Raw genomic sequence first — 115,343 nt, 5'->3', positions numbered from 1 at the left:
CGATGACAAGTAGCCAAATCGGTGGTTCGGCACGTTTTACTAATTGTATAAAACGGCGCCAATCTTTTTGTTTAGACATATCATTTGATGTTTCTTGCAAAGAAATAAGCCTCCTTCATTGTCTGAAAACAATGTATTTCGTTTCTATGGCTTTACTATAGCATGCGTTTATGAACTGAATATGAAATGAATGGTCATCAAAAAAGGTGATGCGATCACCACCTTTTGATACTAGTCTGCGAATTCATCGTGGTATAAAGACTTACCAAGCAAGCGATAGATTCTCAAAGCTAGCTGGATTTGTAACAGCTCCTCATAGCTTTTTAGATCGGTTTTTAAAATTTCTTTAATCTTTTCAATTCGATAAATTAACGTGTTGCGATGGATAAACATTTCCTTGGCTGTTTCACTTATATTCATATGATTGATAAAGTAATTTTCTAATGTAAGTAGATAGCTTGTCCCGTGTAATAGATCGTGCTCAAAGACAGAACCCAAGCTTTCTAAGAAAAAGTCCTTTAGCTGCACTTCATTAATATTTGAATCTAAAAAATGATAAATGGAGTGATCTGCATAATGAGCCACTGCTCCACGCTCTTCGAAGCAGTGCATAAGACGGAGAGCTTCATGTGCCTCTGCAAAGCTTTTATGGACAAAACGTATATGTTTATATTCTTTGCCAATTCCAATTAAGAAGGAGGTTTGCGTATGTTGTTGTACTAATAATTGGAGAATGTTTTCTGCGTATTGCTTTGTTTCATTGATCGTGAAATCTTGTTTGTCGTCTTGCTGTCCAACTAATATAATGATTTGGTTATTGCGATAAAGGCATGTAATTTCCCCATTAATTGTGCTAGAGTGCTCATAAATTAAGTTCATACATTTTTTTGCAATATTATCGGTTTCGTATTTTCTAGAGATTAAATCATGGTGGTTTTGCAAATTTTCATGGATAATAGAGATGACGATGCAATAATATTTATGGTTGATCTTTAAGCCGTGGAGATCACATAGTGTTTGTAGCGTTTCAAGCGAAGTGATTTTTCCAGTCAATAAATCATCAAAAAACTCTTGTTTAATCTTTAAACGTACACCCTCAATTTCCTTCTGTTTTATCCTTTCTAGTGCCACAATCGTGGAGGCTTGCTCTAAAACGATGAAATCAAACTCATTCAGATCCCGTACAGTTTGCCAAATGACAATATAGCCATAAATATAGTTGGCCACTGCGACAGGGAGAATTCTACAGGTTACTGCTAGATCTTCTAATTGATAGATTCGTGTAATGGATTTTTGCATTTCGTTGAGATCGTTTGGAATGGTATCAATAAAATCCTTTGAAAATGTTGGACGATTCTTCTTTAGGTTGATCCCATAGGCAAGTGGTACAGGATTCGTATCAAGATCTGTATAATGCAGTAAATTCCAGTCATTATCTAAAAAGATTATCGGATTATTAATTGTTTCAGCTAATTTAGAGGAAATGGATTCAATGCCTCCTCCTTCAAGCGCCACCTTAAATAGCGTATTGTGCATATCCAAAGATTTTCTATTTAATAGATCATAACGTCCACATGCCTTTTCATTGATAATCGAGATGACCTTGGAAAGGGTGTAATTATAAGGTAACTCTAATAACGGTAATCCATGCTGATTGGCAATATCGATCATGTTTTGAGGCGTCTTTTGTAAATAGCGCCTCATTTTGATAACAAGGCCTGCACAATTGATTTTAGAGATTTCTTGGATGATTTTATTTTGTAAGGCTTCATTATCTTGGAAGATGTAACCAGTCGTTAACAATAATTCATTCGGCGTCAGCCAATCAAATGCATCGGGATTTTCGATAATATTCACAAGTGCAATTTCATTGTGAATTCCTTGCTCTCCAGCAACAATTTTAATTCCTTCCAGTGCCTTTATCTCTAATATATCTTTAATTGTTAGCAAATGATTTCACTCCTTCGCCATAATCTTATCACAAAACATTGTACATATTGCCTAAATGATCTACATTCTTTTTGGTTTTGCTAAACAATGATATCTACAGGATAAGAGAATAAAATAAAGCTTGTAAGACGGAAATGTGAAAGTAATAACATTCTCGCGGTTTATTTCTTTTTAGTCGAAATGAACAATAGGTCAGAGAAATGGAGGAATGAAATTGGTAGATATAAATGTGGTCTCAGAATTTTTAACTGCAGCTGAAGCAGGTGATATTAACGCTCTGAAAGGTTATTTACAACAAGGTGTGGATATTAATTCTCAAAATAAGCGCAAACGTACAGCAATTTTACTTGCTGCAATGAATGATCAATTAGAAACAGTAAAATTTTTGATTCAGGAAGGGGCAGATATTGACCTTCAAGATCAAATTTGTTTGAACCCATTTTTGTATGGATGTATAAATGGAAAGTTAGAGCTTGTGAAAATAATGCTACAAGCAAACACAGATTTAGAGCGTTTAACACGCTTTGGCGGTGTAGGGATTCATCCAGCAAGTGAGAAGGGCTTTGTAGAGGTAGTTCGTGAACTTGTAACGACTACAGACATCAATGTCAACCATACAAATATTTGTGGCTGGACACCATTGATTGAAGCCATTCTCCTCAATGATGGTGGAGAAGAGCAACAAGAAATAGTTCGTCTATTAGTTGAACATGGAGCAGATACACAATTAGTGGATCAATATGGTGTGACACCATTAACAATGGCTAAAGAAAAAGGATTTACTGAAATTGAAAAAATTCTACTAGAAGCAGGAGCGAAATAGTAGTACTCCTACACATAAAGAGGGTGTACATATGATACATGCCAAATCGGGTGATGATTTTCAAATGATGCTCAAAGCCGAAGCCTATCCATTATTTTCAGTGTAGATCGCTATGTTAGTCAGGCAACAACGGCTATGATTGAGCAAATTAAACATTACTTTAAAAGCAAATAGGATGAACAAAAAGGAAAATATAAAAATATGTTCCTTTTTTTGGAGAGTTCACATATACTATTTATAAACCGACAGTCAGTCTAATTTGTAGGGCAAGTTCAAGAAGCTGTAAAGCCTCAACTTGTGCCTACAATTTTTTAACATATTAAATGACCGACTGTCGGTCTAAAAATAATAAGGGGTGTTTTTCATATGGAAATGCTAGTCAAAGAAAAAGGCTTTTCGAAAGATTTTATCATTATGGTAGTTGGGCAAATTATTTCAATTTTAGGCTCTGCACTTTTAAGGTTTGCTCTTTCACTTTTTGTTTTAGATATAACAGGACGGGCAGATCTTTTTGCTGTGCTTTTTGCTATTTCAAGCCTACCTGTTTTACTTACACCATTTGGTGGCGCAATAGCAGATCGTTTTAATCGGCGAAATTTAATGGTCCTATTTGATTTTGTCAGTAGTGGCATTGTATTGATTTTTTTTATTGTATTACTAACAGACAATCATTCTGTGCTATGGATTGGGTCGGTTATGGTGCTTCTTTCATTCATTAGTGCGATGTACACGCCAGCTGTAATGGCTAGTATTCCGCTATTGGTTAGTGAGCAAAAGCTTGAGCAGGCTAATGGGATTGTCAATGGGGTCCAGGCATTAGCGGGGGTGACAGCACCTGTGCTAGGTGGGATTTTATATGGAATGCTCGGCCTCAAACTTCTCGTCATAGTAAGTGGTTTATTATTTTTCATTACGGCTATTGTAGAAATGTTTATGACGATCCCATTTGTGAAACGTAGCTATGATGGTCATTTGGTACCGACATTAATCAAAGACATGAAAGAAGGTTTTACTTATGTGGTGAAGCAAACATTTATTTTAAAATGTACGCTACTTGCTGCTTTATTGAATTTACTATTGACCCCACTTTTTATCGTTGGTGTGCCTATTATTCTTCGTGTCACGATGAAAAGTAGTGATACATTGTATGGAATAGGAATGGGGATTATTGATTTTGCGACGATTTTAGGCGCGTTAACGATGGGTTACTTTGCAAAAAAGCTGCGTATGCACACCCTCTATATTTGGGTATTGGTGTCAGCCTTTTTGGTGATTCCTATGGCTATGTCTGTACTCCCTCACGCCCTTCAAATTGGCTATTATCCCTCGTATAGCTTATTTATTGGGTGTGCGCTTATCATTGCGATGATGATGACGATCATCTCCATTTACGTAATGACCCTTGTCCAAAAAGAAACACCAAATGAACAATTGGGGAAGGTCATGGCGATTATGATGGCAGTATCACAGTGTATGGCACCACTTGGACAGATGGGGTATGGGTTGCTATTTGAGTACTTTCAAGCCAATATCTATATACCAGTCCTGATGATCTCTGTGTGTGTATTATTATTAGCTTTCGTAACGAAAAGAATATGGCGATTGGAGGCCAAGTAAATTGCTAGAACAAAGAAAACCACCTTTTCATTGGTAGTTTTCTTTGTAAAGCGATACCTAGCTAAAATCTTCTGGTTCTACGACGAGGACTATGCCTGTTGGTAGGAGTATTGGTAGGAAGGGTTGGTAACAGTAGCGTTGGCATATGTCGTGTATTATCTCCTATATGAATAGTAATGGATTCCTCTTCATTAGGTAAGGCTACCTTTTCTTCCTCAAGTACTGAGTGTTCTACCTCATTTAATAGTGGTGCTGAAAATTCGCTATGATGGGTAGTACTTGTAGTACTTGTAGTACTTGTAGTACTTGTCGGAGCTGTTGATTCTTGATGTGTTACGGGATGTTCTACTGCTGCATGAGGCTGCTGAACAGCATGGACGTCTTTCATAACGAGAATGGGTCGCATCATATCATGATCCTCATGCTCAAGGAAATGACAATGCCACATATAATTCCCGACATGATCTTTCCAATGCATAATAATTTTTGTAACCTTTCCAGCGTCAGCCTTCACCGTGTCCTTCCAACCTCGCTCATAGTCTCTTGGTTCTTCAGGCGGCCCTGTAAATTGTACGATGCCTTCATTTTGATAGATATCTAAATCAAACGGCCTTCGTTCCAAAATTTTAAATTGAATGAGATGTAGGTGAATAGGGTGGATAAAGGGTGTAGCATTAATAAAGTTCCAGATTTCAACACTATCTAAAGAAGGTTTTTCCGTTGCTGGATCATGGTACATACGATCATTTAATAGCAACATAGGTCGCCCAAATTCATCGGTAGTCGCCGTCAATGGCAGTTGTCTTTCTATATGTGCATGGTGTGGATGTAGATCCATAGAAACGGCAAGTCTTTCTGGAATTTCACTTGTATCTTCACATTTCAAAGGTAAAATTACTCGAAACTGCATAATCACGTTTGTATGTTCATCACTGAAATCGGTATCAGTATTAAGTAAGGTAATCTCCTGTCCAGCACAGCTTGAAAAATCGATAATTACATCCGTGCGTTCAGCTGGCAGCAACTCGACAGATTGGATAAGCTGTGGGGCTGGTAGTAAACCGCCATCTGTACCAATTTGAAACATTGGTTGACCATTGGAAAGACTAATGACATAGCCTCGTCGATTAGATCCATTTAGGAAACGAAATCTATATTTACGTGGCTCTACATCTAAATAAGGCCATAGTTTTCCATTAACCACTATCGTATTGCCAACAAAGCCTGGTGTGATAGAGGGGTGAACAGGCACAGGAAATGGTGGTTCGTCAGGATAAAACAATGAGCCATCCTCATTAAACGATTTATCTTGTATCAAAATCGGATATTCATAGTCTCCACATGGTAAATTAGAGCGTTCCTCAAGGGCATCCCTTAATAAATAAAAGCCTGCTAATCCTGCATAAACATTTAAACGTGTTAAAGCCATGGCATGGTCATGATACCACATGGTAGTGCCAGGCTGATGATTCGTATATTCATGTATTTCCTTATTAAATTTTGGACCAGTATGCCGATAGTCTTTTGTGTACCATGCTTCAGGATGACCATCACTCTGCCAATCCACATTGGCACCATGTAGGTGAGTAACTGTTCTTACTTCTTGTGAATCGTTTGCAGCATGAAGCGTAAAATCTACTGGCAAAAAGTGCTGTAAGGGCAGCTGATTTTTGTATTTCACATAGATAGTTTTATCTTTTGAAGCTTCTATGGTTGGCCCTGGGTAAAGTCCATTATAGCCCCAAATTAATGAGTTTGGAAAATGCTTATGAAAACGATGCTGGCCTTCCATCATGACCAATTCGTAATAATCATTCTTCTGTTGCCCTCTGCTGTATTTTGGTTTGGCGATCATTGGTTTTGGAAGTTCATCTACAAATTTTGGAATCGTTGCTGGATCAGAAGGGTTAATTTGCATACTCACAACATCACATCCCTTTTCGATACTAAAATAGCTAATAAACTCATCATATGGGTAAAAACAACAGGTAACGAGGACAAAAATGGAGAAAAATGTGTAAAGAACATAAAAAAATTAATTACATATTATAGGAATAAAATGATTCATTTTAAAGCAAACAGATGGAAGATTTTAAAACAATCGTCACAAGAGATTTTTGCGTTGTAGGTAATAGTTGGTATCTTACGAAAAAGGGGACGAAGTGAATAAATATGTCTTATAATTGAGAAAGCACAAAGTAAACTGGATGATATGGGGCATGGAGAAGTGATGAAACGGTGGAATTAACATTAGAAGAATTAAATAAAACGATAATGGAGATGCGCACAAAGGGGTATTTAACGAAAGCACTAAAGCTTGCTGATCAAGGTCTTTTAGTCGCATTAGAGAGCAATAACTATGCATATGTCATGGATTTGTACTATCAAAAAATATTAGTTCATCATTCTTTAGGTGACACATTAAGCATGGTTAATCTTATTCATGATTATGAGGCCATTTGTCAAAATTATGGTACGACAAAAGATTTAATGCATTATCATTTAGTGATGTCATTAATCTATGATTTAGTGGGCATCCGTGAAAAAACGGTGGAAATGACGAAGAAATCTATCGCCTATGCACAGGAGCTACAAGATCCTGTCATGCTTGTTCGCTGTCATAATAATCTGTGCTATTTAGAGGTAGAGAAGGGCTGTACAAAGGAAGCACTTCAAGCAGGGCTATTAGCTAGAGAATATAACAAATCTCTTGCTAGAACAATGCCTGAGCTAGCAAAATTACATGATATTCGTATTAATAATAATTTAGCAGATGTGTATATTTTAGAAGGGGATTTTAAAAAGGGGAAGGCATTGCTGGACAGTACTTTATCCTCTGCAATTATTCATCATCATAAACGAGAAAAAGTAGCGGCATTGTTTGGCTACGGTTTTTTATTTGAAAAACAGGAAAAGCTTGAAGAAGCCGTATTCTATTATAAACAAGCCATAGATCTTGCCCAATCTTATGGAGATAAGCCGATAACAAAAAAAGTGATGCGCTTACTGTTAAACGTATTGTATCAATTGGATTGGCGAGATGAAATTTTTGATGTACAGCGTGAATATATTGATCTATCAGAAAAAATGAGTGTTGCAAATTTATTACAACAAGTAATGAACTTGGAATTTAAGCGTCAAAAGGAAAAGCTTGAGATAAAAGCACATTATGATCCATTAACAGGTGTTTTAAATCGTCATTTTTTAGACTATGAGCTACAGGAATGGCTCAATGCAGCCGAAATAGCGCAATCCTATGTATGTATTACGGTTTTGGATGTCGATTATTTTAAACTATTTAACGACACGCATGGTCATTTATTTGGAGATATGATTTTACAGCTTTTAGCTAACAGCTTGAAGGATTTTTTACAGGATGAAGATGTGAAAATTATTCGCTATGGCGGAGATGAATTTATCCTTTGTTTCAGGCATTCGCAAAAGGACTATATCAAAACATTGGTCCATAACACACATGCCTATTTGCTCTCATTAAAGCTCGAACAAGAACAGCAAAGTTATCCTTTAAGGGTTAGTATGGGTGCTTGTGTGAATAATCAGAAAGACTATCAATACAAGGAGCTATTTGAGCAAGCAGATAGCTGTTTATACCAAGCAAAAGCGAATGGCCGTGCTAGCTGTGTGCTATACGAATTATCATAATGACAGGTTCCTATTTACATAGTTAAATAGGAATTTTTCTTGTGATTGGACCATGTTTTTTATGCCCAAAACGAGGCTTCTATGAGGTGGAATGAAATTTACTGTAGTCATCATTTGAAAACGTTGTTCTAGCAACGTACAATATATGAAATTAAGAAACACGACAGCACAAAATTGTTGTATAATGTTGTGGTATGAGGAAAGAAAGCAGGTTGACAAAATGGAAAGCAAAATGAATGGTTACACAGTTATAGACACACACATGCATCAGCTATGTGTTATGCCAAAACAGCTCGATGTGAAACATAAGGTGAATAGATGAAAAACTGGTTAATTTTCATTTCTGTCTTTATTGTTTCGTTGTCACTTGTCATTAGTATTTTAGTACTCTGGAAAGCCGAGGCTCCGTTCCGTTCAATTGAAGAGCAGGCTGAACAGTTGGCACTCGATGCCAAAGCCCTCGCAATTGTATCGGAGTCCTACACATATAATGGCAAACATTCGTATGTTACTGTGTTCGGGGTAGACGAATACGGTGATAAAAAAGCTGTCTTTGTTCCGACGAATCTAGACGAGGATTCCATTCAGGAAGTGTTATTAGAAGATGGTATTACGGAAAAGCAAGCATTATCGGTTTTTAAAAATGAAGGAAATGTACAAAAAGTCCTCCACATGAAATTAGGCTATGAGGAGCCTGGCGCAGTTTGGGAAATTACGTATCTGAACGACCACGACCAGCTCAACTATGTCTATATTCTGTTTAAGGATGGCGACTGGTGGAAGCGCATTACGAATTTATAAGAGGAGTAGATCCCGAATGAAAAATTTATTAGCAACACGTGTAAAAACTTTAACACCATCTTCAACATTAGCGATTACTGCAAAAGCAAAAGCATTGAAAGAGCAAGGTATTGATGTTATTGGTCTTGGAGCTGGTGAACCAGACTTTAATACACCTCAAAATATTTTAAATGCTGCCATTGATTCAATGGAAAAAGGTTATACAAAATATACACCCGCTGGCGGACTTCCAGTTCTGAAAAAAGCCATTATTGATAAGCTTCAACGCGACAATAACCTTACTTATCAGCCAAATGAAATCATTGTTGGTGTAGGGGCAAAGCATATTTTATACACGCTATTCCAAGTGATTTTAAATGAAGGCGACGAGGTTATTATTCCTATTCCTTATTGGGTGTCTTATCCAGAACAAGTGAAATTAGCTGGCGGCGTACCAGTTTATGTTGAAGGTACACGTGAACAAAGCTATAAAATTACAGCGGATCAACTGAGAGCAGCTGTGACAGACAAGACAAAAGCAGTGATTATAAATTCTCCTAGTAACCCATCAGGGATGATTTATTCTCGTGAAGAGCTTGCAGAACTTGCTGCTGTTGCAGAAGAAAAAGATATTTTAATCGTGTCAGATGAAATTTATGAGAAGCTTGTATACAATGGTATTGAGCATTTTTCAATTGCACAACTTTCTGATGCAGTGAAAGCACGTACAATCGTTGTTAATGGTGTGGCAAAATCTCACTCTATGACAGGCTGGCGTATTGGATATGCTGCAGGTGACGCAGACATTATTAAAGCAATGACTGACCTTGCATCACACTCAACATCTAATGCGACAACAACAGCACAATATGCAACTGTGGAGGCGTATAATGGCTCTCAGGATACGGTAGAGGAAATGCGTCAGGCATTTGAATCTCGTCTTGAAAAAATTTACCCACAGTTAAGTGCTATTCCTGGCTTCCATGTATTAAAGCCACAGGGTGCATTCTACCTATTACCAGACGTAGCAGAAGCTATGGCTCACACTGGCTATGATTCAGTAGATGCATTTGCTGCGGATATTTTAACAGAAGCAAACGTAGCAGTGATTCCAGGCTCTGGCTTCGGTACACCAACTACTATGCGATTATCTTATGCTACATCTTTAGACTTATTAGAAGAGGCAGTCCGTCGTATTGATACATTCGTAAAATCAAAATGGCAAGACTAATCCTTCTAGTCAACTTTGGAGGATTTCTATGAAAAAAATTATGATTAAAGATATGCCACAGCATATCGGTGAAACAGTCAAAATTGGCGCTTGGTTAGCCAATAAACGTTCAAGCGGAAAAATCGCGTTCCTACAGCTTCGTGATGGCTCTGGCTTTGTACAGGGCGTTGTAGTGAAAGAAGAAGTAGGCGAAGAAATTTTTGCTACGGCAAAAGGGATGACACAAGAAACTTCTATGTATGTGATTGGTGAGGTGAAAGCTGACGAACGTTCAAGCTTTGGCTGTGAGCTTGCTATTACTGGTATCGAGGTACTACATGCAGCAACAGATTTCCCAATCACACCAAAAGAACATGGTCCAGAATTCTTAATGGATAACCGTCATTTATGGCTGCGCTCCCGTAAACAACATGCCATTATGAAAATTCGTAATGAAATTATTCGCGCTACTTACGAATTTTTCAATAACAACGGTTTTACAAAAATGGACCCACCAATTTTAACAGGTTCTGCGCCTGAAGGTACTTCAGAGCTGTTCCATACAAAATATTTTGATGAAGATGCTTATCTATCTCAATCTGGTCAGCTATACATGGAAGCTGCTGCGATGGCTTTAGGAAAAGTATTCTCATTCGGTCCAACTTTCCGTGCTGAAAAATCTAAGACTCGTCGTCATTTAATCGAGTTTTGGATGATTGAGCCTGAAATGGCATTCGTAGAGTTTGAAGAAAATTTAGAAGTACAAGAGCAATATGTAGCGCATATCGTACAATCTGTACTTGCAAACTGCAAATTAGATTTAGAGCGACTTGGCCGTGATACATCAACACTTGAAAACATTAAAGCGCCATTCCCTCGAATTTCTTATGATGATGCGATTAAGCTTTTACACGAACAAGGCTTCGACGATATTGAGTGGGGCGATGATTTTGGTGCGCCACATGAAACAGCGATTGCGAATTCATTTGACAAACCAGTATTTATTACTTGTTACCCAGTAGGCATTAAACCGTTCTATATGCAACCACACCCAGATCGTGATGATGTTGTATTATGTGCTGATTTAATTGCACCAGAGGGTTACGGAGAAATTATTGGTGGTTCTGAGCGAATTCATGACTACGATTTATTAAAATCACGTCTGGAAGAGCATAACCTATCATTAGAGGCCTATGCTTGGTATTTAGAGCTTCGCAAACATGGCTCTGTCCCACATTCAGGTTTTGGTCTTGGGTTAGAGCGAACTGTAGCATGGATTTCAGGCACAGAGCATATCCGTGAAACAATTCCATTCCCACGTTTACTAAACCGCTTATATCCATAAGCTAATCAATTTAAAAGTCGCGTAGTGAACTATCTACGCGGCTTTTCTACTTACTTAAAGAAGGAGTCTGGAGAATAATGAACATAAATAATCATCGGCTCCGTACATGGACTGAGCAGAGAATGGTTCCCATTCCTCAGCTTTTTTTTCAGTTTTATAAGGAGTTAAATATGGAGGATGAAGAGGCACTGATTGTCATGCATTTATTGGCCTTTCATATGGAAGAGAATGACTTCCCAACACCTAATGATCTAAAAAATCGTCTCACAATGTCTGATAATGATATCACATCACGTTTACAGCGATTAATGCAAAAGGGTTTTCTTGAAATTACACGAGATGTCGACGCGGGCGGCAAGCTATATGAAAAGTATTCCGTATACCCGCTATGGGAGCGCATTTTACAGATGATCGATATGAAAGAGCAGCAACAAACGGCAGTGACACTTCAACAAGAAGAAGGAGAGATATTCCGTCTTTTTGAAGAGGAAATGGGGCGTCTTTTATCTCCTTTAGAACTTGAAAAAATTGGATGTTGGCTTGATGAGGACAAGCATAGTCCCGCACTCATCAAAGAGGCGCTAAAGGAGGCTGTCTTTGCTGGGAAACTGAGTATTCGCTATATTGATCGCATTTTATTAGAATGGAAAAAGAAAAATATTACAACACCACAAGCCGCACAAAAGCAAAGTGAACAGTTCCGTGAGAAACAGACATTTAACAGAGCACCAGCTCGAACAGTTCAACAAGAAACGCAATCAACGGGGAGAGTTCCATTTTATAATTGGTTGGAAGAAAGAGAATAGGGGGGCATCCAGTTTGTTATCGAAAAAACAGTGGGAGCATTGTCTAGAAGAAATGGATCGAATGTTTCCGGACGCACATTGTGAGCTCGTTCATGATAATGCTTTTGAGCTAACAATTGCCACATTATTATCTGCGCAATGTACAGATGTACTTGTCAATAAAGTAACGAAAACCTTATTTCAAAAATATAAAACACCAGAAGATTATTTAGCTGTTTCTATAGAGGAATTGCAACAGGATATTCGCTCTATTGGCCTTTATCGCAATAAGGCGAAGAACATTCAGGCTCTATGTCAACGTTTACTAGATGAGTACGATGGTGAAATCCCTGCAACACGTGAAGCCTTGGTGACGTTACCAGGTGTAGGACGAAAAACGGCCAATGTTGTGCTTTCAGTAGCCTTCGATATTCCAGCACTTGCAGTGGATACCCATGTGGAGCGAGTATCCAAACGCCTAGGGCTCTGTCGATGGAAAGATTCGGTGCTTGAAGTGGAAGAAACGATTATGAAGAAAACGCCAATGGAGAAATGGTCAAAAACGCATCACCAATTAATTTTCTTTGGACGTTATCATTGTAAGGCCCAAAATCCTGGATGCCGTACTTGCCCTTTACTGGACGATTGTCGTGAAGGGCAAAAGCGTTTAAAGAAAGGCCTGGTGAAGGAAGCGTGAATAGTGAAGCCATTGCAAAAGAAAAGGTTGATGCATGGTTTGCCCAATGGACTTCTCTACAAGCCGCTATCCATACAGCACATGATGCAAGAAATGGACTGGCAAAAGGGCTAATGGAAGATGCCATCGAGCTATTTGAACAACTTGTGCAAGCTGCAGGCGATGAAGTGCTACCGATTAATGGTGTTGAGCGACTAGCCTTTATTAAAGCTAAGCCAGGTCAATATGCATGCTATCGTCAACTAGATGAGCTATTTAAAGAAACGAAAAAGCGCGCAGCACGACTGCGAATTCAAGCTAATGGATAGAACAGGTAAAGTGAAGGATAGGACGCGAAAAGTGACGGATAGACCGTGTAGAGTGGCGGATAGATCGTCAAAACTGACGGATAGCCTCAGAGCCTTCATCAATAAAAAAACCGAGAAGCAGTTCATTCACTGCTTCTCGGTTTTTTTCTTTATTCTGAGCTTTGGTCTTCTTCATTTGGGTTGGTAGGCTCGGTAGGAGGTGTTGGCTGCTGATTTCCATCATTATTGCCATTGTTTCCACCGTTGCCGTTATTTCCATGCCCATTGCCATTCCCGTTATTATTGTTGTTATTGCCGTTGTCGCCATTGCCATTATTGTTATTACCTTGATCATTGTCCTCTTGATCAGGATCAATCGGTAAATCAATATCTGGTTCATCTGGATCTTCCGTTTCCAAATCTTCCTCAGGGGTACTTGTGATCTGGAAGGTAGTTGTCCCAGGCTCACTGCGTGTGCCGTCTACAATGGCTACGACAGAGATTGTATAGTTACCATCTTCAAGCGTGTTAGCAACAGTTAAGCCTTTCGTGTCTGCTGTGCCAAGGATAACCGTTTCTCCACCTTCACGTGTGGCAGAAACTTCAAATGAAGTTGGTAATGGTTCATCGGTTTCTGGATTTAGGATGGCATCATGTTCCCAAGAAATATTGATCGACTGTGCTCCTAAATCTAAGCTTGCTGAAACATTATAAGGTGTAGATAGCTCTGGCGCCTCATAGACCTCAGAAACCTCTGTTGGTTCAGTTCCGCGAACGAATAACTCTGTTTGACGTAGTTCGCTAGGTGTATAGTCACTTGCCAATCTTAAAGGATTAGAGCCTACTTCCACCGTTGCTTCTACAACTGTACTTGGCTTTTTGAAGCTAGCTGTCTCAACATTTGCTGAAATCTCTTGCATAATTGTCTTAAATAGGTTTTGTGGTAATCGACGTTCTTCCCACGTTGTAATTGGATCAAAGTGTTTTTCATAGCCACTCCATATAGCGATGGAATAGTTAGTTGTGTAACCAGCAAACCATGAATCTGGCACACTTGTATTCGGTAAATTATATTTGTTAAAGTCTTCTGCTGAATAGTTAGTTGTACCTGTTTTACCTGCGATATCTAAGCCAGGCACATTGGCTGCAGTTCCTGAGGCATCAGGCTTATTGCCGACTACATCACGTAGCATGTCTGTTACCATGTAAGCCGTATAATCATTCATAGCCACTTTAGACTCAGGTGTATAGTTTTTAGACGTTTTACCATCACGATAAACAATTTTTGTAATCGAATGCGGATCTGTATAGACCCCGTTATTACCGAAAGCAGCATAGGAAGCTGCCATTTGAATAGGGGAGATAGTAATAGCACCACCACCAATTGCATCGGACTCATAGAGGTTTTCTGTTTCTATCCCTAAACGTCCAACAAATTCCTTGGCTTTTTCAGTGCCAACCTCCTGTAATGCTTTAACAGCTGGAACGTTTCTTGAAGCATATAATGCTTTACGTGCAGTCATGGCACCCATATATCTGCCATCCCAGTTTGTGATTGTTTGCTTTGTGCCTGTATAGTTCATTGGTTCGTCGACAAGTGTTTGACCTGTAGACCATTTTAAATATTCAATTGCTGGCCCATAGTCGACTAACGGTTTCATTGTGGAACCTGGTTGATTATTTGTTAAGTCCTCGGCATAATTCCAGCCACGTTCTGCACCATATTTACGACCGCCACCAACGGCTTGAATGGCACCAGTTTTTGTATCAACGACCGCCACACCTGACTGAATTTCTTCAGTTGGGAAATTACTATCATCATTCATGACATTCTCTACAACTTGTTGAGCATTTGGATCAAGTGTCGTATAGACTTTGATTCCTTCTGCCATTGCCGAACCATCACCATTATTTTCTAATTCATTAATAACAATATCCAGGAAGGCATCATATTTGGAACCTGCAAATGATTGACGTGTTGCATCATCCGCTAAACCTGATTGAACTTCTGCTTTTTTTGCTTCTTCCATTTCGGCTTTAGAAATTTTTCCGTGTTGATACATTAATCCTAAAACGGTATTACGTCGTTTTTTTGCAAGCTCAGGGTTTTTTAATGGATTATACGCATTTGGTCGTTGCACTAACCCTGCTAATAATGCTTCTTCATCTAATGTTAAATCTTTTAATTCTTTACCATAGAAGTATTGTGCGGCTGTGCCGAAGCCATAGATACGACCTGACATAAGCATTTTGTTGAAGTACATTTCAAAAATTTCTTCTTTTGTATACTTACGCTCTAATTGGAAGGCAAGCCATGCTTCCTGTGCTTTACGCTTTAATTTCTTCTCGTTTTGTAAAAATGAGTTTTTAACTACTTGCTGTGTTAAAGTCGATGCACCTTGCGCACCAAAGCCATCACGGAAGTTTGCAAGGATTGCACCGCCTAGACGATAAAAATCCATCCCATGATGCTCAAAAAAGCGTACATCTTCTGTAGCCAGAATCGCATTGATCATATCTTCAGGTATATCTTCATATTTTATATATTTACGGTTTTCAGCACCGATTGTTGCAAATAATTCACCGTTTTTATCGTAGAACTCTGAAGAAACAGGATCTTTCAGTAATTCTTCATCGAGCTCTGGAGCCGTGCTTGCATAGAAGGCAAATAATGCAGCTCCTCCAATTAAGCCTGCTACACCGATTGCTAAGACTGTTAAAAAAATGCGTTTAAACCATGACTTAGCGGATGAGGCTGGTTTCGTTTTTTTATTTTTATTTTTTTCAGCGAGAGCTTTTTGATGCTCTCCACGTGTTCGACGACGTTCAGTCATTCTTATTTCTCCTCACTTTCAGACCCGTAGCATTTTGCATCAATCAATTGTTGGATAATGGGTAAATAATCGATACGCGGATAATAGCTCGTGGGAATTTCATATGCCTCTTCTTCGATAATCGAAAAGGGTATCGATTTACGATTGCCATTTTCCATTGCTTGCCAGGCCTTTTGTAAAACTTTGTATGGCACAATAAAATATCGTTCAAAAGCAGAAAAACGAACGATAATAAAAGCCACACCATTTTGTTCCGTCACTTGCTGCATATGTGTCATTTGATGCTCATGAATATTTTTTAAGGGGAAACTTGTTTTGGAAGCAGTTTCCTTTGCATCAAAATCTATATAATGCCCTTCCCAAACACCATTGTAGTCGGTTGTAGAGGGTGTTCGAAAATAAGCTTCACGAATGACAGCAGCACTTCGTGAAGGGTACTCTACTTTGACGATTTGCACAGGAACAGGTTTCTTATGAATGATAGCAAGTCGTCTTTTTATATAATAGTCGTTTGCTTCATTAATTTCATCTTCTAGCGTCTTCCCACGATTACTAAAAGATAAATCTTTGTTTTTGCTCTTTTTTTCTGTTTTCTGTACAGAAGCATTTGGGGTATACAATTTCCCGTTTGGATAACGAATTGTCATTAAGCTCACCCTTTACCTTACTGCTTTTCTATCCACTAGTTTACCATGTTTTAATAGCTGTTCTCTACCTCAATCATTCATGAAATTGTTACTAGAATAGTAGAAAACAAATGGTAAGTAGGAATAATTTGCGTCGAAAAATCGCCAGCTTTATTCTTACTAGAATCGCCAAAATAACTGATAAATTTAAGTAGGTCATTGGGATGAAAATATACTCACACAGTGACCTTTCATTCATGACGATTTTTTTTGTCAGAGGTTCACTATTAAAATTTTATCGAAAATCTTCTTCTTTCAGCTAACTTACGCTTATTTTGTCACGCATGAAGGTAATTCTATACATACGAGGAATACTAAAGTTAAAGCAAAGGAGGCGTTATTTTGAACAAGTTAGAACAATTAGTTGCGCAGTTAGATCTGGTCAATCAATTACTTTTCACGAGAGTGTCGCTGGAAAACAATGCTCATAGTTTGCATTTTTTTATGCAACTTAAAGCGGTTAGCCAGAAAGTAAGCTTAGCAGAAAAGAACTGGCAAGTAAAGAATGCTTGTTCGCCTATTAGTAGTGAAAAATCATAGACTTTGGTACACTTATCTCATAAGCAATTGAACTAACGCAATAGCATGAAGATTGAGACATTATTTTCCACAAAGGTGTGGTAAATAGGTGTCATAAACAGTGATATTTCCATTGCTGACGTGCAAAACAAAACATACTCACCATGTATATGCCGTCACTATGAAATATATTTGCTATGTGTAATTGTTGAGAGATGAGGTGCAAAATTGTTAGTTATCCAGCAAACATCCAAATTAATAGATGAATGTGATCAGTGTGTTTCACGTTTTTGGCAAATGCGTGAGGAAGATCGGACACCTGATTTTTTTCAAGAGGTAAAGCCACATGCAGATGAAATCCATCAATTTTTGAAGGAATGGCAGCAAGAAGCCAATAAATGGATTCAAAAAAATCGACCAAAATACATGCATACGCAACAAATTGCTTCAGTCGTTGAATCGATGGAGCAATTTGTTGTGCAATCTTTTTATAAAGAAACAAGTAAAAAACGTTTTTTAGATGCCATTCATTCTACTTCCTATACTTTGAAAATATTTGAACGATTAGTTAAGGAGGGAGAGAAGGATGCTATCGAAGAAACGAACGATTAGTGAGCTTTTACATGAGTGGAGATATGATGAAGAACTTAAAGAGCGTATCCTGCATTGGCAAACATTAGAAGGGCGTCCAGCTAACTATGCACCATTTCCTAGGAATTTACACCCCTCTTTAGTGAAAGCTCTACAGACAAGGGGTATTGAGCAGCTTTATACCCATCAGCGAGAGGCATTTGATTTGGCACAGAGTGGTACGTCTTTTACTGCGGTTACACCAACTGCTTCAGGTAAATCCTATTGCTATCATCTGCCAGTGCTACAAAAAATAATGGAGGATAAAAATGCACGTGCCATTTATTTATTTCCAACAAAGGCACTGGCACAGGACCAGAAAAATGATTTGAATGAACTTATTGAGCAAAGCGGTGAGGAGATTTTAAGCTATACCTATGATGGAGATACGGCTCCAGGCATTCGCCAAAAGGTTCGTAAGGCAGGGCATATCGTGATGACGAATCCTGATATGCTTCATTCAGGGATTTTGCCGCATCATACAAAATGGGTTTCACTTTTTGAAAATCTACAATATATTGTGATTGATGAATTGCATACATACAAAGGTGTGTTTGGTTCCCATGTGGCGCATGTTATTCGGAGATTAAAAAGAATTTGTGAGTTTTATGGGAGTAAACCTGTGTTTATTTGTACATCCGCTACCATAAAAAATCCTAAAGAGCTTGCTGAGTTGCTAACGAATGAATCACACATGCTCATTGCTGATTCGGGTGCTCCAGTTGGTAAGAAAACCTTTCTTTTTTACAATCCGCCGATTATTCATAAAACATTTGGCGTGCGTAGAAGTGCTGTATTAGAGGTAAGTGATTTAGCTAAGAGGTTGTACACGGCTGGCATTCAATCCATTATTTTTGCCAAAAGCCGGGTACGCGTAGAAATGATTGTAACCTATTTAAAGGAACTTACACGTAATAAGCTGCTCGATGAATCTGTACGTGGCTATCGAGGTGGGTATCTGCCATCTGAGCGACGTGTCATCGAAAAAGGCTTGCGTGATGGGACAATCCAAACAGTAGTTAGCACCAATGCATTAGAATTAGGTGTCGATATCGGTCAATTACAAGCATGTATTATGACAGGTTACCCAGGAAATATTGCGAGTGCTTGGCAGCAAGCAGGACGTGCAGGGAGACGTCAGGATGAAGCATTGATTATTTATGTTGCGCAATCTTCCGCGTTGGACCAGTATGTGGTCAATCATCCACTATTTTTACTAGGCAGTACACCAGAGGAAGCACGTATTTATCCAGAAAATATGCTGATTTTAATGGATCATTTGAAATGTGCTGCCTTCGAGCTACCTTTTTCAACAGGCGATATGTATGGAGAATATGACATACAGGAATTGTTGGAATATTTAGCAGAGGAAGGGGTAGTTTTTAAGACGAGTGATAAATGGCATTGGATGAGTGATCGTTTCCCGGCGCATGATATTAGCCTACGTTCAGCGTCACAAGAAAATGTAGTCATTATTGATCTTACTATTCCTGCACAGACAAAGGTTATTGGTGAAATGGATCGACATAGTGCCATGACACTCTTGCATGAAGAAGCCATTTACTTGCACCAAGGTATTCAGTTCCAAGTAGAGAAGCTTGACTGGGAAGAAAAGAAAGCCTATGTACGTGAAGTAGATGTTGATTACTATACAGATGCCAATCTAGCAGTTGAAATGAAAGTTTTAGAGGAAGATCGTAGCCGTTCATATGCAGGTGGTACAATTTGCTTTGGCGATGTTGGCTTAGTTGCACAAGCAACGATTTTCAAGAAAATACGCTTCGGCACACATGACAATATTGGCTCAGGACCTATACATTTGCCACCAGATGAAATGCATACAAGTGCTTCGTGGCTATCGTTTACTGCACCAGATAAATGGACAGAGGAAGAGCTAACAGATGCTATGACTGGGGTAGCCTACGCGATGAATGCCTTCATTCCTTTGTTTATTCAGTGTGATAGTAGTGATGTAGCCGTTGTACCGCAGGTGAAGGCCACACATAATGAGCGGCCAACGTTTTTTGTCTATGATAAGTACCCTGGTGGCATCGGCTTAAGTGAAAAAGTATATGAACTATGGGAAGAGCTAATCATGAAAACATATGAGCATGTTACAAATTGTGCATGTGAATCGGGCTGTCCTTCCTGTATTGGGGCACAAGAATCATTGCTTCAAACAAAAGGAAAGGTAGCTAAATTACTGCAACAATTAATGGCATAGTAAACTGAGGGTGAGGAACACCAATATGTTCTTTCACCCTCTTGTTTGTATTCATGGTAAATCGATTTTCAATGAAGAATATTTTGAATGAGGTTAACAATCATGATACTCTTGCAAGAGAGATGTCTTATACAATAAGCAGAAAATGAGTGAAATTCATGTCTTACGAAAATAAAATATTACAAATGAAAAAAATGCTGGGAAAAAAAACGATGTCCGCTAAACAAAAAGTTGAAGAACCAGCGTTCCAAAAACCTGCTAGGCCAAGCTATACAGAGCAATGGAAACAGGCGGGATTAACGGTTGTTGAAAATGATTTCGGCATCGTATTTAAGCGTCAGGTAAGCTATCCGTTTAGCTATCAGCATGGACATTATCAACTGCAATCATTCTTTGAAGCCCTGAAAAAATGGCAAGATGCTGAGTTTGAGCATCCGTATGCGCTCGATATGGAAGAGTCCGTCTTATTTTTTGACACGGAAACAACAGGTTTAAAGGGTGTTGGGACCCATATTTTTTTGCTTGGATTTTTAGAGGTAGCTGAAGAATCCTTTATCCTCACACAATATATTATGGCAGATCCTGCACATGAAGCAGCCTTCTTATTTGAATCCAAGCTTTGGCAAAAGTCAGCTACTGTGATTACCTATAATGGGAAAAGCTTTGATTGGCCACAGCTTGAAACACGATGGACATTGCATCAAAAAACCTTACCAAAATTACGCTCTCAGCGACAGATCGATTTGTTGCATAGTTCGAAGCGTTTATGGAAAAATGATATGGAGCGCTTAAAATTAAAATCTGTTGAGGAAGAAAAGCTTGGTTTTTCGCGTAAAGGGGATATTCCAGGCCATCTCGCACCTATTATTTATTTGGATGCAGTGAAAAGTGGCATTCCAGATGCTCTTATAAAGGTTTTGCACCATAATGAGTGGGATTTACTATCACTTATCACACTGTATAGTCATTCTACGTATTTATTGTTCGAGCAGGACCATGAAGAATCGGCAAAAACTTTCACCAACATTGGGAAATGGTATGGTGATTTAAGAGAAAGCACACAAAGTGTGAGGATTTTAGAAAAGGTGACATCGAAATTTGATGCACTAGAAGCGGGTCATGCTCAATATTATTTAGCTTTGCAGCACAAGAAAAATAAACGCTATAGTGAAGCTATTGACTCATTCGTGGCCTCCCTTCATTTTGTTGAAGCAAGAACAAAGTTACATGCCCTTGAGCAGCTAGCCATACTTTATGAGCACCAAATGAAGGATTATGAGCAGGCCCTTTATTATACGCAAGAAGGCATACGTCTCATTCAAAATAATGGGCAATGGAGAGTAGAACAAAAACAAAAATGGGAAATTTCTTGGGAAAAGAGACTACACAGATTAGGAAATAAGAAATAAATTCTTGGGTAAGCGCGTGAAACGACAAGTTTAGCCTTACAATTAGTATTTTCAGACGATATAATGTGATGAAGTATGCTATAATGTATTCGTGTATGTAGTGTGAGGAAGGGCGATGTGAATGGACATTAAATTAACGTCAAAAATGATCCTTGAAAAGGAATTTAAAAAGAACTTTAAAGGCTACAATGTAGAAGAAGTAGATTCTTTTCTTGATGAAATTATTCAAGACTATGAAACGTTTGAAAAAGTGGTGGCCCAACTACGTGAAGAAAATAGACAGTTAAAAGAAGAAATTGAAAGCACACCTAAGAGACAACCGGTTGCTTCAGCGGCAGCTGGTACAACGAATTTTGATATTTTAAAACGTCTTTCTAATTTAGAAAAACATGTATTTGGTAGCAAGCTGTACGAATAAATTTAGTTAATTATATTGTATTTAACATAAAACTCTAGTATAATCTTTCGTATCATCACGAAATTCTGGTAATCGCTGCGGCGCTAGACGTCGTAGAGGAAAGTCCATGCTCGCACGGTTCTGAGATGACCGTAGTGTTCGTGCTTACTGAAAAAATAAGGTAAGGCAGCTATTAAGGCTGACGGCGGAAGGAAGACCTAAGTCCTCTGGATATGGTTGACACTTCCTGAAAGTGCCACAGTGACGAAGCTTGCTTGGAAACTTGCAAGGTGGAACGAGGTAAACCCCACGAGTGAGAAACCCAAATTATGGTAGGGGCACTCTCTAGAAGGAATTGAACGGATAGAGGGACAGAGTTTGCTCTGTAGATAGATGATTACCACCTGATCGTACGAGGCGCAAGCTGTTTGAGTACTCAGGAACAAAACATGGCTTATGGAATTTTTTGATGCTTATCTACGAAATAACAAGCGCTCTCCAATTCGGTGGAGAGCTTTTATTTTGAATTCATGAGGAAAAAGTAACCTTGTTAATCAAGTCTTGGTATGCGCTATACGTTTGAGAAGTATCGCTACCGCTTCTAAGTCACAACATCTGAAAACGGTTATCGCATCAATGTGATGTATTGATCTTGACTGCTCACATATTTTGTAATGTAAGCAAACGCCAGGAATAACAACCACCTCTTTAAATGGTTTATCAGTTGAAGGTGTATGGTTACCTGTTTATCAAGAGAATGCCTTGGCGATTGTCATAGATTTACTTGAGGCGCTTTTCGAGCAAGTTCGAAAAATCTGGACGCATTCATTGCACGAAAGAGAAGCGTCAGTGACAATTACACCGAGCGTAATAGATTACATAGTGGTTGGCCTGACGTAAATGCCCTTCTGAGAGGGAGTATAGAGAGATAGGATGGAGCGGAAACATGAACGGAGTAAACAATTGGGAAAGTACGGATAAACTGAAACTGATATCTAAATATCCGACTACCTTAATACTTAAAATCTTCGAAAATGTATCTGAAGGTATCATGATTACTGATGAATACAAAAAAATAGTAATGGTTAATCCTGCCTTTGAATTTGTGACAGGCTATACATGTGACGATGTGGTTGGAAAAACGCCAGCCGTTTTACAATCTGGTGTACATGAATTGCCGTTCTATTTAGAGATGTGGGAGCAGATACGACAAGAAGGCATTTGGCAAGGTGAGATATGGAATCGTCGTAAAACTGGAGACGTATATCCTGAATGGTTAACAATTGTTTGTGTAACCAACGATGAGGGTGAGGTTACAAATTACTGTGGTATTTTCACAGATTTGTCTGAAAGAAAAATAGTAGAAAATGAATTAGAAAAGCGTTTGCTCACGGATTCATTAACAGATGTATCCAATCGTTTTGCCTATATCGAAAGAATGGATAATCTCTTGGAATCGACTTCTGCTATTTCTCATTCAGTGCAGCATGCGATCTATTTCTTAGATTTGGATCGATTTAAGCAAATTAATGATACATTAGGCCATGCTGTTGGAGATTCAATTTTAATAGAAGTAGCAAATCGACTAAAAAAATTACTGAAAAATAAAGATATTATTGCAAGATATGGCGGAGATGAATTCGTCATTACATTAACGAATGTGAAAAATGTTAAAGAGGCTGCAAAATTCGCTGAACAAATTATTAGTAGTATTGAACAGCCAATGATGATAAATGATCAGGAAGTTTTTATTTCAACGAGTATTGGTATTAGCGTTTATCCAGTTGATAGTAAAAACACAGAAGAACTGATCAATTGTGCAGATAGAGCGATGACTTATTCAAAAAAGAATGAATTAAACGGCTATTCCTTCTATTTTGATGAGCTGCAAACAGACGCACAACGAGTGCTATTGCTAGATTCTGAGTTAAGAAGAGCAATAGAAAATCGTGAATTTGAGCTACATTTTCAGCCAAAGATTTCTATGGAAAATGAGCAAATTCAAGGTTTAGAAGCACTAGTCCGCTGGAATAGCGAGAGGCTAGGCTTTGTTTCACCTGCTGAGTTTATCACTTATGCGGAGGATACAGGTCTAATCATTCCATTAAGTGAGCTCATTATCGAAAAAGCATGTGAGGCAGTCATTCAAATGCGACAATATGGTTGGAAAACACCTGTCGCCATTAATATCTCGAGCATTCACTTTAAACAGCAGAATTTTTTGGAGTCGATCCAAACAATATTAGAGCGCTATAATATGCCAGCTAACAATTTTGAAATAGAAGTGACAGAGCGAACGGTGATGAACAGTGCCAATGAGACAGTTAGTAAATTGGTTCGTTTAAAACAATTAGGCTTTAAAATCTCAATCGATGACTTTGGGACTGGCTATTCATCCTTAAGTTATTTAGTTCGCTTCCCATTAGATTGTTTAAAAATTGATCGTAGCTTTATCCAGCATATTGGATCACTCGATGAAAAACAGGCAGTTGTAGATGCGATTATTCAAATGTCCCATCGCTTAAAAATGAAAGTTGTTGCTGAAGGTGTAGAACAAGCACAACAAGTGGATATACTACGTAAAATGAACTGTGATATAATCCAAGGCTATTATTACAGCAAACCACTCCCATTAAACGAATTGATGGAGTTTATGGAGTATTGGGAAATTGAGCATCAAGGAAGGAAATAATCTATGGCAAACTATCAATTAGTAGCTACGTCAGCAATGGGCTTAGAAGCTATTGTGGCACAAGAAGTAAAAGCACTTGGCTATGAAACAACCGTTGACAATGGCAAAGTATATTTTGAAGGCGATGAAACGGCGATTGCGCGTACCAATTTATGGCTACGTGTAGCGGATCGTGTAAAGATTGTCGTTGGGCAATTCCCAGCAAAATCGTTTGAACAATTATTTGAAAGTGTGAAGGCACTCCCTTGGGAGAAGTATTTACCAGTGGACGCTGCTTTTCCTGTTTCAGGAAAGTCCGTAAAATCGAAATTGTTTAGTGTACCTGATTGTCAAGCCATTACCAAAAAGGCAATCGTTGAGCGAATGAAACAGCATTATAAGCGACTTGGCTTTTTGGATGAATCTGGAGCGACTTACAAAGTTGAGGTTTCGATTTTAAAAGATGTGGCGACACTAACAATTGATACATCTGGTGCTGGCCTACATAAGCGTGGCTATCGTCAGGCACAAGGTGAGGCACCATTAAAAGAAACATTAGCTGCTGCACTTGTACAAATTTCAAAATGGAATCCAAATCGTCCGTTTGTTGACCCATTCTGTGGCTCTGGTACTATTACATTGGAAGCGGCGATGTTTGGACAAAATATAGCTCCAGGCTATAACCGTGAATTCATTTCTGAGGAATGGCCATGGATGAAAGCGGCAATCTGGGATACGGTTCGTGATGAAGCAGATAGTTTAGCGAACTATGATCAGCCGTTAGAAATTATTGGTTCCGATATTGATCACCGCATGGTCAGCATTGCGCAAGAAAACGCAATAGAAGCAGGCTTTGGAGAGTTAATCACGTTTAAGCAAATGCAAGCACGTGATTTTACAACACAGTTAACGGATGGTGTCATGATTGGGAACCCGCCGTACGGAGAGCGTATTGGTGATGTGGAAGTCGTGGAACAGGTGATCCGTGATGTTGGGAAGGTCATGAAAAACTATCCAACTTGGTCTGTTTATATGCTATCCTCCATGAAGAATTTTGAAGAATTATATGGACGCCAAGCGACGAAAAAACGTAAATTATTTAATGGTTTTATTGAAACAAATTATTATCAGTTCTGGGGTCAAAAGTCTAAAAGAGATTAACGAATAGTAACGGAAGATAAGATTTTTTCTTATCTTCCGTTTCGTCGCGTATAATAGCAACAGATAGTAAGAGGGGGAACATTAATTGCGTAAATCTTTACCATTTGCATTATCAAAGGACCGTTCATTTTTCGATTCATTAGGTGACTGGATGGGCGATGTTCTTTATGATGAATTACCAGAAAAGGGCTTTGAATGCCGTGATGAGCAAATCTTTATGGCTTATCAAATAGAACAAGCACTAAAAGAAAAAAATGTTCTCTTTGCAGAGGCAGGAGTGGGAACTGGCAAAACGATCGCTTATTTGCTTCCAGCTATTTCCTATGCACGTTACACAGGGAAACCTGCGTTGATTGCTTGTGCAGATGAAACATTAATCGACCAACTTGTAAAAGAGGGGGGCGATATTTATAAACTCCAAAAAACGTTGGGACTTGATATTGATGTTCGTCTAGCAAAATCGAGAGATCAGTATTTATGCTTAAAACGCTTTGAGGAAGCAGAGAAAGTGGAGTCGGATGAATGGATTGACGATATTTCCTTTTCTATCCCTGATGGTGTTTATGCACAAGGTTCGATGATTGCGGTTCATCCATATGGGGAACGCAGTGATTATCCAACAGTCAGTGATGAGGATTGGCAAAAGGTTAATTACAATTCGATTATGCAATGTTCGGTTTGTGATCTTCGTAATCGCTGTGGGCAAACATTGCATCGCTCTCATTATCGAAAATCAACCGATCTTGTTATTTGTTCACAAGATTTTCTAATGGAGCATTTGGCTACAAAGGAATCTCGTGAACGTGAAGGTCAGCTAGCATTACTGCCTGAGGTATCAATGATGGTGCTGGATGAAGGACATTTATTGGAGTATGCTGCGCAAAAAGCGATGACCTATAAAGTACAGGCGACGACTATTGTGCAATTACTGGAGCGCTTGATGGTAGATGGTGTACGCGAGCGCACACTGTATGCAATGGAGAAATTACAGGATGATCATGAACTATTTTTTGATCAACTTCGCGATGATATCGTCGCTTCTAATGAAGATCGCAAACGCATAAACAAATCAAAAACATTGCTTACTTACGGGAAGCAGTTAATTGATGATGTAGAAACATTGATGGAAGAATTCGTTTTTGAATCAGAAATGTACATGATTCCTGAATATGAGCTAAATATGGCAGAAGAATATTTAGAACAATATGAGGCTTCGTTGCGTATTTTCATCGCACAGGGAGATGCAGTAGATTGGTTAGAGGAAACAGATGGTGAAGAAACGCTCGTCATTATGCCTCGTTTAATCACAGAAGTTTTAGCAGAAAAATTATTCTCTAAAAAGCTTCCAATCGTCTTTTCTTCTGCCACGCTATCGGTTAATAAAGACTTTTCTTATATTGCCTATAGTTTAGGAATTCGAGATTACCAATCATTTTCTGTGCCATCCCCATTCGACTATGAAGAGGTTATGAAAATCTATTTACATGAGCTTACGCAACGAGACAAAACAGCACGTGTTCAGCAGTTGTTGCGTGATGGCGAGCAAACGTTGATTTTATTTAAATCGAAGCAAGCCATGCTAAACTTCAAGGCAGAATTACCAATAATGGAACGTATGTATGTAGCATTTGAGGGAGATCGAGAGCTATCAGCCATTGTTCGAGACTTCCAGCAAGGAACAGTTAAAACATTATGTTCATATCATTTATGGGAAGGGTTAGATTTGCCTGAGGAAGCATTAACGCGTGTGATTATTTATGATTTACCGTTTCCTCCACAGGACCCATTATTTGATGCGAAACGTACATTTGCAGAAAACCCATTTGAGGAAGTGGAATTACCTTTCATGCAATTACGCTTGCAGCAAGGGATGGGGCGCTTAATTCGTACATCGAATGACCATGGTGATATTCACATTTTATTAAATGAAGATGAACAAAAACAGCGTGCAGCCTTTGAAAATATATTAGCAGTTGTACCAGAAATAAAATAGAAAGAAGCGAGTTTACCCAAAAGGTAAGCTCTTTTTTTATTATATTGAAATAACATTATGTGTGTAGTTAAATTATGGATCTTTAAAAAACTGTTGAATATTTCTCTTTTAAGCTATATAGTTCTTTGTAATGCAACGAAATCTTGTGAAAGAATATATTTTTTATATTGAAAATAATTTCACAAAAGGTTTATAATAATGACAAAGATTTTTAAGAATAGTCAAATTGCTTGCTGACTATTCATTGATAGGGGGCTTAAACCTGTCGAACATTCAATCATTGTGTAGAAAATATACAAATCTATCGGCAACGGATATTGACAAGTTAATAGAAATAGAGGCTACGCTAACGTATTATGCTGAGTTGACTGATTGTTACATGTTCATAGATTGCCTGTTGGAGAATTTACCGCATGCAATTGTTGTGGCAGAGGCATTCCCGAAGAAAGAGATTGGTTTATACGAAAAATCAGTTATCGGAAAATTCGTATTTGAAAGTTTTGAACCAGCTGTATTTGCTGCGTTTAAACATAAAGAAAAATCATCTATTTCCAGAGCAATTACGCAGGAAGGCATAACGGTGGAGCAAAATGTCATTCCAATTTTTAATGAGCAGCAGCAAGTAATTGCTGTGTTGATTCAGGAAAAAATGGTGAAGATGCAAACGACACCGAAGGATGATTTTCAGAATATGCCCTTTGCATTAATTGAGCATATTGTTGAACCAAATTCTCAACCAATTCCAGTTGTTTCTGATTTACTCGTAGAGTCGATTATTCTCACAAATCACGAAAATAAAGTGATTTATAGTAATCCAGCAGGCTATCATTTTATTTCGGAGCTATCTGGATTAGAAAATTTTGACAATATAGCGTTGGATAAAATCTTACCTTTTTTACAGGAGGTCTATGATAAAGGCGACGATGTCTTTTTCCTAGAAATTACGATTGATCGTAAATCCTTTATTGTGAAGAAGATTCCTATTCGCAGTCATAACGAGAAAGTCACACTACTCATTATTCATGATCTAACAGAGCTTAAGCTGAAAGAAAATGAGCTAATGATGAAAACATTTGCGATAAGAGAAATTCACCACCGAGTGAAAAACAATCTTCAGACAGTGACAAGTCTATTACGTTTGCAAATGCGAAATGATCTGTCTGCTTCAAATGCAAGTGCGTTTCAAGAGGCATTAAATCGAATCTATAGTATTTCATCGGTATATGAGCTGATTTTAGAAAATGAAGATAACGCTGAAGAAAGAGTGGATGTTATCGCATTAGCTAAAAAAATTGGTCATAAAATGATTGGTACGTCTAATACAGCAACTATTCAACTAGCCTTTCATCATGAAAATTTGCAGCTGTTCTGCCATTCAAAAAAGGCAGTCTCTTTAGCACTCATTATTTGTGAGCTACTGCAAAATGCATTAAAGTATGCGTTTATCGGACGTGATGAAGGAGTCATCGATATTCAATTCATTCAGGAAGATTCTACAATTTCGCTTCATATTTCTGACAACGGCGTTGGAATGCAAGAGGTGAAGGCATCTTTTGGTATGGAGATTATCACAAGGCTTGTAGAATATGATTTAGCTGGCTCATTTTCAATTATCCCTAGTAATGAAGGTACACATACTCAAATTCAGTTCCCTGTAAGTGAGGAGGTATTTATCGTAAATGACTAGGAAAGTTATGATTGTCGAAGATGAATCACTGATTGCGATTGATTTGAAGTTTATGTTAGAAGATAACGGCTACGAAGTTGTAGCTCAAGCGAACAATGGGGAAACAGCCATTGAATTAGCCTTTTTACATAAACCACAGTTAATCTTAATGGACATTAAAATGCCTAAACTTGACGGTTTAAAGGCAAGTAAAATTATTGAACAACAGCTTGGTATACCCGTTCTTTTCATCTCGGCCTATAGTGAAAAAGAATTGTTGCTATACATGAAGCAGGATAATATATTAGGATATGTAATGAAACCGTTTTCTGAAAAAAATGTGTTGCCTGTGCTAGAGGTTGCTTTTCATCAAATTGATAAATTCAACCGTCTCAATGGGGAGATCTTACATAAGCAAACACAATTAGATAAGCGAAAAGTCATTGAACGAGCAAAGGGCTTGCTGATGCAGGCTGAAAATATAAGCGAGGACGAGGCTTATCGTAAGATTCGTAATGAAAGCATGCAAACACAACAGGAAATGGTGCATATTGCACAGCAAATTATTAACAACCTACAAGTCAATAGTTGAAGCAAAGGCGCTTTAAAGAGATTTCTTCTTTAAAGTGCCTTTTTTTTATATAAATTTATAAATAAAAAAGGGGTGATGAGTAAGATGGCAATGATAGGAACGATTATCGTTTATATTATTATGATTTGTGCTGTTTTAGGGGCAATCGGAGCTATCCGAGATGCTGAGTATGGGATTGGGAAAGAATTTATGAATGGGATCCATACAGTTGGTCATATTTTTGTCCCAGCAGCAGGGATCATGGCAGCTATACCTTACTTAACATGGTTTATTAGTCATTTTATTAGTCCGATTTTTGAGTTAATTGGTGCAGATCCGGCAATTGCAGCGACGACGATTTTAGCATCGGACATGGGTGGTTACCAATTAGCCAATGCGTTAAAGGAGTCTTATGAGGGATGGGTAATGGCTCTTGTTGTTGGTTTTATGTCAGGTGCTACTATCGTATTCTCGATTCCAATGGGCCTTGCGATGTTGGATAAACGTGATCATAAATACATGGCGCTAGGAATTATGGCTGGCGTTTTAACAATTCCGATTGGTGCATTTATTTCTTCTATCATGATTGTGCTATTCAACACAGAAGTACGTGAAGTCATTAGTACAACAGAGGCTCCTACATATGTATTTGCCATTTCTGTTTTACAAATATTAATTAACTTACTACCTTTATTCATTTTCGTTATCTTAATCGCACTAGGCTTAAAGCTTATTCCAAACGGCATGATTACTGGCTTCATGGTATTCGGTCGTGTAATGGATGCCGGAATTAAACTGGTGTTAGTGTTCTCTATTGTTGAGATTTTTACAGGTATTTTTACAAAGATTTTTGGCGCGTGGGGCTTCGATCCAATCATGGCTGATGAAATCGATCAGTTCCGAGCATTAGAAACAGCCGGTTATATCGGGATTATGCTAGCGGGTGCCTTCCCAATGGTGTATCTAATTCGAAAATATGCTTCCAAGCCACTTGAAGCAGGTGGTAAAAAATTAGGCTTATCCTCTGTAGGAAGTGCGGGGTTATTAGCAACGATTGCGAATATTTTGGCGATGTTCACACTAGTTCGCCATATGCCACCAAAGGATAAAGTAATTAACATTGCGTTTGGTGTATGTTCGGCCTTCTTATTAGGTGATCACTTATCATTCACGGCGAACTTCCAGCCAACGATTATCCTGCCTGTTATCGCTGGAAAGTTTTTAGCGGGTGTTATTGCGATTATTTTAGCCTATAAGCTTTCAGTACCAACTGCATTAAGGCTAGAAATTGAGGATCGCAAGGCTGGCATTATTAAAGAAGGCGAGTATTTAACAGATCAAAATCATAATCAATGAAAAAGTGAGGTGATGACGTGTGAGTGAAGAGAAAAAACGATTTATTCAGGAGTTTGTGCCGGGTAAACAGCTAACATTGAGTCACCTTATTGCCAATCCTGATCCAGAAATGTTTCAAAAGCTAGGTATCCAAGAAGCAGGTGCCCTTGGCATTATGACTTGTACGCCAAGTGAAACGGTAATTATTGCAGGAGACTTAGCGACCAAGGCTGCCAATGTCAAACTAGGATTTTTAGATCGTTTTACAGGTAGTCTCGTTATTGTTGGTAGTGTGTCAGAGGTAGAAATGGCGATGTTAGAAATTAATCGTTTTTTATCCGAGGTATTAGGTTATACACCATCAAAAATAACAAAATCATAGGATGTGTCATATGAAAAATCGAGTAATGATAATAGGCGGTGTGCAAGCAGGAAAGTCAACATTGATGAATACATTGTTGGGCAAAGAAAGCAGTGCCAACAAAACACAAGCACTCGTTTATGATGACTGGATTGTTGATACACCAGGTGAATATGTAGAAAATCCAATGTATTACAGAAATATTATGGCAACATCTTTGGAAGTAACCCATGTAATTTACTTGCAGGATGCCACATCAGCAAGGAGTGTATTCCCTCCGCAATTTAGCTTAGGGATTCCCAAAATACAAATAGGTGTTATTACCAAGATCGATGCCCCTAATGCAGATGTAGAAAGGGCTACCGCCTTATTAAAAAATGTTATGACGCAGGGCCCTATCGTGAAAACCTCTTCATGGCAAAAACTTGGCATTGAATTAATTGAACCATTGATTCAACTCAAGACAAATGAAGAAATTCGACAATTTGTTAAGGAAAGCGATAGTCCGTATCTCATGTATTGCTCACAGTAGCGAGAGGGAGGTGTAGGGTGAAAACTGAAAAAATATTTAGTGCAGGCATTGATATTGGGACAAGTACCACAAAAATGGTTGTCAGTAGTTTTCTGTTAAAGAATGTGGCTGGCGTAACACATGTGCCAAGGATTGAAATTATTGAGAAAACGGTGTTGCATCAAAGTCCAATTATCAGAACACCTTTCATCAATAAAGACATCATTGATATGAAAAAGATAGAGGAATTTATTTCTCAACAGTATCAATTGGCACAAATTGCTCCATCTGATATTGCAACAGGGGCCATCATTATTACTGGTGAATCAGCTACGAAGGAAAATGCAAGTGAGGTTGTCCATACCATTGCAGATGGCGCAGGTCATTTTTTAGTTGCTACCGCAGGTCCTGATTTAGAGGGCATCATTGCTGCCAAAGGGGCAGGTACTTTACAGCAATCAAAGAATTCATCCAAAGTCATCGCCAATATCGACATTGGTGGAGGGACAGCGAATATTGCTGTTATGCAATTTGGAGAGGTCATAGGTACATGTACCTTACATGTTGGTGGTAGATTGATTGAGTTTAAGGATGGCAAGATTCAATCAATTTCTCCGCCACTCATACGATTGATGGAACGATGGGCTAATCCGTTAGCGGTTGGTGATGCGGCCGAAGATATTCGAGTGACACATTGTATTGAAGAAATGGTGCAAACACTTGCCATGATTCTTTATGGACAATGCAGAGATGAAAAGCATCCGTTATTACTAGGGCATTTACCAAACTGGCATAAACCTGTGGATGCTATTGTTTTTACGGGTGGAGTGGCCTCTTGTATTTATGAAAATGAATGTACACAGCGTCAATATGATGATATTGGTGAAAAATTAGCGAAAATGCTACAACAGCATGAACAGCTACAATCATTTTTATGGTTACGACCAGAGGAAACAGCACGTGCAACAGTGACTGGTGCTGGTACGCAAACCACTGAAATCAGTGGGGCAACCATTCAGGTGGATGCACAAGTGTTACCACTAAAAAATGTACCTGTCTTCAATTGTCATCTAGATCATTCAACAGACTTTAACTCGACGGTAAGGACAGCAGTAGAGAGAGCAAATGATTTATTTTCTATACAGGACAATCGTTCGCCATTTGCACTCTATTTTAGTGAATTGCCATATTTAAGCTTTCAGGATGTACATGCATTGTGTCAGGCCATTTTGCTACATTTGGCAACAAGATGCTCTAAGGACATACCAATTATCATAGTCATTCAATCAGATTATGCAAAGATTATTGGACAGACCATACAAGCCATAAATGCGACAGTACCAATTATTTGTATCGATCAAATTAAAGTGGAAACGGGCGATTACATCGACATTGGAGAGGTTCTGCCATCTGGCGTTGTTCCTGTTGTGGTGAAGACCCTTGCCTTCCATTCAAAGTAAGGAGGATGAATGTGAACTTATCGGTGATATTTGGTGGAGAAAAATATAATTTTAAATCATTAAAAGATGTTATGGCTAAGGCCAATGAAGAAAAATCAGGTGATCAGCTAGCAGGTATTGCCGCTGAGACGGTTCAACAACGAATCGCAGCAAAGGCTGTATTAAGTGAGCTTTTAGTTAAAGATATCCGCGAAAATCCATTAGTGCCACAAGAAAATGATGAGGTTTCACGCATTATTGAGGGCGATATTAATGAGCAAATATATGGAGAAATCAAAAACTGGAGCATCGAGCAGCTGCGTGAATACATTCTATCAAATGACACGGGTGATCGTGAATTAAAGCGTTTAAGTAAAGGGATGAATTCCGAGATTATTGCCGCTGTTACAAAACTAATGTCCAATTTAGATCTTGTACATGCAGCCAATAAAGTTGAAATACTTTCAACGTGTAATATTACGATTGGCCAAAAAGGGACGCTGTCATCTCGTCTACAGCCAAATCATCCGACAGATAATATTGATGGCATTATCGCTTCTCTAAAAGAAGGACTGTCCTATGGTATTGGGGATGCTGTTATCGGCATTAATCCTGTAGATGATTCAGTTGAAAGTGTCAAAAAAGTACTTACGGCTACAAAGGAATTCATCAATGATTGGTCGATTCCTACGCAAAACTGTGTATTAGCTCATATTACAACACAGATGAAGGCGATTAAACAAGGCGCCCCAGCAGATATGATTTTCCAAAGTATCGCAGGGACAGAAATTGCTAACCGTTCGTTCGGTATTTCTGCTGATTTAATAAGAGAAGCAGAGGAGCTCATTAAAAAGCAAGGAACAGGTACTGGTCCAAATTTATTCTACTTTGAAACAGGTCAAGGGTCAGAGCTATCGGCAGAGGCACATATGGGCATTGACCAAGTAACTCTGGAATCGCGCAATTATGGATTTGCAAGACATTTTAATCCTTATATTGTGAACACCGTAGTTGGCTTTATTGGCCCAGAGTATTTATACAACAATAAACAAGTCATTCGAGCAGGTCTCGAGGATCACTTCATGGGCAAGATGCATGGTATTCCTATGGGGGTAGATATTTGCTATACCAACCATATTAAAGCTGACCAAAATGATGTGGAAGATTTAAGTGTATTGCTAACAGCTGCTGGCGTTAACTTTATTATTGCTGCGCCAATGGGCGATGATGTGATGCTCAACTATCAATCGATGAGCTTCCATGATGTGGCTACATTACTCCAAACATTTGGTAAAAAACCAGCACCAGAGTATTTAGCCTGGTTAGAGAAAATGGGCATTTATGAAAATGGTCGACTGTCAGCAAGAGCTGGCGATTTATCCATTTTTGAAAGGTAGGTGAGTCAAGTGAATGATCAATTAGTTTCTATGATTACACAGCTTGTCATGGAGAAGATGGAGAAAAGTACAGGTAGCCAAACACCTGAAATAGCAGCTACTCCAACAGAGCAACCACTTATTAAATTTTATGATACAGTAGAAAATCGTTCTTCAGAAACAACAGAAGCTATCGCAACATCACAGGAGCCATTAATTCAGCTGTATCAGCATGGAGCTCCACAGCAAGTAACAACGGTTGCTTCTGCTACTTTCGACCAACCAGTAAATGACGCTGTGCCGATCAAGCCCTTTCAGTTTGAGGCAGGATCGTTAAGTGAAAGTGTGCAGGCTGCTAAGAAACATACACCAGCTCGTATTGGTGTAGGGAGAGCGGGAACAAGACCGAAAACGAAAACCTGGTTAAAATTCCGACTCGATCATGCTGCTGCAGTAGATGCTGTATATGGCGAAGTGACAGAAGAACTTTTACAAAAGCTTGATGTCTTTCAGGTCACAACGAAAGTCACAGATAAAGAGGAATACATTACAAGACCTGACTTAGGGCGTCGTTTATCAGAAGAATCAAAGGCATTGATTCAGCAAAAATGTAAACCACAGCCAAAGGTACAGATTATTATCTCGAATGGCTTGAGTGCAAGTGCGATTGAGGAGAATGTTCAAGATGTTTACTTAGCCCTTCAGCAAAGTCTTAGCAATTTAAAAATTGACATCGGTACTACGTTCTATATCGATAAAGGGCGTGTTGCCTTAATGGATGAGATTGGTGAGCTGCTACAGGCAGAGGTAATTGTTTATCTAATTGGTGAGCGTCCAGGGCTCGTATCGGCAGAATCGATGAGTGCATATTTATGCTACAAGCCAAGAATTGGGACAGTGGAAGCTGAACGCATGGTAATTTCAAATATCCATAAGGGTGGTATCCCACCATTAGAAGCGGGAGCTTATCTTGGCACAGTCGTAGAAAAAATCCTGCATTATCAGGCAAGTGGCGTAGAGCTTGTCGCAAAAGAAGGTTAGGAGGCTGAAATATGTATCCTCAAAAAATTATGGCTCAAATCTTGGCGATGCAAACCATTCCAAGAGTCAATAGTGAACTAGCAGAGCAGTTAGATTTAAAGCCACATCATCATAGCATTGGACTTGTCACACTGACAATCGACGATGTGGGCTATGTAGCCTTCGATGAGGCGACGAAAAAGGCAGATGTCGATGTTGTCTATGCAAAAAGCTTTTATGCGGGAGCGGCACATTCGTCTGGTCCATTGTCAGGTGAAGTGATTGGCATTATTGCTGGAAGCTCACCTGATGAAATTCGTAGTGGTCTTGATGCCATTCAACAAAAAATTGAATTTGATACGTATTTTGAAGCCATTAATAATAATGACAATCATGCCTTGTTTGCCCATACTGTGGCAAGCTGTGGGACGTATCTTGCTGAGCTTGCAGATGTAAAGGTTGGCACCCCACTTGCTTATTTAATCGCACCGCCGCTTGAAGCAGTTGTAGGATTAGATGCAGCATTAAAGGCTGCAGATGTTGAGCTAAAGGTTTTCTTTGGTCCTCCATCTGAAACCAATTTTGGGGGCGGCTTATTAACTGGCAGTCAATCTTCTTGCGAGGCTGCGGCACATGCATTCAGAGAAGCTATTGAAAATATAGCTAGAAACCCAGTGATCTAGAAGGGAGGCGGCTTTATGGCCACATTAGACAAAGACTTATTAGCGATTCAGGAAATGAGAGATGCCGTTAAACATGCTAATACAGCACAGGCTGCCTATATGCAATTTTCTCAGCAACAAGTAGACAACATTGTAAAGGCTGTCGCGGATGCTGCCTTTAAGGAAGCAGAGCGTTTAGGAAAAATGGCTGTGCAAGAAACAGGAATGGGTATTCCTAACCATAAAAAGATGAAAAATGAAGTAGCTTCACGAGATGTCTATGAAGATATTAAAGAATTAAAAACAGTTGGTATTGTGGGCTATGATCGGATGAAAAAAGTAGCCGAAATTGCAAGTCCTTTCGGTGTCATTGCTGGTATCGTACCAACAACAAATCCAACCTCTACAGCAATCTTTAAGACACTTATTTCTTTAAAAACGAGAAATGGTTTAGTGCTTAGTCCACACCCATATGCAGTGAAATGTACAAAAGAGGCTTTAGATATTTGTCGAGTAGCTGCTGAAAAAGCAGGTGCGCCAGAAGGATTACTACAATGTTTAACAATGTCCTCCATGGAAGCAACACAGCAGCTAATGAAGCATCCAAACATCCATTTAATTTTAGCTACGGGTGGTGGTGCATTGGTCAAGGCAGCCTATAGCTCTGGCAAACCTGCCTATGGGGTTGGGCCAGGAAATGTACCAGCTTACATCGAAAAATCGGCTAATATTCAAAAGTCTGTACGCCAATTGGTGCAAAGTAAATCGTTCGATAATGGCACAATCTGTGCAACAGAGCAAGCTATTATTGTGGATAAGGTGATTGCCGAGCAAGTGCAAACAGAATTAAAGAAAAATGGTGCCTATCTATTAAATGCCGAAGAAAAAGCTAAAATGGAAAAATTGATCTCGCCCGTTCCTGGGAAAGTAAATCCTCAGATTGTTGGTAAATCAGCTACTTGCCTAGCTGATTCTGTTGGTATCACGGTACCAGACGATACAAAAGTTCTTGTGGGCTTCGAAACAATGATTGGTAAAAATATTCCGTTTTCTCTTGAAAAACTATCACCAATCTTTGCGCTTTATGTTGTTGAAAACAGTACAGAAGCCAAGCAGGTGATGATTGACCTGCTAAATATTGGAGGACGCGGACATACATGCTCTATTCACACTGAAAATGCAGCATTAGCAGAGCAATTTTCTGTCGAATTACCAGTATCACGAATTGTGGTTAATACATTATCCTCAATTGGTGCAGTAGGTGGCACAACAGGCTTGGCGCCATCCTTTACATTAGGCTGTGGGACATTTGGCGGCAATATTACGTCAGACAACATTACAGCAAGACATTTATTAAATATCAAACGTATGGCGTATGGCATTAAAGATGTCGAAGTGCCAAAACCAGAATTCGAAGTACAGTCCGTTGTTGAGTCGGTAGTTTCACAAGAACCTACTCTTGATACAACGATGGTTCAACAAATTGTCGATCAAGTATTAAAACAAATCACATTACAAAAAAAATAAATTATTTGGAGGAATGACAAATGAGTACAGCATTAGGAATGGTAGAAACAAAAGGTTTAGTAGGAGCAATTGAAGCAGCAGATGCAATGGTAAAGGCAGCAAGCGTTAATTTAGTAGGCAAAGTACATGTAGGTGGCGGGATCGTAACAGTTCTTGTACGTGGTGATGTAGGTGCAGTAAAAGCAGCAACAGATGCAGGGGCAGCAGCAGCACAACGTGTAGGAGAGCTATTATCTGTCCATGTAATTCCACGTCCACACCACGAATTAGAAATGATTTTACCAAAAGCAGAAGCATAATTTCAGTTTCGTTTAAACGCTATAGATGGAAAAATAACTACCATTTATAGAGGAGAGCTGGATCTATCTTTAGAACAGCTCTCACCTTGTTCAGATAAAATCATCAACAAAATAAAGAGGTGGCTAACATGACAACAGCAACAAAAACTTTTCCAGTGGCCATTTCGGCGCGTCATATCCATCTAAGTGAAGCGGATTTACAAGCACTTTTTGGTCCAAATGCAACCCTAACGAAAGATTTCGACTTATCACAGCCAGGGCAATTTGCTGCAAAAGAGCGCGTCTCTATTGAGGGACCCAAAGGTGTTATTCATAATGTCCGTGTCCTTGGACCTGTAAGACCAGCAACCCAAGTAGAGGTAAGCCGCACTGATGCCATGAAGCTAGGAGTGACACCACCTTTACGTCAATCAGGTGATATTGATAATTCTGCGGGCATTAAAATACTTTCTCAAGACAAAGAAATAGAGATCCAGCAGGGAGTCATCATTGCACAGGCGCATATTCATATGACTGAGGAAGATGCCAAAGAATTGGAAGTACGAAATAATGAATTAGTTTCAGTGGAAGTTGTAAGTGATCGACCTGTCACTTTCCGAGGTGTCGTTGTACGTGTTTCCAATGATTTTAGTCTGGAAATGCACATTGATACGGATGAAGCAAATGCTGGTTTTATTGAACAGCAGGCACAGGGTAAATTAATAAAAGTATCATCGTAAGGAGGAGGCAAGATGCAAGAAAATTTAGTGCAAAAAATTGTGGAAGAAGTTCTGCAGCAGGTCTTAAAAAATCAATCTTCCCCTCCACATGACGGTAAAATCCCGATTGGTGTATCTGCCCGCCATGTCCATCTTGCACAAGCAGAAGTGGAACAGCTCTTTGGTGAAAATTATCAGCTCACACCAAAATTTGAGCTTTCACAGCCAGGGCAATTTGCTGCGGAAGAAACTGTAGTAATTGCAGGTCCAAAAGGGTCAATTGAGCGAGTGCGTATTCTTGGTCCCGCTCGTTCCTTATCCCAAGTGGAAGTAAGCTGGACAGATGCTATGAAATTAGGTCTGAAGCCACCATTAAGAATTTCTGGTGATATACAAGGTTCCAGTCCTGTTACATTAATTGGTCCAAAGGGAAGTGTTGTGTTAAATGAAGGACTCATTATTGCACAGGCACATATTCATATGTCCCCAGCGGATAGTGCGAGATTCCAAGTCGTAGATGGGCAATCTGTCCAAATTAAGGTAGAAGGTATTCGCCCAATTATTTTATCGAATGTGGTTATCCGTGTTTCAGAGCGTTATCGCTTAGAAATGCATATTGATACAGATGAAGCAAATGCAGGGTTAATTCAACAAGGAACGCTTGCAGAAATCGTGCATCATCAAGTAAGTGAACCTATGATCACTGTGAAAGAGCAGTCGCCAGTCGTACAGAAAGTAGAGCAACCGTCCGTCTATCATTATGACAAAAAGCTACTTTCACAAATAGAAGTGCTCGATATCGATGCACAAGAAATTGTCGTTCCAAAGAAAACCATTGTGACAGCATTGGCTTATGATAAGCTGCGAGAGTTAAATAAAACATTAACGATTCGTTCAGAGTAGTAAGACAATGTGTGTCGCATAAAGAGGGTGAAGTTCATGCAAATGGGAAGAGTGATAGGCAGTGTATGGGCAACACGCAAGGAGGAGGGGCTGAATGGTTTAAAGCTACTAATCATTCAACCTATTGATTCCAATCAACAGCCGATTCGCACAGAAATGGTTGCAGCTGATCGTATAGGAGCGGGTATTGGTGATGATGTCCTGATTACAAGTGGTGGGTCATCTCGCTATATTATGAAAGATAATCCGTTACCGATTGATGCAGTTGTCATTGGTATTATTGATTCTACGGAAGTAATGAGAGGTGAGGACAATGAGTAGCGCAATTGGAATGATTGAAACAAAAGGATTAGTTGGTTCTTATGAAGCTGCTGATGCGATGATTAAAGCGTCAGATGTCACAATCGTCAAACAAGAATTTGTAGATGGTGGTATCGTGACGATTGTCGTGAAGGGTGACGTAGGTTCTGTACAAGCCGCAGTAGAGGCTGGAAAAGCAGCCGCTATGCGTGTTGGTGAATTATTAGGCGCTCACGTCATTCCGAGACCTGATGAAGATGTCTTTAAAATGATTAAAGGACCAGAAGCACCAAAGAAAAAGGCTGTTTCTGCACCAGCAGCAACGCGTGCTAAAAAAACAACAGAAACAACATCGTCGACAGATAATCGAGGTGAGGCATAATGGCATTTCGTAAAAATAAAATCGCTGTTATTGGAGCAGGTCACACTGGCTCCACACTGAGTTTATTTTTAGCACAGAAAGAATTAGGTGATGTAGTGCTTGTTGATATTCCAGAAGCCGAGAACCCAACAAAAGGGAAAGCTTTGGATTTACTACAAACAGGCCCCATCGAAAAATTCAATGTGTCCATTAAAGGCACGAGTCAATATGAAGATATCGCTGGCGCGGATATTGTTGTCATTACAGCAGGTATTCCACGTAAACCAGGGATGAGTCGGGATGACTTAGTCACAACAAATGCTAAAATCATTCAACAGGTTTCAAGACAAATTAAACACTATGCTCCAAATAGTATTGTTGTTGTGTTGAGTAATCCTGTTGATGCCATGACGTATGTATGTCATAAGGAAACAGGCTTTGCCAAAAATCGTATCATTGGTCAATCTGGTGTGTTAGATACAGCTCGCTTCAACACGTTTGTGGCGCAGGAGCTTCACATTGCACCAGAGGATGTATCAGGCTTCGTCCTAGGAGGACATGGCGATGAAATGGTACCATTAATCCGTTATTCCTATGCAGGCGGTATTCCATTAGAGAAACTAATTCCTCAGGAACGACTACAGCAAATCGTGGAGCGTACGCGTAAAGGCGGTGGTGAAATTGTTGGCTTACTAGGTAATGGTAGTGCCTACTATGCACCAGCCGCAGCGTGTGCCCAAATGGTTGAAATTATTATCAAAGATCAACGAAAAATTATCCCCTCTATTGCCCTATTAGAAGGAGAATATGGGTACCACGATCTCTTTTTAGGGGTACCAACTATTTTAGGTGGCAATGGCATCGAATCTGTCATCGAATTGCACCTAACAAATGAAGAACAAGCAGCCCTTCAGCACTCTGCAGAGGCTGTGAAACAGGTAATTGCTATTTGCCAAAACATTGAATAGAGTAAACAGACTCTATTTTTCAATGGATCGAAAGGATCCCCAACTTTCTTTCCAATAAAACTTCATGATAGCTCAAAAAATGTTTGATTGGAAACCGAACATGACTTGAAGGCTAGTATAAATCCCCAATTATATAGAAAGCTCTCCTCTATTTATGAGAGCAGAAGCTGTAGCAGACTTTAAAGTTTGCTGCAGTTTTTTTCATTCACAACTTATATCATAAAAATCATTATCGCTTCTACTATAATTTAATTAGGAGGGATGTGGATGAACAACATTGTACAGGAGATGATAGATTGGATTGAGCGTCACCTATCAGAAGGATTTTCACTAGAGCAATTAGGAAAGGATATGGGCTATTCTCCTTATTACTGTTCTTTTAAATTCCATCAGACGACCGGGATGACGATTAAAAAATATAGATCACTACGTAAAATTTATCTTTCTACTATTGCATTAAAAGATCCACAAAAGAAAATAATCGACATCGCCTTTCACTACGGCTTTTCATCACAGGAATCCTTTTCTAGAGCTTTTAAAAGGTACTTTGGTATAAGTCCGAATGATTACAGAAAGTCTCCTCAACCTTTACAAACCTTTGTAAAGTTGAGATTACAGGATGATGGAGGATGGTTGACGATGGATATTTCTCAGAAATTAAAAATTGAAGCATTACAAGAGAAGATGAATGTGCAATACGATCAAGAGCTATTGAATGTATTAAATGGTCAAATGATGTATGAGGAGTTCGCAAAACAACAATTAATGGGCAACAGTGATTACGTTCCTTTCAATGAAGCGATGTGTGCGAATCCAACGATTAGTCCGATTTTCAGTGAAGAATTTAATAAACTGCGTGCTATAGGGCATGAGGTGTCTTTACAACAATATGAGCAGGTGACATTGAATCCGTTGAAGCCATTGTTAACAAATGACTATGAATGTATTGTTTTATGGTTTGGAGATGATATGTTTTGTCAGATGAATTTATTGACAGTCCTCGCTTTCCTAGAGCAACAAAGGTATCAAGGCAAAGTCTATTATTATATGGTCAAGGAGATGACCTATGATGTGGAAGAAACAGAGATAGAACTTGGACCGTATGGGGAGGTCTATCAAGAGGTATTGATGCACCATCGTCTGCCCAAGACAACGCTTATACCTGTCATGTATCAGGGTATTCAATTATTTTTCAGCTATTTAAATGAAGAGAATGAGATCACTACGTATATAAAAAAACACCTCAATCTATCTCAAAATGACCTGTTAAAGCAATTGTTTTTCCTCTTTCCACACTATGGATTAGGGGATAGACAATACATCAAAATAATAGAGAAGTTAAAAAATGAATATTCTGAATAATTATCCTAGAAAGTCCGCAATATACAAAATTTTCGAAAATATGATAAACTTATAACGTGAAAAGGAGGATGAATGCATGACTGTTCAACAATTTACAGACTATGTGAAGAAAATGCAGCATTATGAGGAAGCGCTCAATGTGATTTATTGGGATATGCGGACGGGTGCACCGAAAAAGGGGTTAGCACAACGTTCTGAGGTAATTGGTACATTATCAGCCTCCTTATTTGATATGCAGACGAGTGAAGAACTAGGAGAGCTTTTAGCAGCATTAGAGGCACAAAAAGCTGATCTTGACTATGTAACACTACGTTTAGTAGAAGAAGTAAGAAAGAATTACGATCAAAATAAAAAAATCCCTGCGAATGAATACAAAGAATTCGTCATTCTTCAATCGAAGGCAGAAACGGCTTGGGAAGAAGCGAAGGCAACGAATAATTTTGCTCTATTCCTACCATACCTAGAAGAAATCATTCAATGGCAGAAAAAATTCATTCAATATTGGGGCATTAAAAATGGATCTCCATACAATACATTACTAGATTTATATGAGCCAGATATGACAACAGATGTCGTAGATCAAGTATTTGGTGAATTACGTGAGACTATTGTGACGCTTGTTCAAAAAATTGCTCATTCATCGAATAAACCTGATACTAGCATGTTATTTAAGCATTTTCCACGTGAGGCACAGCGTGATTTATCATTAGAATTGCTTGCTCAGCTCGGCTATGACTTTGATGCTGGTCGCTTGGATGAAAGCGTCCATCCATTCATGATTGGCTTAAACTATGGTGATGCGCGTATTACGACTAAGTATGATGAAAATGATTTCCGTTCGGCCATTTTTGGCACAATTCATGAGTGTGGTCATGCGATGTATGAGCAAAATATTGATGAAAAACTTGCAGGTCTGCCATTAGCTACTGGTACATCGATGGGGATTCATGAATCACAATCATTATTTTATGAAAACTTTGTCGGCAGAAATGAAAAGTTCTGGGAGCATAACTACGAGCGTCTTCAGCACTTCTCACCCGCTCAATTTGGTGATGTGGCGTTAGCAGATTTTTTACGTGCCATCAATATGGTAGAACCATCATTGATTCGCATTGAAGCAGATGAACTAACATATCCATTACATATCATGATTCGCTATGAAATTGAACGTGACCTGTTCAATGGGGATTTACAGGCGAAGGATCTACCACAGGTATGGAATGATAAATATGAGGAATATTTAGGTATTCGTCCTGAGACAGATGCACAAGGTGTGCTACAAGACATGCATTGGTCAGGCGGCATGTTTGGCTATTTCCCATCCTATGCATTAGGGATGATTTATGCAGCACAGTGGAAGCATGCGATGGACAAGGATATTCCTAATTTTGATGAATTACTAGAAAAGGGAGAGCTACTGCCAATTCGAGAGTGGCTAACTGATAAAGTTCATCAATATGGAGCATTGAAAAAGCCGTTTGAATTGCTGAAAGAAGCGACAGGGGAAGGCTTAAATGCCAAGTATCTGGCAGACTACTTACAAGAAAAATATACGAAACTCTATCAATTATAAAGTGAAAAAAGCGATTTCTCATTTTAGAGAAATCGCTTGTTGCTTTGAAAATATTCTTACCAAAAGCTTAAAGCCTTTGAGCCCGCTTGTGAATTTGTAATAATTTCGAAGATTGGAATGGTGTAAGCGAATATAAATAAGGCTACTAAAATTACAAGTCAAGATTAAAGTAAGCTTCATTTCATGTTACATCAATATTTTTTATATAGTGTTCAACATTATAAAGCGTCATTTTTAAATTGAACCCTTGTGTTAAACAATCTGGCCAGATTGTTGTGTAAATATTTATTTGTGTAGCTTATGTATGATGAACCGTATATAGTTTTTACTTTTATGACCAATCAATAATTTAGGGGTGATTAGTGGTGACACTTAAATGGTTGTGGATATTGGTTATTGCATTTTGCGTATTAGAATGGATTTCAATCCCATTCATAAGTGCATTTACAGGAAAATTGTATCAAGTAGTTGATGGTGTATTAATAATTACTTTTATTATTTATCCATTATTTTTCTTGACTACTCTTTTATTATTACAAAAGGGGAATAAAAAAATTGGTGCAGTAATTTTGCTTATTCCACTAATTGTGTATGCCCCCGTGTTAATAAGTCTTCAAACGTTGGTTAAATAATGTATTACTAATTGAGTTAACGAGGTGCTTTGTAAAACAAGAGTTTCAAAAATTATCGAACTTTAAAAATTTAATCGATGCCATTCAATAAGAGCAAGCTTTGAACAATCATTTTTTCAAAACTTGCTCTTTAGTTTTGTTCTCATATCAAGGTTGATATCGTTAATTTAATCAAACTTTATTACTAATCAAATCTACATCAACAAGAAGCATTTGGGTATTCTTCAATAGTCATTGAACAGACATAAACTACAATGTGTTTCTGTCATTTTTTTGTGCTTTCATTGCTATGACTATCTATAAATAAAAAACGCACTAAGTAATTATCGAGTTATTTAGAATCAACGCCTTTAAAACGATCTATTCAATATTTTAAACGTGAATGTAGTAGGTTCATAATAAATTCAAAAATCTTTAACTTGTTATTAAATTCATAACCCATTGCTTGAAAAGATTTATCATTATTTAAAAAAATAGACCGCTAAATACAGTGTAATCTTTAACTTAAATTCTCATAATGGAATAAAAAGAAAAATTCCTTCTTTCAATATAAAAGTAGGAATTTTTGTCGTTTTAATATACTTAGAGTTGCTCAAAAGACTAGTACAGCATAGCGTACTTAAAAAAGAGAACCCCAATATAAATTCCTTATTTATAAAGTTAGACAGACATTTTTGATTGATTGCCAAAAGGATTCGAGCGCAGAACCAATGTAAACCAAACAGCAAACCCAAGATAAACTACTGTCAAAATAGCGAATATGAAATGAAACTTCTCCGCCAACTGCCGGAATAGGGCAAAAAAGACAACGATGCAATATATCAGATTTCCCGATATGACAGGTTTGTTATAGATGCCGCCAATCAGGGCAGAACGTGTAAACCAGTTTAACATTGCGAACCCTAAATATAGTCCTCCGATGATTTGCAGAAGAATCAAAATAATGGGTGAAGGGTCAATCCCTAGTATTTTTGAAATTTCTTCGGGAAAAAAGGTTCCTGCCAACCCAAACAAACCCATCAACACGGCACTACTACTCAAAAGCCATTTTGTTTTCATTTTTTCCCTCTTTTCATCTAATTTTGGAGTTTTATAAACAGCAATCAGAGAATTCTAAACAAGGCATGTGTTAGCTTCAAACAGCAATAAACCATGAGTACAGTCCTAAGTAATTTAACAGGCTAGCCTAGAAACATAAAATTGCCTCCCTTTAGGACATCGATGAAAGTTTTGGATTTTTGGGAGGGGGGTGTGACATCTAATGTTCATTTAAAACAGGTCTTTTATCCATAAGAGTATTTCCTCACCCAACACAACAATCATGAAATTAACCTTTATATAACATCTGGTTAGGTAATTTATTATATTCCCTGAGACAGATGCACAAGGTGTGCTACAAGACATGCATTGGTCAGGCGGCATGTTTGGCTACTTCCCATCCTATGCATTAGGTATGATTTATGCCGCACAGTGGAAGCATGCGATGGACAAGGATATTCCTAATTTTGATGAATTACTAGAAAAGGGAGAGCTACTGCCAATTCGAGAGTGGCTAACTGATAAAGTTCATCAATATGGAGCATTGAAAAAGCCGTTTGAATTGCTGAAAGAAGCGACAGGGGAAGGCTTAAATGCCAAGTATCTGGCAGACTACTTACAAGAAAAATATACAAAGCTATATCAATTATAAAGTGAAAAAAGCGATTTCTCGTTATTGAGAAATCGCTTTTTTATAGGAAGATGCGTTTGGATGCTTACCACAATTGATAGCCTTTGGAGCCGGCAGGTGAGTTCGAAATAATATCGATAATTGGTACTGTGTAAGCGAATAAAATTAAGGCTACTAAAATAACAAGCCAGATTTTAAAGTTTTCTAAAATAGCTGGTGTCGGACCGCTAAGCTCATGTACGTCACCTACAGGGAATTCTTCGTCACCTTTAGGTGCGAACCAAGCAAGTTTCACGACGATATAAATGATCACTAGGATGGCGATAAAGAGGATTGTTCCACCCACAGCTTGCGCGATTTGATAAGGAATCCAATCGTAAGCCTGCTGAGCGCCACCATATTCTGAGTAATCTGAGCGACGAGGTGCGCCAAACAGACCAGCAATATGCATTGCTGAAGACATAATCGTCATACCAGTACCCCATAAGATACCAGCGAAATTACTAAGATTATTTAAAGACTTCGAAAGTGTACGACCTGTTAAATGTGGAATTAACCAGAATGCCGCACCGAAGTAAGTTAAAACAACAGCTGTTGCAATCGTTAAATGGAAATGCCCTGTAACCCAAATGGTATTATGAATTAATTGATTCATTTGATAAGAGGCATTGACAATACCGCCTGCACCCCCTGGAATAAATGACACCATACCGATAAATGGTACGAAGAAACGAGCATCCTTCCAAGGTAATTTTTTAAACCAACCAAATAGTCCTTTGCCACCTAATTCACGTCCACGTAACTCGAACATGGCAAACATCGAGAAGGCTGTCATTAGAGAAGGCACGATTACAGCAAATGTTAAAACAACTTGAATGAACTTCCATGTACCATCAATACCAGGCTCTGTTAACTGATGGTGAATCCCAACAGGAATAGAGAAGAGTAAGAACAGCATAAACGAAAGTCTTGCTAAAGAATCGGAGAAAATTTTTCCGCCAATTACTTTTGGAATAATCACGTACCAAACCATATAGGCAGGTAATAACCAGAAGTATACGAGTGCATGGCCAAAATACCAGAAAAGTGTACGTGATAATGCCACATCGACACGTTCAATTAAACCTAAGGACCATGGTAATAATTGAATTAAAACAGAGGCTGCCACACCAAGCGTTGCCACGAACCACATTAAATTATTAACAACTACCATAAATGATAGTAACGGGCTACGTTGTCCACTCGCTTTATTTTCTTTGCGCCACTGGACATAACGTAATATTTGACCTGCGCCGCCAACCCAAGAACCAACAACGACTAATGTAAGACCTAAATAGAAAATCCAATGTGCCTTTAATGGTGCATAGAATGTATAAAGAACAGTTGCTTTATTCAATAACACCATCGTTGCGGCAGCAGCTGTCCCGATAGTCATTAACCAGAAACCAATCCAGCCAAGTCTTCTCTGAGTATCAGTGAATGTACCAGATGTTCGACTTACACTTGCAATTTGGAAGCCGTAAATAAAGAATGTAGTTAATATAAGACCGAGTAATACACCATGAACTGTTAATACTTGATAATAACCAATGCCTGCTGGTAATGTAAATTGACCAGAACGTACAAAAACCTGTAATAAACCTGCAAGACCACCTAATAACAATGCGATAAATGCCACGTAAATATGTGCCATTGCTAGCTTTGCATCTCGACGATCCACTTTTGTCATTGAATTAGTGTGACTCATTTGAATCCACCACCTTTAGCATAGAGTGCATCATCGTATGTCCTGTACCACAATACTCATTACATACGATTAAAAACTCGCCAACCTTATTGACTTCTGTCACATATTCCGAAATATAGCCAGGCTCAAGCATCATATTGATATTCGTACCTGCAACCTCAAAACCATGCATAACATCCTCGCTTGTTGCGATAAATTTCACTTTTGCACCAAGTGGAACCTCAATTTGTGGAGGATTATAATTGAATGCAGAAGCAACTACTACCACTTCGTAATCCCAATCCTTACCTTCAACCTTATGGACACCTGGATTATCAAAAGGAGCTGTCTCTTTCACTTTCTCGTAATCTAGTGTTTTTTTACCATTGTTTGGATGAGAGCCTTGATGAAATGCTCCGATACCGAGAATGATCAGGAATGCCACTAAAGTGGTAACTCCAAAAACAAGCCAGTATTTCTCATACTTATGTATGTGCATATGTTTCTGTCCCTTCTTCGTAGATTAAAACCGTCCAATGAACAAATCGAAGCAGTACACCCAAAGTAAAATGATGATAATACCTACTCCAAAAACTGCATAGAGTGAACCTTTTAAATTTTCATCTGACTTCTTTTTATTTGCCATTTTTGCTCCTCCTACGCTTTTTATTGTTGTGTTTCTTACTGTCATCATATAAAAATCTCCTACATTTTGATGTGAAAAAAATCACACTTCTAGGGGAATTATGTGAAAAAAGTGTGAAGAATTTAAGAGAGAAAAAAAACAAGCCATCTCAAAAGTCATTGAGATGGCTTGTTTAATGATTATAATTCACTTTTTTTAATAAAAATAATAGATTTTAAGGAAGGAGAACTGTCCTTCTTATTTCTTTTGGGCAAACGGTAAGTCTTACAAATAAATGCTGAAAGTCTTGCATACAATGTCTTATTTGGAACAGACTTAAAACCTATTAAGCTCTATTCCGCTTCTTCTTCAATTGTTAATAGAACTGTTAGGGCACCGACGCTTGGGACCGAAACTGGGAGTGCAAAGGCCTTTTCAAAGCCATATAATTTTGTATTGCCCACCATCACCGTTGGCGGAGTGATATCAATTTCTAAGCTTTCTTGCCCAACAGCTGTACATAAATTTCCTGCAATCATGTTACCAAATTCCCCTGTAAAGGATTCTAGCATTTCTCCTTCAAGCGGCATACCGAACATGGTACTACCGATCCCGCTGAACACTTCGGGAGAGGAGTCAATGATGACGCGTCCCTTTAAATCTCCGATTAAGCCAATTAATACGCCCATTTGTTGTTGTTGAAAGGGTTCAGAAATAATACTAGGCGACTTTACTTCTATATCCATAGGAAGAATGGTTTTTAAAGCGTGAATTGTCCCGTTTAAAATAGTTTGAAAGTACTTCGAATTACTCATCATTACCGCATCCTTTTTCCGACTTTTCTACATCTTACCATGTAAAAAGGGTAAGATGAAAGTATGTCTTGACGAATTCACATGAAATTTATAATATATTAATGAGAATGATTTTCAAATTCAATGTAAACGTCTGAAAACTTAACGAAAAATAACGAAGAAGGAGCGGTTCGCAATGACATTCGTATTGATTGGAGCAGCTGTCGTGATCTATATTGGAGTTGGAAAATACGTCATGAACCAGGCAACTGCACATTTGAAATAAGAGCTAAACAAAAGAGTATGAAGCTGCTGTGCTTCATACTCTTTTTCATGATGTTAAGAAAGAAAATAGATGTGCAGAAAAAGGCTTTAGCAAGTGTCCATTTTCACTTACCCTCCAGGATCTTATCTGTAACACTCATCGCCTATGAGTGACACGGTCTCCTCTGCAATCAACCAAGTTACAAAAGTTTCTCCATAGTATATAGGAGGGAAAAGAATCGGCTCTTTTTTTACATGTTTTTGTTCAAGGGAAATATTTGTTTTTTCAGAAATCTATTGTAAAATGAAGCAAACCTTTAAGATTATTTAAAGAAATTAGGTGACAAATATGACAAAAATATTAGTAACAGGGTTTGAGCCATTTCTTGATTATAAAATAAATCCAACGATGCAAATTGTGAAAGCATTAAATGGAAAGAAGATAGATAGCTATGATATCGTCGGACGAATTCTATCTGTAGATTTTCAGCAATCAGCGGAGCAATTAAAACAACATATAGAAGAAGTGAAACCACAAATCATTATTTCATTAGGATTAGCTGGAGGACGTTTTAAAGTGACACCCGAGCGCATTGCTATTAATGTGAAAGACGGAGAGCCTGATAATAATGGCTATACACCAGTTGATGAGCGCATCCATGAGGAGGGGGCAGATGCTTATCTAACAAACTTACCGATTCGCAGTATGGTAAATCGTTTGCATGCAGAAGGATATCCAGCGGAAATCTCTAATACAGCGGGTACATACTTATGTAATAACATTATGTATGAGGGGCTTGCTTATGCGCAGCAACATGAAGGGGTTCGTGCTGGCTTTATTCATATTCCAGCATCATTTGAGCTGGCAATCCAACATGGCAAAATTCCAGGCTGGAGTATCGGAGATTTGATAGCTGCGGTACAGCTTTGTATTGAGGAGACGGCACGTGCAACCAATCATTGATTTTCCGCATTCCATGTGGATTAGTCAACATACTATTCGTTTTGCATTCAAAGAGGTAATTTCCCACTCAAACTTTCACGCGGTCCAAGCGTTCAATCGATTTCTGAAACAGCAGCTACAGCATAACCTAGTCGAAAGTGTTGCAAGCTACCACACTGTGACAGCTTATATTAAACAAAAAATAGATGTTGAACGTTTAAGGATGCAGTGGCTTGAGATGCAAGCCTCCACAACCATTGACGAAGGAACGAATCGACTTTTAAAAATACCCGTCTGCTATGATGAGGAATTTGCCTTAGATCGCAAGCGCGTAATGAATTTCACAGGATTACCTTTTGAGGACATTAAAACATTGCATATGTCCAAAAGCTATTATGTGTATTTAATCGGCTTTTTACCAGGGTTTCCATACTTAGGTGAGCTTGATTCTAAATTATTTGTGCCACGCTTACAGAAACCAAGGGCATCTGTATCAGCGAGTTCAGTTGGGATTGGGGGTGGACAAACGGGAATCTATCCTGTTGATTCACCTGGAGGCTGGAATATTATAGGGAAAACACCGTTTGATTTATTTGATGTTCATGGCAAAGAGCCATTTTTATTTGAACTTGGTGATGAAGTTCAGTTTTATGAAATAACCCAACAGCAATTTTGGGAAATGAAAAGCAAAGGAGTGTAGCAATTGAAGCCACTTCTGCTTGTAACAAAACAAGGGGTTTTTGGAAGCTTACAAGATAAAGGAAGGTTCGGCTATCGGGCATTTGGTATTCCGTTATCTGGACCAATGGATCACCGATCGTTTAATGCAGCTCAAAGAATCTTACATCACCATCATGATGAAACGTCTTTTGAAATGTTTGTAGGTGGTTTTGAATTTGAGGCGCTGGCTGATTGTGTTTATGTATTAACAGGAGGACATGGTACATGCTTGGTTAATCAAGTACCAATCGAAATGTGGAAAACATTCCATTTAACAAGGGGAGATAGATTATCTATCAAGAGTGTCCATCAAGGCTCTATTGTTTACTTAACTCCATTAGGAGGTTTTCGTACAAACGATGAGCTTGGTAGCCAATCCTACCTTCCGCTTGGGAATTTGGGAACATGCATTACAAAAGGAAGTATTTTATATGGGCAAGTATCACCATCTCTAAAAAATAATAGAGGGCTATATGCACCCTATCGTCCGCGTTTTGACAGTTCCATAACTGCTCGACTGTTTAAAGGACCTCATTTTCATTTATTTACAGAAAAAAGTCAGCAACAATTTTTACAAAATCCTTTTCAATTTATTGGCGGCAATCGTATGGGCTACTACATCAAAGGACCTGCCTTACAACTTCAGGAAATGAAGGATATTCTGTCAGAAGCTACACAGTTCGGAACAATCCAAGTGCCTCAAAGTGGTGATCCCATTATCCTAATGGCTGATGCTCAAACAGTAGGAGGCTATCCTATTATTGCAACAGTTCATGAAGAAGATTTACATAAAGTAGCGCAAATGCGTATGTTTAACACAATTCACTTTGTACTGGAGGAAACATGATGTCAATTGATATCAATTGTGATCTAGGTGAAAGCCATGATGCTTTTATAACGGGTAAGGATGAAGAACTATTAGACTATGTAACGTCCATCAACATTGCATGCGGCTATCATGCGGGACATCATTCAATCATGCATCAAATCGTACGTAGCGCCATTCGTAAAAACGTTCACATTGGTGCGCATCCAGGCTATCCAGATCGAGAGGGGTTTGGTCGCCGTAACATGGAATGTAGCTCAGGTGAAATTTACGATATGATGGTTTATCAAATTGGTGCCTTACAAGCATTTGTGGAGATTGAAAATGGTACGCTTCATCATGTTAAACCACATGGCGCACTTTATAATCAATGCGCGAATGACCATGAAAAAGCGTTGGCTGTAGTCAATGCAGTGTATGATCTTAATCCACAGCTTATTTTATATGCCTTATCTGGTAGCCTCATCGTAGAGATTGCTAGAGACAAAGGGCTTCAAGTATATGAGGAGGTTTTTTCGGATCGACGCTATAACAATGACGGCACTTTAGTGAACAGACAGGAACCAAATGCCTTAATACAATCGGAAGAAGAAATGCTAGTGCATGTAAAAGGTATTTTGACTGCTAATGAAGTGTTGTCGGTCCAGTCCAAAAAAATTAAAGTTGCAGTCCAAACCTTATGTATACATGGAGATGGCCCACATGCACTAGACTATGCGAAAAAAATTGCAGGTCTCAAAAAGCGATTACAATAAAATGTAAAAATGGATGCCCTAAACAAGGCATCCATTTTATTTAGATTGTTGTCACTAGCTCCACAGCTTCTAGCACAATTGGCGTACCAGCAGAAAGAGTACCTGTGACAGTATTGAACGTTATTTCAGTTGTAGAAACTGTATAGGCACCACCCTCTTGTAGAACACCATTGATATATAAGTTATAGTAACCATTTGCGACTTCTGGGAATGCTGTTGCTGCTGTACCGCTATCATTTAAAAACGTTGTTGCAGCGACTGTTGTGCCATCTGCAATGGCAAGGGGTGCAGCTAAGACGTTAAAAAATCTTGTAGAAGTACCTGTTACATTGACGTGAATATTAATAATGGAAAGTGCCACCCGATTCACCTCCTTTCATTTCCTTTATTTTGTTGTAAAGCCTAGCGATTCAATAATGATGGGTGTTCCTCTATACAATGTGGCATTATAGGGTACGATTGTCAGGGAGGCTGGGGTTACCGTATAAATGCCGCCTTCCTGCATCACTGCATTAATATAAAGGTTAACGTAACCATTGGGTGAAAAAATTGTAAACTCAGTAACGGAATTTGCTTCATCATTCCAAAAGAGATCGGCTGGAAGAGTTGCCCCATTCGATAGATCAAGATCAGCTGTAACGATATAAAAATATCGGTGGATTGTTGGGATAATCATACCTTCAGGGACTATTTCAGGAGGATTAATGGGTATTCCGTTTGTTGCTTTTATACGGGGCCAGATAAATCGCTCCTCACAGTTACATGAACAATATTTTTCAATGATTTGATGAGACTTAGGATTTATCATATGGCATCACACTCCCTTCATAAAAAAATAACTTTGCCCCGAATATGCTTACTATAAAATATGAAGAAAAAATAAAAAGAACTAGTTGACCATCTATCATTTGGCATAGATTTTTTGTATAAACATGTTTTTCTAAGGATGGAAACGTTGGCATATATGCTTTAAATTAGTGTTATACTTTGCTAGTTGAATAAGGTAGAATACTAATTATGAATAATTAATGAAAAAGGGGTTACTGGTTTCATGAAAGATTTTGAACAACAATTGGAGGGGCTATTAAAGCAAGCCTCTTTGCAATACATAATTTATCAGCATAATGGTGATACAGAGCGCATGGATAAAACATCACTTTTTGCTCGAAAAATTCAGCAAAAAGAGTATGTGATTGGCTTTGCAGGCCATTTCTCTGCAGGGAAGTCCAGTATGATTAATGCGCTGTCTGGTGAAAATCTGCTGGCATCTAGTCCTATTCCAACAAGTGCAAACATCGTAAAAGTTCATAAATCAGAGGAAGACTATGCGATTGTTTATATGCACAATGAAAAGCCTGTAAAATTTGAGGCTGGCTATGATTTTAAAACAGTAAAAGAGCTAAGTAAAAATGGGGATTTAGTGTCACAAATTGAGATTGGACACAGTGCCTCTACACTACCACTAGGTGTCACTGTAATGGATACGCCAGGGGTAGACTCCACAGATGATGCGCACCGCATGTCAACGGAATCAGCATTACATATTGCCGATATCGTATTTTATACAATGGACTACAACCATGTGCAGTCGGAATTAAATTTCCAATTCACAAAGCAATTAATGAAATATAATCCAAATGTTTATTTAATTGTCAACATGATTGATAAGCATAAAGATAATGAATTGAGCTTCGAAGAATTTAAAGCAACTGTTCATCAATCCTTTGCAGCATGGGGTGTTGTACCGAAAGGTGTTTTCTTTACTTCATTAAGAGAGCCTGAGCATCCACATAATGATTTTGAGGCAGTTAAGAAAATTGTGATGGACAGTATGAATGATTGGCAGGAGCAGCTTGTACAAACAGCTACGAATACATTGCGTTTATTGCAAAGCGAGCATGACAATTATTTAATGGAAGAAAGACAGGATCGTTTGGCAATTGATGAAGAAATTTTAAGTGCGGATGACTGGGCACACCATCAGGATATTTTAGAGCAATACAATAAATTAAATCGTCAGGTTGAATTATTCTCAGTAGAAGCTTGGAACGAAACGTTTGAGGAGCAACGTAAGGAGCTGCTCGCTAATGCTGCAATTATGCCAGCTGATTTACGCGATCGCTTACGCCTTTATTTAGAAAGCATGCAGGAAGGTTTTAAAGTTGGGGGGCTCTTTACTGCAAAGAAAAAAACAGAGGAAGAGCGAAACCGACGCAAAGAAGAAGCGTATAGTGCCTATCAAAATGTGGTCCATGCACAAATCACGGGGCATTTAAAAGGTCTTATGAAAAAGGCATTGAAGGACGTTGGTGCATTAAATGAGGAACGTGCCGCAGCCATTGATGCCTATGTATTTGACTTACCTTTTTCATTGATTGAGCAGCAAGTTCAAACAGGCGCTATTTTAACAGGTGATGCTGTGTTAAACTTCGCTAACCGTATCGCAGAAGCAACAAAGCGCTACTTCATTCAGGAGACAGATAGCTGGAAAAATGCGCAAGCGACAACTCTTGAAGCTGTTGCAACAGAAACTGCCGCACCATCAAAATTAAAAATGGCGGGTATGCAGGACAAAGTAGATGCCATTAATGCGGTCCTTGAAATTGAAGGCTATCAGCAATATAGTGCAAGTACTATGCATCAAGCGAGCAATGAAATTCGTACAGTTGCCAATCAACAGCTTACTAATTGGGAACAATCATTTAAACAAGATTTAGCAGAAATTCGTTTATTTGACGAGTCTATGTTGCAGCCAAAAGAGCAAATCATCCAACAAGAGGAAGCTCAGCAAGCTACTAGTGCAACGACTCTACCAATCGATGGTGTGATTAACCGTGCACTTCATACTGCTAATGCAGTCAAAGAGGTGCAAGGCTTTGCCGAAGTAGCCCAATACCTTGAAAATAAAGTAGAACGACTACAGAAAAAAGATTTTACCATTGCATTGTTTGGCGCATTCAGTGCTGGGAAATCTTCCTTCTCGAACGCTTTAATGGGAGCCAAGGTGTTACCTGTATCACCAAACCCAACAACTGCGGCCATCAATAAAATTCGTCCAGTTACACCTGAACATCCACATGAAACAGCGGATGTACAGCTTAAAACTGCTGAACAAATGCTAGAGGATATTCAAGGCTCCTATGCGGCGATTGGTTTGTCTGTATCGACATTGGAGGAAGCCTATAATCGTGCTGATGAAGGGCTTGCAGTTCAGTTAACGGACGAACGTTTAAATGTTCATAAATCATTTATTCGTGCCTATAAAGAAGGCTATCCAACCTTTAAGTCTGAGTTTGGTTCTATCCTTCGCGTAGACCGTGAAGAGTTTGAAAAATTTGTAGCACAAGAAAATAAATCTTGCTTTGTTGACAATATCGACTTCTATTATGATAGCCCATTAACACGTATGGGCGTGACACTTGTTGACACGCCAGGAGCGGACTCTATTAATGCCCGCCATACAGGCGTAGCATTTGAATATATTCGTAATGCTGATGCCATCTTATTTATTACGTACTATAATCATGCCTTTGCCAAAGCTGACCGAGAGTTTTTAATACAACTTGGTCGTGTGAAGGATGCATTTGAGCTAGATAAAATGTTCTTTATTGTCAATGCAATTGATTTGGCAACAACGGATGAAGAACAGGAAGATGTAAAAGGCTATGTACGCTCAGAGTTACAACGCTTTGGCATTCGCTTCCCGAGACTATATGGGGTATCTAGTCTTTTAGCGTTGGAAGAAAAGGTAGAAGGTGCCGATTTAACATCAGGTATGCCACCATTTGAAAAAGACTTCCATACATTCTTAAATGATGAGTTGAGTGCATTAGCCGTTCAAGCTCTTGCAGAGGAAGTTGATAAAACGGAGCAACGTTTGGCGGATTTAATTGCCCAAACAGAGGAAAACTTAAAACGTAAAGATGAGCGACTAGAGGAATTAACAACACTTGAACAACATATTCAATCGAAGTACAGTGTACTGAATACGAGCATGTTAGAGAGTGAAACAAAACAGGAGCTTGATGAGCTACTTTATTATGTTCTTCAACGTGTTTATTATCGTTACCCTGAGTTCTTTAAGGAAGGCTACAATCCTTCTACCTTTGCTGCAATGCCAGCACAACAAGCATTGGAGCATGCATTAAAAGAAGTGATGCAAAGCTTGCGTTTTGATTTTACTCAAGAAATGCGTGTAACAAACTTCCGTTTATCGCAGTTCATTAGCAAAAAGATGCAACAACGTTTTAAAGATGAAGTACGCGAATTGAAAGAGTTAAATCGAAGCTTCTCATTCCTAGCCTTTGAATCTTCTGAGCCAAATTTATTGGATTTTGAAGGACCGTTTGCGGATATTTCCAAATATGCTAGCGTAAAATCTCATTTCCGCAATCAAAAAGCTTTCTTTGAAAAGAACGAAAAAGTGAAGCTAAGTGAGGCACTAGAAGCCGTAACAAAACCCGATGCACAAGATTATTTAGATGCACAGAAAGTTTCCCTCATGACATGGGCGATTACGTTTATTGCAGAGGAAGCCGAAAAATTACGTTACTATATTTATCATCAAGCGCTTGAACAAATTGACACAGAAAGATTAGCCTTACAAGAAGAGAGTCGTTTAGCTTCTTGGAAAGCGATTTACGCACAATTACAATACGCATGAGGTGATTCCAATGGGAAAAGTATTCAAATCAGTGGATGAAATTCAACTTGATGGTGTCCGTTTTATCGATGCTCGTTACGATCTTCAGGACAAAGAGGCTGGCAAAAAGGCATTCGAGGAAGGTCATGCTACTGGTGCTATCTATATTGATTTAGAACAGCAGTTATCGGATATGGACAGTAAAGACGGTCGTCATCCAATGCCAAGCAAAGAAAAATTGGCATCCGTTTTTCAAGAACTAGGATTACGCTATGAAGATCAGATTGTAGTTTATGACCAAGGAGCAGCTCCATTTGCCCCACGCGCCTGGTGGATGCTAACCTATGCTGGTTTCCCAAATGTAGTGATTGTCAACGGAGGTGCCCCAGCACTAGAGGCGAAAATTCCTTTTACCAAGGATATTATTAAATATCCCCCAACCATCATTGAGTTTGATTGGAAAGATGAGCTTTATGCACCACGCCAAGCCGTAAAAGCCATTGTGGATGGAGAGGTGAAAGCCACTTTACTCGATGCGCGTGCTGCTGCAAGGTACCGAGGAGAAGTAGAGCCATTGGATAAAGTAGCAGGTCATATCCCAACTGCGAAAAACTTTGACTGGGAGCAGTTGAAGTCAAATGGTCAACTAAAGGCAAATGATGCATTACGTCAAAAAGTTTCACCTGATGAGCAGGTTGTTGTTTACTGTGGCAGCGGCGTAACCGCCTCTCCTCTTTATGCTGTGTTAGCAGATGAAGGCTATGACAACATCCAATTATATGTAGGTAGCTTCAGTGATTGGATTACAGAATATGACGTGGAAAAAGGCACAAACGAATAAAAAGAAACGCTCACTTCGGTGGGCGTTTTTTTATATAGTGCGGTGGATATAGCGTAAAGTAGAGGTTAGAATTTCATGTAGCGGATAACCTCTTCAGATTGGCGGATAAGGAAGAAAAAGTGGAGGATAGAACGTTAAAAGTGACTGATAAAATTTCATGTAGCGGAAACCTGCTCAAAGTGGTGGATAAGAATGAAAAAATGAAGGATAGCCCTTTGAAAGTAGTGGATAGAATTTAATCCCTGAAGAACTTCCTGAGAGGTGGGTGTTGGAGGATATGATAATGAAGCTTTATTGAGATTCTATCATGATTATACATTGCCTCAGGTGGCTTAAGTATTGCAGCGGAAATTAGGGACGACCAAAACCATTTTATAAATTAAAGCAGGCACTGGAACAGGAGGGGCAAGGGTGAACGATCTAAAAAAGCAGATGGATCTAATAGACATTCCAGAATCGTTACATCAGCGTAGTCAACAAGGCATTGAACAAGCAAAAAAAGAGCAGTACAAAACTAAGAGCTGGGTGCCCAAGATTGCTGTAACACTTGCGGCGGGTGGATTTGTGGCATTAATGAAGGGTGAACAGCACTTAGATAATGCTCGGGCTAGTGCGTTAATGTCACAATTAGATAATTTACCTCCGCCGATGTATTGGATTTTGGCTATTTTATGCGTATTCATCATACTATTCATCTCTAGAAAAAAGCTTAATCAGAAAAAGACAATTGGTGTTGCCATAGTTTCGATTCTACTGATCGGTAACAGTACGATTTTTTTACAACATCAATTAAGAAAACCAGTTGTGGTGCCTACTGTAATTGAAGTTACGGATAGCTCACAGAATGCTTTAGAGATACGCTATATTACAAACAAGTATGACCATCGATATGTGAAATATTTGCAGGCAGAAGATGTGCAATTACCAATAGTATATGATCAAATGGAGCAAGAAAATTTAGTAAATGGTTTTTATTATCCATTCGATACTTCGCAAGATTTACTCTATCAAAATGTTCGATTAGCTTTTTTTCAGCTTGATTTAAACACGATGAAAAAAGTGATGGCAAGTAAAACTGTTTATCTTGTATTAAATGACGGGATGAAATTACCTGCCCCAATTCATTTTACGAGGGAAACCATCATTGATGAAAAACAGATCATGAATAATAGCTATAGTCAGTCACAACATGATTCGGAACAAATCATTTCATTTATCCTTCAACAGGATGCTATTTTTGATGCATTTTATGTTCCCGCTGCATTAGAGGGTAAGATACTATTGAAAGAATGGAGATTAAACGATCAGCGTTACACAGCAAGTGATTTTCCTTTTTCAGTGACGAAAGGTCAACGCTTGGAGATGACTATTCAATTGAAGGAAGCCCCCTTAGATATCAATACATCCATAGGTTTTAGTGGCCCGGATGGTTATTTAACTAAAAGATTATATTCACAAGCGTATTTTACGACAAATTTGGTGAAAAAGGTGCGTGAAAACAATGAGTGAATCTACACAACAGGTAAAACTTTTACAATGGTTAGCAGTAGCGCTCTTTTTTCAATTGATCTATTTAAATGTTTTTAAATACGCTAATCTTGTACAAGATATCCTTGTTTATGGGGCCTATTTAAAAAGTCTTTCGTTCTATAAAGAAAAGGCACCTATCAAAACATATATGGCCTGCGCTCTGATGATAACCTTGATGAGTACCATCTTTTCTTTCCATCTTCTCTTTTATTGGAGTACGGTTTTAATTCAAGGAATTGAATTGCTGATTATAATGGAATTTGGAAAAATTTTATTATGCATTGAACAAAAACACGATGTACAGGGTACAACTACAAGAGTGATGAAAAAATATATAGCGATATCCTTTGCCGTCATTATTAGTTGGACACTATTGATGAATGTTACAAGTGATTGGCAGATGGGATTATTGTTCCTGGGCGCATTGCTTTTATTGGCTGTAAATTTACGGTTATTTCTTCATGTGTTAGCACTTCGTAAACATGTAAAAAGCAAATCCTTTGTTGTTACCTACTTACAAAAATGACTCACCATTCATTTTATGCTACACTTTTTGTACAAGGGGCAAAGGGGGAGCAGGATGTTTAAACGGGAGAAAAGTATCGAGATTCAGCAGCATCGCGGTGTACAATGTGCGCATGGGAAAGTTGCGGTTCAGGGGGTTGGTATGAGTGTGTACAGCTTTTTTGTGGATGGGTTACTGATTGATACAGGTTCCTACTCACTGTCGCAGGAATTTCAAACCTTTTTTAAGGATATACCGATAGAGCAATTGGTATTAACACATTCACATGAGGATCATGCTGGAAATGCAGCGTGGATTCAACATCATAAGAATGTACCTATTTATATTCATCGTGATTCAGTCAATCTTTGTGCTGAGGATGGAGAATATCCACTCTATCGTCAGGCATTGTGGGGGGAACGACCAGCGTTTGTTGCCCAACCATTTGGTCAAACATTACAAACGAACGCAGCAACATGGGATGTCATTGAAACACCTGGACATACAGCGGATCATCTTTCTTTTTATAATCGAGAAACAGGCGCTATGTTTACAGGAGATTTGTTTATCCAGCCAAAGACGAAGGTTGTGCTTGATGAAGAAAATATTGTCCATACCCTGGCGTCTTTGAGGAAAATAGTAAACTATGATTTCGATGTCGTCTATTGCTGTCATGCAGGCTTTATAGAGGATGGTCGAACGAAAATACAAGAAAAAATTGCTTATTTGGAAGACATGCAAGGAAAAGTGAAACAATTATTTATGCAAGGTTACTCTGTTGAAGAAATCACCAAAACAATTTTTCCTCGTGATTATCCGATTACAAAAGTTTCGGAAGAGCAATGGTCTTCCAAGCATATCATTACGGCCTTTATTAATCATTTTACCGAAGAGTCCTATATATAGGGCTCTTTTTTTATCTTGTTAAGAATTTCACAAATACTTTGATCTGTATAATAAAAAACTTTGTGAAAAAATGTGAATAAATTGTGACGAAGTCAATCAGGACAATGGATGCGCTTACAAAAGTTTGTGAAAAAAATCTCATTTACATAAGAAAAATACTATGTGAAAAGTTGAACAGGCTAAATGGCTCTATGTGTACACTTTATAATGTGTCAATAATCGCATTAATTATCTTAAAATAATTGATTGTGAAATGTTTAATTTGACAGAAAAATGTAATGAAAGTCATTAAGCATTGAATTATTGAGGTTTAAAATAAATTGACAGAAAATTCGTTGACTATATTTTCACAAAGTATTATGATTCTGAAATATAATAAAAAATCAAAGGGAAAAGGATGGGATGGAATGGACGTAATGAAAAAGGCATTAGAAATGCATGCACACTATAGTGGGAAATTAGAGGTGAGCTCAAAGGTACCTGTACAAGATTCCTATGATCTTAGCTTAGCTTATTCACCAGGGGTAGCAGCGCCATGTGTGGAGATTGAGAAAAATCCTTCGCTTGTGTACGACTATACAATGAAGGGCAATATGGTAGCTGTTGTGTCAGATGGGACAGCGGTTTTAGGGTTAGGAGATATCGGCCCGAAAGCTGCCTTACCTGTAATGGAAGGGAAGGCGATTTTACTAAAGCGTTTTGCCAATGTTGATGCTTTTCCAATATGCTTAGATACAAAAAATACGGATGAAATCGTCAGCATTGTGAAGGCGCTTGCCCCGACATTTGGTGCGGTAAACTTAGAGGATATTTCAGCACCAAGATGCTTTGAAATTGAGGATCGCCTACGTCAAGAATGTGATATTCCAGTTTTTCATGATGATCAGCATGGAACAGCGATTGTTGTAGGAGCAGCGATGATTAATGCCAATCGTATTGTGAAAAAGGATGTAGCAACGATGAAGGTTGTGATTAATGGTGCTGGTGCTGCAGGCATTGCAATCTTACGTATACTTGTGCAAATGGGCTATAAGAATATTTATATGTGCGATACAAAAGGTATTATTTATGAGGGTCGTACAGAGGGGATGAACCCGATTAAAGAAGCGGTTGCTCATTTGACGAATCCAGAGAAGCAACATGGTACACTAGAGGATGCACTAACAGGTGCAGATGTCTTTATTGGAGTTTCTGTAGCCAATCTATTAACGGAGGCACATATTGCGTCCATGAATGAAAATCCAGTTGTCTTTGCCTTAGCTAATCCAAATCCTGAAATTACGTATGAAAATGCCAAAGCATGGGGGGTACGTGTGATGGGAACGGGACGTTCTGATTATCCAAATCAGATTAATAATGTTCTCGCATTCCCTGGTATTTTCCGTGGAGCTTTAGATGTGCGTGCTACGGATATTAATGAGTCAATGAAGCTAGCTGCTGTAGAAGCAATTGCCTCCCTTGTGAGTGATAAGGAACTAAAGGAAGAATATATTGTTCCTAAGTCTTTGGACGAACGCGTAGTGGCTATCGTCTCACGCGCAGTAAGTGGGGCAGCTGTTGAATCTGGCGTATCTGAGCTATTCCAGCAAAGTACAGCACTTTCTGTCTAATAAAATTAAAAAAGCAGATAGAGAAAAGTTTCAGGCTTTTTCTCTATCTGCTTTTATTATTATGCTGTATCAAGTTAACAAAGGCCTTATCTCAAGTTTTTAGACCATGCCAACACCAATAATTCCGATGAGTATGACAAAGAAAAGAACAAATAATACGATGAAGATAATAATGGCTGGAATAAAGATGGTGAAGAAAGCCATCCAGTTCGAAATTTGATGTGCTTCAGCGACTACACCTACAGAAATAACAAATGACCAAATTGTCACAATGATGCTTACTAAAATAGTTGGCCAAAAAATCCACGGTAATGAACCCATAAAATTAGGATCCAATAATGAATCGGGTGAAGTCATTAACCAAATAATATAAAGTGGAATCAGTACGATATATGGGATTGCTGTTAAGCTTAACCCCTTAAATAAGTCCGAGTAAGTCCCAGTACCTTTAAATAATTTCCCGAATAGCCAAGAGATGAGTGCAGAAATAGCTGTGCCAATCAAACCTGCGATCGGAGCAAAAATGACACATAATAGGACTAAAAGCCATGGCGAAAAATCAGGGAGAAATTCTGAATCAATTAATCCAGACATAAGAGAGCCAATATAACCAATAGACAAAACCAAAATTGCAAAGCCGATAGATTTTTCATTAATCATATAACGAGTCGTTTGCTTTGGATGCATCCAAACTGATAAAAATGGATTTAGTTTTGACCTTTCTTCTTTCGATGTCTCATTCAAGTTTTCCATCAAACTACCTCCAAAATAATAGAATAATTGCTTGTTACATATAGTTAATATACGAGAGAAGTAAAGAAAAGTTTCATGGAAAATAAAAATTAGCCCACACATAAAAAAAGAGTCGTAATTGTCGACTCTTTTAAAGGTTGTTTCTATTATTCAGCTAACATAATTTTCTCAAGTTCTAACGGCTCAATATATTGCTCACCTTTGTAAGCACGCATATTACCGCCTGAAATTTCATCGATTAATAAAATTTCATTCGTTTTCGCATCGCGGCCGAATTCTAATTTAATGTCATAAAGCGTTAAGCCTTTTTTAGCAAGCTCTGCCGCTACAAATTTGGAAATTTCAATTGTACGTTGTTTTAAAATGGCGTATTCTTCATGAGTTAACAGGTTTAACATCGCTAAAGCATCTTCAGAAATTGGAGGATCTAAACGATCATCATCTTTGATTGTTACTTCTACAAAGGAGTCTAAATCTTGTCCTTCTTTTACATAGGCACCATAACGGCGTAGGAATGAACCAACTGCCTTGAAGCGGCAAATCACTTCTAAGCCATTACCGAAAACAGTCGCCGGTTTTACAGTCATTGTTGCATCTTCAAAGTTTGCATCAACGAAATGCGTAGGAACACCTTGTTCGTTTAATTTTGAATAAAAATAAGAAGTTAAACGTAAACCAGCCAAGCCAGCCCCATCAATGGTTAAACCGACAGTATTTGCACCTGGATCAAACACACCGTTTTCTCCTGTAACATCGTCTTTAAATTTTAATAAATAATGACCATCTTCTAATTTAAACACATTTTTTGTTTTACCTGTATACAATAATTCCACAAAAAACCCTCCAATATTTTTCATAGTACTCTAAAATTATAACACGAATGTTTTAAATATTTAATGATAAAAATGTTCGTTTAAAACGTTTATTTTAATGTTTTATAACTGGATTATAAATAAAAAATAAGGTGATAACGAATGTTCGTTATCACCTTGGTTGAAATTAAGAATATTCCGAAATCAAATCCTAGGAAACATTGAAAATAGAATGTTATTAATAGACACCTTCAGTAAGCATTCCATCTGCTACTTTGATAAAGCCAGCAATGTTTGCACCAACTACTAGGTTACCTGGGAAGCCATATTTTTCTGCTGCTGCTTTGCTGTCTGTATAAATATTTTTCATAATTTGATGAAGTTTCGCATCTACTTCTTCAAATGACCAAAATACGCGGCTAGAATCTTGTGCCATTTCAAGAGCAGATACCGCAACTCCCCCAGCATTCGCTGCTTTTGCTGGACCAAATAATACGCCTGCCTCTAGGAATTCATTGATTGCTTCAAGGTCTGATGGCATATTAGCACCTTCACCGATTGCTTTCACGCCATTCGAAATTAATGTACGAGCTGATTCACCGTTAATTTCATTTTGCGTAGCACACGGTAGGGCAATATCACAAGGAATCGTCCAAATTCCTGTACAACCTTCTGTAAAAGTAGCATTTGGTCGGTAATTAACGTAAGTTGAGATACGGTCACCTTTTACTTCTTTAATTTCTTTGATGGCATCTAAATCTAAGCCCTCTGGGTCATAGATATAGCCTGAAGAGTCTGAGCAAGCAACCACTTTGGCACCATACTGTTGCGCTTTTTCAATGGCATACGTAGATACATTACCAGATCCAGAAACAACCACTGTTTTTCCTTCGAATGAGTCATTTGCATCCTTTAGCATTTCGTTCACAAAGTAAACAGTACCGTAACCAGTTGCTTCCTTACGTGCTAAAGAGCCACCGTAGCCAGGAGTCTTACCAGTTAATACACCTGATTCATTTGCTTTTGTTAAACGCTTATATTGGCCCCATAAATAACCTACTTCACGAGCACCTACGCCAATATCACCAGCAGGAACATCGACATCTGGACCAATATGACGGTATAATTCAGTCATGAATGCTTGGCAGAAACGCATAATTTCTGAATCTGATTTTCCTTTTGGATCAAAGTTTGAACCACCTTTACCACCACCAATAGGTTGCCCTGTTAAAGCATTTTTAAAGATTTGCTCAAAGCCTAGGAACTTAATGATGGATTCGTTGACAGAAGGGTGGAAGCGAAGACCGCCTTTATATGGGCCCATGACATTGCTGTATTGTACACGATAGCCACGATTCACTTGTACTTGATTGTTATCATCTTGCCATGCTACACGGAAAGAAATAATACGATCTGGCTCCACAATACGAGATAAAATATTGGCCTTAATATATTCAGGATGTTGCGCGAATACAGGTACTAATGAGATGAAAATTTCTTCAGCTGCTTGTAAAAATTCCGCTTGATGACTATTCTGTTGTTTAAGTTGCTCAAATACGCCATCTACGTATTCTTTTGCTAATTGTTCATTGCTAACAGTTGTAATTGTCATAAATAAAACCCCCATTTAGTTGATAGGTGTATCGTATATCTATTTTTCAAACTATTCAATAAAATACTTTTAAAGTTTGTGAAAAATTGAGCAAGAGAGGTTGTTTTGAAATTATATTGAAATAATTTAGTTCAAAGTGATTCATCTGATTATGAGAAAGGAATGATGCCTTATTGTGAAGGTTCTTATAGACGCTGATGCCTGTCCAGTAGTGGATTTGGCGCTATCTATATCATCTGAGTTTGAGATAGAAACTATCTTGTTTTGCGATACATCACATCGTGTTGAACGTGATAATGTAATAACAATTATTGTACCCAAAGGTCCAGATTCGGTTGATTTTACGCTAGTGAACGCGCTTTCAAAACACGATATTGTTATTACACAGGATTACGGATTAGCAGCCATGGTTTTAGCACGAGGGGGGTATCCGATTGATCAAAATGGACGAGAAATGTCTAATGAAAACATCGAACGTTTGCTCGATATGCGTCATGTTGGTCAAAAAATTAGAAGGGCAGGTGGACGAACAAAGGGACCTAAAAAAAGAACACAAGAAAACAATATTTCGTTTGAAATGAAATTTCGACAAATTTGTGAACGAGCAATTTTAGCCTATAAACTGGAGGAATCTACAGGTGAAAAATGAACATAAACACGAACTATTCGAACAATATCCGCAGTTAAACGAACTAGCAAAAAAGGCTACTGTATTGTGGGAAAATACAAATTGGATGAAAAATCCTGTAACAACGCTCTTTACTATGGCTGAAGTGGATGATGCGGAAGCAACATTACAACGTTTTTCTTCTTATTTAAAAGTAGCATTTCCAGAGCTTCTAGAAAGTGATGGTTTAATTGAATCAACGATCAAGGAAATTCCTTCGATGAAAAGTGCTATTGAACAAGCATATGGTGTGGCGATTCCCGGCCAATTGCTTTTAAAATGTGATCATGCATTACCGATCTCATGCTCGATCAAAGCACGTGGAGGAATTTATGAGGTATTAAAACATGCGGAAAGGCTAGCTTTGGCAAGTGGAAGACTTAAAGAAGTGGATGATTATGCGATTTTAGCAACAGAGGAATTTCAGTCGTTCTTCCAACAATATACGATTGCAGTAGGCTCTACGGGGAATTTAGGATTAAGTATCGGCATTATGGGCAAGAAGCTCGGCTTTAATGTCGTTGTACATATGTCGAGTGATGCCAAGGAATGGAAAAAAGCCTTACTGCGGGAAAAGGGTGCTACAGTCATTGAATATGAAGCTGATTACAGTGTAGCTGTTGAGCAGGGGCGACAGGAAGCTGAGCGAGATCCAAAGTGTCATTTTATTGATGATGAAAATTCAAAGGATTTATTTGCTGGCTATGCCGTAGCTGCCAAGCGTTTAAAGGAACAGCTAGAAAGGACGAATATTTCAGTGGATGAAGCACATCCATTGTTCGTCTATTTACCATGTGGCGTAGGTGGAGGACCAGGTGGTGTTGCCTATGGATTAAAAGAAATTTACGGAGAGCATGTGCATATTTTCTTTGCAGAACCTGTCGCTTCTCCTTGTATGACGATCGGACTGATGACAGGCTTACATGACGCAATTAGTGTAGAAGATATTGGCCTTGACAATCGAACAGAAGCGGATGGGTTAGCCGTTGGTCGCGCCTCCAAATTTGTAGGAAAAGTGATGGAGACGTATATAAGTGGTTGCTATACAGTATCAGATGAAGAGCTGTTTACATCTCTAGGATTAGCGATGGAAAGTGAAGGTTTATTTTTAGAGCCATCTGCACACGCAGGAATGTATGGAGCCATTCGTTTATTGCAACAAGGTCAATCCTATCTAGAAAAGCACGCATTAGTAAACCATCTACCACAAGCCACACATCTCGTATGGGCAACTGGCGGTAGCATGGTCCCACCTACAATGCGAGCTGCTTATTTAGCAAAGGCCAAGGAATTTAATTAAAGACGGTGTGAAGCTATGTTTGGATGGAAGCTTGACCTCTATTAGTTATATCCCACTTGAGCATGGAGTAAAGCATTCGAATAGTGAGTGAGATGCCACTCTCATGTAGGACCAAAACGCTCACAACATGTATGGACCCGCTCAAGTAGGGGTCCAAAGCGCTCGCAAAATGTGTAGACCTGCTCAAGTAGGAGTCCGAAGTGCTCACAAAATGTGTAGACCCGCTCAAGTAGGAGACCAAAGCGCTCGCAAAATATGTGGACCCGCTCCAATAGGAGTCTAAAGCGCTCACAAAATGTAAGGACCCGCTCCAATAGGTGTCTGAAGCGCTCAAAAAGTGAGGCTTCCCGCTCAGATTAGCGTCCACAAACGCGCAACGCAACTTCAAGTTTAGTAGAAACAAAATCAAATTAAAAAACAGGTGGGGTCATTTTTCTCCACCTGTTTTTGCTGTTTAACGTTGTAGTGCTTTACGTTGTGCGGCTAAGTATACTTCTTGTGCTGCAAGTACGCCTGCTCCTGGATCGAAATCATAGGAGAAGTCTTGTAAGGCAGCCTCAAGTAGGGAAACGGCTTGTAAAATGTCACTTGGGAAACAATAGCCCATATGGCCGAATCTAAAAATTTTACCCTGCAGATGACCTAGTCCGCCTGCGAAATCTAAATGATAGTGTTGCTTAAGGTGCGCCAAAAATTCACCAAGATCAATTCCTTGAGGTGTTTTAATTGCTGTAATAGTTGGAGAAGCGTATTGATCTTCAGTTAATAGCTCAATGTGTAATGCTTGCATTGCATTTCGCACCATGTTTTTCATAAGGTTATGGCGGGCAACTGTTTGCGTAAAGCCACCTTCCTGTTCAATTAACTTACACACCTCATGCAGTCCGTAAATCAGTGTGATAGCAGGGGTATTAGGTGTCATGCCCTTTTCCGCCCAGCTACGATAGCTTTGAAGATTTAAATAATAAGCAGGTGTTTGATTTTCTTCAATAACTCCCCAAGCTCTTTCGCTTACGCTAACAAGAGAGAGTCCAGGTGGGAGCATCATCGCTTTTTGAGAGCCTGTCACGAGAATATCAATGCCCCAAGCATCCATTTCAGCAGGAGCGCCACCAATACAGCTTACACCATCAACGATAACGAGGGCATCGGTTTCTTCACGGATGACTTGTGCTAGTTCAGCAACAGGGTTTAAAATACCTGTGGATGTTTCATTGTACGTAACAAAAACGGCTTTAATACTTTGTAATGGCTGTAAAAATGCTCGTAGTTCTTCGGCTGTGCAAGCTTGTCCCCATTCTTTTTCAAGCTTATGTACATGGAAGCCATATTGCTCACAGATCGAAACGAAATAGTCGCCAAAAGCTCCAACTGTGATGACAACAACCTCTTCACCAGCAGATACCGTATTAACAGCCGCAGCCTCAAGCGCAGCTGTCCCACCTGAAGGTAATAGTAAGATGTCCTGTGTCGTACCGAAAACAGGCTTTACTAATTCAATTGTTTCTCGGTATAATTCTACAAATTCCTGACTACGATGACTAAAAATATTCTGATTCATCGCAAGCTGTACCTTTTTTGGAATCGGTGTTGGCCCCGGATGTCTTAAAATATTTTCATGCATATTCATCAATCCCCTTTGCTAGAAATTCGAAATTTTCTAACTATAATAATAGCATATTTATGGTGCTAGCTAACTACTTTTTTGAAAAATGATGGAAGAGATTGTCATTGTGGTACAATTTTTAAAAAGGAGGCAGTGCGAATGGAAACATCTATGCATTATCCATTTATCTATTTCTTCTACGACACAAACCAGGTGCTAGTATATAGAATTCAAGCTTTAGAGTATATCACAGTAGCAGATGTGATGAAGAAGGGGGAATGGCAGAGGTATGAGCTTGAGCCATCTGAATCTGTTACAGCATTTCATCATGAACAAAGCATACCTCAGCAGGGGTGGTCTCTCTTTATGGGGCAGGAAGAGCTCTATCATTTGGTAGAAATTATTAATGATTATTCAACAGGTCATAACTACTACTTCAGCACAAGTGGTACATATTGTTTGCTCGGAATCTGCAGCAGGCTCATTACGAGCGGCACTTGTTCCACCGAAATATGTGATCGGGTTTCCAGAGGATTTGTCGATTGGACCATTGTGGAAACTCGATGAAAAAAGAGGACAGGCATTCCGTGATGAGTGGCTAAGAGAAAATATTAATGATGGAATGGATGATTTTGTAAATCAGAATAAATTGATGAACACAATCAGAGAGATACAGGATATTCCAAGCAACCTGCCGATTTACATTTGGTGTGGGTCCAATGCAGAAGAACAGTGTGGCCTTAGATTTCTTCTTTATTTATTACGTGATAAAACCAATGAAGTTGTTCTTATCAACACAGGTGAACAACGGGCTATAAACCACCAATGGAACATGGAAATGTATGATGTAAAGCGATTGTCCGCGAAGGAGCGTCTATTTTTTCAGCAGCAGTGGGAAAGTTTAGCACAGACAAAGGATGTTTGTCGTCTATTGCTACATCAACAAATTCAAGCAGTCCAAGAGAGTTATTATGATAATTTGATTATGTCAACGATTGGACAACGTCATAAGGAGCAGGGGGATACTGATTTTATACAAACAGGTGTATTTATCTCTGAGCTATTAACAAGCATGGATGCTCCCCCAAATATCTTCTTTTTAGAATATAGAATTCGCTATTTAGTATATAGTGAGGTCTTTGAGTTAAAGGGAATTCCTAAATCAATGCATCATTACTCTGTGAAATTACGGAAAAAACCTCTTTAGCCTGTGGCATAAAGAGGTTTTAAAACAATTAAGCAACGAAAGGTCTGTTCATGCGCATTAAGCCGTAGATGGCAAAGAACAATCCACCTGTTATTACCATTAAGATTGTGTATAATACAGCCTTACCTGTTTCACCACACCAGCGGTAGAATAGGCGATACGTGAAATAGAGTGTAAAGCCTGCCGCTCCTAAAGAAGTCAGAATACCGATAAATGGAATAAACGAAACAATGATCAAGCCCGCATAAATAAGCGTATTTTTTAAAGCTGTTGCACGTATTGTTTCTCGAGTATCCCCACCAGCTGTCAGCAGGAAGAGACTATATACATTAATAATGGGAATCCAAGCAATATAGGCTACATCTCCAAAACCATTTGTTTTAGATGTCATAAAATAAATAAGTGCACTAATAATGTAGGCAATTAAACCAATAGCAAGACCGGCTAGTATAAAGATAAAAAATAAACCACCCATGGCTGCATCTAAATCTGAGTAATAATAAGAATCATTATAGTCATAATTCACCAGAAAAACCTCCCTTCATATGAAAATACCTCCTAATCATAACAATCCTCAAGTGTTTAAGCTACAACAATTTAGATGTAATATTTAGTAGAAATCGCACAAATGTACTAGAATGTAGTTGATTATTTAAGACTTTAATGATGATTTTTTGAGTGCCTTATGATAAAAATGCAAAAAATATCCTTGGAAACATTATTATGCTAGTTTTTGAGAATCATTTTCCGTTTTATTCATTTCAAAAAGTACATAGAAAAACATTACTATCCTATGATGGTAGATGCACAAGAAATGCCACAAAAAATAAAAATAGCCATCTTAACTACATTGTAAGATGACTATTTTCACGTGTATTAAATGAATTTGGCGATGTGCTCAAGTTCAATGCGGGAAGAATTGTAAGCAGGTGCGGCTGCCTTACCAATCGCAATTAAAATAACTGGGACGATATGGTCAGCTAATTCAAAGCGTTGAGCAAAGGCTTCTTTATTAAATCCACCCATTGGCACTGTATCATAGCCCATGTCTTTAGCTAGTAGCATGATTTGCATGGAAATTAGACCAGCATCAAATGTAACGATATTTTTTAACACTTCTTGGGGAAGTTGAGAATATAGATTGATCGAGTTGTTAATCATTAACTCTTTTGTTGCCTCATTGATATAGCCAAGATCGAAGTTCTTTGTATAGACAGCCTCGGCATTTTCGTACATTTTTGTATCACCTAAAACGGCAATAATTGCTGAGGAAGTTTCTACTTGTTCTTGGTTATTGGCAATAGCACGTAGCTCTTTTTTGACCGCTTCATCCTGAATTACTAAGAAGCGCCAAGGCTGTAGGTTACTAGACGATGGAGCAGACGTTGCTTCTACAAGTAATTCTTCTAATTGTTGCTGCGGGATTTTAAAGTTTTCATCGTATTTACGAACGGATTTACGCTCATGCATAACTTTAGTTAAAGAACTTTTTGTCACTGTCATTATTTTGTCTCCTTCATGGTATGATGCGTTTTTTACTATACGATAAATGAATTCATTTTCCAAGTAAATTGCTCGAATTAAAGAGTCTTGAATCTAGGATTTAAAAGTTACAAAAAAAACATATTTTTGTTGGTATAATCCATTTATACTAGAGATTGAATAGAGCAATAATAATAGATATGGAGTGAAGGTGAATGAAAAAGCTATTAGGAAATTTAAATATTATGGCAAAAATCGCAATGCTTATTCCTGTCATTACTGTTTTTTTAGGTGGTATGACCTTCCTTAACTATTTGAACGTATCCAATGAACTTGAAAGCTCTATTGAAAATGAAATGTCTATACTAGCGGATGACGTTGCAGGTTCCGTTGAGGGCAAACTGCATGCACACATTCAGCTCATAAATAGTGCAAAGACAACAATAGAATCGGCTGACAGTATGATGACCAGAGAGCAATTTATTCGCTACGTACAGCAGCTATTGCCTTTCAATAAGGAAACGTATGGTATGGGATTATGGCTAGAGAAGGATATGGCAAATGGACAAATTTTTGGGCCGTATGTCTATAAGGAAGAAGAAAAAATTGTCTCCACGGATGCTTATGAAGATCCTGCCTATCATTTTCACGAGCAAGAATGGTATCGCAATAGTATCCAATCTAATAAGGTAGTTCATACAGCACCTTATTTTGATGAAGCTCTGGGGGAAATGTTTATCTCATTTGGTACACAAATTGTCAAAGATTCTACGCCCATTGGCGTTATTACAGGAGATTATGTATTAGATTCAATTCAATCCATTGTTTCTGACGTGAAAATTCGTGAGAGTGGTTATGCATTTTTAATTGATGATAGTGGAAAAATTTTAACGCACCCTGATGTAAATAAAGTGAATAAAGAAACGATCCAGCAGTTGTTGAACATGCCTGTGGAGCAGATTTCTGATCAAAAAAAGTTAATACATACAAGCAGTGAGGGTAGTGATTTTACCTTACAATTTATGCAAATACAAGATATGCCGTGGAAATTAGTTTTACTGGTTCCGACAACTGAGCTTTACGGCGAAATACAGGCCATGCTCCAACAGCAAATCGTGATCAGTGTCGTTCTAATTTTACTTATCGCAATTAGTATTTATTTCCTTGCTCGTTACATCCGTGGGGAAGTGAAAACGATGAATACGCATTTAGGCTATCTTGCTACGGGTGATTTAACGCAACAAATGGCCGTTCATACAAAGGATGAATTTGGTGAAATGGCGCAGTATTATAATGACTCTGTGGAAGCATTAGGTTCGATGATGCAGCGCATTGTAGCTGAAACCGAGACAGTTGCTTCTACTGCAGAGGAATTAACGGCAAGTGTGCAGGAGGTCAATAAAACTGTTACAGAAGTTGCGATTTCTATGCAAGAGGTGGCAGAAAATACGAGTTCACAACAACAGGTGAGTGGGGAGTTAGAGGGTGTAACAACACAACTAGGTGGGGATATGAAGACCGCCATGGACGATTTACATGAAGCAGTCCAACAATCGCAAAAAACCTCTGAACTTGCTACTGGCGGATCACAAAAAATACATGGTTTCGTGAATGATATTGTCCACCTACATGCACAGGTTGACAGTAGTGCCAATCTGGTGAATGGCTTGAAGGAGCATTCGCTTCAAATAGAGCAGATGAGTCAGCTCATTTCAGCTATTACCGACCAAACCAATTTACTATCACTTAATGCTGCCATTGAGGCAGCACGAGCAGGGGAAGCAGGGAAAGGCTTTGCGGTAGTTGCAGGAGAGGTCAAAGCACTTGCCGAACAAACTAGCCGTGCTTCGTTAGATATTGCAAAGGTTGTGCAGACGATTCAGGAACAAATGAATGACGCGGTAGAGATGATGGAGCAAAGTCGAAAAATAGCCCATCAAGGCATTGGTTCTGTTCAACAAGCAGGCATGACCTTCGATACAATTGCCAGTGCAATTGAAGGTCTCCAAAACACCATGCAAAAGACAAGCAAAACGACATCTGATGCTTTTGAAAAGTTGCAGGCAGTAACCAAAAAAGTACAGGCAATTAGCAAACAGGCACTTGCAACAAATGATCATACATTAAATGTATCAGCCATCACGGAGGAGCAGGCATCAACGATGAATGAGATGTCCATAGCCTCTGAGCAGTTAGCACAACTTGCTCAAAATTTGCAAGAAGAAGCAACTAAATTCACGATTTAATGGTAAGGTGTACATCTAGATTTAGGTGTACACCTTTTTAAGATCTAAATGAAAAAGCTTCCCACTGTACATTTTTCTTAGGTGCAGCCGATTTGAAATGCTTGATCATTTTTTCTGGTCCACATATATAAATACTAGTTTGTGGAGAGATGGATAACTCATCAACAGAGAGTCTATTTCGCTGTGTTGTATCTATAAACGTGACAGTAAAATGGTCGTTTGCTTGTGCATAATCCTCTAAAAAATCTTTGTAGATGACATTGTCTTGCCCGTGAAAAGAATAATATAAGTCAATTTTCTTATCAGGCTTCGTGTGTAAATAGGCAAGAAATGGGGTGATGCCCATACCACCTGCAATCCATAGCTGCTGTGCATTCCCGTTGCCGAAGTCAAAATGACCATAGGGGCCATCTACAGCAACCTCTGTATGGACTTGAATAAGGTTGTAGACCTCTTTAGTATAGTCTCCAATAGCTTTCATCGTAAGATTGATTTGTTGTCCACATCCCCCAGAAATAGAGAAGGGATGTGGTGCTTTTTCAATACCCTCTTGAAAGACTTTCAGAAAAAGAAATTGTCCTGGTCGATAATCCAACTGTTTTGTAAGCTTCAACTTAATTTCCAATATCTCAGGGGTCAGCCTTTGAATGGATGAAATCTGACCTTTATAGGGAAAGAACATATCCTGATACATTGTCAGCATATAAAGAGCTGACATAAATCCAATCGTAGTTGTTAATGCTGTAAAAATCCCTAAAGCTGAGGGCTGTAATAAATCATAGTGGCTAGAAAAATAAGCATGGTAAATACCCAATGTATAGGGCACAAGTAATAATCGATGAAGCCAGCGCCAATGCTCGTACTTCAGAAATTTTGCAATAAAGGCAAGAATGATTAGAAAGATAAAGCCGTATTGAGCCAGCTCGCCAAGATCTTTTGCGAATTCGTTGAGTGGCGTTTGTTGTGTTAGCTCTTCATCAGGAATCATTTTTTGTAATTGCCCGTGAATAAGAATCAATACAAGTGAAAGGATTGCTAGTAATTTATGATAAAAATAGACATGCTCAAGACCACTAAACCAACGCTCCAACATTTTTATTCTTGTAGCTAATAAGAATACAAGAAATAAACACGTTATGGCTAAGCCTCCAATGACATGACTTAGTGTGTTCAACGGATGGATAGGTGCCATAGGTTTGCTAAAATACCAAAGCAAAGCACTACCACACAAAATACTGAAAATAAAAAGTATCCCTTTATATGCTCTCATATTTAACCTCCATCACTATGTTTATCCATAATTTAACTAGCTATACAATCAGAGAGGAAAAAAGTTTCGAGCGTACGTTCGGAATGTATGTTCCCTTTTGCGTCGAATTATGTTACATTAAGAAGGGAAAATAAGAGAAAAGGAGTGGAAGTAATTTATGCAAGGGAATACCCATATCGTTGGGGGCATTACAGCAAGTCTTGCCTTTGCACAGTTTTCAAATGATAACCCACTTGTCTTAGTTGGTGCGGGGGTTATTGGTGCGTTACTTCCAGATATTTGTCATAGAGGTAGTAAAATAGGTCGAACATTTCCCCTCATCGCGAAGCTAGTGAATACAGTATTTGGACATCGTTCCTTTACACATAGTTTGTTATTTTTAATAAGTATGATGGTGTTATTACATATGTTGATTCCTTATCGAGCGATATCTATTGGAATAATTATCGGAATGGCTAGTCATATCATACTTGATATGTGTACAAAAAAAGGGGTTAAACTATTTTTCCCTGCGACTGTCTCAATTCGTTTTCCACTTACAACGAAAACGGGTAGCAAGGTAGAAGGTGTCGTACTGATGTTGTTATCGATGCTATCTATCTATTTCAGCTATGAATTAATTGTAAGATTTATTGATGCGATATAAATAAGAAAAGCCCCAGTAATCGTTTACTGGGGCTTTTCATGTTAGTCTGCCTGTACCTCTTCAACAGTTTGCTCTACCTCGGCACGAGTCATTTTTTCTCGTCCTTCTTGCATTGCCTTTAGTGTTTTGTGAGCTAAGGCAAGTGGTAGGCGACAGAACAGCAGAATAGTACGTTTATTGATATCCTTCATATATAAATCTGCTTTGGTTAAATTTTCCTCTGCATACGCAAATAAATCCTCACGTGTCCATCCCTCTGGTACGAAACTTACACCACGTTCATCTAAATCCTCATGCTGATTACGTAAGATGTTGACAGCCTGCAATCCACGGCCGTAGCCTATTGCTAGCTCGCGATCTGTTTGAACGCCTGCACCCCATGCCCAAAGCTCAGACAGCATCGTCCCTACAAGCCCAGCCACGTAGTATGTATAATCGTCTAAATCCTCACGTGTGCGGACCTGCCAATTCGCCTTTGCCCATTTTGCCATCCCAAAAGCCATTTCACTTGTGGAAGCCTGTACAATTTTTCTGGATTCCTCAGGACAAAATGTCAGCCAATCTGCTAAACGAAGGGATACTTCAGGTAATTGCTCTGCATAAGGTGCGAGTAATGACTGATAGGCTTCATTATTGAAATTGTCCTTAAGTAATTCACTCATTGCTGACAGTAAATCAAATTTGACATCATTAGAAAGTTCTTCATGGTCTTCAATTTCATCAATGGCACGCATTGCTAAATAGGCTGCAGCCACTGATATCTTTAAATCATTTTTTAAAAATGTAATAGGTATATAAAACGTGCGGCTTGTATCTTTCAAAACCTGCATCGCTTCTTTGTAAAGTCTTTTTTGCTCGTTCACTTGTATTCCTCCGTTCAAATGGTTCCACATCTATAGTATATCGTATCGTAAAAATAGGGAAAGATAAAACAGATTGTTCATATTTAGAGAGATATTCTTTGAAAACGTTTCCTAAAAGTGATATAGTTTAATAGTAAACTATTTAAACCTATACTTTCATTGTGGACGAAAGTATAAGTTAAACCACATTACAAAAGAGAGGAAGTTTAGAAAAATGGGACGTTTAGATAACAAAATTGCGATGATTACTGGTGGCGCATCTGGTATGGGTGCAGCAATGGCGAAATTGTTTGCCCAAGAGGGTGCTACGGTAATTGCAGCTGATATTAATGAAGATAACCTAGCAAAAATTTCTGAGCTTGACCATGTAGAGGGGATGAAATTAGATGTTTCATCTGACGAAAACTGGGCAGAAGTGACGAAAGCCATTGTGGAGAAATATGGTCGCATTGATATTTTAATTAACAATGCTGGTATTTCATCAGAAAAGGGACCAGATCAAATTACACAAGCGGATTGGTCAATCATGCATAATATCAATGCTTTTGGACCTTTCTTGGGCATTAAACATGCCTCTAACTATATGAAAGAAGCTGGAAAAGGCTCTATCGTTAATACATCCTCTTACACAGCGATTATTGGTGCAGGCTTTAATGCATATACAGCTTCTAAGGGATCATTACGAGCGATTGCTCGTGCAGCGGCATCAGAGCTTGGTGCTTTCAATGTTCGTGTTAATACAGTATTCCCTGGTGTCATTGAAACACCAATGACTGCTAAATTATCAGAAGCAAAAGAAGCAATGGATATGTTAGTAAGAGCGACACCAATGGGACGCCTTGGTCAACCAGAAGAAGTAGCTAATGCTATTTTATTTTTAGCATCTGATGAAGCTTCTTACATTACAGGTGCTGAGCTTGTCATTGATGGTGGCTATTCAGCACGCTAATTAATCGTTTTAGGAAAGTGAAAGTGCCTGTTCAAGCAGTGCATTTTCACTTTTTTTGCATTTTTCAAGGCTAAATAGTGGAACCTGAGATTCGGATGCTTCCATTTTTTAAAAGCCACGTTTTTCTACCTAAACGCCTTGCATGGTTATACTCCTCATTTAAGCACTAATGAGCGTTCTTCTGGAATCTGTCTATATAAATCTTCGTGTTCCGCTTTTGAATATTCGTTAAATTTCAAAAACAGCATTATGCTTTAACAAAGCTTTATTTTTTTAGTAGAATGATGATAAAGCTTTCGAATTGCAATATAAAATTCAGCTATCCATTAGAAAAAATTTGATATTTTCCATGATTTTTTCATGAAAGTTTACGAAGTTATTGCACAATCATTTCAACAGCGTTAAAGTTTAGAAAGGGCGAAAATGTCATTACACAATTTGGGGGATTGTACTAAGCGTTTTGCTTTTGTACGAACAAATTAATTGGTCAGGATTTTGGCACACAAAAAACTCCTTGCAAAATCCTTCGTACCAAAGAGGGCATGTACTTTAATAGTTGCCTTAATCATCGCGTAAACTGCAATCATTACATGACAAAGTTGCGTAATAAAAACAAAGGAGAATTGTATGCCAAAGGCTATAGGTATTGATGCAGGCGGCACATTGACAAAGGTTGCTTATTTAGATCAACACAATGAACTTGTTTTAACAACCTTTCCGTCTAATGATTTACAGTCTGTAAAAAAATGGATTATTGATCATCCAGATATTGAGGATATTGGTGTTACGGGGGGACGTACAGAGCAATTACTTGATGTCATTAAAACAATGAAATCGATTCATTATATAGTGGAATTTGAAGCAACATTAAAGGGTGTCCGATTTTTATTAAATAAAGAAGGCTACTTTTTTGAGCGCAGCATGATTACCAATATTGGGACAGGTACTTCCATTCATTACATGGAGGGCAATACCCATATTCGCGTTGGCGGGACAGGCGTTGGTGGTGGGACATTAATTGGATTGTCAGCGCTTACAACAGGGATTACAGATTACAATGAAATACGAGAAATGGCTGACAATGGCCATCGTGAGAGTATTGATTTATTAGTTAAGGACATTTATCAGGGAATGGATACACCTATTGATGGTCATTTAACTGCAAGTAATTTTGGAAAAGTAGGCATTACACGGTCCATGAAACATCCAGCAGAGGATATTATAGCGACGGTTCAGGGTCTAGTAGGCGAAGTTATTACAACACTTAGCATTCAATATGCGGAAGAAAAAAAGGCTCAACATATTGTCTATATTGGATCAACTCTCAGCAATAATGCTCATCTTGCCCGTGTGATTGCAAATTATACACGCACTAAGAAGCATACACCTGTTTTTATTAACGATCATGGTTTTTCAGGTGCTGTTGGAGCATTGCTAAACATTACAGAATATACAATTGTCTAGGGACGAAATAAGAATGAACATGACTAATGCACATTAGTCATGTTCATTTTTTTACAATTAGCGAAGAAACTGATCTACATAGTAACGCCTCTATTTGAACAAATTATGTGCAGGAGGTGATGTTACGTGGGCAAACGTAATAATCGAAATAACAGTAAAACCATGAATATGCGAACGCATAATCCTTTTGGTACCTACAAAAGCAAAGATCTTGATCGAAGTAATAGCAATAATAACAATCCGAATGACAACCTAAACGAAGAATTCGCAGCAGAATTTGATGCAAAAGCTAAAAATAAAAACAATAAAACGAATCATGATAAAAACCAGCAGTCCAATAAAACGAAATAACGGAGGTACAAATCATGGCAAAGAAGAGAAAAACAAGCTTTAAAAAGAAAAAGAAGGAAGATACACATAAAAAGAATGATCGTGAAGAGTACTCAGCAGAGTTTAACCAAGTCATTCATAATAACCCTCAACAGCCAAAGCAATAAAGACAAGCTGCTCCAAAGCTTTTTGGAGCGCTTATTTTTTTAAAGGAGTGATTCAAGTGCGGAAGTTATATTTACTTGGGATTGTGCTTGTTTGTCTTACTGTGTTCATACAAACAGCAATGGTCGCAAATGCACAACAAGAAACACCTCCAGCCTATGCCAAATGGGGACAAATGGCCATCAAAGAGGTAAAGGCAAAATATCCTTCAGCCAAAATTATCGATTATTTGCATGAGGGTAAAGAAGTACATGGGGCGTCAACAATCGAAAAGTTTAAGCTCTGGCTCAAGCAACCCGATAAGGAATTTGGTGTCTATGTAAGAATTAGTTATCAAAGTGCAACACAAAAGGTAGAAAAAATTGAATTACAAGAAAGTACGTCATGAAAAAAAGGATGCCCAGAAAAGGCATCCTCATTCATTTAATTTTCAAGCTTTTGAATAAACGCACGCATCAAGCCTGGTAAATCAGGCCATGCATGTCCACTTACTAAATTGCCATCTGTATGAAGATTGGCATCAATATAAGTAGCGCCAGCCACTTGCACCTCTGGCTTGCAAGCAATATAGGCTGTCAGCTCACGTCCTTTTAGCACTTCAGGAATCGTTGCGAAAATTTGTGCTGCGTGGCAAACGGCTGCAATCGGTTTATTCATTTCGAAAAAATGGGACACGAGTGGTGGCACATGCTCATTTAAACGAATATATTCTGGCGCACGACCACCAGGAATAATCAATCCATCAAAATGGGTTGGATCAACATCAGCAAAAGAAGCATGTGCCTCTAAGCCATAGGCAGGTCGCTCGATGTATGTATCGACGCCATCTACAAAATCGTGTAGTACAGTTTGTAATTTCTTAGCGGATGGTGCTGCAATTGTGACATCATAGCCTGCCTCAAGACAACGATAATAAGGATAAAAAATCTCTAAAGCCTCTACGGCATCTCCTGCAAGTATTAAAACCTTTTTCCCCATGATTCCATCTCCTTTACATTGAAAGTTTATTAACTTTTATTCGACACATGCAAAAAATTTCCTGCTGCTGATCGAGCCATCTTTCCAAATTACTTCCTTTACAAAGAAAAAAATGAAGCGTATAGTATTTATTTAGCTAGGTAAATAATTTTAGGAGGTAGATAGTGATGAATCCAATTTTCCATGCTTTATTCCAAAAAAATCGCTATTTAACTAATTGCTTAAATGAAGTGCTGAAGCAGCATCATTTATATAGTTCTCAGTGGACCATTTTATATTGCTTACATAAAAATGGACCGATGACATTGACGCAAATTTGGAAATATTTAAATGTGGAAGCGCCAAGTATCACAAGAGCGATTACAAGGCTTGAGGCATTGGGCTGGGTACAACGATTAGATGGTGAGGATAAACGAGAAAAGATAGTGACTTTATCCACACAAGCAGAGGAGCGCCTACCAGCCATTACAGCAACTATTCGAGCGTTTGAGGAGGAAATGGTAGGATCTTTAACTGCTGAGGAACAAGAGCAATTTCTAAAGCTATTGGAAAAAATGAAAGGTTGATGGACATGCAGCAAGAAGAGAATACACAAATATGGACGAAGCGTTTCATTAGTCTATTTTTAACGAATATCTCAGTTTTTTTTGTATTTTATGGACTTGTAACGACTTTGCCGCTTTACGCAATAGGGGAGCTACATCAGACAGATAAGGAGGCAGGGCTTCTATTGTCTGGTTTTTTATTGTCAGCAATCATTGTACGCCCGTTTTCAGGAAAACTGTTGGATGTATTCGGTAAGAAAAAACTGTTGGTCCTCTCAATCGTGGGCTATTTTATATGTACCGTCTTATATTTATTTATTCATCCATTCGGACTTTTACTTGGTCTACGTTTTATACAAGGGATTTTCTTTAGTATTATTACAACAGCTGCAGGATCTTTAGCGGCTGATATCGTTCCAGCTAAACGAAAAGGGGCAGGCCTTGGCTATTTCACGATGTCTACAAATCTAGCTGTCGTTATTGGTCCATTTATCGGACTATTATTAATACAATATAGTACCTTTAACGTATTGTTCATCGTTATGAGTATCTGTATTCTAGCAGGAGGAATTCTAGCGTTAACGGTCAATACCGATGATTTACCGAAACCTGCACATGAAGGAAAACTAACCTTTAAATTTGATGATTTGTTTGAGCGAAAGGCGTTACCTGTTGCTGCGATTGCTAGTTTAGTAGCCTTTTCGTATGCCAGTGTTTTATCCTTTTTATCGGTCTATGCACAGCAAAAGGGTTTAATGGCTGTGGCCAGTCTTTTTTATGCCGTGTTTGCTGCATCCATGTTAATTACGCGTCCGTACACAGGTAAACTTTATGATACGAAGGGGCCACAATTTGTTATTATTCCTGGCATTATCTCCTTCGCCATCGGGCTCGTTATGCTCGCTTTTGTAGAAGGGCCCGTATTATTTTTGAGTGCTGCTATTTTTGTAGGCTTCGGCTATGGTGCTGTGACGACAAGCTTGCAAGCATTAGCCGTTCAATCCACAGCCATCCAGCGAAGTGGCTATGCTACAGCAACCTATTTTACGATGTTTGACCTTGGGATCGCACTAGGTTCCTATATTTTAGGAATGGTAGCCGTGCAGGCAGGCTATGCTTCAGTCTACTTGTCAGGTGCAGGCTTACTAGGGGTTGTCTTTATTATTTATCTATTACGACTTGCAAAGATGAAACCGAAAAAGGTAGTGAATATATAGTAAAACAGTTGAGCCTGTCCCAACTGTTTTTATGATTATAGGCAATCATGTAGCGTCTCCGTTTTTGACCAAAATATGGTATAATAAGAGAGTAACTAGATAGAGGTTTCATGGGCGGTTGGCACAATTTTAACCTATCTCATTCAACTTATTGAAGAGAAAGGAGTTGATGCCTTTGACTATTTTTGAAGCAATAATGGTTGCAATAAGTCTTTCTACACTTATTGTTTCTGTACTTGCATTGTCATTTACTTTTACACAAAAAAAGTAAACCGCCCCTGCCTCGCCAGCATGTGAGATGGTTTACTTTCATCACTTTGCAAATCGCCTTTGAAGCGATTCGTCTTGTTACTAGGACCATTGGTGTTCCAGCACCAATGGTCTTATTTACTTATATACATCTTCACTAAGAATTATAACATGGATAAACAGTTTTTTTCAAATAATGTAAATTTAATTGTCATTGACTACAATGATTTTTGAGGATTCAGTTGGTAGCGTGGAACCTAAATGGCTTGAGTGGGCAAAACAACTACAATCAATTGCACAGGCAGGACTAACTTATTCGAAGGATATTTATGACTTGGAAAGGTTTGAATCATTAGAGAAATAAGCGTTGACAGTATAGCACACCATACAGAGATTGATAAGACAGTTATACGTGATTTATTTGCTAATGAGACGGGTTATGCGACCCCAAAAATAGATATTCGGGCGGTGGTTTTTAGTGACAATAAAATATGAATGGTTAAAGAAAAAATAGATGGTGATTGGTCATTACCAGGTGGCTGGGGCGACATCGACCTTACGCCTAGTGAAGTAGCCATCAAAGAAAAGAAAGAAGAATCGGGATTTGATGTAAAAGCAATCAAACTCATAAGTGCATTTGATAAGAAGTGCCACCCTCATCCACCATCTCTCTACCATGTCTATAAAATGTTTATCCAATGTGAAATCATTGGAGGACGTGCAGAAGAAGGCATGGAAACTAACGCTGTTGCGTTCTTTGCTGAAAATGAACTGCCCTCTCTATCAATGGCTAGAAATACCGAATCACAAGTAAAATTAGCTTTTCGTCATTTAATAATCTACATTTACCTACCTATTTTGATTGAAATCTCAAGCTGAATAATTGAAATGTATATTTGACGATTAAAGGAGAGCCGCTCAAACCAGCTCTCCATTTTTTATTGTATTCCTCAATTTTTTCGAATTTGTTTTTGACATGAAGTGTGAATAAAGGAAAACACTAAGAAAATCTTAAGAATTGATGTCTGAGTTTGTTAAGATTTAATTAGTATTATATCCTTATACGAATCCTATAGGGGTGATTGACATGAACCTAAAGCGGTGGAGGAGTGAATGTAGTTGAACATTTTGATTTGTGATGATGATAAAGAAATTGTTAGGGCGATTAGCATTTATTTAGAAAATGAGGGCTATCAAGTATTCAAAGCTTACAATGGGATAGAGGCAATCGATCTTATTCGAGATCACATTATTCATCTTATTATTATGGATATTATGATGCCCAAAATGGATGGGATTACGGCGACGATGAAGATTCGGCAAGATAATATGATTCCGTTAATTATGCTTTCTGCTAAATCAGAGGATTATGATAAAATACTGGGATTAAATATCGGAGCAGATGATTATATGGCCAAGCCGTTTAATCCATTAGAACTTGTGGCTAGAGTGAAATCGCAGCTCAGAAGGTATACGACCTTTGGAAGTCTTGAGAGGAGTAGTGCTGTATTTCAAACGGGTGGTCTTGTGATTGATGATGAACAGAAAATCATTACTGTTGATAAACAAGAGGTTCATTTGACACCAGTGCAGTATAAAATCTTAAAGCTTCTCACAGCCAATGCTGGAAGAGTATTCACGATTGAAGAAATTTATGAAAAGGTATGGAATGTCAGGGCTATTAATCCTGAAAATACGGTTTCGGTTCATATTCGAAAGATTCGAGAAAAAATTGAAATTAATCCAAAAGAGCCGAAGTATTTAAAAGTTGTATGGGGAGTTGGGTATAAGGTTGAGAAAGTTGAGAAGTATTAGTCATGCACTTATTACGAAAGTAGTTGTGTTTCTAATTGCTGTCGCTTGTTTAACTGGTATAGCGAGAGTAATGATTAACATGGAATTTAATGAGATTCATCTTAGTAGTATAAATCAAGATAACTATTTTGAAAGTCGAGCATTCGCAGATGAAAGTTACAGCATTATTGCTCCTTTAGCGCAATTAATCGGAAAATACAAAAGTGAAGAATATATTTTAAGTGGGAAGACACTAACAGAAGAGGATAATAGAAGAATCGAAGAGGAATTATATTATGATTTTCGCAATTCTTACAGATATAATCCTAATGTGAGTGAAGAGGAAAATAAGCACATCTATCAGGAAAAATATGCAAAAGACATTGCTAGAACAAAAGAAGAAAGTATGAAAGAACAGGTAAGAAATTTTTATCAATTACGTAGTACGCTTGAAGCCTATGAAGGAATTGTGTTTTATGCGAGTGACGGTGAACATAAGTTCTCCAATAGTGATCTCACAAAGAAAGAGCAATTTGAATCCTTTGATGCCTATATGTTATTTGAAGATTATCAACAAAAGCTTTACCCAAATGAAGTGAAAGAAAGTCAATACTTGGATTACTTTACACACGAAGTTAACATGTTGAACCCACAAACAGATGTTATTTATGTGGGATTTAAAAATTCTTACCTACAGCAAAAAATATCGGAATGGGAAAAAGATAAAGCGGCTGCCCAAGGTTTTCTAAATGAATGGATGGTACTTCTAGCAGGGTTTATTTTATGTTTTGTGTATTTAATCATAGTTATTGGAAGAACGCCATTTGATAAAGAAGAAATTCATTTCCATGTCATAGATAAACTTTATAATGATCTTAATATTGTGCTTATCGGTTGCTTAACAGCGATGTGGATCGCCATGATTGTTGAAGTCTTCCGTGATATGTACATGTTCTTCACCGTGCCTATTTTTATCATTGGCTTACTATTGATTTTATCACTCGTAAAGCATATTAAAAATAGAACGTTCTTTCAGCATACACTCCTCTATCAACTTTTCAAAAAGATATTTATTTTAGTGAAACATGTTTTTGACAGTGGCAGTACAGGCGTGAAAATTGTGCTACTAGTAATTGGCTATCCATTAGTAGTAGCGGCTACGTTTTTCATGTTTCCTATTACGATGGGGATAGCTGCCTGGTTGGCAATGAGAAAGGTGAAGTCGTTTAACCGCATTAAAGAGGGCGTAGAGCAAATTAAAAATGGGGATCTTCATCATCGAATTGAAGTTGACGGAAAAGGGGAGTTTCATCAACTTGCAGAAGATATTAATCGTATTACAGATGGGTTAAAAAAGGCAGTGGATAGTGAAATCAAGAGTGAGCGTTTAAAAACAGAACTTATTACGAATGTTTCGCATGATATTAGAACGCCTTTAACGTCAATTATTACGTATGTTGATTTATTGAAATTAGAAAACGATCCTAAAATGATTGCAGAATATGTAGATGTGTTAGATCAAAAATCGAAAAGACTCAAGCTTTTAACGGATGATTTATTTGAAGCGGCTAAAGCATCAAGTGGTAGTATACCTGTTCAGTTAGAACGGATTGATATCGTATCATTGCTAACGCAAGGAATTGGAGAAATGGATGAAAAAATTGAAGCCTCATCCTTAGATTTTAAGTTAGCCCATCCAACAGAAAAAGTGTATGTGAAGGCTGATGGTAAGCTCCTATGGCGTTCCATCGAAAACTTATTCTCGAATATTTTTAAATACGCACTGCCTACATCAAGGGTATATATTGGTGTGGAAGATTTAGGGAATGAAATACTTGTGACATTTAAAAATATTTCAGCTTATGAATTAAATATTTCAGTTGATGAGTTAATGGAACGCTTTAAACGAGGCGACGAATCAAGGTCAAGTCAAGGTAGCGGATTAGGGTTGTCGATTGCTGAAAGCCTTATTCACATCCAGAATGGCAAATTCTTAGTTCAAGTAGATGGTGATTTATTTAAGGTCATGATTTATCTACCGAAATTTCCAAATGAATAGTGTAATAAAGGAATAGGATCCACGCGTATCCTATTCCTTTTCTGTTGTTGAAAAAAGATCATGTTACTAGAAAAAGACCTTTTAGCAAGGTGAGGGGTTGATTTCCGTTTCGCCAGCGTCCTTGCCAGGGGGCATCCGATGAGCCGCTTCACTCACTTCCGTTCGCTCCAGGTTCTCCTCTGTGACGCTAAATCCCCTAGGAGTGACGCTGGCTCCACTCCAATCAACCATTCTGCAAAATGTCTTTACTTTTTCCATCATAGCGATCAAATAGCCCATTATTTGTATTCTTAGAGAGGATAAGCTCTTATTTTCAATGTGGAGAAGTTATGCGTGACAACACCTCTTCATAAAGAGTAGTGAATAACTTCACTTTATTTGAAAACCTTTTCTAAAAAGGTAACACTTTTGTAGGTTTGCGTGGAAGGCTTGACTCCCGTAGGATAGCCTCTAAACGAAGCGGCTCGGCGCTCGCCCATAGGAAAGCAAGTAGCCTGCAACGGAAATCCATTTTCACCTTTCACAAAAATTCTATTGATTGTTTTGTTTTTCAACACTATAAAAGGAATAGGATCCATGCATGTCCTATTCCTTTTCTGTACGTAAAGACCTGTACAAAAAGAGAGCCAACTTAGTTAAAATTGTTTTGTAAAAACGCTTTTGTACGGTCGTTTTGAGGGTTTGTAAAGAAGTTGTCTGGATGATCGGATTCGATAATTTGACCACCATCCATAAAGACGACCTTATTTGCTACCTCTCGTGCAAAGCCCATTTCGTGTGTTACCACAATCATCGTCATCTGATCCTCTGCTAGGCTTTTCATAACCTTTAATACTTCGCCTGTCAGCTCAGGATCTAAGGCAGAGGTAGGTTCATCAAATAATAAAATTTGAGGATTCATCATTAGGGCACGTGCAATTGCTACACGTTGTTTTTGGCCACCAGAAAGATTGGCTGGATAAGCCTTGGCCTTGTCGGCAAGACCAATTTTTTGTAGTAAATCTTGACAGCGTTTTGTAATGGCCTCTGTCGATTCTGTTTTTAATAAGCTTGGTGCCATTTCAAGGTTTTGCTGAACGGTTAAGTGGGGGAACAGGTTAAAGTGTTGAAAGACCATTCCCATTTTAGCTGTAATTGCTTTGATGTCCTGTGGCTTTGTATATTGTCCATCTTGCACTAAATAATCGCCATCTACTACAATACTGCCACCATCGATTTCTTCTAAATGTATTAAGCTTCGAAGCATTGTACTTTTCCCAGATCCAGAGGGACCGATAACTGCAATGACATCATTCTTTTCTACCGAAAATGTAATTTGTTTCAGAACCTCCACCTGATCGAAAGATTTCTTCAAATTTGTTACTTCCATTAATGCCATATGTGTCACCTCTATTCGAATTTAAAGCGTTTTTCTAGCCATTTAAAGAATACGGTCAATACAAGGGTCATGACTAAGTAAATTGCACCAGCAATAAAGAACGGTGTAATTGTGAAGTCACGATTGACAGCTGTTTGCGCAAAATGTAGTAATTCTGGAACAGCAACTGCATAAAGTAGGGCTGTATCCTTAATTAGTGTAACGGATTCATTTGATAATGCGGGTAAGGCGACGCGAAACATTTGTGGCAAAATAACACGTGTCGTCGTTTGCCATTTGGATAAGCCGAGTACCTGGGCTGCCTCATATTGTCCTTTATCGATGGCAAGAAGACCACCACGGAATATTTCTGCAAAGTAGGCAGCATAATTTAAAATAAAGCCAAGACAAGCGGCCACAAAACGATCGAGTACTAAATATTCACCGATTACTGGCAGCATAGGTAAACCGAAGCAAATCAATAATAATTGTAGTAATAGTGGTGTACCACGCATGATATAAATATACGTATGTGCAAGCCAAGCGAGTGGTTTTATCCGACTTTTTACGGCGAGTGTTAGTAAAAAGCCGAATGGAATCGATACCAGAATGGCGATGAAAAACAGTAAAACTGTCATTTTTGCCCCTTCTAGCATCGGTAATATCATAGTTTGCCAGTAATCCGCCATAACGATGTCCCTCCAAAAAGAGTAAGAGTTCCGCTAAGGAAACTCTTACAGTTGATGTATCCTGTCATTATTTTAATACTTTATCTTCACCAAACCATTTTGTTGAAATGTCAGCCGCAGTACCGTCTTCATTCATTTTGTCTAACGCGGCTTGTAGTTTTTCTAATAAGGCTTCATTTCCTGGTTTCACACCAATACCGTATTGCTCAGGTGCGAGTGATTCCTCTAATAATTTGAATGTGTCAGGCTCTTGCGTCATGTAATATTCTGCAACTACAGCATCAATTACCACAGCATCAACACGGCCTGTTTTTAAGTCTGATAATGCTAAAACATTATCCGCAAATTCTGTAATTTTTTTCACTTCTTTGTGAATTGGGTTACCGTTTAATGCATCGGCCGCAGAAGAAAGGGATTGAATACCTACTTCTTGTCCAGCTAAATCACTTAGCTTCGTAATCTTTGAATCTGCCTTTGTTATCACAACTTGAGAGTTTTCAAGATAAGGCTTTGTAAATAAAACTTTTTCCTTACGTTCATCTGTAATGGTATAACCGTTCCATATTAAATCAATACGTCCACTTAATAATTCAGCCTCTTTTGTTTTCCAATCGATTGGCTGGAATTCTGCTTCAACGCCCATATGCTCTGCTGCAGCTCGAGCTAAATCAATATCGAATCCAACGATGTCATTTTTATCATCGCGGAAGCCCATTGGTGCAAATTTATCGTCGATTCCAATAATAATTTTTTCTTGATCTGCTGCTGTTTCGTCTTTTTCTGCTGTCTTTTCTTTTGAAGAGCCGCACGCTGCTAAAACGATGACAGCTGTCAGCATCATAAATAAAGTCACTACACGTTTCATTTTTGTTTCCCCCTATAACCTATCACTTTCACTTGCTAAACTACTAATGTGTTAAAGGATAACATCGTCCTCAAACAATGTCAATATCGTTTTGGATTAATCAGAAAATGAGTGGCGTTTTCTAGCATTTTTTTGAATATCATAAAATAATGAAATTGGGGGATAGTAAATAACTGAAGAATAGGGACAAGAAAAAGGGACTGCTCCAATAGAACAGTCCTGGGAAATGAGGCTAGGCATTTTTGCTTTGGATTGCTTTTCGTGCCAAGGCATCAGCCGCTTTGTTTTGTGAGTCGGGCACCCATTTGATAAAGAATAAATCAAAGCTAGTGACAAGCGCTAAAGCTTTTTCTAAATAAGGTTTAAATTCCTCATTTTTCACATATTCTTTTTCCATAGAAGCCACAACGATTTTGGAATCGGAACGCACCGAGACAAGAGGGGAGCCTAGCTTTTGTGCTTCTTCAAGACCACGAACCAATGCCGAAAATTCAGCAATATGGTTGTTTGTCTCACCAATATACTCGCTGATTTGGATATGGTGACCTTCACCTTTAATAAATACTCCTATCCCACTTGGCCCAGGATTTCCTGCACTGGCAGCATCTATATAAACTTCTAACATATTATCCCTACTTTGCGTTTTGACTTCATTATAATTGTACAACAAGGCTATGGTTTAAAGCATCCTTGTGAGCAATTCGTGTTGAAAAAAATACGTAGGAAGTAAACAAAATAGTTGCTTGTTGAAATTGAACGCTTCATAATAGTAGGAAGTGAATTTTGGACGTGAAAGGAGCGAGAGTTCTACATGGATAAAGTGACGGTTATGAAGGATATTGATGAACTGCATGATACGTATTGTTCGGATTGCTTAGTGATTAAGCAATTACGTAAAGAACGTGGTAAACCAGGGGCTCATCGTTTCTGCATTGAAGCCTGTTCAGTTGGAGAAAAGCTACAGTTCCTAGGGGAAGAACTTTTAAAAGTTTATAGTAAATAAACACATGAGAAAAAGCTACATGTATTAGCAAATACATGTAGCTTCTTTATTGTCATCATTATTTTGTTTCAGCATAGCTGCTTAGGTCTTGGTAATACTTTGTAAGAGAGGAAGCCGAAATATCAAATGTCGCAGCGATTTCTTTTACCGTCATAGAAAGGGACTCAAACAGCTCCTTTTCCTGACCGTAACGAATCGCACCAGCTGCAATGGCCGCTTCTTTACGCGCAGTCGGTTGACCTTCAATTAAATAGTCCTCTAAAAGCTCTAGCATCGGTGCTGTTTCACGCTCATTTTGCTCTAGGAAGTCTTTTACTTGTGTCAAGACATTGCTCTCAAAGTTTGAGAATTCCTCACCCTTATAGCCATTTGATACTAATAACTCCCAAAATGCTAGGTGCTCTTCTTTTAAGAAGGAGCCAACCTTCTTCTCTGAAGTCTCAAAGCGCTTCTTGAATTCTTCAAAGACCTTCGCATGATCCTCTGGGAAGAAAATCAGTGTGGACACAGCTAAATAATGAGCCGATTTCTTCGTTCCATCTGGTAATATGAAGGCAAATACATGCATACCTTCAGGAATCGGTTTGTTATTTTCACGTCGAATATAAAGCTCATCATTTGTAAGTAAATGATTAGCCTTGAAATATTTTTCCTCAACAACAGACACCGTACCAATAAATAAAGTCGGCTGAGACCAATCTTCAAGTACTTTGACTGTAGAAGGTCTTACCGCCTTTTTCTTCGTTTTCTTCAAATAATTTTTCCAAATAGATGGCTCTTGATGGAAGAAAAAGTCGTCTAAAGCGATGGCTTCAATTAGCTCTCGCTGTAAAACGCTCTCTAATTTAGGCTGCCATGTGCCCACATGCTCAATATAGGCACGAACATCTTTACGTTCTGGATATTCTAAGTAAAATGTTTGTAGCACACGCTCTAATTCTTCGATTTGTACTGCTTCCACTGTTACTTGTTGTTTGCCTTCACAACATTTTTTATATTTTTTGCCGCTACCGCATGGGCATGGATCATTACGTTTTACCATAATTAGAACACTTCCTTTAATCATTGTTAATCGTATATTGCTAAATAATTTGCGTACTCTTAATAATAACGGTACTTTTGTATGAAGAAAAATGATTGTCTATTTTGAAATATCTAAAAAATATAGAGGGACGCCCTGATTCTAGTATATGTACGTATTTTTCTACTTAGAACTAAAAAAAGAAAACGATCTATACCTTGAATAGGCAGGACCGTTTTCTAGTTAAATTATTGTTGAACCGCTTCGATTTCAACTGTCAGGCGTTCAAGCTCATCAATTAAATGGCCAATGTAGGCAATTGTATCACGAAGTGGTTGGTCGGTCGTAATATCAACACCAGCCATTTGCGCTAACTCCACTGGTGATTTTGTACCGCCAGCCTGAAGAACGGCTAGCCAATCTTCAACAGCTGGAGCGCCCTCTTTTAAAATACGTTGAGACACTTGTGTGGAGATGGTTAACCCTGCACTATATGTGTATGGATAAAGGCCCATATAATAGTGCGGCTGACGCATCCATGTGAGTTCAGCGCCTTCAGAAATAACGACTGTATCTCCCCAGAAATCTTCCAACACGGAACGTTTTAATTGATTGAGGATGGTTGCATTAACTGCTTCTCCAGCATCAATTAATTCATATACTTTGCGTTGATAGGCAGCTTCTAGTAAATGTGTCACAAAGTTATGATAATATGTTTTCGCTACAATATTGGAAATTACCCAACGTTTAAAGCGTAGATCTTCATTATGTGTTAGTAAATAATTCGCTAACAGCATTTCATTCATTGTTGATGGCGCTTCAATAAAGTACAAAGATGGTCGACTATTAAGATAAGATTGATGTTCATACGTATTTGCAAAATGCCCAGCATGACCAAGCTCATGAATAAGTGTAAAGACTTCATTCATTTGTTCATTCCATGACATTAAAATATAAGGATGGCTACCATACGGACTTGAACAAAATGCTCCTGTAGATTTTCCCTTGTTTGGAGCATAGTCAATCCAACGTTCATTAAAGGCTCTCTCCATTAATTGATTATAGTCTTTACCCATAACGGCTAATGCCTTTTCAACATATTCTTTTGCCTCAGCCATCGATAATCTTGGATCATAATCAGGGTCAAGTGCAATTTTTAAATCTGCAAATGTCATTTGGTCGATTCCGTTGGCTTTTTGGATTAACGTTGCATAGCGACGCATATGTGGGGCAAGCTCTTTTGTAATTAAATCAATTTGACGATTATAAAGTGAACGATCGACATCCTGATCAAATAGTAAATAGTCAATGATAGAATTAAAGCCTCTTAGGTCAGCCATTGTTTTTTCTTGTTGAATATGTGTGTTATATACTTGTGCCGTTGTATGCTGGTAATCGCGTAGCTTGCTTGAAAAAGCTTGAAAGGCAGCACGGCGTACATCTGTATTTGCTTCAAACTCCCAGTCATTTTCGTAAAGCACGAAGCTAAGGGGATGCTTTTCACCATTGGCTTCAAATTCGCCAAAATCCATGTCCACTAATTTCGTCGTATTGTACGTTTTATATGGCGCGTCAAATGTGGCACTGAAGGCTGCCAGCGCTTTTTCGACTTCAGGATGGAGCTGGTGTGGTTTTCGTTTTAATAATTCCTCTAGATATCGTTTGTAAAGAGGGCTTAATGTCGCTGCTTCTTGTAAAACAGCTTCATCCAATGCCAGTAACTCGCTGCGCACGAAGGATAGTGCACTGCTGACTTTTCCGATAGCTGTACCAAACTTTGCAGCACGCATTTGTGCTACATCATTTGTGCGATCTGTCTCAAGATTTAAGCTTGCATATGTGCCAATCGGAACAAACTTTATTTGTAGCTCTTCAAAGGCTGTTAACACGTCGATTACTTTTTGTGCATGTGTAATCGTACCTTTGTATTGCTGCTCAAAGCTAAGTGCATCTTCCACTAATTGGGCTAAGGTAGGTTCAAAATCAGCCTCATTGCACAATAAATCTGTTAAATCCCAAGTTTCCTCTACTGCAACATCTTTTCGTAATGGTAAAACTTTCATTTATGGACACCCCTTTACATATAAGTGATTTCATTATAACGAAACTATTTCGGAAAGTGAAATAATTTCATAGAATAGTTGAAATATTCTTACTCTAAATCGTTTCTCATGAAGGATGTTTGAAATATTGTCGGTCGGGAACAATGAGTGTATAGCCAACATCTTTTATGACTCATACTAATGGCTAGAACAAGACATATTGGAGGAGAAATTGATTATGGCACAAAACTTAAACAAACAATTAAATAAGCTAGTGGCGACATGGTCTGTGCTTTATACAAAGCTACACAATTATCATTGGTATGTCACAGGTCCAGCCTTCTTTACACTGCATGCAAAATTTGAAGAGCTATATAATGAAACAACATTGAATTTAGATGAAATAGCAGAGCGTATTTTATCAAAGGATGGCAAGCCAGTGGCAACATTAAAAGAGCATCTAGAGCTATCCTATGTAGAGGAAGCAACAGGTGAAGAAACGACAGAGGACATGGTTGCAACGACAATCTCAGATTTCCAAAAGCTGATGAAAGCATTAAATTCTACAATGGAGCTAGCCGCAGAAGAAGGAGACGACCGTACAGAGGATTTACTCAATGCCATGTATCAGTCTCTTGAAAAGCATACATGGATGTTAAAAGCCTTTCTTGACAAGTAAACATTGACAATTTGCATGCTGGAGAAGACATTCTCTCCAGCATGCTTTTTTTCTGCCCAACGCGTTATGTCAAATCAGCAACATAGTTTAAGGCAATTTAACAATTATTACAGTTTAGTAAAAAGGGTTTGTTTGTGTGTAGAGCGGGTAATTACCTAGTAAGCCATACAACATAGGAGGAATTGAACATGATGAATGAACAAAATCCAAAAATTGAGGTGGCCCATACAAGGGATGAAATGCTTCACATTTTAGAGAATATGCGAATGGAAGGTTATCACCAAGACGATATTCATATTATTGCGAGAGATCCCCAACAGTTTGAGGATGTAAAGTGGGATGCCGATGTGCAAACGCATGAGGCTGGAAATTGGGTAGACCAATTTAAATCTTGGTTTACAGGCGACTCAGCCGTTACAGAGGGTTTAAAACGATTTAATCTGTCAGAGGGACAAATCGCTTACTATGCGCATCTTGTAGAACAAGGAAGTATTGTCTTATATGCAGAACATGAGGATGATGTTGATACACTCCAAACTTATCCAGAGACTGCTGAAGAGCAAGAGGAGCGTTTAAGAAATCAACAGCGTATGGCAGAGGCAGAGCAATATAGAAGATTTTTATAATGAGTCAAACGATCGAGATATGACTATTTCTCGATCGTTTGAATATAGACAAAGTCGATTCTTTCGACTTTGTCTATTATTTTATCTAGCGTTTCTTGAAAAGAAGGGCAGTTTTTTAAATGCCATCTTTATATTTAGAAATGTTATTCTTCGCATTTAGTATTGAAAGAATAGGATCACTTGTTTTCTTTTTAAAAGGTTGCGAAAACAGGTCTTGTAAATTAGTAGATTCTCCAATGTCAAGGCTTTGTTTAGTTTCCATGAGGAGAACCCTTTGTCCTGTTGGTTTGACAAGGTATTGACGTACATAGCCATTTTCGTGTCTGACCTCAATTTTCGATTTGCTCTTTTTTTCGTCTTCCACTTCACGGTCATCCACATGTCTCATTAAATCCAGTAAGTTTTGTGTTTGAATCGGTTGATTGTCCTTGGTTGGTAAATAATGTGTTGTATGTAAGGTTTGAATTTGCATGTATGAATCTCCTTTATTTTCGTTCTGTAAAAATTATACTATTTTACAAGTAATCGTGCTATAAATTCAATACATAGTAAAAGGAAGCTTGAGAAATAACTCTCAGCTTCCTTTTTTATTCAAATACACTATCTTATTGTATGACTTTTTCCTGTGCATCCTTTTTCATAAAACGTAATACATGGAAATGCTCTAATTGTGCTACTAAATTCCCTATAAGAATGAAGCTGCCACCAATTATTAATTTCATTGTTATGCCTTCTCCGATAAACATCATGGCAAACATAGCGGCAAAAATTGGTTCTAAGGAGAATATAAGACCTGTATGTGTAGCAGAAGTATACTGTTGTGCAACAGTTTGACCAACAAAGCAAAACGCACTACAGATGATGCCAAGCCCTAAAATAGCAATCCAGGATATTGCTGAATTTGGCATTGTTGGTGTTTCGAATAGAAAGGTTAACACAAGTGCATAAATACCAGCAAAGCCAAGCTGATAAATTCCGTAGGAAATGGACTCTACATTTCGTGTGAATGAGCTATTTAAAAGTAAATAAATTGAATAACATAACGCAGCAATTGCTACTAATAAATCACCTTTATGGAATGTGAATGAGCCGTGTGCTGTTAAGACGGTAATACCAATCATGGTACAAATGATCGCAAAGCTAACTGCTCGAGAAGGTAATTTTTTTTCAATAAAGCTGCTGAAAATCGGCACTAACACGACCGTTAGGCTCAAGATGAAGCCAGCATTTGAAACAGAAGTAGATTGTAAACCAAATAAACTTAACGCGAACACAATGAATAATAAAAATCCTTGAATAGCCGCATATTTTAATGTTTTACCATTTACTTTGATCATCCGTTTGTAAAAAATAAGTCCTGCTACGAAAAATGCGATGATACAACGTAATGCCACCACATTATAAACTGCCAACGTTTCTAGCCCCATGACCATAAAGGTATAAGAGAGCCCCCAAAACATTGTGACAATAACCATCAATACATTTGCTTTTCCTTGGATATTCATTATGTTCACCTACCATCTGTGTACTAAAACAGTTTTATACTAAAAATTACTATATATCTTGTGTTGTGATTAGTAAAACGAATGTTTATAATGAATAGGATTAAAAAAATTCATGTATATAGAGGGATTGCGGATGAGCTTAGTTAAATATGAGATTTTAACAAAGGTGGCAGAGGTGGCAAGCTTTACAAAAGCAGCTGATGCGCTAGGGTTAACACAATCTGCTGTGAGTCATGCCGTGTCGAGTTTAGAAAAAGAGTTTGGCTTTGCGCTCATTCATCGAAGTCGTGTGGGTGTGACATTAACGAGTGAGGGACAAACAATGCTAAGGGCAATGCGTCAGGTTTTGGATGCTCAGGAATTATTGCAACAGGAAGCAGCTCACATTCATGGCGTGACAAGAGGTAAGGTTCGAATTGGTGTGATATCGAGTATTTCTTCCAATTGGATGCCAGAAATTGTTCGGATTATGGATAATCAATTTCCAGGGATACAGGTGGAGTTACGAGAGGGAGATTACTATGAAATTGAACAATGGCTCTTAAGTGGTGAAGTAGAAGCAGGGTTTTTGAATGGTCAAAAGTCAGAGCAATATCAGTTCACTGAGCTCCAACAAGACCCATTATTATGTATTGTTTCGGATAAAAGTCCATTGTTTGATAAGACAGAAATTGATATCGTAGATTTAGAGGATATACCATTTATCATGACTTCCTATAAAGGGACAAATGATGTCAAGGTGCTATTAGAGCAATATCATGTCAAGCCGAATATCCGCTTTGAGCTTTCTGAGGAGGTAGGGATTCTTTCCATGATTTCTCATCATTTAGGGATCAGTATATTACCTCAGTTGGTTATTCAAAATTTACCGCCAACATTGAGAGCGATTCCGTTAAAGCAAGGTGGCTACCGAACGATTGGTATTGCCATGAAACACCATGCTTCGCCAGTCACAAAGAAATTTGCAGAGATATTAAGTGCTTGGCTAAAAGAACAAAACAGCTCCCTAAAATAGTGGCTATTGAAGCCTATCCTTACATTACGTTAAAATAGTATTTGTATATATTTCAGAAAATAGGTGAGTGTATGGGGACATTACAGGGCAAAACCGTACTCATTACAAGTGGGGGAACACTTGAAAAATGGGATCGTGTACGAGGTCATACGAATTTATCAAAAGGCACAATGGGGTGTTATTTAGCAGAGGCGGCGCTGTCTGCTGGCGCTAACGTAGTTTACATGCATGGTTACTTTGCACAGCTCCCAGAAAACCAAAATGATATGACATTGATACAATTTGAAGGTATAGAGGATTTAGGACAAAAGGTGCGTCATGCAGTTCAACAACATGTCGACATCGTCATTATGGCGGCTGCTGGCTCTGATTGGGTCATTGACAAAGTGTATGATCAATCAGGTAATTTAATGGAGGAAACGGGGAAAATGCCTTCTGACGAACCACCTATTATTCATTTTAAAAAAGCGCCAAAAGTATTAGGTCAAATTAAGGGATGGCAACCGAATGTAACGTTAGTAGGCTTTAAGCTCGAAGCAACTAATGATGAGGAATTTTTGTTAGCTCGTGCCAGACTGCGTATGGAAACAGCCAATGCTCAATTTATGGTAGCAAATAGCTCTCAGTCTTTATATGGGGGGGATGAACCTCATTGGATTGTACCTGCTGATGGACAGCCTCTTAAAGTAATGGGCAAGCAAAAAACAGCAGAAGCTTTAATGTTGTATTTACAAAATCAATAAATGTGAACTGTGTAGAGAAACATTTCTACACAGTTTTTTCTTGTCTAAAAGGATAGGATCCTATAATATTTACTTAACGGTCGGTAAAAAAGGAGGGTAATAATGGGAAATAAAGAACAAACTTTTCAAAAGATTATAGAAATTGCTTATGGGATGTTTGCGGAAAATGGGTTTGAAAAAACAAGCTTAGCAATGATTGCTACAGAGGTCGGTATTTCAAAACCAGCCATTTACTATTATTTTCAATCAAAAGATCAATTAATTGCTTTCATATTTGATGAATTATATAAAGAAATTCAACATGATGTCGCTGTGGATTATAAAGAGCTTTCTTCCGCTAATTTTAAGGAGGAATTACTTAAGCTAGGCTATAATTCTATTGAGGCACAGGACAAGGACCCTTATTTTAATAAAATATTTAATCAATATGTACTATTAGCAGCTCGCGATGAAAACTATAAAAGACAATTAGTAGAGCTAGAAACCAGCTTTTTAACCAGCTTTGTTGCTATCCTACGATATGGCGTACAGCTAGGAGTGCTAGAGGATACTCCCCATCTAGAAGCGAAGGCCCAGATGCTAGCCCTGGTCTATGATAATATCGGTAATTTCATGTTAACAGGCAACCAATTGAACTATCGGGCTATTTGGAAGGAGGCAGTACATAGCGTTATTCAAGGGGGCAAAAATGATAAAGGGAAATAATGATCGGCGCATTGAAGGTCTTGATTTTGCAAGAGCTCTCGCCATGCTTGGCATGTTCATTGTCAATTTTGGCGTCATAACAGGTTCTACAACGAATGGTTCAAGATGGTTAATTGCTTTCAACATCTTTTCGAGGGACGTGCTTCGGCCGTATTTGTCATGCTAGCAGGGATAGGGACAGCCTTCATGACTCGTCAAGCTAGAGAGAGTAAGGACCCAATCCTTCTTCGTCAGAATCGACTTACTTTGTGGAAGAGGGCGCTTTTGTTATTTACGATAGGGATAATATTGTATGCGATCGGCTGGACGGGAGATATATTACATTATTATGGCGTGTATATGTTTGTTGCTGCTTGGTTGATTGCCCAATCCAAGAAAATGATGATCTTCATAATTGGTGCCATCCTTATCCTTTCACAATGGCTCCAAATTCAATTTAGTTACCTTGCTGGTTGGCATCCAACATATGTGTTACTAGAGTATCTTGATTTTTGGACACCAGCAGGATTTATAAGAAATTTGATGTTTAATGGCTATCACCCTCTATTCCCCTGGATTTGCTTCTTTCTGATAGGTATGGTAATGGGCACATTAGATTTAACAAATCATACATTAAGAAAAAACTTACTGGTGACAGGTTTATTGCTAGTTATCATGACTGAGACTTGTTCTACGTTATTCATTAAGCTGACAACCATTCATTTATTAGATGTAGAGAGTGCATTGTATTTATTTGATACAGGACCGATTCCACCGAATGTGATGTATGTCCTATCTAATTCGGCTTCGGCTATTGTCATCATCGTGGGCTCCATCTATCTTGTAGAGACATGTAAAAATAAAGTAATTCAATCTTTCATATTAACAGGACAAATGTCTTTAACGCATTATGTTGGCCATGTTGTTATAGGCATTGGAATACTAATTATTTGCCAAAAGCTGGAGAACCAAACACTTGCTTTTTCCATGCTGTATGCCTGCTGTTATTTTTTAGGATGTGTCGTGGTTTCTGTATGGTGGAGGACTAAACATCATCGAGGCCCACTTGAATTCATGATGAGGAAATGGAGCTTGTAATAAATTAATGGATTGCCATCTATTTCTCACTGACTAGGCATAAAATACTTTAGGTATAGGGAGTCTTTTAATCTAAACGACATATTGCATAGTATTCAACTAGGTTTTCTAATATTTTGTATTGACATTCCTATAGCAGAATTATAGAATTATTTTCAAGAAACGCAGTACTCTTATCAAGAGAGGTGGAGGGACTTGGCCCAATGAAGCCTCGGCAACCGAACAACAGGTGCCAAATCCAACAGATGGTGTCTGAGAGATAGGAGGGGCTATCAATCAGTTTGATGCGTTGGCCTCTTTATGAACAATAAGGATAAAAAAGAAGGGGTGTATCGTATGGCTCAGTCAGTAAAAGTAGATGATAAGAAACTAGAGGCAATTGCGAAGGCGATTCAAAATCTTGAATTTGGTGAAGTGCATATTACGATTCAAGATGGTGTGATTGTGCAAATTAATAGGCTTGAAAAGCAGAGATTTCCGCAGAAAAAATAACAATGATTTCAGTAGAACTTATGTCAAACGGCCACCTATAAGCATGAAGGATTTCCTGTGCTTACAAGTGGCCTTTTTTTGTGTAAAGGCTAGCTATAAAAGCTTTTTGGTATGGGACCGATATGGCGGCGATGATACAGCAAAGGCTCTTTTTGAGCATTTGTAATGTCTACGACCTGCCCAATAAAAATGGTATGGTCGCCAGCATCGATTTGCTGAAATGTTTTACATTGTAAATTAGCTGCGGTATCATGTAAAATCGGTAGTCCTAAAGAGGAAGTTGACCATGATGCTTGTGCAAAGCGATCAGGGATTTTACTAGCAAATAGTGTACATAAATGCTCTTGATCACTCGCTAAAATATTGACCGCAAAATTTGGCGCAGTCGTGAAATAGGGATGGAGCTGAGATTTTTTATCGAGTGACCACAAAATAAGGAGCGGGTCGATTGAAACAGATGCAAAGGAATTGACGGTTAAGCCAATCGGTTTTGTGTCATGACATGTCGTGACAACTGTTACGCCTGTAGGATAATTACCTAATGCCAATTTAAAAGCAGCTACTAAATCTGTCATTCAAATCACCTCTTTATGAAATTAGTGAACGGAGTTTGTAGGTAAACGAAACTTTTTTTCATATCCTACTAGTAACTCCTTTTCTTGAGTAAATTTTAAACTAATCAAACATACAGGTAAAGGTAATGGGGAAAGAAAGGGGAATGGCCATGACTTTATATTTTGATCATCTGGTTCATCAAGTGGAGTCACCAGAAAATATAAAGGTTTTCTTCAATAAACGAAATGTCCATACAGTGAATGGTGGGCAGCACACGATGTGGGGGACTTATAATACGTTAAGCTACTTTGGCTTAAGCTACATTGAACAAATTGCTATCTATGATCGTGATTTATTTGAGCAAGCGGCACAATACCCATATTCCCTACATTATACGTTTAAACGTGATCAAGAGCGCCAGGGATTTTCTCGAATTGCTCTGCGCACAAAAAATATTGACGAAGAGGGTCGACGCTTGCGAGCATTGGGCTATGAAGTATATGGACCAGATGCATGTAGCAGAACAAGACCAGATGGCACGGTGGTAGAATGGAAGCTACTGCATTTTGGTAAGCCAGATTTGCCAATTGATTTTCCATTTTTAATTGAATGGGCGGAGGAAAATGAAGAGCGTTTGGTTCAATTAAAGGCAAGTGGTGCCATTGATGTAAAACAGGCTATCACGATGGAATCCGTCCAATTCTACGTCAAGGACATGCAGGCAACAGTAAAACTGTGGCAAGAGGTGTTACAGCTACCAGTGCCTACGCAGTATGAGCAGTATATGTCACTACAGCTACCGAATATGCGTTTAGATTTCTATGAGGAAGAGAGTGCGATGGCAATGACACTTGGTCATGTCAAAGAGGGACCATTTGGTGTGACATTAAAGGATCCTAAACGAACAAAGGAAACATTAGTTTGTCCTGGTGCTTTTTATTGGATAAATCGATAATGAGAAAAAGGCTGGAACATAAGCTAAATAATCTCTAAATTAACAAAACATGATAACTAGGAAAACCGAACTATTCCAAAACACTTCGTGAGCATTTCAGTGGATAGTTCGGTATTTTTGTTGGCTGAAACACTTTTGACCCAGCCACTTTACATAGTGTTGAAAACAAAAATATCCATAGAATTTCTAATGCAGGCTACTTGCTTTCCTGTGGGCGAGCCGCTTCCTCCGCTATCGCTACAATCCACTCACTTTTTAGCAAAGGTGTTCACTACTCATTTTATCGAGAGGTGCTGTCACCCATCACTTTTCTAAAAGGTCTTTTTCTAGTGACATGATCTTTATTCAACAATGGAAAAATCCACTTCAACAGAGAAGTGGATTTTCGTTGCCTATTATTTATTCAATTGTCATTTTTTTCGATGTTTCTGTACCTGTATACCAATCAAATTCAATTTCAAATGAATGCTTGTCGCCCTTTTTTGTATAGGAGTAGTCGATTTTGAGCTGTTCACTTGGGCTGACAACTGTTGGCTCTGTTTCTTGAACAAAAGTGAATTCACCATTTTCTTTAAGCTTTTTTGCAATCGTTTCCAGTGTTGTTGCAAATTCTGCTACACTTTGTCGTTCTTTATGCTTCAAAATAACTTCAGTCATTGGTTTTTGCATCGAAATCCCTCCTTACGTATTCTTACTTCTATTATAGCATGGAGGGGGCATTCAGCTTAAAACAACACAAAAAGCGGATGAAGAAAACGATGCATTTCCTAATCCGCTGCTAATCTGGAACTACACGGATAGCCCCATTATGCTTATAGTTTTACAACATTTGATGCTTGGGGTCCACGATTGCCTTCCACAACATCAAATGAAACCTTTTGACCTTCTTCAAGTGTACGGAAGCCTTCCTCCTGGATGCCCGTAAAATGAACAAATACATCTTCGCCATCATCACATTCAATAAAGCCATAACCTTTTTCATTATTGAACCACTTTACGATCCCCTGTTGCATAAGCATTCGCCTCCAATGCGCTTGAATGTAAAATAAAGTTAAATAAATGGTGCTCTCATTGTGAAAATGTGAAAAAATTGCATTTTCTCTTAGAACATACAGGAATTGAGCAAAGATGTCAATTGATTGACGAAATGCTTGTATATCTGGCTTTCTTTTTTTTCACAATTAAGACTATAATGGAAATGAACAACATAGAAAGTAGGATGCCAAATGACAACGAAAAATCAACCATTATCAGATTTAGAAATCGCTAGTCAAGCAGTGATCAAACCTATTACGGAAATTGCCAATGCTGCGGGTATTCCAGAGGATGCTCTTGAGCAGTATGGACGCTACAAAGCAAAGATTGACCCATTAAAAATTACTGCTCAGGGCGAGGATGCAAAGGTAGTATTAGTATCAGCTATTAGTCCAACCCCTGCTGGTGAAGGAAAGTCGACTGTGACTGTTGGACTGGCAGATGCCCTTCATCAATTAGATAAGAAGGTGATGGTCGCATTACGTGAACCATCATTAGGTCCAGTCATGGGCGTAAAAGGTGGCGCAACTGGCGGAGGTTACGCACAAGTTATACCAATGGAGGATATTAATTTACATTTCACTGGCGACCTTCATGCGATTACAACAGCTAACAATGCTTTATCCGCATTTATTGATAATCATATCCACCAAGGAAATACACTCAACATTGATCCACGACGCATTATTTGGAAGCGTGTCATGGACTTAAATGATCGTGCCCTTCGTAAGGTAGTGGTGGGATTAGGTGGTCCTGTTCAAGGCATGCCGCGTGAGGATGGCTTTGATATTACGGTTGCCTCTGAAATTATGGCGGTATTCTGTTTAGCAACAAGCATTGAGGATTTACGTGAGCGCATCGCTAGTATCGTGATTGGCTATACTTTCGAGCGTGAGCCTGTCTTTGTGCGTGATTTACAGGTAGAGGGTGCCTTAACACTTTTATTAAAAGATGCCTTCAAGCCAAACTTAGTTCAAACATTAGAGGGAACACCTGCTATTATTCATGGTGGTCCATTTGCGAATATTGCCCACGGCTGTAATTCCATTATGGCGACTCAAACCGCTCGTAAGCTAGCTGATATTGTGGTGACAGAAGCGGGCTTCGGCTCTGATTTAGGTGCTGAAAAATTCATGAACATTAAAGCTCGTAAGGGAGGCTTTAAACCAAGCGCAGTTGTCATTGTAGCGACAATTCGTGCCCTAAAAATGCATGGTGGTGTTCCAAAAACATCACTTGTCGGTGAAAATGTGGAAGCACTTCTACAAGGGATTGAGAACTTAGCTAAACATGTAGATACAGTTCGTACATTTGGCGTTGAACCAATTATTGCCTTGAATCGTTTTATCACGGACACAGAGGCTGAGCTAGAAGCTGTTCTGCACTGGTGTCAAGAAAATCATGTTCGCATTGCCCGTACAAATGTCTGGGAAGAGGGCGGTAAAGGTGGTCTAGCCTTAGCTGAGCAAGTACTAGCTGTGCTAGAGGAAGAAAACAACTTCTCTCCTTTATATGATGTAACAGAGTCGATTGAAGAAAAGGTGCGTACGATTGTGCAAAAGGTATATGGCGGGAAAGATGTACAATTTACAGACCAAGCCAAAAAACAAATTGCCCAAATCGAAAAATTCGGCTGGGACTCTCTTCCAATTTGTATGGCGAAAACCCAGTATTCTTTATCAGACCAACCAAGTTTACTTGGTCGTCCAGAAGGCTTTACCATCACAATTCGCGAAGTTATTCCAAAGCTTGGTGCAGGCTTCTTAGTTTGTCTAACTGGCGATATTATGACAATGCCAGGACTTCCAAAAGCACCAGCTGCTCTACGCATGAATGTCGATAATGAAGGACATGCGGTAGGATTGTTCTAAACGATATTAAAGCTGCCTAACTAAATGGGCAGCTTTTTTTGATAATTTTGGTAAACATCGTTCGCAAAATCATCAACTGTCTACAACGCAAATATGGTATAAAAGTAAAATTTAGGATGATTACTTTATCTACCCCTTGAGTAAAAATTCGAAAATATTAATTTTTTTAAGATTCTAGTGAAAACTAGGATCTTTTTTGTGTTGCAAAAAAATCATGAGAACTTTCCTTATATAAATGTGTTTGGTATTTTTTATCAATATTTATCTGATATTGGAAAGATAGAGCGGATTTTTACAACGAAGGATAATTGTCAAATGAATTTTTATTTAAAAAATACATTGAATTTTCTTTTTATTTTAAATATAATTTATTTAATTCTAATTCGGAACACTGTACCGATAATAGGAACACGGAGGGATGAAGTCTTGAAAATCGCAACAGATATTGGCGGTACTTTTACTGACCTAGTTTTTACAGATGAAAAAGGAAATCTTCATTTTGATAAGGGACATACGACACCTGGTCACTTTGAGGATGGCATATTAAATGTATTAGGGCGACATGTAACGGAAGATTCTTTCATTGAATCATTTATTCATGGATCGACGGTTATCATCAATACATTAACGGAAAGAAAGGGGGGCGTAGTTGGGTTAATTACAACAAAGGGTTTCCGTGATGTTATAGAAATTGCTCGTGGAAATCGACCAGACTTATATAACTTTAAATATAAAAAGCCAGAACCATTTGTAGAGCGTTATTTACGTCAAGAAATCGATGAGCGAATCGACTTTAAAGGAAATATTATGAAAGCGCTTAATACCGAGGAAGTTGACGTGATCGTTCATCAATTTAAGGAATTGGGTGTTGAGGCAATCGCCATTTCCCTCATACACAGCTATAAAAATCCAATTCATGAACAACAGTTAAAAGAAGCCATTTTAAAAATTTGGCCTGAGGTATATATCACACTTTCAAGTGAAACGATTAAAGAATACCGTGAGTATGAAAGAACAAACACAACAGTCCTCAATTCTTATGTGAAGCCAATTGCACATGCCTACTTAAAAAGCCTAAAAGAGAAATTAAGCACAATTGGCATTACAGACCATTTAAAAATTATGCAATCGAATGGCGGGACTACAAGCTTTGATAAAGCAATGGAGCTGCCGATTAATCTTGTAGAATCTGGTCCTGTAGCAGGTATGTTTGGAGCTGCAAAATTAGGTCAACTTCTCAAAGAATCCAATATTATCGCTTTTGATGTTGGTGGGACGACAGCAAAATGTTCGCTTATTACAGATGGCAAAGTCAATGTCACAACAGATTACTATATTGAAAGAAATGAAAAATTTGCGGGCTATCCAATTAAAACACCAGTAGTAGATATTGTGGAAATCGGAAATGGTGGTGGCTCCATCGCACGTGTAGATCAGTTTGGCTCATTAAAGGTTGGACCAGATTCTGCTGGGGCAAATCCAGGGCCTGTAGCATATGGCTTAGGGAATACACAGCCAACAATTACAGATGCCAATGTTTATTTAGGAAGATTATCCTTAGAAAACTTTGATAACCCAGTATCCATTGACAAAGTGGAGGAGGCTCTTGTTGAAGCAATTGCGAAACCATTTAATGTGTCAGCAGAAGAAGCAGCACAAGGTATTTTAGATATTGCAAACTCCAATATGTTAAATGCACTGAAGCTGATCTCTATTCGTAAAGGCTATGACCCTGAAGACTTTACAATGGTAGCATTTGGCGGTGGTGGTCCACTACATGCGATTAATTTAGCAGAAGAACTTGGTATGAAAAAAGTCATTATTCCTTATGGCTCATCCGTCTTCTCAGCATTAGGAATGATGATGACCGAATATCGACAAGATTACATTCAAACAAGTTTAATGAACTTTGACAAAGACCATCTTGCGGCTATCCAAGAAAATATTGATCAAGTGATTGCCACTGCCTATGCAGATGCACCATTATCAAAGGATCATTATTATTTTGAAATTAATTATGATTTACGCTACAAAGGTCAAGAGCATGCCGTTAAATTAAATGCATCAACTATTACGCTTGATGAAGAGGGGCTACTTGCATTAGCTGAAGCCTTCCATATCAAACATAAACAAGAGTTTTCTTTTGATTTACCAGCTACACCAATTGAGTTAGTCAACTTACATCTTACAATCTACGGGAAAGATGAGGCGGTTCAATTTAAAGAGCTAGACTTCTCTCATATCGACAATTCCACATGTATAAAGGCACAACGCAATTTATATGTGAAGGGAACAGGATGGGTAGAGGTCAATGTCTTTGACCAACAAAAATTAGTACCTGGCTATGTCATTACAGGTCCTGCAATTGTGGAAAATCCAACATCTACGGTCGTAATCAATAACAAGCAATCGATTGAAATTGATCAATACGGCAACTTGATTGTAGAGATGGAGGGGAAATAAAACATGAAAAAAGATGTTTTTGCAGTAGAAATTATTCAAGATTCATTGCTAGCTATAGGCGATGAGATGTTTGTTGCCCTAGCACGCTCTTCTATGAGCCCAGTTATCTATGAGGTATTAGACTATGCTTGTGGATTAACAGATGCCAAGGGTAATTTAATTAGTCAAGGAAACGGTGTAACGAGTTTTATTGGGATGTTAAGTCCAATGGTACAGCGTGTAATTGAAAAGTTTGATAATGGGAAAAAACTACACGAAGGTGATGTCATTATTATCAATGACCCTTATGTTGGAGGCGGCTCACATTTATCGGATGTGGGCTTAGTTCTCCCTATTTTCTACAACGGTGAAATTATTGCGTACTCTGCCAATAAAGCACACTGGACAGAGGTAGGGGGCATGGACCCGGGTTCGTTTACAAGTAATTCTAATGAAATCTATCAGGAAGGTTTACAGCTACCAGGTGTCAAACTTTATCATCAAGGTGAGTTGAACGATGCAGTCTATGAAATTATTTCTACGAATGTTCGTTTACCAGAGCTTTCAATCGGTGATATGTTTGCACAAGTAGCCGCCTTAAAAACAGGTGAAAAACGAATCGCAGAGCTTTGTCAGAAGTTTGGTGCGGAATCGGTGAAATTGTCCATTCAAAAATTATTGGACAAGGGTGAGAAAATTGTAGAGTATGAGCTTCAACACCTACCTAAAGGTGAATTTTATGCGGAGGATTTTATTGAAGGGGACCCATTAAAGGGTGGACCTTATCCAATAAAAGTGAAAGTCACAATTAGTGATGAGGCGTTTATTTGTGACTTCAGAGGCTCACATCCTGCAGTCAATGTGCCAATGAACTGTTCTCAATTTGGTTTAATGGCAAGTGTGCGCGTTATGTTCCTAGCATTACTTGGCGATATTGACGTAATTAACGAAGGTGTTTTTAAACGCTTAACGATTATCACAGATGACAATTCCATTGTTTCCGCTAAACGTCCACATCCTGTGTCTATGAACTTTGAGGCACGTATTGGGGCAGCTGATCTCATTTGGAAAGCTCTTGCGCCGCATTTACCAGAACGCTTATCGGCAGGGCATTTACAATCTGTTTGTACGTTTATTCTCACTGGAAAAAATCCTGATAATGATGAGTCATTCCTAATTGTAGAGCCATCTGTTGGTGGCTGGGGAGCTGCGAATGATGAGGATGGGCAAAGCGGGCAATACTGTATGGGAGATGGTGAAACATATAATCTTCCAGTTGAAATTGCAGAAACAAAATACGGTATTCAAATTGATGAATATAGCTTAAATTGTGACGGTGCTGGTGCTGGTCAATTTAGAGGTGGCTTAGGTGTTCGTCGCGTTTATACAGTCAATCATGATGGTCAAAAGGTTTCTGTGAACTTAGGTAGACATCAATTCGCGCCATTCGGCTTAAATGGTGGTGGAGAAGGCTCTCACAACTATTTAATCATTCATAAAAAGGATGGAACGAAAATTGGACCAGTGGGCGTACTTGCCAATTATGAATTGCAAAAAGGCGACCGTATTGAGCTTGTGACAGCAACGGGCGGCGGGTATGGTCCTCCACATGAAAGAAGCTCAGAGGCCATTAAACGTGATTTATTAAATGAATATATTTCTGTAGATGTAGCGAAAGAGCGATACGGTTATCAAAACGTTTAAAGGGAGAAATAGATGACTGTCAAGACATTAAAAAACTCATTGGATATACTAGAATGCTTTGCAACGAAAGAAAGTGCATTAGGTGTTCGTGAAATTTCACGCATGATGAAACTGCCGACAAGTGTCGTGCAAAGAACCATTAATACATTTACAGAAGCAGGTTATTTAATACAGGATGAACACACGAAAAAATATAAATTAGGTTATAAAATGTACCTTTTTTATGATGTGTTATCGAATTCAAAAGACCCTCACTCGACCATTTATGAATTGATGCAAAATCTTGCCAGTGAAATCAATGAATCAGTATTTCTTACTTATATGGACAATGAATACGGTGTCACAACGAAAATAGCCGAAAGTAATAAAAATGTAAAGTATGCGGTGTCTTTAGGAACAAAGACACCCCTTTACATCGGTGCTTCCTGTAAGGTCATGTTTGCTTATTTAGAGGAGGACAGACAGCTGGAGTTAATGGCCTTCTTTCATGAGGAACAATCGAAGGAAGAGCAGGTTTCTTTCCTAGCGTCATTAAAGGAAGAGCTGCAACAAATTCGCCAAAACAACTGGTGTGTTACCGTCGGGGAGTATAATGAACATGCATTTGGCATCAGTGTACCGTTATTTAACTATAAAAAGGAAATCACTGCATCTCTTACAATTTCTGGGTTAGTATATGATTTAGATGATCAAAGGGAGAAAAATATGCTTGAACAGTTAGTGAAAGTAGCTCAGCAAATTCAATCACACATTTCAAAATTATAACAACAATAGGGGAGCTGACACTATGAATAATAAAGTATTACATCCAAGGGCTTTAGAGCCTGTAACTCTACTAATGATCGTCTTAACATCTGTTGTGGGGGCAATTATTGGGATACAGCTGATTACGACTTTAGGGATTTCTGCCAATACATCAATCGTTGGGGCAATATTTGCGATGATTCTTGGAAGAATACCGATTGGCAAGCTAATTGCCTTTAAATCTGTACACAGACAAAATATTATTCAAACAGCCATTTCGGCAGCAACGTTCAGTGCAGCAAGTAGTTTAATGTTGCCAATTGGTATTCCATATGTATTAGGCTATGAAAATTTAGTATTACCATTGTTTATCGGTGTCATTTTAGCGATGTTTGTTGATGCTTTATTATTATATAAATTTTTCGATACAAAGATTTTCCCAGCAGCAGGTACTTGGCCACCGGGAATTGCAACAGCTGAAGCCATTAAGGCGGGCGATAAAGGTGGTAAGAATGCAAAAGTATTAATTGGTGGTGTGTTAATTGGTATCGTGGGATCTGTTTTGAAAATTCCAATGTCAGCTTTTGGGGTAGCGTTCATCGGTAATATTTGGGCACTGACGATGTTTGGTGTTGGGCTTTTATTAAGAGGCTATTCTGTTCAATTATTTAATGTTGACTTAAATGCTTACTATATTCCACATGGCGTTATGATTGGTGCTGGGATTGTAGCACTTTTCCAAGTAGCTTTTGCCTTATTGAATAAAAAGTCGGCTAAAAAGTCAGAAGAGTTAAGCTATTCAAAAGATGCAAAAGAAATTCGCCAAGCATTTGGTGTTGGTTTTATAGCTTATTTAGCCATTGCTCTATTAATCGCTATTTTAGGTGGTATTATTTCACACATGTCTTTCGGTATGTTAATAGGATTCATCATCTTTGCAACGATTGCTGCATTTGTCCATGAGCTAATTGTGGGTATCGCAGCGATGCATGCGGGTTGGTTCCCAGCATTTGCAGTGGCATTTATTACATTGATTGTTGGTATTTTAATTGGTTTCCCAGCGCCAGCACTTGCATTACTAGCAGGGTATAGTGCTGCTACAGGGGTAGCGTTTGCGGATATGGGCTATGACTTAAAAACTGGTTTCATTTTACGTGGTAATGGTAGTGATGTTGCATTAGAAAAAGAAGGTCGCAAGCAACAATTGATTGCTGGTATGCTAGCTTTTGCAATTTCGGCAGTTGTAGTACTACTATCCTATAAATCTTATTTTGCACAGGATTTAGTAGCACCTGTTAACCATGTGTATGCAGCAACAATTCAATCGGGCGTTACAGGCGATGTAGCAAAACAATTAATGATATGGGCGATTCCAGGTGCATTAATTCAGCTCATCGGTGGTTCAAAACGTCAAATGGGTATCTTATTTGCAACAGGTCTATTACTTGTCAATCCAATTGCTGGTTGGGCTGTCCTAGTTGGTATCTTACTACGTGTAATTTTCACATATGTGACGAAAGGTAAGAGAGAATCTGAAATGACAGTATTTGCAGCAGGTGTTATTGCCGGAGATGCTTTATATAGCTTCTTCACTTCTATTATCAAAATAGGGAAATAGAAAGGGGGAATAAAGGATGACAAAAGTATTGTCCTATGAGGATGGGATTGCGGCCGTTTATGGAGGAGCAATCCTTGGCGGAGGCGGCGGTGGTCTCCTAGAGGAAGGACTCAAGCTAGTTGAGGAAATCTTTGCAGCAGGTGAACCTCAAATGGTGGATATTACCGAATTAGATCAAGAAGATTTAGTTGCCTGTGTGGCAATGGTAGGTGCGCCATCAGCGGTCGATCAATATATTTCAAATGAACAGCTTTGTTGGAGCTATCGTAGTATGAACAACCATATCAATCAACGTCTAAAGGGCATCATTACCAATGAAAATGGTGCCATCACGACGATCAATGGCTGGTTGCAGTCAGTTTTATTAAATGTACCTGTTGTGGATGCTCCCTGTAATGGACGAGCACATCCAACGGGAATCATGGGTTCTTTAAATCTTCATGAACAAGAAAAATATCAATCCGTACAATTTTATGCAGGAGGAAAAGATGACTTCGCGGTCCATGGCTTTGTGGAAGGAAATTTACACAGCACCGCAAAGACAGCACGCCAAGCTTCTATATTAGCAGGCGGACTAGTAGGGGTCACTCGAAATCCTGTGACGATTGACTATTTACAAAAACATGGCGCACCAAATGCGATCACTATGGCCATAGAACTTGGCTATCGCTTCTTAAATGGGCAAACCTTTGAAGAAAAGTTAGCCCATGTGTTGCAATATTTGAATGGCGTGCACATCGTATCAGGTGCCGTCACAAATTATTCGTTAACAAAGGAAAATGGCTTCGATGTAGGGGAATTATCAGTGGGTGATTACCATCTGACGTTCTGGAATGAATATATGACATTATCGAAGGAAGGACAGGTACAATCCAAATTCCCAGACCTCATCATGACGTTCGATACAGAGAAAATGATGCCAGTTCCAAGTGCAAGTATTAAAGAGGGAATGCATGTCGCAGTGATACATGTAGACCAATCTAACTTAAAATTAAGTACAACCATGCAAAACAAGGCTCTATTGCGGGAAATTGATGAAGTGATCAAAGGCGTTCTATGAAATAAGAAAACAAAACAGTAAAAGCTGCCATCATCTACTTGAATGTAAGATGGGCAGCTTTTATTTGTCCTTCAGCGGGATGGTAATACATTTTATCACAATCGTTCCTACTTCCTTTTTCACTTCATACATTGATGGCTTAAATGAATTTCTTACTGATTTGCACAACTCATCGAACGTGGTATTCACAAGCTGCAAGCAATTATCGTGTACGATTTTCAATAAAGGGAGGAGCTACGTTCATACATAATCAAGGAATTGACTAGAAGAAGGTAACAACCAGTAATGAAAAAACAATGCACTTCTGCTACAACTGGCGAAATCCTTTTGGTCATGCAACAAACTAACTTGTTGTTCACATTTTCGGCATGTACATTTGGCTATGCGGGTTAAACAAAGAATTTCTAAGGGAAAGTGTTCACTTTTATTTGTTTAGATGATAGGTTTTCAATACGCACGTCATCTTTTAAACAGGTTATTCAATTGTAAGCCCGCTGAAGTTAATGTTAAATCTGTTAAACACACAGCTGTTGTACATTGCTGAAAAATATGAGGTACAGAACAGATAGCTGTTCTGTACGTTTATCATACAATATTCTGAAAAATTAGTCAATTGAAATAGATATGATTTTTAATTTTTCTAGATTACCTCTTATGTAATAAAATACAGTATAATTTGTAGGAAAGGATGAGTGTAGACTATGAATCATTTAATGAATAAAGTACGTGAAATATATGAGCAATTTGATGCTAGTCATGATTTTCAACATATTGAGCGTGTCTATCAAAATGCATTAGCTATCCTACATAGCGAGCCAACAGCAGATGAAGAAGTTGTGAAAATAGCTGTACTTTTACATGATGTCAGTGACAAAAAGTATACCGATAGCAAGGAAAAGGAAGAACAGCTTATTGCGGAATTACCTGTTAGCGAGGGAAAAAAGCAACATATTCGAGATTGCATCGCTCAAGTGTCATTTAATGGTGGGAATGAGTTAGAAGCAACATCATTGGAAGCAAAAATCGTCCGAGATGCAGATCGTTTAGATGCGATTGGTGCTATTGGCATTGCCAGAACATTTGCTTATGGTGGAGCAAAAGGTCGCAAGCTTTATGATAAGGAAGAAGAAGTACGCACAAATATGTCAGAGTCCGAATATCGTCAAAAAAATACCGCGTCTGTTACTCATTTTTATGAGAAATTATTACTGCTAAAAGATTTAATGGTGACGGAAAAGGGCAAGCAAATGGCACTTGAACGTCATCAATTTATGGAAAGTTTTTTAAAGCAACTGAAGCACGAAATCGGTCAGTAGCACATAATACAAAAACCGCCTTTTTTAAAATAATATAGGGTAAATAGTATAACAAAACAAAACCAGACCTTATGTTTAGAGGATTTAAGTTTGATTATATATAATCAAACTTTATAATCAAACTTTTCGTATATAAAAATACATCCATTAAATCTTTATTGAGATAATGGATGTATTTTTTATTGTGGTTTTTTAAATAAAGATTGATGATTTATAATTAAGTTCGATCATTTATAATAAAGTTTGATAAAAAAACTGTATGGAATGCAGTTTTCTTATTCCACAAAACCAGCTAATAGTTGTCAAGATTTTTCAATAAAAAAATTAAAACTCGCATGATATACTAAAAAAGGGTACAGCAAATAAGCCTTCCTCTTTAAAATTGGAAGGTTTTTCTCAATGTACTTAA

General features: G+C 38.4%; 107 protein-coding genes, 1 other RNA gene, 4 pseudogenes and 1 riboswitch (1 of these 113 running past the window's edge). Of the genes and pseudogenes, 79 read left to right on the top strand and 33 right to left on the bottom strand.

Annotated features, from left to right (window positions below):
• Positions 1-100, bottom strand: partial view of an ABC transporter ATP-binding protein gene (locus RCJ95_RS19490; RefSeq protein ID WP_312128965.1) — the 5' end (the start) only. 1,658 nt of this gene lie to the left of the window's left edge; the window shows 100 of its 1,758 coding nt (coding positions 1-100); the start codon lies at positions 98-100; its stop codon lies beyond the left edge, outside the window.
• Positions 101-231: 131 nt separating this feature from the next.
• Complete coding sequence (locus RCJ95_RS19485; RefSeq protein ID WP_446722640.1) at positions 232-1,950, bottom strand: PucR family transcriptional regulator; 1,719 nt, start codon at positions 1,948-1,950, stop codon at positions 232-234.
• Between the two features lie 214 nt (positions 1,951-2,164).
• Here RCJ95_RS19485 and RCJ95_RS19480 point away from each other — a divergent pair, with 214 nt between their 5' ends.
• Positions 2,165-2,773, top strand: a complete 609-nt coding sequence (locus RCJ95_RS19480; RefSeq protein ID WP_221680669.1) for an ankyrin repeat domain-containing protein — start codon at positions 2,165-2,167, stop codon at positions 2,771-2,773.
• A gap of 366 nt (positions 2,774-3,139) precedes the next feature.
• Positions 3,140-4,390 carry an MFS transporter gene (locus RCJ95_RS19475; protein ID WP_221680670.1) on the top strand — a complete coding sequence of 417 codons (1,251 nt, stop codon included), beginning with the start codon at positions 3,140-3,142 and terminating at the stop codon, positions 4,388-4,390.
• Between the two features lie 61 nt (positions 4,391-4,451).
• Here the strand turns inward: RCJ95_RS19475 and RCJ95_RS19470 are convergent, their stop codons facing one another.
• Positions 4,452-6,308 (bottom strand): multicopper oxidase family protein, encoded by a 1,857-nt coding sequence (locus tag RCJ95_RS19470; RefSeq protein WP_446722641.1) that lies wholly within the window; start codon positions 6,306-6,308, stop codon positions 4,452-4,454.
• A 320-nt stretch (positions 6,309-6,628) separates the two neighbouring features.
• Between RCJ95_RS19470 and RCJ95_RS19465 the strand changes: the two genes are divergently transcribed.
• The 7 genes from RCJ95_RS19465 to RCJ95_RS19435 all read left to right on the top strand — a co-directional run bounded on the left by RCJ95_RS19465 (position 6,629) and on the right by RCJ95_RS19435 (position 13,178).
• On the top strand, positions 6,629-8,053 hold the full coding sequence (locus tag RCJ95_RS19465; RefSeq protein WP_221680671.1) for a tetratricopeptide repeat-containing diguanylate cyclase: 1,425 nt from the start codon (positions 6,629-6,631) through the stop codon (positions 8,051-8,053).
• A gap of 318 nt (positions 8,054-8,371) precedes the next feature.
• On the top strand, positions 8,372-8,854 hold the full coding sequence (locus RCJ95_RS19460) for a cell wall elongation regulator TseB-like domain-containing protein (protein WP_016994292.1): 483 nt from the start codon (positions 8,372-8,374) through the stop codon (positions 8,852-8,854).
• 16 nt (positions 8,855-8,870) lie between these two features.
• Positions 8,871-10,064 (top strand): pyridoxal phosphate-dependent aminotransferase, encoded by a 1,194-nt coding sequence (locus RCJ95_RS19455; protein ID WP_221680672.1) that lies wholly within the window; start codon positions 8,871-8,873, stop codon positions 10,062-10,064.
• Between the two features lie 28 nt (positions 10,065-10,092).
• Positions 10,093-11,388, top strand: coding sequence for an asparagine--tRNA ligase (gene asnS, locus RCJ95_RS19450; RefSeq protein ID WP_221680673.1), 1,296 nt, complete (start codon positions 10,093-10,095; stop codon positions 11,386-11,388).
• Between the two features lie 77 nt (positions 11,389-11,465).
• Entirely contained in the window at positions 11,466-12,194 is a 729-nt protein-coding gene (locus RCJ95_RS19445; protein WP_221680674.1) for a DnaD domain-containing protein, read from the top strand.
• A gap of 13 nt (positions 12,195-12,207) precedes the next feature.
• The gene (nth, locus tag RCJ95_RS19440) at positions 12,208-12,870 is read left to right on the top strand and encodes an endonuclease III (RefSeq protein ID WP_221680675.1); all 663 of its coding nucleotides are present in this window, start codon (positions 12,208-12,210) and stop codon (positions 12,868-12,870) included.
• Positions 12,867-13,178 (top strand): YpoC family protein, encoded by a 312-nt coding sequence (locus RCJ95_RS19435; RefSeq protein WP_313149994.1) that lies wholly within the window; start codon positions 12,867-12,869, stop codon positions 13,176-13,178. The genes nth and RCJ95_RS19435 overlap by 4 nt, the downstream gene beginning before the upstream one ends.
• Positions 13,179-13,327: 149 nt before the next feature.
• Here RCJ95_RS19435 and RCJ95_RS19430 read toward each other — a convergent pair whose 3' ends face one another.
• Together RCJ95_RS19430 and recU are read right to left on the bottom strand one after the other, a co-directional pair.
• Positions 13,328-15,991: a PBP1A family penicillin-binding protein gene (locus RCJ95_RS19430; protein WP_446722639.1), complete on the bottom strand. Its 2,664-nt coding sequence runs from the start codon at positions 15,989-15,991 to the stop codon at positions 13,328-13,330.
• 2 nt (positions 15,992-15,993) lie between these two features.
• Positions 15,994-16,638 (bottom strand): Holliday junction resolvase RecU, encoded by a 645-nt coding sequence (gene recU, locus RCJ95_RS19425; RefSeq protein WP_221680678.1) that lies wholly within the window; start codon positions 16,636-16,638, stop codon positions 15,994-15,996.
• A gap of 381 nt (positions 16,639-17,019) precedes the next feature.
• Here recU and RCJ95_RS19420 point away from each other — a divergent pair, with 381 nt between their 5' ends.
• From RCJ95_RS19420 to RCJ95_RS19285, 28 genes are all read left to right on the top strand, one after another.
• Entirely contained in the window at positions 17,020-17,217 is a 198-nt protein-coding gene (locus RCJ95_RS19420; RefSeq protein ID WP_004225568.1) for a hypothetical protein, read from the top strand.
• Positions 17,218-17,424: 207 nt separating this feature from the next.
• Entirely contained in the window at positions 17,425-17,808 is a 384-nt protein-coding gene (locus RCJ95_RS19415; RefSeq protein ID WP_221680679.1) for a YppE family protein, read from the top strand.
• Positions 17,783-20,050, top strand: coding sequence for a DEAD/DEAH box helicase (locus tag RCJ95_RS19410; protein ID WP_446722638.1), 2,268 nt, complete (start codon positions 17,783-17,785; stop codon positions 20,048-20,050). Before RCJ95_RS19415 ends, RCJ95_RS19410 begins: the two co-directional genes overlap by 26 nt.
• A gap of 158 nt (positions 20,051-20,208) precedes the next feature.
• The gene (locus RCJ95_RS19405; protein WP_257521766.1) at positions 20,209-21,459 is read left to right on the top strand and encodes a ribonuclease H-like domain-containing protein; all 1,251 of its coding nucleotides are present in this window, start codon (positions 20,209-20,211) and stop codon (positions 21,457-21,459) included.
• Between the two features lie 121 nt (positions 21,460-21,580).
• Positions 21,581-21,877 (top strand): cell division regulator GpsB, encoded by a 297-nt coding sequence (gene gpsB / locus RCJ95_RS19400; RefSeq protein WP_004269307.1) that lies wholly within the window; start codon positions 21,581-21,583, stop codon positions 21,875-21,877.
• Positions 21,878-21,937: 60 nt separating this feature from the next.
• An RNA gene (rnpB, locus tag RCJ95_RS19395) (RNase P RNA component class B) lies at positions 21,938-22,318 on the top strand.
• A gap of 484 nt (positions 22,319-22,802) precedes the next feature.
• Positions 22,803-24,548 (top strand): GGDEF domain-containing phosphodiesterase, encoded by a 1,746-nt coding sequence (locus RCJ95_RS19390; RefSeq protein WP_274772449.1) that lies wholly within the window; start codon positions 22,803-22,805, stop codon positions 24,546-24,548.
• A gap of 3 nt (positions 24,549-24,551) precedes the next feature.
• Positions 24,552-25,688 carry a THUMP domain-containing class I SAM-dependent RNA methyltransferase gene (locus RCJ95_RS19385; RefSeq protein WP_221680696.1) on the top strand — a complete coding sequence of 379 codons (1,137 nt, stop codon included), beginning with the start codon at positions 24,552-24,554 and terminating at the stop codon, positions 25,686-25,688.
• An 85-nt stretch (positions 25,689-25,773) separates the two neighbouring features.
• On the top strand, positions 25,774-27,681 hold the full coding sequence (locus RCJ95_RS19380; RefSeq protein WP_320939801.1) for an ATP-dependent DNA helicase: 1,908 nt from the start codon (positions 25,774-25,776) through the stop codon (positions 27,679-27,681).
• A gap of 226 nt (positions 27,682-27,907) precedes the next feature.
• On the top strand, positions 27,908-29,368 hold the full coding sequence (locus RCJ95_RS19375; RefSeq protein WP_026023345.1) for a sensor histidine kinase: 1,461 nt from the start codon (positions 27,908-27,910) through the stop codon (positions 29,366-29,368).
• Positions 29,361-29,939, top strand: a complete 579-nt coding sequence (locus RCJ95_RS19370) for an ANTAR domain-containing response regulator (protein ID WP_004269312.1) — start codon at positions 29,361-29,363, stop codon at positions 29,937-29,939. Before RCJ95_RS19375 ends, RCJ95_RS19370 begins: the two co-directional genes overlap by 8 nt.
• A gap of 84 nt (positions 29,940-30,023) precedes the next feature.
• Entirely contained in the window at positions 30,024-31,274 is a 1,251-nt protein-coding gene (eutH, locus tag RCJ95_RS19365; protein ID WP_004269313.1) for an ethanolamine utilization protein EutH, read from the top strand.
• A 19-nt stretch (positions 31,275-31,293) separates the two neighbouring features.
• Positions 31,294-31,635: an ethanolamine utilization microcompartment protein EutS gene (gene eutS / locus RCJ95_RS19360; RefSeq protein WP_004269314.1), complete on the top strand. Its 342-nt coding sequence runs from the start codon at positions 31,294-31,296 to the stop codon at positions 31,633-31,635.
• A 10-nt stretch (positions 31,636-31,645) separates the two neighbouring features.
• Positions 31,646-32,146 carry a EutP/PduV family microcompartment system protein gene (locus RCJ95_RS19355; protein WP_221680699.1) on the top strand — a complete coding sequence of 167 codons (501 nt, stop codon included), beginning with the start codon at positions 31,646-31,648 and terminating at the stop codon, positions 32,144-32,146.
• A gap of 17 nt (positions 32,147-32,163) precedes the next feature.
• A complete protein-coding gene (locus RCJ95_RS19350; protein WP_446722637.1) occupies positions 32,164-33,585 on the top strand; it encodes an ethanolamine ammonia-lyase reactivating factor EutA in 1,422 nt (473 codons plus the stop codon).
• Positions 33,586-33,590: 5 nt separating this feature from the next.
• The gene (locus RCJ95_RS19345; protein ID WP_008176446.1) at positions 33,591-34,961 is read left to right on the top strand and encodes an ethanolamine ammonia-lyase subunit EutB; all 1,371 of its coding nucleotides are present in this window, start codon (positions 33,591-33,593) and stop codon (positions 34,959-34,961) included.
• A gap of 9 nt (positions 34,962-34,970) precedes the next feature.
• The gene (eutC, locus tag RCJ95_RS19340) at positions 34,971-35,981 is read left to right on the top strand and encodes an ethanolamine ammonia-lyase subunit EutC (RefSeq protein WP_221680701.1); all 1,011 of its coding nucleotides are present in this window, start codon (positions 34,971-34,973) and stop codon (positions 35,979-35,981) included.
• 11 nt (positions 35,982-35,992) lie between these two features.
• Complete coding sequence (gene eutL, locus RCJ95_RS19335; protein ID WP_221680702.1) at positions 35,993-36,643, top strand: ethanolamine utilization microcompartment protein EutL; 651 nt, start codon at positions 35,993-35,995, stop codon at positions 36,641-36,643.
• Positions 36,644-36,658: 15 nt separating this feature from the next.
• Positions 36,659-38,149 carry an aldehyde dehydrogenase family protein gene (locus tag RCJ95_RS19330; RefSeq protein ID WP_312128941.1) on the top strand — a complete coding sequence of 497 codons (1,491 nt, stop codon included), beginning with the start codon at positions 36,659-36,661 and terminating at the stop codon, positions 38,147-38,149.
• 20 nt (positions 38,150-38,169) lie between these two features.
• Positions 38,170-38,448: a BMC domain-containing protein gene (locus RCJ95_RS19325; RefSeq protein WP_004269321.1), complete on the top strand. Its 279-nt coding sequence runs from the start codon at positions 38,170-38,172 to the stop codon at positions 38,446-38,448.
• A 128-nt stretch (positions 38,449-38,576) separates the two neighbouring features.
• Positions 38,577-39,167 (top strand): phosphate propanoyltransferase, encoded by a 591-nt coding sequence (locus RCJ95_RS19320; protein ID WP_221680703.1) that lies wholly within the window; start codon positions 38,577-38,579, stop codon positions 39,165-39,167.
• Positions 39,168-39,179: 12 nt separating this feature from the next.
• Complete coding sequence (locus tag RCJ95_RS19315; protein WP_009370493.1) at positions 39,180-40,049, top strand: phosphate propanoyltransferase; 870 nt, start codon at positions 39,180-39,182, stop codon at positions 40,047-40,049.
• A 36-nt stretch (positions 40,050-40,085) separates the two neighbouring features.
• The gene (locus tag RCJ95_RS19310) at positions 40,086-40,370 is read left to right on the top strand and encodes a EutN/CcmL family microcompartment protein (protein ID WP_004269324.1); all 285 of its coding nucleotides are present in this window, start codon (positions 40,086-40,088) and stop codon (positions 40,368-40,370) included.
• Positions 40,363-40,731 carry a BMC domain-containing protein gene (locus RCJ95_RS19305; RefSeq protein WP_221680704.1) on the top strand — a complete coding sequence of 123 codons (369 nt, stop codon included), beginning with the start codon at positions 40,363-40,365 and terminating at the stop codon, positions 40,729-40,731. The genes RCJ95_RS19310 and RCJ95_RS19305 overlap by 8 nt, the downstream gene beginning before the upstream one ends.
• Positions 40,731-41,678 carry a malate dehydrogenase gene (gene mdh / locus RCJ95_RS19300; RefSeq protein ID WP_004269326.1) on the top strand — a complete coding sequence of 316 codons (948 nt, stop codon included), beginning with the start codon at positions 40,731-40,733 and terminating at the stop codon, positions 41,676-41,678. The genes RCJ95_RS19305 and mdh overlap by 1 nt, the downstream gene beginning before the upstream one ends.
• A 267-nt stretch (positions 41,679-41,945) precedes the next feature.
• Entirely contained in the window at positions 41,946-43,040 is a 1,095-nt protein-coding gene (locus RCJ95_RS19295) for a helix-turn-helix domain-containing protein (protein ID WP_446722636.1), read from the top strand.
• A gap of 76 nt (positions 43,041-43,116) precedes the next feature.
• Complete coding sequence (locus RCJ95_RS19290) at positions 43,117-44,613, top strand: carboxypeptidase M32 (protein WP_446722635.1); 1,497 nt, start codon at positions 43,117-43,119, stop codon at positions 44,611-44,613.
• Positions 44,614-44,978: 365 nt separating this feature from the next.
• The gene (locus tag RCJ95_RS19285; RefSeq protein WP_054550783.1) at positions 44,979-45,245 is read left to right on the top strand and encodes a hypothetical protein; all 267 of its coding nucleotides are present in this window, start codon (positions 44,979-44,981) and stop codon (positions 45,243-45,245) included.
• A gap of 271 nt (positions 45,246-45,516) precedes the next feature.
• Here the strand turns inward: RCJ95_RS19285 and RCJ95_RS19280 are convergent.
• Together RCJ95_RS19280 and RCJ95_RS19275 are read right to left on the bottom strand one after the other, a co-directional pair.
• A pseudogene (locus RCJ95_RS19280) lies at positions 45,517-45,642 on the bottom strand (IS1595 family transposase); the annotation flags it as partial.
• A 263-nt stretch (positions 45,643-45,905) separates the two neighbouring features.
• Entirely contained in the window at positions 45,906-46,304 is a 399-nt protein-coding gene (locus RCJ95_RS19275) for a multidrug DMT transporter permease (protein ID WP_446722634.1), read from the bottom strand.
• 304 nt (positions 46,305-46,608) lie between these two features.
• Here RCJ95_RS19275 and RCJ95_RS19270 point away from each other — a divergent pair.
• Positions 46,609-46,935: pseudogene (locus tag RCJ95_RS19270) on the top strand (carboxypeptidase M32); the annotation flags it as partial.
• A 64-nt stretch (positions 46,936-46,999) separates the two neighbouring features.
• Here RCJ95_RS19270 and RCJ95_RS19265 read toward each other — a convergent pair.
• From RCJ95_RS19265 to RCJ95_RS19250, 4 genes are all read right to left on the bottom strand, one after another.
• Entirely contained in the window at positions 47,000-48,661 is a 1,662-nt protein-coding gene (locus RCJ95_RS19265) for a b(o/a)3-type cytochrome-c oxidase subunit 1 (RefSeq protein ID WP_221680707.1), read from the bottom strand.
• Complete coding sequence (locus tag RCJ95_RS19260) at positions 48,648-49,139, bottom strand: cytochrome b5 (RefSeq protein WP_004269330.1); 492 nt, start codon at positions 49,137-49,139, stop codon at positions 48,648-48,650. Before RCJ95_RS19260 ends, RCJ95_RS19265 begins: the two co-directional genes overlap by 14 nt.
• A 24-nt stretch (positions 49,140-49,163) precedes the next feature.
• Positions 49,164-49,286 (bottom strand): hypothetical protein, encoded by a 123-nt coding sequence (locus tag RCJ95_RS19255; RefSeq protein WP_009370491.1) that lies wholly within the window; start codon positions 49,284-49,286, stop codon positions 49,164-49,166.
• A 332-nt stretch (positions 49,287-49,618) separates the two neighbouring features.
• A complete protein-coding gene (locus RCJ95_RS19250) occupies positions 49,619-50,080 on the bottom strand; it encodes a chemotaxis protein CheX (RefSeq protein ID WP_004269332.1) in 462 nt (153 codons plus the stop codon).
• Between the two features lie 592 nt (positions 50,081-50,672).
• Here RCJ95_RS19250 and pcp point away from each other — a divergent pair.
• From pcp to RCJ95_RS19230, 4 genes are read left to right on the top strand one after another with little or no spacing between them, the layout of a single operon-like run.
• Positions 50,673-51,287, top strand: coding sequence for a pyroglutamyl-peptidase I (gene pcp, locus RCJ95_RS19245; protein ID WP_221680708.1), 615 nt, complete (start codon positions 50,673-50,675; stop codon positions 51,285-51,287).
• Positions 51,271-51,966 (top strand): 5-oxoprolinase subunit PxpB, encoded by a 696-nt coding sequence (gene pxpB, locus RCJ95_RS19240; RefSeq protein ID WP_221680709.1) that lies wholly within the window; start codon positions 51,271-51,273, stop codon positions 51,964-51,966. The genes pcp and pxpB overlap by 17 nt, the downstream gene beginning before the upstream one ends.
• A gap of 3 nt (positions 51,967-51,969) precedes the next feature.
• Positions 51,970-52,833, top strand: a complete 864-nt coding sequence (locus RCJ95_RS19235) for a 5-oxoprolinase subunit C family protein (protein ID WP_205442542.1) — start codon at positions 51,970-51,972, stop codon at positions 52,831-52,833.
• Positions 52,833-53,567, top strand: coding sequence for a 5-oxoprolinase subunit PxpA (locus RCJ95_RS19230; protein ID WP_370635367.1), 735 nt, complete (start codon positions 52,833-52,835; stop codon positions 53,565-53,567). Before RCJ95_RS19235 ends, RCJ95_RS19230 begins: the two co-directional genes overlap by 1 nt.
• A gap of 40 nt (positions 53,568-53,607) precedes the next feature.
• Here the strand turns inward: RCJ95_RS19230 and RCJ95_RS19225 are convergent, their stop codons facing one another.
• Both RCJ95_RS19225 and RCJ95_RS19220 read right to left on the bottom strand, forming a co-directional pair.
• Positions 53,608-53,928: a DUF4183 domain-containing protein gene (locus RCJ95_RS19225; RefSeq protein WP_221680711.1), complete on the bottom strand. Its 321-nt coding sequence runs from the start codon at positions 53,926-53,928 to the stop codon at positions 53,608-53,610.
• A gap of 24 nt (positions 53,929-53,952) precedes the next feature.
• Positions 53,953-54,375: a DUF4183 domain-containing protein gene (locus RCJ95_RS19220; RefSeq protein ID WP_274772488.1), complete on the bottom strand. Its 423-nt coding sequence runs from the start codon at positions 54,373-54,375 to the stop codon at positions 53,953-53,955.
• A 243-nt stretch (positions 54,376-54,618) separates the two neighbouring features.
• On the opposite strand from RCJ95_RS19220, the gene RCJ95_RS19215 reads away from it, so the two are divergent.
• From RCJ95_RS19215 to RCJ95_RS19190, 6 genes are all read left to right on the top strand, one after another.
• Positions 54,619-58,230, top strand: a complete 3,612-nt coding sequence (locus tag RCJ95_RS19215; protein WP_221680713.1) for a dynamin family protein — start codon at positions 54,619-54,621, stop codon at positions 58,228-58,230.
• 10 nt (positions 58,231-58,240) lie between these two features.
• Positions 58,241-59,050, top strand: a complete 810-nt coding sequence (locus RCJ95_RS19210) for a sulfurtransferase (RefSeq protein WP_221680714.1) — start codon at positions 58,241-58,243, stop codon at positions 59,048-59,050.
• A 411-nt stretch (positions 59,051-59,461) separates the two neighbouring features.
• Positions 59,462-60,559: a hypothetical protein gene (locus RCJ95_RS19205; protein ID WP_446722633.1), complete on the top strand. Its 1,098-nt coding sequence runs from the start codon at positions 59,462-59,464 to the stop codon at positions 60,557-60,559.
• A complete protein-coding gene (locus tag RCJ95_RS19200; RefSeq protein ID WP_221680715.1) occupies positions 60,552-61,106 on the top strand; it encodes a hypothetical protein in 555 nt (184 codons plus the stop codon). Before RCJ95_RS19205 ends, RCJ95_RS19200 begins: the two co-directional genes overlap by 8 nt.
• Positions 61,107-61,160: 54 nt before the next feature.
• On the top strand, positions 61,161-61,991 hold the full coding sequence (locus tag RCJ95_RS19195; RefSeq protein WP_446722632.1) for an MBL fold metallo-hydrolase: 831 nt from the start codon (positions 61,161-61,163) through the stop codon (positions 61,989-61,991).
• A gap of 407 nt (positions 61,992-62,398) precedes the next feature.
• The gene (locus RCJ95_RS19190) at positions 62,399-63,601 is read left to right on the top strand and encodes an NAD(P)-dependent malic enzyme (RefSeq protein ID WP_004269353.1); all 1,203 of its coding nucleotides are present in this window, start codon (positions 62,399-62,401) and stop codon (positions 63,599-63,601) included.
• A gap of 99 nt (positions 63,602-63,700) precedes the next feature.
• On the opposite strand, the gene RCJ95_RS19185 is transcribed toward RCJ95_RS19190, so the two are convergent.
• From RCJ95_RS19185 to gdhA, 3 genes are all read right to left on the bottom strand, one after another.
• Positions 63,701-64,354, bottom strand: a complete 654-nt coding sequence (locus RCJ95_RS19185) for a Yip1 family protein (protein WP_369578540.1) — start codon at positions 64,352-64,354, stop codon at positions 63,701-63,703.
• Positions 64,355-64,500: 146 nt separating this feature from the next.
• On the bottom strand, positions 64,501-65,187 hold the full coding sequence (locus RCJ95_RS19180) for a phosphoribosylaminoimidazolesuccinocarboxamide synthase (protein WP_257521777.1): 687 nt from the start codon (positions 65,185-65,187) through the stop codon (positions 64,501-64,503).
• Between the two features lie 217 nt (positions 65,188-65,404).
• Positions 65,405-66,778, bottom strand: coding sequence for an NADP-specific glutamate dehydrogenase (gene gdhA / locus RCJ95_RS19175; RefSeq protein ID WP_004269356.1), 1,374 nt, complete (start codon positions 66,776-66,778; stop codon positions 65,405-65,407).
• Between the two features lie 175 nt (positions 66,779-66,953).
• Between gdhA and RCJ95_RS19170 the strand changes: the two genes are divergently transcribed.
• Positions 66,954-67,427 carry a YaiI/YqxD family protein gene (locus RCJ95_RS19170; protein WP_221680718.1) on the top strand — a complete coding sequence of 158 codons (474 nt, stop codon included), beginning with the start codon at positions 66,954-66,956 and terminating at the stop codon, positions 67,425-67,427.
• Positions 67,417-68,745 (top strand): D-serine ammonia-lyase, encoded by a 1,329-nt coding sequence (locus RCJ95_RS19165; protein WP_446722631.1) that lies wholly within the window; start codon positions 67,417-67,419, stop codon positions 68,743-68,745. The genes RCJ95_RS19170 and RCJ95_RS19165 overlap by 11 nt, the downstream gene beginning before the upstream one ends.
• A 454-nt stretch (positions 68,746-69,199) precedes the next feature.
• Here RCJ95_RS19165 and RCJ95_RS19160 read toward each other — a convergent pair whose 3' ends face one another.
• Positions 69,200-70,369: a pyridoxal-phosphate-dependent aminotransferase family protein gene (locus RCJ95_RS19160; protein WP_446722630.1), complete on the bottom strand. Its 1,170-nt coding sequence runs from the start codon at positions 70,367-70,369 to the stop codon at positions 69,200-69,202.
• A 388-nt stretch (positions 70,370-70,757) separates the two neighbouring features.
• On the opposite strand from RCJ95_RS19160, the gene RCJ95_RS19155 reads away from it, so the two are divergent.
• Positions 70,758-71,558: a DUF1835 domain-containing protein gene (locus RCJ95_RS19155; RefSeq protein WP_446722629.1), complete on the top strand. Its 801-nt coding sequence runs from the start codon at positions 70,758-70,760 to the stop codon at positions 71,556-71,558.
• A gap of 28 nt (positions 71,559-71,586) precedes the next feature.
• On the opposite strand, the gene RCJ95_RS19150 is transcribed toward RCJ95_RS19155, so the two are convergent.
• Together RCJ95_RS19150 and RCJ95_RS19145 are read right to left on the bottom strand one after the other, a co-directional pair.
• Complete coding sequence (locus RCJ95_RS19150; protein ID WP_221680722.1) at positions 71,587-72,084, bottom strand: hypothetical protein; 498 nt, start codon at positions 72,082-72,084, stop codon at positions 71,587-71,589.
• Between the two features lie 350 nt (positions 72,085-72,434).
• Positions 72,435-73,061 (bottom strand): nitroreductase family protein, encoded by a 627-nt coding sequence (locus RCJ95_RS19145; protein WP_221680723.1) that lies wholly within the window; start codon positions 73,059-73,061, stop codon positions 72,435-72,437.
• A gap of 194 nt (positions 73,062-73,255) precedes the next feature.
• On the opposite strand from RCJ95_RS19145, the gene RCJ95_RS19140 reads away from it, so the two are divergent.
• The gene (locus tag RCJ95_RS19140) at positions 73,256-75,286 is read left to right on the top strand and encodes a methyl-accepting chemotaxis protein (protein ID WP_257521781.1); all 2,031 of its coding nucleotides are present in this window, start codon (positions 73,256-73,258) and stop codon (positions 75,284-75,286) included.
• Between the two features lie 37 nt (positions 75,287-75,323).
• Here RCJ95_RS19140 and RCJ95_RS19135 read toward each other — a convergent pair whose 3' ends face one another.
• Positions 75,324-76,556 carry a ferredoxin reductase family protein gene (locus tag RCJ95_RS19135; RefSeq protein WP_312128930.1) on the bottom strand — a complete coding sequence of 411 codons (1,233 nt, stop codon included), beginning with the start codon at positions 76,554-76,556 and terminating at the stop codon, positions 75,324-75,326.
• A gap of 157 nt (positions 76,557-76,713) precedes the next feature.
• On the opposite strand from RCJ95_RS19135, the gene RCJ95_RS19130 reads away from it, so the two are divergent.
• Positions 76,714-77,202 carry a metal-dependent hydrolase gene (locus RCJ95_RS19130; RefSeq protein ID WP_004269365.1) on the top strand — a complete coding sequence of 163 codons (489 nt, stop codon included), beginning with the start codon at positions 76,714-76,716 and terminating at the stop codon, positions 77,200-77,202.
• A 41-nt stretch (positions 77,203-77,243) separates the two neighbouring features.
• Here RCJ95_RS19130 and RCJ95_RS19125 read toward each other — a convergent pair whose 3' ends face one another.
• Entirely contained in the window at positions 77,244-78,065 is an 822-nt protein-coding gene (locus RCJ95_RS19125; RefSeq protein ID WP_221680726.1) for a squalene/phytoene synthase family protein, read from the bottom strand.
• A gap of 214 nt (positions 78,066-78,279) precedes the next feature.
• On the opposite strand from RCJ95_RS19125, the gene RCJ95_RS19120 reads away from it, so the two are divergent.
• The 5 genes from RCJ95_RS19120 (at position 78,280) to RCJ95_RS19100 (ending at position 81,361) form a co-directional block, all read left to right on the top strand.
• Entirely contained in the window at positions 78,280-79,014 is a 735-nt protein-coding gene (locus tag RCJ95_RS19120; RefSeq protein ID WP_004269367.1) for an SDR family NAD(P)-dependent oxidoreductase, read from the top strand.
• Between the two features lie 627 nt (positions 79,015-79,641).
• Positions 79,642-80,478, top strand: coding sequence for a type II pantothenate kinase (gene coaW / locus RCJ95_RS19115; RefSeq protein WP_131519759.1), 837 nt, complete (start codon positions 79,642-79,644; stop codon positions 80,476-80,478).
• Positions 80,479-80,604: 126 nt separating this feature from the next.
• On the top strand, positions 80,605-80,829 hold the full coding sequence (locus RCJ95_RS19110; protein ID WP_004269369.1) for a hypothetical protein: 225 nt from the start codon (positions 80,605-80,607) through the stop codon (positions 80,827-80,829).
• Between the two features lie 14 nt (positions 80,830-80,843).
• Entirely contained in the window at positions 80,844-80,975 is a 132-nt protein-coding gene (locus tag RCJ95_RS19105; RefSeq protein WP_004269370.1) for a hypothetical protein, read from the top strand.
• 56 nt (positions 80,976-81,031) lie between these two features.
• Positions 81,032-81,361, top strand: coding sequence for a DUF3889 domain-containing protein (locus RCJ95_RS19100; RefSeq protein ID WP_112117750.1), 330 nt, complete (start codon positions 81,032-81,034; stop codon positions 81,359-81,361).
• A gap of 35 nt (positions 81,362-81,396) precedes the next feature.
• Here RCJ95_RS19100 and RCJ95_RS19095 read toward each other — a convergent pair whose 3' ends face one another.
• Positions 81,397-81,951: a DJ-1/PfpI family protein gene (locus RCJ95_RS19095; protein ID WP_446722628.1), complete on the bottom strand. Its 555-nt coding sequence runs from the start codon at positions 81,949-81,951 to the stop codon at positions 81,397-81,399.
• Positions 81,952-82,118: 167 nt separating this feature from the next.
• Between RCJ95_RS19095 and RCJ95_RS19090 the strand changes: the two genes are divergently transcribed.
• The 5 genes and pseudogenes from RCJ95_RS19090 (at position 82,119) to RCJ95_RS19070 (ending at position 87,815) form a co-directional block, all read left to right on the top strand.
• On the top strand, positions 82,119-82,517 hold the full coding sequence (locus tag RCJ95_RS19090; protein WP_004269373.1) for a MarR family winged helix-turn-helix transcriptional regulator: 399 nt from the start codon (positions 82,119-82,121) through the stop codon (positions 82,515-82,517).
• Between the two features lie 5 nt (positions 82,518-82,522).
• Positions 82,523-83,713: an MFS transporter gene (locus RCJ95_RS19085; RefSeq protein WP_370635370.1), complete on the top strand. Its 1,191-nt coding sequence runs from the start codon at positions 82,523-82,525 to the stop codon at positions 83,711-83,713.
• Between the two features lie 499 nt (positions 83,714-84,212).
• Positions 84,213-84,828: pseudogene (locus RCJ95_RS19080) on the top strand (NUDIX hydrolase).
• Between the two features lie 253 nt (positions 84,829-85,081).
• Complete coding sequence (locus RCJ95_RS19075; RefSeq protein ID WP_048390068.1) at positions 85,082-85,777, top strand: response regulator transcription factor; 696 nt, start codon at positions 85,082-85,084, stop codon at positions 85,775-85,777.
• Entirely contained in the window at positions 85,755-87,815 is a 2,061-nt protein-coding gene (locus tag RCJ95_RS19070) for a histidine kinase dimerization/phospho-acceptor domain-containing protein (RefSeq protein WP_446722627.1), read from the top strand. The genes RCJ95_RS19075 and RCJ95_RS19070 overlap by 23 nt, the downstream gene beginning before the upstream one ends.
• Positions 87,816-88,446: 631 nt before the next feature.
• Here RCJ95_RS19070 and RCJ95_RS19065 read toward each other — a convergent pair.
• From RCJ95_RS19065 to RCJ95_RS19050, 4 genes are all read right to left on the bottom strand, one after another.
• Complete coding sequence (locus RCJ95_RS19065) at positions 88,447-89,193, bottom strand: amino acid ABC transporter ATP-binding protein (protein WP_274772520.1); 747 nt, start codon at positions 89,191-89,193, stop codon at positions 88,447-88,449.
• Between the two features lie 11 nt (positions 89,194-89,204).
• A complete protein-coding gene (locus tag RCJ95_RS19060; protein ID WP_004269380.1) occupies positions 89,205-89,861 on the bottom strand; it encodes an amino acid ABC transporter permease in 657 nt (218 codons plus the stop codon).
• Between the two features lie 67 nt (positions 89,862-89,928).
• Positions 89,929-90,726 (bottom strand): amino acid ABC transporter substrate-binding protein, encoded by a 798-nt coding sequence (locus RCJ95_RS19055; protein ID WP_257521788.1) that lies wholly within the window; start codon positions 90,724-90,726, stop codon positions 89,929-89,931.
• 232 nt (positions 90,727-90,958) lie between these two features.
• Positions 90,959-91,351 (bottom strand): ribonuclease HI family protein, encoded by a 393-nt coding sequence (locus RCJ95_RS19050; protein ID WP_274772523.1) that lies wholly within the window; start codon positions 91,349-91,351, stop codon positions 90,959-90,961.
• 186 nt (positions 91,352-91,537) lie between these two features.
• On the opposite strand from RCJ95_RS19050, the gene RCJ95_RS19045 reads away from it, so the two are divergent.
• The gene (locus RCJ95_RS19045) at positions 91,538-91,729 is read left to right on the top strand and encodes a zinc-finger domain-containing protein (RefSeq protein ID WP_004269383.1); all 192 of its coding nucleotides are present in this window, start codon (positions 91,538-91,540) and stop codon (positions 91,727-91,729) included.
• 58 nt (positions 91,730-91,787) lie between these two features.
• On the opposite strand, the gene RCJ95_RS19040 is transcribed toward RCJ95_RS19045, so the two are convergent.
• Together RCJ95_RS19040 and pepF are read right to left on the bottom strand one after the other, a co-directional pair.
• Positions 91,788-92,771, bottom strand: coding sequence for an SEC-C domain-containing protein (locus RCJ95_RS19040; protein ID WP_446722626.1), 984 nt, complete (start codon positions 92,769-92,771; stop codon positions 91,788-91,790).
• A 227-nt stretch (positions 92,772-92,998) separates the two neighbouring features.
• A complete protein-coding gene (pepF, locus tag RCJ95_RS19035; protein ID WP_446722625.1) occupies positions 92,999-94,813 on the bottom strand; it encodes an oligoendopeptidase F in 1,815 nt (604 codons plus the stop codon).
• A gap of 217 nt (positions 94,814-95,030) precedes the next feature.
• Between pepF and RCJ95_RS19030 the strand changes: the two genes are divergently transcribed.
• Together RCJ95_RS19030 and RCJ95_RS19025 are read left to right on the top strand one after the other, a co-directional pair.
• Positions 95,031-95,471 carry a Dps family protein gene (locus tag RCJ95_RS19030; RefSeq protein ID WP_004269386.1) on the top strand — a complete coding sequence of 147 codons (441 nt, stop codon included), beginning with the start codon at positions 95,031-95,033 and terminating at the stop codon, positions 95,469-95,471.
• Between the two features lie 188 nt (positions 95,472-95,659).
• Positions 95,660-96,097: a general stress protein gene (locus RCJ95_RS19025; protein WP_048390084.1), complete on the top strand. Its 438-nt coding sequence runs from the start codon at positions 95,660-95,662 to the stop codon at positions 96,095-96,097.
• 115 nt (positions 96,098-96,212) lie between these two features.
• Here the strand turns inward: RCJ95_RS19025 and RCJ95_RS19020 are convergent, their stop codons facing one another.
• Together RCJ95_RS19020 and RCJ95_RS19015 are read right to left on the bottom strand one after the other, a co-directional pair.
• A complete protein-coding gene (locus tag RCJ95_RS19020; RefSeq protein WP_369578546.1) occupies positions 96,213-96,569 on the bottom strand; it encodes a hypothetical protein in 357 nt (118 codons plus the stop codon).
• A gap of 133 nt (positions 96,570-96,702) precedes the next feature.
• On the bottom strand, positions 96,703-97,602 hold the full coding sequence (locus tag RCJ95_RS19015) for a DMT family transporter (RefSeq protein WP_369578547.1): 900 nt from the start codon (positions 97,600-97,602) through the stop codon (positions 96,703-96,705).
• A gap of 133 nt (positions 97,603-97,735) precedes the next feature.
• Between RCJ95_RS19015 and RCJ95_RS19010 the strand changes: the two genes are divergently transcribed.
• The 5 genes and pseudogenes from RCJ95_RS19010 to RCJ95_RS18990 all read left to right on the top strand — a co-directional run bounded on the left by RCJ95_RS19010 (position 97,736) and on the right by RCJ95_RS18990 (position 101,634).
• A complete protein-coding gene (locus RCJ95_RS19010; RefSeq protein WP_369578548.1) occupies positions 97,736-98,617 on the top strand; it encodes a LysR family transcriptional regulator in 882 nt (293 codons plus the stop codon).
• A 71-nt stretch (positions 98,618-98,688) separates the two neighbouring features.
• Positions 98,689-99,360, top strand: coding sequence for a phosphopantothenoylcysteine decarboxylase domain-containing protein (locus RCJ95_RS19005; protein ID WP_274772534.1), 672 nt, complete (start codon positions 98,689-98,691; stop codon positions 99,358-99,360).
• A gap of 102 nt (positions 99,361-99,462) precedes the next feature.
• The gene (locus RCJ95_RS19000; RefSeq protein WP_274772536.1) at positions 99,463-100,065 is read left to right on the top strand and encodes a TetR/AcrR family transcriptional regulator; all 603 of its coding nucleotides are present in this window, start codon (positions 99,463-99,465) and stop codon (positions 100,063-100,065) included.
• Positions 100,049-101,142 (top strand): annotated as a pseudogene (locus tag RCJ95_RS18995) (DUF418 domain-containing protein). Before RCJ95_RS19000 ends, RCJ95_RS18995 begins: the two are co-directional and overlap by 17 nt.
• Before the next feature lie 170 nt (positions 101,143-101,312).
• Positions 101,313-101,408, top strand: a riboswitch (SAM riboswitch).
• A 70-nt stretch (positions 101,409-101,478) separates the two neighbouring features.
• On the top strand, positions 101,479-101,634 hold the full coding sequence (locus RCJ95_RS18990; RefSeq protein WP_004269393.1) for a YezD family protein: 156 nt from the start codon (positions 101,479-101,481) through the stop codon (positions 101,632-101,634).
• An 89-nt stretch (positions 101,635-101,723) separates the two neighbouring features.
• Here RCJ95_RS18990 and RCJ95_RS18985 read toward each other — a convergent pair whose 3' ends face one another.
• Positions 101,724-102,209, bottom strand: a complete 486-nt coding sequence (locus tag RCJ95_RS18985; protein ID WP_221680738.1) for a flavin reductase family protein — start codon at positions 102,207-102,209, stop codon at positions 101,724-101,726.
• 149 nt (positions 102,210-102,358) lie between these two features.
• On the opposite strand from RCJ95_RS18985, the gene RCJ95_RS18980 reads away from it, so the two are divergent.
• Entirely contained in the window at positions 102,359-103,144 is a 786-nt protein-coding gene (locus RCJ95_RS18980) for a VOC family protein (RefSeq protein ID WP_221680739.1), read from the top strand.
• A gap of 399 nt (positions 103,145-103,543) precedes the next feature.
• Here RCJ95_RS18980 and RCJ95_RS18975 read toward each other — a convergent pair whose 3' ends face one another.
• Positions 103,544-103,813, bottom strand: coding sequence for an amphi-Trp domain-containing protein (locus RCJ95_RS18975; protein WP_446722624.1), 270 nt, complete (start codon positions 103,811-103,813; stop codon positions 103,544-103,546).
• Between the two features lie 143 nt (positions 103,814-103,956).
• Positions 103,957-104,157 carry a cold-shock protein gene (locus RCJ95_RS18970; RefSeq protein ID WP_004269397.1) on the bottom strand — a complete coding sequence of 67 codons (201 nt, stop codon included), beginning with the start codon at positions 104,155-104,157 and terminating at the stop codon, positions 103,957-103,959.
• Between the two features lie 213 nt (positions 104,158-104,370).
• Between RCJ95_RS18970 and RCJ95_RS18965 the strand changes: the two genes are divergently transcribed.
• From RCJ95_RS18965 to RCJ95_RS18935, 7 genes are all read left to right on the top strand, one after another.
• Positions 104,371-106,050, top strand: coding sequence for a formate--tetrahydrofolate ligase (locus RCJ95_RS18965; RefSeq protein ID WP_221680741.1), 1,680 nt, complete (start codon positions 104,371-104,373; stop codon positions 106,048-106,050).
• Positions 106,051-106,476: 426 nt separating this feature from the next.
• Positions 106,477-108,513, top strand: coding sequence for a hydantoinase/oxoprolinase family protein (locus tag RCJ95_RS18960; protein ID WP_274772549.1), 2,037 nt, complete (start codon positions 106,477-106,479; stop codon positions 108,511-108,513).
• A gap of 3 nt (positions 108,514-108,516) precedes the next feature.
• On the top strand, positions 108,517-110,196 hold the full coding sequence (locus RCJ95_RS18955; protein WP_221680743.1) for a hydantoinase B/oxoprolinase family protein: 1,680 nt from the start codon (positions 108,517-108,519) through the stop codon (positions 110,194-110,196).
• Between the two features lie 12 nt (positions 110,197-110,208).
• Positions 110,209-110,961 (top strand): IclR family transcriptional regulator, encoded by a 753-nt coding sequence (locus RCJ95_RS18950; protein WP_274772551.1) that lies wholly within the window; start codon positions 110,209-110,211, stop codon positions 110,959-110,961.
• Positions 110,962-110,983: 22 nt separating this feature from the next.
• Positions 110,984-112,558, top strand: coding sequence for an OPT/YSL family transporter (locus RCJ95_RS18945; protein WP_221680745.1), 1,575 nt, complete (start codon positions 110,984-110,986; stop codon positions 112,556-112,558).
• Positions 112,559-112,574: 16 nt separating this feature from the next.
• Positions 112,575-113,618 carry an S-methyl thiohydantoin desulfurase domain-containing protein gene (locus RCJ95_RS18940; protein WP_274772554.1) on the top strand — a complete coding sequence of 348 codons (1,044 nt, stop codon included), beginning with the start codon at positions 112,575-112,577 and terminating at the stop codon, positions 113,616-113,618.
• A gap of 701 nt (positions 113,619-114,319) precedes the next feature.
• On the top strand, positions 114,320-114,934 hold the full coding sequence (locus RCJ95_RS18935) for an HD domain-containing protein (RefSeq protein ID WP_221680747.1): 615 nt from the start codon (positions 114,320-114,322) through the stop codon (positions 114,932-114,934).
• The last annotated feature ends 409 nt before the right edge of the window (positions 114,935-115,343 follow it).

The sequence above is a fragment of the Lysinibacillus sp. BSL11 genome (assembly GCF_052928325.1).
Note: the sequence above shows the minus strand (reverse complement) of the source record. Positions and strands in the feature narration are given on the sequence as shown.

Coding starts and splice junctions, on each gene's coding strand:
- RCJ95_RS18945 (WP_221680745.1), top strand. CDS start 110,984: ATGAATAATAAAGTATTACATCCAAGGGCTTTAGAGCCTGTAACTCTA.
- RCJ95_RS19060 (WP_004269380.1), bottom strand. CDS start 89,861: ATGGCGGATTACTGGCAAACTATGATATTACCGATGCTAGAAGGGGCA.
- gpsB (WP_004269307.1), top strand. CDS start 21,581: ATGGACATTAAATTAACGTCAAAAATGATCCTTGAAAAGGAATTTAAA.
- RCJ95_RS19370 (WP_004269312.1), top strand. CDS start 29,361: ATGACTAGGAAAGTTATGATTGTCGAAGATGAATCACTGATTGCGATT.
- RCJ95_RS19015 (WP_369578547.1), bottom strand. CDS start 97,602: ATGAATATCCAAGGAAAAGCAAATGTATTGATGGTTATTGTCACAATG.
- RCJ95_RS19010 (WP_369578548.1), top strand. CDS start 97,736: ATGAGCTTAGTTAAATATGAGATTTTAACAAAGGTGGCAGAGGTGGCA.
- RCJ95_RS19265 (WP_221680707.1), bottom strand. CDS start 48,661: ATGAGTCACACTAATTCAATGACAAAAGTGGATCGTCGAGATGCAAAG.
- RCJ95_RS19055 (WP_257521788.1), bottom strand. CDS start 90,726: ATGAAACGTGTAGTGACTTTATTTATGATGCTGACAGCTGTCATCGTT.
- RCJ95_RS19255 (WP_009370491.1), bottom strand. CDS start 49,286: ATGGCAAATAAAAAGAAGTCAGATGAAAATTTAAAAGGTTCACTCTAT.
- RCJ95_RS18935 (WP_221680747.1), top strand. CDS start 114,320: ATGAATCATTTAATGAATAAAGTACGTGAAATATATGAGCAATTTGAT.
- RCJ95_RS19185 (WP_369578540.1), bottom strand. CDS start 64,354: ATGGAAAACTTGAATGAGACATCGAAAGAAGAAAGGTCAAAACTAAAT.
- RCJ95_RS19005 (WP_274772534.1), top strand. CDS start 98,689: ATGGGGACATTACAGGGCAAAACCGTACTCATTACAAGTGGGGGAACA.
- RCJ95_RS19050 (WP_274772523.1), bottom strand. CDS start 91,351: ATGTTAGAAGTTTATATAGATGCTGCCAGTGCAGGAAATCCTGGGCCA.
- RCJ95_RS19200 (WP_221680715.1), top strand. CDS start 60,552: ATGAGTGAATCTACACAACAGGTAAAACTTTTACAATGGTTAGCAGTA.
- RCJ95_RS19260 (WP_004269330.1), bottom strand. CDS start 49,139: ATGCACATACATAAGTATGAGAAATACTGGCTTGTTTTTGGAGTTACC.
- RCJ95_RS19030 (WP_004269386.1), top strand. CDS start 95,031: ATGGCACAAAACTTAAACAAACAATTAAATAAGCTAGTGGCGACATGG.
- RCJ95_RS19155 (WP_446722629.1), top strand. CDS start 70,758: ATGATTATTCAACAGGTCATAACTACTACTTCAGCACAAGTGGTACAT.
- RCJ95_RS19475 (WP_221680670.1), top strand. CDS start 3,140: ATGGAAATGCTAGTCAAAGAAAAAGGCTTTTCGAAAGATTTTATCATT.
- RCJ95_RS19355 (WP_221680699.1), top strand. CDS start 31,646: ATGAAAAATCGAGTAATGATAATAGGCGGTGTGCAAGCAGGAAAGTCA.
- RCJ95_RS19430 (WP_446722639.1), bottom strand. CDS start 15,991: ATGACTGAACGTCGTCGAACACGTGGAGAGCATCAAAAAGCTCTCGCT.
- RCJ95_RS19315 (WP_009370493.1), top strand. CDS start 39,180: ATGCAAGAAAATTTAGTGCAAAAAATTGTGGAAGAAGTTCTGCAGCAG.
- RCJ95_RS18975 (WP_446722624.1), bottom strand. CDS start 103,813: ATGCAAAAACCAATGACTGAAGTTATTTTGAAGCATAAAGAACGACAA.
- RCJ95_RS19460 (WP_016994292.1), top strand. CDS start 8,372: ATGAAAAACTGGTTAATTTTCATTTCTGTCTTTATTGTTTCGTTGTCA.
- RCJ95_RS19345 (WP_008176446.1), top strand. CDS start 33,591: ATGAATGTGAACTTATCGGTGATATTTGGTGGAGAAAAATATAATTTT.
- RCJ95_RS19140 (WP_257521781.1), top strand. CDS start 73,256: ATGAAAAAGCTATTAGGAAATTTAAATATTATGGCAAAAATCGCAATG.
- RCJ95_RS19095 (WP_446722628.1), bottom strand. CDS start 81,951: ATGGGGAAAAAGGTTTTAATACTTGCAGGAGATGCCGTAGAGGCTTTA.
- RCJ95_RS19405 (WP_257521766.1), top strand. CDS start 20,209: ATGTCTTACGAAAATAAAATATTACAAATGAAAAAAATGCTGGGAAAA.
- gdhA (WP_004269356.1), bottom strand. CDS start 66,778: ATGACAATTACAACTGTTAGCAATGAACAATTAGCAAAAGAATACGTA.
- RCJ95_RS19120 (WP_004269367.1), top strand. CDS start 78,280: ATGGGACGTTTAGATAACAAAATTGCGATGATTACTGGTGGCGCATCT.
- RCJ95_RS19455 (WP_221680672.1), top strand. CDS start 8,871: ATGAAAAATTTATTAGCAACACGTGTAAAAACTTTAACACCATCTTCA.
- mdh (WP_004269326.1), top strand. CDS start 40,731: ATGGCATTTCGTAAAAATAAAATCGCTGTTATTGGAGCAGGTCACACT.
- RCJ95_RS19250 (WP_004269332.1), bottom strand. CDS start 50,080: ATGAGTAATTCGAAGTACTTTCAAACTATTTTAAACGGGACAATTCAC.
- RCJ95_RS19385 (WP_221680696.1), top strand. CDS start 24,552: ATGGCAAACTATCAATTAGTAGCTACGTCAGCAATGGGCTTAGAAGCT.
- RCJ95_RS19135 (WP_312128930.1), bottom strand. CDS start 76,556: ATGAGAGCATATAAAGGGATACTTTTTATTTTCAGTATTTTGTGTGGT.
- RCJ95_RS18950 (WP_274772551.1), top strand. CDS start 110,209: ATGACTGTCAAGACATTAAAAAACTCATTGGATATACTAGAATGCTTT.
- RCJ95_RS19190 (WP_004269353.1), top strand. CDS start 62,399: ATGGACGTAATGAAAAAGGCATTAGAAATGCATGCACACTATAGTGGG.
- RCJ95_RS19275 (WP_446722634.1), bottom strand. CDS start 46,304: ATGAAAACAAAATGGCTTTTGAGTAGTAGTGCCGTGTTGATGGGTTTG.
- RCJ95_RS19000 (WP_274772536.1), top strand. CDS start 99,463: ATGGGAAATAAAGAACAAACTTTTCAAAAGATTATAGAAATTGCTTAT.
- RCJ95_RS19230 (WP_370635367.1), top strand. CDS start 52,833: ATGTCAATTGATATCAATTGTGATCTAGGTGAAAGCCATGATGCTTTT.
- RCJ95_RS19040 (WP_446722626.1), bottom strand. CDS start 92,771: ATGGTAAAACGTAATGATCCATGCCCATGCGGTAGCGGCAAAAAATAT.
- RCJ95_RS19090 (WP_004269373.1), top strand. CDS start 82,119: ATGAATCCAATTTTCCATGCTTTATTCCAAAAAAATCGCTATTTAACT.
- RCJ95_RS19105 (WP_004269370.1), top strand. CDS start 80,844: ATGGCAAAGAAGAGAAAAACAAGCTTTAAAAAGAAAAAGAAGGAAGAT.
- RCJ95_RS19215 (WP_221680713.1), top strand. CDS start 54,619: ATGAAAGATTTTGAACAACAATTGGAGGGGCTATTAAAGCAAGCCTCT.
- RCJ95_RS19390 (WP_274772449.1), top strand. CDS start 22,803: ATGAACGGAGTAAACAATTGGGAAAGTACGGATAAACTGAAACTGATA.
- RCJ95_RS18955 (WP_221680743.1), top strand. CDS start 108,517: ATGAAAAAAGATGTTTTTGCAGTAGAAATTATTCAAGATTCATTGCTA.
- RCJ95_RS18990 (WP_004269393.1), top strand. CDS start 101,479: ATGGCTCAGTCAGTAAAAGTAGATGATAAGAAACTAGAGGCAATTGCG.
- RCJ95_RS19325 (WP_004269321.1), top strand. CDS start 38,170: ATGAGTACAGCATTAGGAATGGTAGAAACAAAAGGTTTAGTAGGAGCA.
- RCJ95_RS18940 (WP_274772554.1), top strand. CDS start 112,575: ATGACAAAAGTATTGTCCTATGAGGATGGGATTGCGGCCGTTTATGGA.
- RCJ95_RS19045 (WP_004269383.1), top strand. CDS start 91,538: ATGGATAAAGTGACGGTTATGAAGGATATTGATGAACTGCATGATACG.
- RCJ95_RS19220 (WP_274772488.1), bottom strand. CDS start 54,375: ATGATAAATCCTAAGTCTCATCAAATCATTGAAAAATATTGTTCATGT.
- RCJ95_RS19085 (WP_370635370.1), top strand. CDS start 82,523: ATGCAGCAAGAAGAGAATACACAAATATGGACGAAGCGTTTCATTAGT.
- RCJ95_RS19295 (WP_446722636.1), top strand. CDS start 41,946: ATGAACAACATTGTACAGGAGATGATAGATTGGATTGAGCGTCACCTA.
- recU (WP_221680678.1), bottom strand. CDS start 16,638: ATGACAATTCGTTATCCAAACGGGAAATTGTATACCCCAAATGCTTCT.
- pepF (WP_446722625.1), bottom strand. CDS start 94,813: ATGAAAGTTTTACCATTACGAAAAGATGTTGCAGTAGAGGAAACTTGG.
- RCJ95_RS19025 (WP_048390084.1), top strand. CDS start 95,660: ATGATGAATGAACAAAATCCAAAAATTGAGGTGGCCCATACAAGGGAT.
- RCJ95_RS18965 (WP_221680741.1), top strand. CDS start 104,371: ATGACAACGAAAAATCAACCATTATCAGATTTAGAAATCGCTAGTCAA.
- RCJ95_RS19320 (WP_221680703.1), top strand. CDS start 38,577: ATGACAACAGCAACAAAAACTTTTCCAGTGGCCATTTCGGCGCGTCAT.
- eutH (WP_004269313.1), top strand. CDS start 30,024: ATGGCAATGATAGGAACGATTATCGTTTATATTATTATGATTTGTGCT.
- RCJ95_RS19195 (WP_446722632.1), top strand. CDS start 61,161: ATGTTTAAACGGGAGAAAAGTATCGAGATTCAGCAGCATCGCGGTGTA.
- asnS (WP_221680673.1), top strand. CDS start 10,093: ATGAAAAAAATTATGATTAAAGATATGCCACAGCATATCGGTGAAACA.
- RCJ95_RS19145 (WP_221680723.1), bottom strand. CDS start 73,061: ATGACAGTGACAAAAAGTTCTTTAACTAAAGTTATGCATGAGCGTAAA.
- RCJ95_RS19290 (WP_446722635.1), top strand. CDS start 43,117: ATGACTGTTCAACAATTTACAGACTATGTGAAGAAAATGCAGCATTAT.
- RCJ95_RS19160 (WP_446722630.1), bottom strand. CDS start 70,369: ATGCATGAAAATATTTTAAGACATCCGGGGCCAACACCGATTCCAAAA.
- pcp (WP_221680708.1), top strand. CDS start 50,673: ATGACAAAAATATTAGTAACAGGGTTTGAGCCATTTCTTGATTATAAA.
- RCJ95_RS19445 (WP_221680674.1), top strand. CDS start 11,466: ATGAACATAAATAATCATCGGCTCCGTACATGGACTGAGCAGAGAATG.
- coaW (WP_131519759.1), top strand. CDS start 79,642: ATGCCAAAGGCTATAGGTATTGATGCAGGCGGCACATTGACAAAGGTT.
- eutL (WP_221680702.1), top strand. CDS start 35,993: ATGTATCCTCAAAAAATTATGGCTCAAATCTTGGCGATGCAAACCATT.
- RCJ95_RS19020 (WP_369578546.1), bottom strand. CDS start 96,569: ATGCAAATTCAAACCTTACATACAACACATTATTTACCAACCAAGGAC.
- RCJ95_RS18985 (WP_221680738.1), bottom strand. CDS start 102,209: ATGACAGATTTAGTAGCTGCTTTTAAATTGGCATTAGGTAATTATCCT.
- RCJ95_RS19305 (WP_221680704.1), top strand. CDS start 40,363: ATGAGTAGCGCAATTGGAATGATTGAAACAAAAGGATTAGTTGGTTCT.
- RCJ95_RS18970 (WP_004269397.1), bottom strand. CDS start 104,157: ATGCAACAGGGGATCGTAAAGTGGTTCAATAATGAAAAAGGTTATGGC.
- RCJ95_RS18980 (WP_221680739.1), top strand. CDS start 102,359: ATGACTTTATATTTTGATCATCTGGTTCATCAAGTGGAGTCACCAGAA.
- RCJ95_RS19410 (WP_446722638.1), top strand. CDS start 17,783: ATGCTATCGAAGAAACGAACGATTAGTGAGCTTTTACATGAGTGGAGA.
- RCJ95_RS19210 (WP_221680714.1), top strand. CDS start 58,241: ATGGGAAAAGTATTCAAATCAGTGGATGAAATTCAACTTGATGGTGTC.
- RCJ95_RS19470 (WP_446722641.1), bottom strand. CDS start 6,308: ATGCAAATTAACCCTTCTGATCCAGCAACGATTCCAAAATTTGTAGAT.
- RCJ95_RS19310 (WP_004269324.1), top strand. CDS start 40,086: ATGCAAATGGGAAGAGTGATAGGCAGTGTATGGGCAACACGCAAGGAG.
- RCJ95_RS19130 (WP_004269365.1), top strand. CDS start 76,714: ATGCAAGGGAATACCCATATCGTTGGGGGCATTACAGCAAGTCTTGCC.
- RCJ95_RS19065 (WP_274772520.1), bottom strand. CDS start 89,193: ATGGCATTAATGGAAGTAACAAATTTGAAGAAATCTTTCGATCAGGTG.
- RCJ95_RS19330 (WP_312128941.1), top strand. CDS start 36,659: ATGGCCACATTAGACAAAGACTTATTAGCGATTCAGGAAATGAGAGAT.